The organism is Methylobacterium sp. B4 (genome assembly GCF_003201865.1).
In the GTDB taxonomy this organism is placed as follows: domain Bacteria; phylum Pseudomonadota; class Alphaproteobacteria; order Rhizobiales; family Beijerinckiaceae; genus Methylobacterium.
In genome coordinates this window covers 55,566-168,435 of record NZ_QJJJ01000010.1, presented here as the reverse complement: position 1 = coordinate 168,435, position 112,870 = coordinate 55,566, and the positions used below count along the sequence as shown (strand labels likewise).

The following is a 112,870-nucleotide window of genomic DNA, read 5'->3' as shown; positions in this document are numbered from 1 at the left end:
CCGGCGCCAGGATCGCCGGCATCCGCTCGTGGATCGCGCTCAAGGTGCCGTTGGCCGAGCAGGTGACGATGGCCGCCGTATCGACCTCGGAGCCGTCCGCCCCCATCCAGGGCTGCCACAGGCCGGCGAGCGCCATCGGCGCGCCGTCGGCCCGGCGCACCGCGAACGGCGTCCTCACCGCCGCCTTGCCGCTCCCCTCGCGGCGCCACTCGTAGAAGCCGTCGGCCAGGAAGACGCAGCGGTGATGGCGCATCGGGCCCCGGAAGGCCGGCTTCTCGGCCGCCGTCTCGATCCGGGCGTTGAACAGGACGGGAAAGTCCGACGGGTCCTTGAGCCAGGCGGGCCACAGGCCCCAGCGCATCAGCCGGAGATGCCGTTCCCCGCTCTCGCGCAGGACGACGGGCACCGGCTGGGTCGGCGCCACGTTGAAGCGGCCGGGGAAATTCGGCTGTTCCGGGTAGCCGTAGGAGGTGCGGTAGACCTCCGGCGGCTGGCCGATGAAGAAGCGCCCGCACATGCCGCCGATATGGAATCGGCGCCGGGGCGGGATCAAGCGGCGCGGGCGCCCGAGTCACAGCGATGGCGTCACGGCGACGACCCCACGTTCCCCCCCCCGCATCCCGAGGTGCGGAGCGAAGCGGGGCCTTCGGGCCGTGGGGGAGGGTTGGATCGAAGGCGGACCCGTTTTGTCGCGCCCGGCAGACCCGAAGCGCTATCCACATCCGCGCGCAGGCGCCCTACGTTGGCGGCCATGACCACCCCCGCGACGGCGAACGCTTCCGAGCCCGTCCTGCAGGTGCGCGCCGTGCCGGGCATGGCCCGGTTCGACGCGGCCGAATGGGACACGCTTGCCACCTCACCCGAGACGCTCGGCGCCGACGACGAGACCTTCAACCCGTTCCTGAGCCACGCCTTCCTCTCGGCGCTGGAGGAATCCGGCTGCGTCACCCGCCGCACCGGCTGGCTGCCGCTGCATGTCCGCGTCGAGCGCGAGGGAAAGCTGGTCGGCGCCGCGCCCTGCTATCTGAAGTCCCACAGCCAGGGCGAGTACGTGTTCGACCACGCCTGGGCCGATGCCTACGAGCGGGCCGGAGGCAGCTACTACCCGAAGCTCCAAGTCAGCGTGCCCTTCACCCCCGTGACGGGGCCGCGCTTCCTGATCGCGCCGGGGGAGGACCCCGACACGGCCGCCGCGGCGATCGTCGCGGGCTTGCGCGCCCTGCGGGGCGAGACGGGGGCCTCCTCGATCCACGTCACCTTCATGCGCCCGCGCGAGGCCGAGCAGGCGGAAGCCCTGGGCATGCTGGCGCGCCTCGACCAGCAGTTCCACTGGGAGAACGACGGCTATGCCGGCTTCGAGGATTTTCTCGGGGCGCTGGCCTCGCGCAAGCGCAAGGCGATCCGGCGCGAGCGGCGCGAGGCGTTGAGCCGGGGGATCACGGTCGAGCACAAGACCGGTGCCGGGATCACCGAGGCCGACTGGGACGCGTTCTACGAATTCTACTGCGATACCGGCGCCCGCAAATGGGGCCGGCCCTACCTCAACCGCCGCTTCTTCGCGCTGATCGGCGAGCGCATGGCGGATCGCATCCTGCTCGTGATCGCGCGGAACGGGGACAGGCCGATCGCGGGCGCCATCAACTTCATCGGCGACACCGCCCTCTACGGGCGCAACTGGGGCTGCATCGAGGATCACCCCTTCCTGCATTTCGAGGTCTGCTACTATCAGGCCATCGACTTCGCGATCGCCCGCGGCCTCAAGCGGGTCGAGGCCGGCGCCCAGGGCGAGCACAAGCTCGCGCGCGGCTACCGCCCGGTGCCGATGCACTCGGCCCACGACATCGCCGATCCGGGGCTCGCCCGCGCGATCGAGGATTATCTGAAGCGGGAGCGCGGCTTCGTCCGCGCGGCGATCGCCGAGTACGAGACCCTGTCGCCGTTCCGGCGAGGCTGCGAAGAGGCAAGCGAATGAGCCCGATCGACCGCATCCGCACCTATGCCGACGAGCTGACCGCCCTGCGACGCGATCTCCATGCCCATCCCGAACTCGGCTTCGAGGAGGTCCGCACCTCCGGCATCGTCGCCGAGCACCTGGAAAAGTTCGGCGTCGAGGTGCACCGGGGCCTGGGCAAGACCGGCGTGGTCGGGGTGCTCAAGGGGCGCCCGGGCGCGCGCCGGATCGGCCTGCGCGCCGACATGGACGCCCTGCCGATCACCGAGGAGACCAACCTCCCCTACCGCTCGACCGTGCCGGGCAAGATGCACGCCTGCGGACATGACGGGCACACCACCATGCTGCTGGGCGCCGCCCGCTACCTCGCCGAGACGCGGGATTTTGCCGGCACCGCCGTGTTCGTGTTCCAGCCGGCGGAAGAGGGCTTGGGGGGCGCCCGCGCCATGATCGCCGACGGCCTCTTCGAAAGATTTCCGATCGACGAGATCTACGCGATCCACAACGCGCCCCACGGGCCGCACGGGGTGCTGCAGGTGAAGCCCGGCCCGATCATGGCCGCGGCCGATTTCTTCGACATCCGCATCACCGGCCGCGGTGCGCACGCGGCGATGCCCCACCAGGGCATCGACCCGATCCTCGTCGCCACGGGGCTGGCCCAGGCGATGCAGTCGATCGTCAGCCGCAACAGCAGCCCGCTCAAATCCGCCGTGGTCTCGATCACGCAGATCCACGCGGGCGCGGCCTACAACGTCATTCCCGAGGGCGCGCATCTGGCCGGCACCGTGCGCACCTTCGACGCGGCGCTGAGAAAGTTGATCGCGACCCGCATCCGCGACTTGGCAGCGGGCTTCGCCGCGGCCTACGGCGCGACCATCGAGGTCGATCTGCGCGACGTGTTCTCGGTGCTCGACAACCATCCCGAACAGGCGGCGGCGGCGGCCGAGATCGCCGCCGAGCTGTTCGGCCCCGAGAAGGTCGAGGCCAACACCGTGCCGCGCATGGGCAGCGAGGATTTCGCCGACATGGTCGCGGCGGTGCCCGGCGCCTATGCCTGGCTCGGGGCGACGCCGGGGCCGGGCCTGCACAATGCCAGCTTCGACTTCGACGACAGCCTGATCCCGCTGGGCGCGGCCTATCTGGCGCGGATGGTGGAGCGGCGCGCGGCGGCGTGAGCCCTGCGCTGTTCTCCGACCCGCCCTAGAGCCGCGCCCGACCACGTTGGGTCGGGACGCATCTCTAAGCCTTTGCTGTGCCGCGCTTTCCGACGAACCGGTGTCCACTTCGTCGGAAAGCGCTCTCGCGTCCCGAGGTGCGGGTCCGAGATCGGGGCGCGCGAACGCAAAAAACGATTCGACAGCAAGGGACGGGATGCGCCGGCCGCCTTGTCGCGCCAGGATCGCCGCATCCACCTTCTCCGGGAGGAGCCCCATGCTCGCCGAACCCGACATCGCCCCATCCGACGCGGTGCCGCTCACCGAGGCGCAGATGCGCGCCGCGGTCGCCGCGCGCGATGCCGGCCTCGACGGGCGCTTCGTCTACGCGGTGCGCTCCACGGGGATCTATTGCCGGCCGGGTTGCCCGTCGCGGGCGGCGCGCCCCGACAACCTTTCCTTCCACGCCGGCCCGGCGGAGGCGCAGGCCGCGGGTTTCCGGCCCTGCCGCCGCTGCCGGCCGGACGAGCCCGCCCCGGCCGAGCGGCAGGCCGAACAAATCACCCGCGCCTGCCGGCTGATCGAGGCGGCGGACACGCCGCCCACCCTCGAGGCGCTGGCCCGAGCGGCGGGTCTGAGTCCGTTCCACTTCCACCGGATCTTCAAGGCGGTCACCGGCGTGACGCCGAGGGCCTATGCCCAAGCCCACCGCGCGGCCCGCGCCGCCGACAGCCTCGCGCAGGGCAGAACCGTGACCGAGAGCGTCTACGCGGCGGGCTACAGCGCCCCGAGCCGCTTCTACGCGGGCGCCGCCGAGCGGCTCGGCATGCGCCCGTCGGCCTATCGCCGGGGCGGGGCGGGCGAGCGCCTGTCCTTCGCGGTCGGCCCCTGCGCCCTGGGCCTCGTGCTGGTGGCCGCGACCGAGCGGGGGATCTGCGCGATCCTGCTCGGCGACGAGGAAGAGGCGCTGCGGCGCGATCTCGCGGCGCGCTTTCCGCGGGCGGAGATCGTGGCCGGCGCGGCGGATTTCGCGGCCACCGTGGCGGCGGTCGTGCGCCTCGTGGCGGAACCGGGCGCGGCCTTCGCGCTGCCGCTCGATGTTGGCGGCACCGCCTTCCAGCAGCGGGTCTGGGAGGCCCTGCGCCGCATCCCGGCGGGCGCGACCGCGAGCTACGCCGAGATCGCCCGCGCCATCGGCGAACCGGCGGCGGTGCGGGCGGTGGCCATGGCCTGCGGCGCCAACCGGCTCGCGGTGGCGATTCCCTGCCACCGGGTGGTGCGTTCGGACGGGGCGCTCTCGGGCTACCGCTGGGGCACCGCGCGCAAGAGCGAACTGCTCGCGCGCGAAAGGGCCGGGAAGGCTTGACGCGTTCAGGCCGGCACGGCCGAGCCGGGCGGGGCCGCGTCGTGCCCGGTGGGCGCGGGCGCCGACGAGCCGGGGGTCTCGGCAGCGTGCACACCCCTGGCCTGGATCTCGATGAAGACGCGGGTGACGTTGAGGCTCAGCGCCTTGATGCGCCGCTCCAGCCGGGCGACCGTGCGCTCGACTTCGCCCGCGGGCACCTCGTCGGCAAAGTCGAGGCTGAGGTTGACCAGGATGTCGGAGGGGCCGAGATGCTGGGTCAGCACCTCGTTGACCGCCTGCACCGCCCGCTCCTCGCGCACCGCGTCCTGGATGGCGCGCACCACCTCCGGATCGGCCGCCTCGCCGATCAGCAGGCCGTGGGTCTCGACCATCAGGAAGATCGACATGCCGATCAGCACGAGACCGATGCCGATCGAGGCCCAGCCGTCGAGCACCGGCATGTCGAGCAGGTGCGCGAGCACGACGCCGGTCATGGCGATCACGAGGCCGATCAGCGCCGCCACATCCTCCACGAGGATGGTGTAGAGCGCCGGGTCCTTGCTGCGCTGGATCGCGGTGATGGCGCTGCGCCGGCCCTTCTCGGCCCAGAACGCCTTGAGCGCGACGGCGCAGGAATAGCCCTCCGCCAGGATCGCGAAGCCGAGGATCGAGACGTTCACCCAGAAGCCGGAGAGCTGCACCCCGAAGACGGTCGCGTCGGCGGCGGGCTCGGGATGCTCGATCTTGTGGGCGCCCTCGTAGATCGCGAAGATGCCGCCGCCGAGGAAGATGAACAGGGCGACGATGAAGGCGTAGAAATACACCTCGCGCCCGTAGCCGAAGGGGTGCTTGGCGTCCGCCGGCCGCTTGGCCCGCTTCAGGCCGACCAGCAGCAGGATCTGGTTGGCGGTGTCGACCAGCGAGTGCGCGCCCTCCGCCAGCATCGCCGTCGAGCCGGTGAGAAAGGCGCCGACGAACTTCGCCGCCGCGATGGCGAGGTTGGCGCCCGCCGCCGTGTAGATCGCACCCGTGCTCTCGGCCATGTCCCGCTCTCCGCGGCGTCCACCGCCGTCACGGGCTCAACAACGCCGCCGCCTCGGCCGAGGTTGCCACGTCGGTTGCCCGGGGGAATCGAGAGCCCGGCCGCGGTGGACGGAGCGGGGCCGCCCGTGCAACCTGCCGCCCGATTTGGGAGAAGCCGCGCGATGACGCCCTACGATCCGGACAACATCTTCGGAAAAATCCTGCGCGGGGAGATTCCCGCCCACAAGGTCTACGAGGACGAGCACACGCTGGCCTTCATGGACGTGATGCCCCAGGGCGAGGGCCACACCCTGGTGATCCCCAAGGCGCCGTCCCGCGGGCTGCTCGATGCCGAGCCGCAGGCGCTCGGCGCCCTGATCGGCACTGTGCAGCGGGTCGGCCGCGCGGTGAAGGCGGCCTTCGCGGCGGACGGGCTGACGGTGTTCCAGTACAACGAGCCGGCCGGCGGGCAGACGGTGTTCCACCTGCACGTCCACCTCGTGCCCCGGCACGAGGGCGTGCCGCTCAAGCGCCACGAGGGCGGCATGGCCGACAACGCGGTGCTCGCCGAGCATGCCGCGCGCATCCGCGCGGCGCTGGACGAGGCCTGACCGGACGGCTCGACGTCTCAGGCGAGGGGCGACGCCCCGGACGCGGGCCGGGCGCCCATCGTGGCGAGGACGGAGCGCAGGGCCGCGTTCTCGGCCTCCAGCTCCGTGATCCGGCGCAGCAGCACGGCGAGCGACGGGTCCGCCGCCATCGGGGCCGGCTCGGAGACGGGCTTCGACGCCTCCGCGAAGGCGACGCCGACCGCGTCGCCGCGGCGCCAGCGCAGGTTCGAGCGGAGTGTCATCTCCTTCTGCGGGATGTAGAGGTCGAACACCTCCGGCAGGGTGTTGGTCTCGCTGAGCTCGAGCCGGGCGCCCATCTCCGAGAAGTCGCGGATCAGGCAGTCCATGCTGGACGCCCCCTTGTTGAAGTGGATCCGTCCCTTGAGGAAGGTCCGCTTGCGGACCTCTTGACGCTTGTCGCTGCTCATGACCGGCCTTCGTCCCGGATGGTCCCACCCGTCCTGACGGCCGTTCTCGCATGCCGGCCGTTAAGGAATGCTCGCCGGGATCGCGCTCAGGACCGGCCGGCCGCGCGATCCGCCGCGCGCTCGTCGAGGCACTGGAACAGGTAGAAGCCGTTGAAGCGCACGGCGGTGGCCGCGGCGCGGTCGTCGAAGCCGGGGGGAGGGCTGGCGCTGCCGTCGATCCGGCCGCCGAAGGTCCAGCGGCGGCCGCCGACGAATCGCGGCACGGCGCAGCTCTCCGGCACCGCGCAGCAGAGCGCTTCCCTGCCACGGCGATGGAACAGGTTGTAGCTTCGCATCGGACATCCTCCGCTTCGCCGCCCCGGCGGAGGGGCTAGCCCGACAATCGGTCGGGTTTGTGTCGATGGGGCCGGCCCGGTCCCGATCCTGCTCCCGGAAGGGTCATGCCGGAGCGGGTGCGACGTCCGCCCGGCAATCCGGCTCCTCGGTCGCGGTCTCCCCATCGCGGGCGGCGGCGAGGCGGACGGCGTGGTTGATCACCGCCATGTGGGTGAAGCCCTGGGGCAGGTTTCCGCGCTGCTCCCCGCTCCGCGCATCGATCTCCTCGGCGAACAGGCCGAGATCGTTGCCCCGGGCGATCAGCCGCTCGAACAGGGGCGTGGCCTCCTCCATGCGGCCGGCCAAAGCCAGGCAGCCGACCCGCCAGAAGGCGCAGGCCGTGAAGGTCGCCTCCTCCCCCTCCAGGCCGTCGTCGAGCCGGTAGCGGTAGAGGAGGTCGCCCGCGCCGAGTTCCGCGCTCACCCGGTCGAGGGTCGCGGCCACCCGCGGGTCGCGGGGCTCGAAGGCTTTGAACAGCACCGCGCGCAAGACCGCCGCGTCGAGATCGTCCGAATCGTAGGCCATGGTGTAGGCGCCGCGGGCCGCGTTCCAGCCCCGCGCATGGTACTCGGCACGGATCTCCTGCGCCGCCCGCTCCCAGCCCGCGACCGTGTCCGGGTCGGCGAGCCGGTGCCGGGGATCGGCGCGGGCGATCTGCACGGCGCGGTCGAGCCCCACCCAGAGCATCGCCTTGGTGTGGAGACTCTGGCGCTTGTCCGTGCGCAACTCCCAGAGGCCGTGATCGGGCGCGTGGCGGGAGCGGACGATGTGACCGGTGAGGTGGGACAGGGCTTCGGGCAGGTGGTCGTTGACCTTGACCGGCGGGTCGAATTCGACCCCCTCCAGATAGCCGTGCAGGGCTACCAGGAACTCGCCGTAGATGTCGTACTGCTCCTGCTCCGCGGCGGCGTTGCCGATCAGCACGGGGCCTGTCCCGCGCCAGCCGCGCAGGTGATCGAGGGATTCCTCGGCCGGCACCGCGCCGTCGAGGGCGTACATCAGGTGGAGTTCGCGGCCCCGGCTCGGGTCGGCCTCGCGCAGGAAGCGCAGGAACTCGGCCGCCTCCCGGTCGTAGCCGAGATTGACGAAGGCGGTGACGGTGAAGCTCGCGTCCCGCATCCAGACGTAGCGGTAATCGTAGTTGCGGTTGCCCGGCACCGCCTCCGGCAGCCCCGCGGTCGCGGCGGCGACGATGCCCCCCGAGACCCCGTGGGTGAGCAGCTTGAGGGTCAGCGCGCTGCGCAGAACCGTCTCCCGATACGGTCCCTCGTAGGTGCAGCGGCCCGACCATTCCTCCCAATAGGCCCGCGTCGCGGACAAGGACGCCTCGACCTCGTCGAGCAGCGCCTCCCCGGCCTCGCCCTCGCCGTGGGCGATCACGAGGTCGGCGCGCTCCCCCCGCGCGAGAGCGAAGCGGCCCTCGGCCGCGCCCTCGCCGAGCGCGAGCGGCACGGTGCAGGCGGCGCGGAGCGTGTCGCCCCCGCCGCGGAAGCGGACCCGGCCCGCGCCCTCTTCGCTCACCTCGCTCGGCGCGCGGGCGTAGTCGAAGCTCGGGCGCAGGAGCCAGCGGCCGGAGACCTGCCCCGACACGCAGACGAGCCGGCGCACGACGCGGCCACGGGCATCGCCGTCCGGCCCCTCTTCCGGCACCGTTTCGTGCGGGTGAAGCGGCATGAAATCGGTGAGCACCGCCCGGCCGGTCTCGGTGGTGAAGGTCGTCTCGAGGATGTTGGTGCCGGGCAGGTAGCGCCGCGTGAGCCCGGTCGGGCGATCGAGGGCGAGGCGGCAGGTGCCGCCCCGCTCGTCGTCGAGCAGCGCCAGGAACACCGCCGGGCCGTCGTGCCGGGGCCAGCAGAGCCAGTCGAGGGAACCGTCGCGGGCGATCAGGGCCGTGGTGCAGGTATCGCCGATCACGGCGTAGTCGGCGATGGGTCTGTCCGTCACGGTCGCTCCCGGTCGAGTCGCGCCGCGGCAACGCTCCGATACCGACGGGCGTTCGCCCCTGCGACACCGGGGAACATGCGGCGGGGCGGCCGCCCCGCCGGACGCAACGGGCGTCCGATCAGTAGCGGCGGGCGCTGCCGCGCATGATCCGGCGCGGCTGCCCGGCCATCGGGCGGTAGGCGCGCCGCGTGCCGTAGCCGCCGGGGCGCCGGTAATTGCCGTTGTTGACCCCGGCCGAGCGGTCGTTGCCGGTGGCGCTCGCCGAGGGCGAGAGCCCGCTGCCCGAATTGCCGCCGGTGTCCTGCGCGGCGGCGGGGCCGGCGATCCCCAGGGTGAGCGCGGCGGCGAGCGCGAAGAGGCCGCTGCGAAGCGGGAGCTTCATGGGTTCGATCCTTCCAAGACGTTCAGCCCGATGGGCTTCGTGATGGAGCGAACCGCGCCTTAGGGTGCATGTTCCCCGCCGATCCAGGTGCCGAGCACGCTCAGATCGGGGGAGAGCGCAACGAGGTCGGCGGCGTAGCCCGGGGCAATCCGGCCGAGGCGGGCCTCGAGCCCGAGGAAGCGGGCGGGGGTCAACGAGGCCATGCTCAGGGCCTCTTCGAGCGAGGCGGCGCCGCGGGTGCTCATGTGGCGCACGGCCTGCGCCAGGGTGATCGCGGCGCCGGCCAGCGTCCCGTCCTCCCCGGTGAGGCGGTCACCCGAGAGCGTGATGCGGCGGCCGAACAGGGTGAATGCGCCCTCCCCGCCCGGGCCGCCGGACGGACAGCCCACGGGGGGCATCGCGTCGCTCACCAGCATCAGCCGGTCGCGGCCCTTGAGGCGCAGCGCCAGCCGGAGCTGCGCGTCGCCGACATGGTGGCCGTCGGCGATGATCCCGGCGAAGGCGTCGCCCTCGGCCAGGGCGAGGCCGACCGCACCCGGCGCCCGTGGACCCATCTGCGACATGGCGTTGAACAGGTGGGTGAAGCCGGTCAGCCCCTCATCGAGCGCGGCCTCGATCGCGGGGCCGTCATCCGCCGTGTGCCCGGCGCAGACCCGGACGCCGCGGGCGACGAGATCGGCCACCGCGCCCGGCGGCACCCGCTCGGGCGCCAGCGTCACCAGGGTCAGGCCGCGCGCGCCGAGCCCGCTCAGCAGGTCCGCGTCGCCCGGCCCGAACTCCGCGATCCGCGCGGGATCGTGGATGCCGATGCGCGCGGGACTGAGGAACGGCCCTTCGAGATGGATGCCGAGGATGCCGGGCACGCCGGCGCGAATCGCCGCGGCGACGCCCTCGATCGCGGCGGCGATCGCCGGCCGCGTGTCGGTGATGAGGGTCGGCAGCAGCGCGGTGGTGCCGCCCCGGCGGTGCGCCGCCGCGATCCGGGCGATCCCCGCCACGCTCGCATCGTCGTTGAGGAGCACCCCGCCCCCGCCATTGACCTGACAATCGACGAAGCCCGGCGCCAGGATCGCGCCCGCGGCCAAGCGGGTGACGGGCATTCCCGCGGGCGGCTCGGCGGCGAGGTCGGCAATCCGCCCCTCGCGCAGCACCACGACGCGGTCGGACAGGAAGCGCTCGCCGTCGAAGACGCGCTCGGCGGCAATCGCGCGATCATTGCGGGATTCCAAAGGAATCATCCCTTTGGCGGGGCACCGGGGCGGAAATCCGGCATCCCTCCGGGGCTGCGCCCTGGACCCGCGGACGGGCTCGCCCTTTCGAAACCCCTGACGTCTCCCATCACAGCGTCTCCGTGACCTTGGTGAGGCCGGCGGGCGCGTCCGGGTCGAGGCCGCGGCGGCGGGCCTCCGCCTCGATGGCGCGGTAGGCCGGCACCAGCATGGCGATGGGATCGCAGGCGGGATGCCCGTCGTCGAGCCAGGGCAGGGAACCGAGCGGCCCGCCGCAGGCCTGTATGTGCAGGCCATCGCCGCGCAGGTCGCGCACGAGGTCGTCGACGCCCTCGGCCAGCGGGTCGGCCTGGCGCAGGGCCAGAACCGGGGTGGCGGCGGAAACGGAGGCGCGCGGGCCGTGGCGCAGCTCCGCCGCGGAATAGCCTAGCGCCGGCAGGCGCAGGGTCTCGGCGAGCTTGAGCGCGATCTCCCGGACCGGCCCGAGCCCGTGGCCGCGCCCGGTCACGAAGGCGGCCGGCGCCCCGCGCAGATCCGCGCTCCAGGCCGACCAGTCGAGGGCCAACGCCGCGCGCAGGCGCTCCGGGAGTGCCGCGAGCCCCTCCCGGAGTGCCCGGTCGTCGGCCCATGCCGCCACCAGGGCCGCGCCCGCGACCAGGGAGTTCGTCACCGTCTTGGTGGCGGCCACCGCCCGCTCCGGCCCGGCCCGGATCGGCAGGACGAGGTCGCTCGCCGCAGCCGCCGGCGAATCGGGATCGTTGACGAGCGCGAGGGTCAGCGCCCCGCCGGCCCGCGCCGCCCGCGTCGCCGCCACGAGATCGGGCGAGCGGCCCGATTGCGAGACCACGACGAAGAGTGCGCCCGCGACCTGGGGCGGGCGGTCGTAGCCCGTCACCACCGAGGGCGCCGCCGCCGAGACGGGCAGGCCGAGCCGGGTCTCGACGAGGTAGCGCAGGTGGACGCCGGCATGGCCCGAACTGCCGCGCCCGCACACCACCACGAAGGGGAATTTTTTGTCGCGCAGCGTGGCACCGATCCGCGCCGCCTCCCCGGCCGTCAGCACGGCGTCCGCCGCGGCGGGGATCTCGGCGATCTCGCGCTCCATGAAGGTCGTCATGCCGGCCCCGCCTCGTTCAGCGCCCGGCGCAGGTTGCCGTCGTGGCGCAGGAGCAGGTCCGCGGCCCGCGCCGGGCTGGCGCCACCCGCGATCAGAACCGCGCGCTTGATCTCGCCCTCCGCCCGGCCCAGGGCCTCGGCGGCGGCCTCCGCATGGCAGCCGGCGAGTTCGGCGACCATGGCCACGCCCCGGGCGCGCAGCTTCCGGTTGGTCGCGCGCATCGCCACCATCCGGCCGCGATAGACCCGGCCGAGCCGGATCATCAGCAGGGTCGAGAACAGGTTGAGGATCACCTTCTGGGCGGTGCCCGCCTTCATGCGGGTGGAGCCCGCCAGCACCTCCGCCCCGGTCACGGCGAGGATGCCGTGGGCCGCCTCGCGCAGGATCGGCGCGGCGGGATTGTTGCTGATTCCGACGGTGACGGCGCCCCGCGCACGGGCCGCCTTGAGGGCTTCGACCGTGAACGGCGTGGTGCCGCTGGCCGCCAGCCCCACCACGACGTCGTGGGCGCCGAGCCCGGCCCGCGCGACCCAGGCCGCACCGTCGGCGCCCGAATCCTCGGCATCCTCCACGGCGCGCAGCAGGGCACCCTCCCCGCCGGCGATGGCGAAGCCGAGCTGCGCCTCCGGCCAGTCGAAGGTCGGCGGCAATTCCGCCCCGTCCTGCACGCCGATCCGGGCCGAGGTGCCCGCCCCGACATAGACGAGCCGCCCGCCCTCGCGCAGGCCCGGCTCGGCGGCCCGGGCCGCGGCCTCGATCGCCGGCAGGGCCGGCCCCACGGCGGCGACCGCCGCGAGCTGGCCCTCCCAGAGCGCCTGGAGGATGTCGGGCCCGACCCAGGCATCGAGATCAACGTAGCGGGCGCTGGCGTCCTCGGTCCTCATGCCCTGCCCGCCCCTCTCGTCCGACATCCGCTCATCCGTGTCCGGCCCCTTCCGCTCGAGCCCCCGCCTCTTCGAAAGAGGTCACCCCCGGCCCGGTTCCGTGGGGTGCGGAAAACCGTGGCCGGAACACGGGTGCGCCGGATCAGGGATCGGTTGGCCGGGACCGGCGTTCGGTTGGCGCGTGCGCGGTGCAGCGCAGGGGAGAGGGCGTGGCAAGGGAGAGGGCGTGAGCGAGGGGCAGATCCGACAGCGGCCGGGCGGGCCGTCCATCGAGGAGGAGCCGGCGCGGTCGCAAACCTTGCGCCTGCTCACCTACAACATCCGCCATTGCCGCGGCACCGACGGCCGGGTGGCGCCGGAGCGGGTGGCGCGGGTGATCGCCGCGACGCGGGCCGACATCGTCGCGCTGCAGGAGGTCGATGTCGGGCGCAAGCGCACCGGCGGCCTCGATCAGGCGGAGGAGATCGCCCGGCTCGTCGGCATGGACCCGCATTTCCACCCCGCCCTGCACATCGAGGAGGAGCGCTACGGCGATGCCCTGCTCACCCACCTCCCCTCGCGGCTGCGCCGGGCGGATTCCCTGCCCGGCCTCGTCCGGCGCCCCGGCCTGGAGCCGCGGGGCGCGCTCTGGGCCGAGATCACGGCGGGCGCGGCGCGGCTCCAGGTCATCACCACGCATTTCGGGCTGCTGGGGGCGGAGCGCATCGCCCAGGCCGAGGCCCTGCTCGGGCCGGACTGGCTCGGCGATCCGGCCTGCCGGGAGCCGGTCGTGCTGCTCGGCGACTTCAACGCCACGGGCTGGTCGCGGGCCTACCGCCGCCTGAGCCGGCGCCTCACCGATGCTCGGAGGCTCGTCGGCCCCGAGCGGCGGCGGGGCGGGGCGACCTTCCCGAGCCGCTTTCCCCTGCTGCGCATCGACCATGTCTTCGTGAGCGCCGGCATCGCGGTCGAGCGCATGCGCGTCGTGAGCGATCCGCCGACGCGGCTGGCCTCGGACCACCTTCCGATCCTGGCCGAGATCCGGATCGAACCGGGTTGAGCCCAAGGCCGGAGCCGCGCATGGTGTCGCTCCGGGCCGCCCCGGCGGAGGCCCGCGGCAGGAAGAGGACGCGGCTCCGAGAGATGACGATCATCCGAAAACACCTCACCGCGCTGGGGCTGGGAACCCTCGCCCTCCTCGCGGCCGGCCCCGCCCTGGTCGGCCCCGCACGCGCCGAGCCGCCGCGGATCGCCGTGGTCGCGACCGGCGGCACCATCGCCATGAAGCTCGATCCCACCACCCACGCGCCGGTCCCGGCCCTGTCCGGCGAGGATCTCGTCGCGGCGGTGCCGAAGCTCAAGGACATCGCCACCATCGAGGTGACCGAGTTCAGCAACGTGCCGAGCGACTATATGGGCCCGGACCGCTGGCCCGCCCTGTCCCAGCGGATCGACGCGCTGCTGGCCGATCCCGGCATCCGCGGGGCGATCGTCCTGCACGGCACCGACACCCTGGACCAGACCGCCTACTTCCTCGACCTGACGCTCAAGAGCGACAAGCCGGTGGTGCTGGTGGGCGCCCAGCGCAACGCCTCCGACGTGGATGCGGACGGCCCGCGCAACCTCCTGAATGCGGCGCGCCAGATCCTGGCCGACGGCGCGGTGGGCCAGGGCGTGACGGTGACGCTCAACCACCGCATCAACGCGGCGCGCGAGGTGCGCAAGACCCACACGAGCAACGTCGAGACCTTCAACTCGGGCGATGCCGGCATCCTGGGCTACGTGGACGAGGATCGCGTGGTGTTCGGTCGCCGCTCCCTGCGGCGCCAGACCCTGCCGCTGCCCGAGCGCATGCCGCGGGTCGATCTCGTGGCGATGTATGCCGGTGCGGACGGCTCCCAGGTGCGGCACGCCGCCGGGAGCGGGGCCGAGGCGATCGTGGTCGAGGCCTATGGCTGGGGCAACGTCAACGCCGAGATGCACGACGCCATCGCCGAGGCGGTCGCCAAGGGCGTGCCGGTGATCGTGGCGACCAAGGTCTATGACGGCCGCGCCCTGCCGGTCTACGGCTTCAAGGGCGGCGGCAGCACCCTGCGCAAGGCCGGCGCGGTGTTCGCGGGCGACCTCACCCCGGACAAGGCGCGCATCCTCACCCTGATCGCCCTCTCGGCGGGCAAGGATCAGGCGAGCCTGCAGCGCGTCTTCGACAAGTAGGCGCGCCGCCGGCGGCAGAAGGGGGCATCCGGAGCGAGTGCCGCCTTCCGCCGTCGTCGCGAGCGTCAGCGAAGCGATCCAGCGGCGCGACCTCTCCGGATGTGTCCGCGCGCTGGATCGCTTCGGCTTCGCCTCGCGATGACGGGAGAGGATGCGAGCCGATCAGGCAGATCGCGCGGATCAGGAAGCGCCCAGGGCCTCGCCCTGTGAGGCCGGCTCGAACTCCGAAAGATCCCCGCTCCCGGCGCGGCGCAGGACAGCCCGGCGGCGCCAGGGGCGCCACGCGTCGGCGAGGCTCGCCGGGTCGCCGAGATGGAAGGCCTCGACGAGGCGGGCGACGGGGCCGCGGCGGGAGGGGACGATGGGGCAGAGCCGCGAGCCGGGCATCAGGCCGGAATCGTCGAGGGCCGCGCGCAGGGAGCCGCGCGCCTCCACGGCCTTGGCGAACACCTCGGGCGGGCAGCCGCCGTGATGGGCGAGCAGCCCGTAGAGAAGCCGGCGCAGGGCGGCGCGGCCCTGGATATCGTCGGCGGGCACCTCCAGCGCGAGGTCGCACTCGGTGTCGTAGCCGAAGGAGCGGTTGTTGAGGTTGGTCGAGCCGACCCGGAGCAGGCGTTCGTCGATGATCGCCACCTTGGAATGGACCAGGATGGTCCGGCCCTTCTGCGTGTGCGGCGCCACGATCCGCAGGCGCCCGTGGCGGTCGGCCCGGCGCAAGCCCGCGATCAGGCCGCGGCGGGCGCCGTCCATGGTCAGGCGGTCGAAGCCGCTCGGGCTGCGCTCGGAGAGCACGATCACGATCTCCGGCCCCTCGGGCTCCCTGAGCCGGTCGGCCAGCGCCCGCGCCACGACGGGCGAGGTGAGGTACTGGTTCTCCAGGTAGATGAAGCGCTGCGCCCCGCGGATCGAGGCGAGGTAGAGCGCGGCGCTCTCGGTGACGGCCGGGCGCCCGGCCAGCGGCGGATCGGTGCGCGAGACCGCGACCGTCGCGTCGGTGAGGTGCGGCGCGAGGGTTTCGGGCCAGGGATCGTGTTCCGGATCGGCGGCCGCGGTGCCGTCCGGGGCGATGCTCTCGCCGGTGGCGCGGCGCCAGCGCTCGCGGGCGAGCTCGGCGAGCGCCCCGGCGGCAGGGCCGTCGACCAGCATCATCACGTCGTGGCGGGGCGGGTAGTCCTCGCCCGAGGGCAGGCGGCGACGGGGATCGCGGTCGCGGTGGGCGGGGGTGTCCCAGCGGTTCACCTCGAAGTCGCTGCCGCCGCAGAAGGCGATCGCATCGTCGATCACCAGGAGCTTCTGGTGCTGGCAGGCGCCGAAGGGCAGCGTACCGTCGATGCGGAAGTCGATCTCCGGCCCGAGGCTCTCGCGCACGGTCTGCGGGGTGTGGTCGTTGCCCGCCGAGATCGGCCAGGGCATGTCCCAGATCAGGATGCGGATGGCCAGATCCGGCCGCTCGGCCTTCAGGGCGCGCAGCAGCTCGGCCAGGGTCTGGCCCGCCTCCGGGTCGGAGGCTGCCGGCAGCAGGCGCACCCGCGGGTCGAAGCTCCAGCCGATCAGCGTGATGCTCTCCCGCGCCCGCAGGAGCGCGGCCCGGGCGGCGGCGAAGTAGGCGGCGCCGTCGTGGAGCACGGCGACACGCCCCGCCCGCTCCCGCCGCCAGCAGGTCAGCCCCGGCTGCAGCCAGGTCTGCGCCGACGCCGGCTGCCGGCCCTCGGACACGCCCTGCCCGCCCGCGAAATCCACCCTCATGCGCCCGCGCCAGCCTTTCCCGTCTCGAGCCTGCCCGCCCCCTTATCCATCCCCTCGTCCATCCCCTTGCCCTCGGCCGATCCCTTGCCTGCGCCCTTGCCTGCCCCCTTGCCTGCGCCCTTGCCCGCTTCGAGCTTGGCCCGCACCCGCCGCCGGGTCAGTTCCACCGCCGCCACCGTGGCGACGAGCCCGAGGCCGAGGGTGATCCAGTGGGTCGGCTCGTCGCTGCCCGCGTGGCGGCCGATCACGCCGAGATAGACGCAGACCACCGTGCCCGGCAGCATGCCGATCACCGTCGAGACGAGATAGGCGCCCGCGCTGACCTCCGTCACCCCGAGGGCGTAATTCTGCGCGTTGAACGGCACGAAGGGGCTCAGTCGCATCAAGGTCAGCAGCCGCCAGCCGCCGTCGCCCACCGCCTCGACGGTGGCCTTGAGCTTGGGCCGACGCTCGATGAGCCCGCGCACCCGGTCCCGGAACAGGTGGCGTGCCGCGGCGAAGGCGAGCCAGGAGCCCAGCGTCGCGGCCAGCAGCACCACCGGCATCACCGCCCAGCCGAAGGCCACGGCGCCGGCGATGGTCAGCGGCGTACCCGGGATGACGAGGAGCGTCGCGATGAAGAACAGCACGCCGAACGCCAAGAGCCCGTAGGGTCCGAGGCCGTTGGCCCAGGCGGAGAAGGCGCGCAGCCAATCCTCGACCGGCAGGAGGGACCACGCCGCCACCGCGAGGGCGGCCGCCGCGGCCATGGCCGCCCAGCTCCCGATCGATCGGGCAGCGGCCGACCCGGCTCCGCGGCCCCCCTCGGGTTCGGCTCCGCTGGATTCGGCCCGCTCGGACGCGGCTTGGGCCGACGGGCTGGCCGAGCGGCGGGTGATGTCCATCGAAGGCTCGGACGCGAAGGGGACGGGAGGCGTTTGCCGGACGCGAGCGCAAACCGCCGGCCGGCCCATCCGTTCCCGGGAAGCGTCGCCGTTCTGCGCCGGAGGGGCGGCGCGCCCCGGCGGCTCGGTCCCGGAGCGAGCGCCGGGCGCTCCTTCCCTACCAGTCCCGGTCGAGCCGCGCCGCGATCCGACTCGGGCGCGCGCCGGCCAGGGCGCGTTCGAGGGAGGCCAACGCCTGGCGGGCCTTGCCCAGGCGGGGGCTGCGCCAGCGATGCGCGGTGCCGCGCGCGGCCACCACCGCCTCGCCGAGACGGTCCCCGGCCGTGACGAGGCGGTCGACCGCCCGCCGGATCGGCGGCGTCTCCTCGGTCAGCACGCAGAGGTCGGAGAGATGGTTGCGCAGGGCGTGCAGCTCGTGACGGCCGCCGCCCTCCCCCGCCAGCGCGGCGAGCGTGCCTTCCATGGCGACGAGGAGCCCCACGAGCGGTTCCGGCACCGAACGCGCCGCGCCCAGCCCTGCCGGGCCGGTGGAAACATCTCCTGCAGGGCCCTGCATGGCGGCTCCGCTCGCTTGATGGCGGACGGCGCGGATGCGCCGTGATCCTCGATTCCAACCGACGCGACGGGCGCCGGTCCTTCCGGGCACAAAGACCGACACGGCCGCAGCAGATCCCTGCCGCGCCCGAATCGGCGGAAAACATTCTTGCCTCGATATGAATCCGAAGCAAGCACAAGAGCGAATACGCTGTTCTGGCCGTCGCTTGCGCGGTTCCGCAGATCGGAAATCACTTTTCCATGAGGCTTTCGCCAGCCGTTGCTTGCCCCGTCCCGTGCGCGAAGCCGCAGGGTGTTGCGCTCGCCTACCGCGCGGGGTTCGGGCGGCGCAGGGCGTAGACGAGGGCGCCGGCGCTCATCAGCGCCAGGGCGTACCATGTCAGCGCGTAGACGAGGTGAGTGTTGGGGAAGGCCACGACCGTGAGGCCGCCGACCGGCAGGCCGCCGGGATTGGGCGCGGCATCGGCATCCACGAAGTAGGGTGCGACGGCGCCCTCCTGCGCGCGCTCCCGGTCGAGCCCTCTGGCGGCGGCGATGGCCGCGACGTCGCGGGAGAACCAGCGCTCGGCCCCCGGATCGTTCGCGCGCAGGAAGCCGCCGCCGGGCTCGGACAGGCGCAGCAGGCCGGTCACCGTCACCGTGCCCTCCGGCTCGCCCGCCGCGCGGGCGGCGCGGGTGCGGGCCTCGCCCGGCACGAAGCCGCGGTTGACGAGGACGGTGAAGCCGCGATCCGTGACCAGCGGCACGAGCACCCAGAAGCCGGCGCCGCGCTCGGTGAGCGCCTGGACGAGGGTCGCCCGGTCGTGGAGGAAGCGGCCCGTCAGCCGGAGCCGGCGATACTCGGCGGAGGCCGCGGTGAGGCCGGGCCACTCCTCCGGACCCGGCGCGAGGACGGGCTCGGCGTGGATGCGGGCGTCCACGCGCGCGATCAGGTCGAGCTTCCAGATCCGGCGCTCGACCTGCCAGGTGCCCAGCGCGAGGAACACGCCCGTGACGGCCAGCCCCGCCAGCACCAGCAGGATCCGGGCGAGGAGCGAGCGCCCCCGCCCGGGAGTGGAAGCCTCGGGCGAGGACGAGCGGTCGGGCGACGCGTCAGGGGGCGTGGCGCATGTCCTCGACGGAAGTCGGCATCATGTTGCTGTTCAGGTGGTGCATGACCCAGATCGAGCCGCACAGCGTGATGACCACGATGGTGATCGTGAAGATCAGCGCCAGGAAGGTCCAGCCGCCCTCCGACTTCGTGTTCATGTGCAGGAAGTAGATCATGTGGACCACGATCTGCACCACGGCCAGCCCGAGGACGACGACGCTCGTGACGAGCTTGTCGCCGAGAACGTCGCCCATCACCAGCCAGAACGGGATCGCGGTCAGGATGACGGACAGGACGAAGCCCGTCACGTAGTCCTTGAACGAGCCGTGGCCGTGGGCGTCCTGCCCGTGGCCATGCGCATGGCCATGGCCGTGGCCATGGCCGTGGTCGTTGGCGTGCGCTGCCCCGCTCATTGCAGGACTCCCATGAGGTAGACGAAGGTGAAGACGCCGATCCAGATGACGTCGAGGAAGTGCCAGAACATCGACAGGCACATCAGACGGCGCTGGTTCTCGGCGATCAGCCCGCGCTGGCGCACCTGGATCATCAGGATCACGAGCCAGACGATGCCGAAGGTGACGTGCAGGCCGTGGGTTCCGACCAGGGTGTAGAACGAGGACAGGAAGGCGCTGCGCTGGGGCGTGGCGCCCTCGTGGATCAGGTGCGCGAACTCGTAGAGTTCGAGCCCGACGAAGGCCGCGCCGAACAGGCCGGTCACCGCGAGCCAGAGTTGCGTCCGGGCGATGTTGTCCTTGGCCATCTCCAGCATGGCGAAGCCGTAGGTGATGGAGGAAAACAGCAGCATCGACGTGTTCACCGCCACCAGGGACAGGTCGAACAGGTCCTTGGGGGCGGGCCCGGCCGCGTAGTTGCGGCCGAGCACGGCGTAGGTGGCGAACAGCACCGCGAAGATGAGGCAGTCGCTCATGAGGTAGATCCAGAAGCCGAGCATCGTGCTCCCTTCCGGGTGATGCTCGCCTTCGAGATCGAGGAAGACGCGGTCGTCCGCGCCGTCGCCCAGGCTTTGAGTCGCGTGAGATGCCATGGTGCTCAGGCCCGTACCGCCGCCAGCGCCTCGGTCCGCTGCGCCTCGGTGCGGGCGACCGTATCGGCGGGGATGTAGAAGTCGCGGTTGTAGTTGAAGGTGTGGATGATCGAGACGGCGAGCGTCGCCGCGAAGGCAAGAGCCGCCAGCCACCAGATGTACCAGATCATCGCGAAGGAGAAGGCGATGCTGATGACGCCCAGGATCACGCCGGTGGCGGTGTTCCTGGGCATGTGGATCGGCTTGTAGCCGGCCATCGGCCGCTGGAAGCCGCGGGCCTTCATCTCCCACCACGCGTCGAGGCCGCGCACCACGGGCGTGAAGGCGAAGTTGTAGTCCGGCGGCGGCGAGGAGGTGGACCATTCGAGCGTCCGGCCGCCCCAGGGATCGCCGGTCACGTCGCGCAGCGCCTCGCGGTTTTTGATCGAGACGGCGAACTGCACGATCATCGCCCCGATGCCCAGCGCGATCAGGCCCGCGCCGATGGCGGCGACGACGAACCACGGCTGCAGGGAGGTGTCCTCGAAGTGCTGGACGCGGCGGGTGACGCCCATGAGCCCCAGCACGTAGAGCGGCATGAAGGCGACGTAGAAGCCGATCGTCCAGAACCAGAAGCTGACCTTGCCCCAGAACTCGTCGAGCTTGAAGCCGAAGGCCTTCGGGAACCAGTAGTTCACGCCGGCGAACATGCCGAACAGCACGCCGCCGATGATCACGTTGTGGAAGTGCGCGATCAGGAACAGCGAGTTGTGCAGCACGAAGTCGGCCGGGGGCACGGCGAGCAGCACGCCGGTCATGCCGCCGATGGTGAAGGTGACCATGAAGCTCACGGTCCACAGCATCGGCACGTCGAAGCGGATCCGGCCGCGATACATCGTGAACAGCCAGTTGAAGATCTTGGCGCCCGTCGGGATCGAGATGATCATCGTCGTGAGGCCGAAGAACGAGTTCACGTTGGCGCCCGAGCCCATCGTGAAGAAGTGGTGCAGCCACACGAGGTAGGAGAGGATCGTGATGACGACGGTCGCGTAGACCATCGAGGTGTAGCCGAACAGGCGCTTGCCGGAGAAGGTCGAGGTCACCTCGGAGAAGATGCCGAAGGCGGGCAGGATGAGGATGTAGACCTCCGGATGGCCCCAGATCCAGATGAGGTTGAAGTACATCATCGGATTGCCGCCGAGGTCGTTCGTGAAGAAGTGCGTGCCGACGTAGCGGTCGAGGGTCAGCAGCGCGAGAACGGCGGCGAGGATCGGGAAGGCAGCGACGATGAGCACGTTGGTGCACAGCGAAGTCCAGGTGAAGATCGGCATCTTCATCATGGACAGGCCCGGCGCGCGCATCTTCACGATGGTCGCGATCAGGTTGATGCCCGACAAGGTCGTGCCGATGCCTGCGATCTGCAGGCCCCAGATGTAGTAGTCGACGCCGACCCCCGGGCTCATGTCGGCCCCCGAGAGCGGCGGGTAGGCGAGCCAGCCGGTGCGGGCGAACTCGCCGATGAAGAGCGAGATCATCACGGTGACGGCGCCGGAGACCGTCATCCAGAAGGAAAAGTTGTTGAGGAAGGGGAAGGCGACGTCGCGCGCGCCGATCTGCAGGGGCACGACGTAGTTCATCAGACCCGTGACGAAGGGCATTGCCACGAAGAAGATCATGATCACGCCGTGGGCGGTGAAGATCTGGTCGTAGTGATGCGGCGGCAGGTAGCCCTCGTTGGCACCGAAGGCGATGGCCTGCTGCGAGCGCATCAGCAGCGCGTCGGCAAAGCCGCGCAGCAGCATCACGAGCGCCAGCACGACGTACATGATGCCGATCTTCTTGTGATCGACCGAGGTCAGCCAGTCGCGCCAGAGCGGACCCCAGAAGCGGAAATAGGTGATCGTGGCGAGCACGGCGATGCCGGCCACCACGACGCCTGCGAAGGTGACTTGCAGGATCGGCTCGTGGAACGGGATGTCCTCGAGGGTGAGGCGCCCGAACAGGAGCTTCTGCAGATCCGGGTTTGAGAACATGGGTCGAACTCGTCCGTGAATCCGGGGCGGCGACGGATCAGTTGTTGGTCTGGTCGGGGGCGGTGTGGCCCTGGCCACTGCCCTCGTGGGTCTTGTCGGCGTCGGGCGTTTCGCTCTTCGGCGCGCGGTGCGAGGCGGGCGTGGTCGCGCCCGGTGCCTCGTCGCCCCGCTCCGTGTGGCGGTTGTCGTATTGCAGCCGCGCGGCGTTCTCGCGGCTGTCCTTGCCGGCGCCGCCCTTGGCGTCGATCGTCATCATCTCGCGCATGCACATCTTGCCGGGGACGGCGCACATGTTGACGATCGAGCCGAACAGGCCGTCGGTGAAGGAGCCGTAATAGGTGACGGGCACCCGCTCGCTCGGGCGCTCCAGCTCCAGATAGGCATCGCGGGTCAGCTCCGAACCCTGCTGCTTCACTTTGGCGACCCACTGGTCGAAGCCGTCGCCGTCGAGCCCGTGGAACTTGAACGTCATGCGCGAGAAGCCGGTGCCGCTGTAGTGCGAGGACAGGCCGTCGAACTCGCCCGCCCGGTTGATCACCGCGTGCAGCTTCGTCTCCATGCCGGGCATGGCGTAGATCATGCCGGCCAAGGCCGGGATGTAGAAGGCGTTCATCACCGAGGAGGCGGTGATCTTGAAGCTGATCGGCCGGTTCACCGGCGCGGCCAGCTCGTTGACGGTCGCGATGTTGTATTCGGGGATGAAGAACAGCCACTTCCAGTCGAGGGCGACGACCTGCACCTCCAGCGGCTTCACGTCCGCCGCCACCGGCTTGCCCGGCTCGATGCGCGAGAGCGGCCGGAACGGGTCGAGGGTGTGGGTGCTGATCCAGGTCAGCGCGCCCAGCGCGATGATGATCATCAGCGGCGCGGTCCAGATCACCACCTCGAGCCCGGTCGAGTGGTCCCAGTCGGGGTCGTGGCGGGCCTCCGTGTTCGAGGCGCGGTAGCGCCACGCGAACAGCAGGGTCAGCGCGATCACCGGCACGATGATGAGCAGCATCAACCCCGTCGAGGCCAGGACGAGGTTGCGCTGCTGCATGGCGATGTCGCCGGAGGGCTGCATGACCACGAGGTTGCAGCCGGCCAGAAGCCCGAACAGGGGCAGCAGGACGAGGCCCCGCAGGAGCCGGGAGGCGGAGCGGATCGGGGAGCGTGCCACGGAAGGGGCCGCGGCGCGGGAGAGCGCGCGTGCCTTTGGCGGACGGAGGGCGGTCATGGCCACGAATCTTCGTTCCATCGCAAGGGCCACGCGGGTCTCGTCCCGCGCGGCGACGGTTCGGGTCTCCTCCCGCGGGTGCCCCCGCGGAACGGACACATCACATCTGACGCATCTCGGAACGGTCGAGATACAGCGCGAGCAGCGTCGCCAGGGCGCCCGACAGCAGGTAGACGCCGACCATGGCCAGCCCGTAGGCCGTGGAGAGGTACAGCACCACCAGCGGCGCGAACCCCGCGCCGAACAGCCAGGCGAGGTCCGAGGTCAGAGCCGCACCGGTGTAGCGGTAGCGGGCCCCGAGCCGCGAGGTCACGGCGCCCGCGGTCTGGCCGTAGGACAGGCCGAGCAGCATGAAGCCGATATTGACGTAGATCGTCTGGCCGATGGCGTTCTCGCCGAAGATCAGCGGCGCCAGGATGCTGCCGCAGGCGAACGCGGCGATGAGCCCGGCGCTGATGATGAGCAGGTTGCGCCGCCCGATCTGGTCGGCGATCAGGCCCGAGGCGGCGACCGCGCCGGCGCAGATGATGGCGCCGGAGAACTGCACCATCAGGAAGTCGCCGGCCGAGCGCTCGCTCGACAGGGCGAGCCAGGCGATCGGGAAGATCGTCACGAGGTGGAACAGGGCGAAGCTCGCCAGCGGCACGAAGGCGCCGATCCACACGTCGAGGGCGTGGTGGCGGGCGAGATCGACGATGCCGACCGGCTCCAGGCGCCCCTTGTCGAGGAGGCGGGTGAATTCCGGGGTGGCGACGAGGCGCAGGCGCGCGAACAGGGCCACGACGTTGATGGTGAAGGCGCAGAAGAACGGGAAGCGCCAGCCCCAGTCGATGAAGTCTTCCGGCGTGAGGTTGACGGAGAAGAACGCGAACAGGGCGCTCGCCACCATGAAGCCGATGGGCGCGCCGAGCTGCGGGATCATCGCGTACCAGCCCCGGCGCTCCCGGGGGGCGTTGAGGGCGAGCAGGGAGGCCATGCCGTCCCAGGCGCCGCCGAGCGCGAAGCCCTGCGCGACCCGCAGCACCGCGAGCAGCTCGATGGCGACGACGCCGATCGAGTTGTAGCTCGGCAGGAAGCTGATCGCCGCGGTGGAGCCGCCGAGCAGGAACAGGGCGATGGTGAGCTTGACGCCGCGCCCGTGCCGCTGGTGGATCTTCATGAAGAAGATCGACCCGAGCGGACGGGCGACGAAGGCCAGCGCGAAGATGGCGAAGGAGTAGAGCGTGCCCGTCAGCGCGTCGGCGAAGGGGAAGAACACCTTCGGGAACACCAGCACCGAGGCGATGCCGAACACGAAGAAGTCGAAATATTCCGAGGCCCGGCCGATCACCACGCCGAGCGCGATGTCGTTGGGACTGACGTCGTGGTGGCTCATGGCCACCTGCGCGTCCCGCTCCAGGGATTGGGAATTGGCCGTGGCGTGGTCGGTGGTCATCGCGGGCAGCCGGCTCGACTGGGGGTGCATCGAAGCCGCCACCTTGGCGCGGCGTTCGGCATGTGCCTAGCGGATGGGCTTACATCCGCAAAGAGTATTTGGCGTCGCAACAGGCGGCACAGGCCGGCCATGCAACGAAAGCAGATCTAACGCGTTCGCGCGGGATATAAAGCATCACGTTACGCACGGAATGCATGATGTCGCCGAGCCGCAAGATTGGACAGCGACGCTTCCGTGCAGGGCGCGAACTTCGCTCGCGCCCTGCGGGCAGTGCCAGCGTGACGCGCGGCCAGGTTCAGTGCCCCCCGGCCGCCTCCCGCCGCGGCGCCTTGATCCGGTACCAGCCGACATAGAGCGCGGGCAGGAACAGCAGCGTCAGCAGGGTCGCCGCGAGGATGCCGCCGATCATGGCGTAGGCCATCGGGCCCCAGAACACCTCGCGGGCGATCGGGATCAGGCCGAGGCTGGCGGCCGCGGCCGTGAGCAGGATCGGCCGCATGCGGTGGCGCGTGGCCTCGACCACGGCGTCCCAGGGTTCCATCCCCTCGGCCTCGCATTCCTCGATCTGGCTCACGAGGATCACGGCGTTGCGCACGATGATGCCGATCAGGGCCAGGATGCCGAGGATCGCCACGAAGCCCATCGGCTTGTCGAAGAGCAGCAGGGCCGGGACCACGCCGATCAGGCCGAGCGGCGCCACGGAGAACACCAGAAAGAGCTTCTGGAAGCTCTGGAGCTGGATCATCAGGAAGAAGGCCATGGCCAGCAGCATCACCGGCACCACGGCCGCGATCGGTCCCTGGCCCTTGCCCGCCTCCTCGACCGCGCCGCCGGTGGCCAGGGTGTAGCCCTCCGGCAGCGCCTCGACGTAGGCGTCGATGGCGGGCTGGAGCGCGGCGACCACGGTGGGCGGCTGGGTCGCGTCGTTGATGGTGGCGCGCACCGTCAGCGTCGGCACCCGGTCGCGGCGCCAGACGATCGGCTGCTCCAGATCGTAGTCGATCCGGGCAAAGGCCAGGATCGGCACGACGGAGCCGTTGGAAAGGGCGACCTGAAGGCTCTGGAGCGTGTCGAGGGAGGTGCGCTCCACCGTGCGGGCGCGCCCCACCACGTTCACGAGGTAGATCGAATCGCGCACCTGCGTGATCGCCTGACCGCCCACGACGCCGTTGAGGATGCCGGCGATGTCCTGGCTGGTGACGCCGAGCTGGCGCGCCTTGTCCTGGAGGATCTCGACGCGCAGCACCTTGCCCGGCTCGTTCCAGTCGAAGGTCGGCACGGCCAGCCGCTTGTCGCTCGCCACCACGTCGGCGAGCTTGAGCCCGAGCCGGCGCACCTCCTGCACGTCGGGTCCCGAGAGGCGGTACTGGATCGGGCGGCCCACGGGCGGGCCGAGATTGAGCGGCTGCACCAGCACGTCGGTGCCGACGAAGTCGTGCCGGCCGATCTTCTGCAGCCGTGCGACGACCCCATCGCGGATCTCCAGCGACTTCGTGACGATCACGATCTGGCCGAAGAAGGCGTTGGCGAGCTGCTGGTCGAGCGGCAGGTAGAAGCGCACCGCGCCCTGACCGACGTAGGAGCTCCAGCGCTCGATGTCGGGATCGTCCTTCAGATGCGCCTCGAAGCGGTCCATCTGCGCCCGGGTCTCGGCGATGGTGGCGTTCTGCGGCAGCGTCAGGTCGACGAGCACCTCGGAGCGGTCGGAGGAGGGGAAGAACTGCTGCTGCACGTGCCCCATCCCGACCACGGCGAGCCCCATCAGCGCGACGCAGACGATCACGGTGATCCAGCGCAGCCGCATCGCCACCCGCAGCACCGCCATGAAGGCGCGGGTGAACAGGCCCTGTCGCTCCGCATGATGCTTCATGGTCTTGGGGAGAAGGGTCACGCCGAGCAGCGGCGCGAACAGCACCGCGACCACCCAGGAGACCAGGAGCGAGGCGGCGATGACGACGAAGAGCGAGTAGGTGTACTCGCCCGCCGAGGAGCCGTTGAAGCCGATCGGCAGAAAGCCCGCCACGGTCACCAGCGTGCCGGTGAGCATCGGGAAGGCGGTGGAGGTGTAGGCGAAGGTCGCCGCCTTCTTGAGGTTGTCGCCGAGTTCGAGGCGGGCCACCATCATCTCGACGGTGATCATCGCGTCGTCGACCAAGAGCCCCAGGGCGATGATGAGGGCGCCGAGCGAGATGCGCTGGAGGGTGACGCCCATCACCTGCATGACCACGAAGACGATGGCGAGCACGAGCGGGATCGAGATCGCCACCACGAGGCCCGCGCGCAGGCCCAGGCTCACGAAGCTCACGACCAGCACGATCACGACCGCCTCGACCAGCGCCTTGGTGAAGCCGCCGACCGCCTCCTCGACGATCTTGGGCTGGTCGGAGACGAGGTGGATGCCGACGCCGATCGGCAGCTTGCCCTCGATGACGTGCATGCGCTCCTTGAGGTCCTCGCCGAACTTCAGGAGGTTGGCGTTGGGACGCATGGCGATGGCGAGCCCGATCGCCGGCCGGCCGCCGACGCGGAACATCGCGGCGGGCGGATCCTCGTAGCCGCGGGAGATCTCGGCCACGTCCGCGAGGCGGAAGAAGCGGTCGTTGAAGCGGAGATTCACGTTGCGCAGCGAGTCCTCGGAGGAGAACTGGCCGCTCACCCGCAGGGAGACCCGCTCCGGCCCCGCCTGGACCACGCCCGAGGCGGCCACCGCGTTCTGCGATTGCAGCGCCCGGATCAGCGCCTGGATGTCGATGCCGTAGCCCGCGAGCTTGCGGGTGGAGAAATCGAGATAGATCGTCTCGCCCTGTACGCCCATCAGCAGGGTCTTGCCGATATTGGGCACCTTGAGCACCTCGGTGCGCACGCCCTCGACGTAGTCGCGCAGCTGCCGGTGGGTCAGGCCGTCGGCGGTGAAGGCGTAGACGTTGCCGTAGACGTCGCCGAACTCGTCGTTGAAGGACGGCCCCCGCACGCCCTCGGGGAAGGTGTGCTGGATGTCGCCCAGGCGCTTCCTCACTTGGTAGAAGGCGGGCTGAATCTCCTCCTTGCGCGTCGTGTCGCGGAACTGGACGAACACCGTCGCCTGGCCCGGCGTGGTGTAGCTCCTGACGTAGTCGAGGGCGTTGATCTGCTGGAGCTCCTTCTCGATCCGGTCGGTGACCTGATCGAGCGTGTCCTTGATCGTGGCACCCGGCCAGCTCGCCTGGACCACCATGGTCTTGATGGCGAAGGGCGGATCCTCCTCGCGGCCGAGGCGTGAATAGGCCATCACCCCGGCGACCAGGCAGACGAGCATCAGGAACCAGACCAGCGAACGGTGGCCGAGCGCCCAGTCGGAAAGGTTGAAGTCCTTCACGCGCGAAACCTTTCGCAGAACCTGCCGTTCAGGGCCGGTCGTCGGCCAGCCGCACGGATTGGCCGTCGCGCAGGGAGTGGACGCCCGCCACCACGACCCGCTCGCCGGGCTTCAGCCCCGCGCGCACGGCGATGCGCCCGTCCCCGTCCGGCCCCTCCTCGGCGAGGGTGACGTCGCGGCGCTCGACACGCCGCTCTCCGCCCGCCTCCCCCTGTCCGCCCGCCCCCGGCACGATCCAGACCGAGCGGCGCCCGTCGGCCTCGAGCAGCGCGGTGGCGGGCAGGTTGATGCGGGCCTCGGTGCGGCGCTCCAGGGAGACGGTGATGGTCGCGCCCAGGCGGAAGGCGGGACCGGGCTCCTCCAGCGTCAGGCGCACGCGGCGGGTGCGGGTGCCGGATTCGGCGAAGGGGGCGACCTCGCGCACCCGGCCCCGCGCGGTGATCTCCGGCGCGCTCTGGAGCACGACCGTGAACAGCCCGTCCTTCGGCATGGCGCCGGCCAGCGTCTCGGGGATGTCGACCACGGCCTCGCGGGTCTCGGGCCGGGCCAGCGTCACGATCCCCTGCCCCGGGCTCACCACCTGCCCGATCTCGGCCAGCCGCTGGGTGACGACGCCGTCGAAATCGGCGTGCAGCTCGGTGTAGCCGATCTGGTCGCGGGCCTTCTGCAGGCTGGCGCCGGCCTGGGCGAGGCGGGCCTGGGCGGTGTCGCGCCGGGCCACCGCCCCGTCGAGCTGGGCCTGGGCGACGTTGCCGCCCTCGATCAGGCGCCGGGTGCGCGCCTCGGTGGCCGTCGCGTTCTCGGCCTGGGCCTTCGCATCGGCGAGTTCCGCCTCCGCCCGGCTGAGATCGAAGCGCGAGACGATCGGGTCGAGGGCGGCGAGCCGCTGGCCCTTCTTGACGACGTCGCCGACGGTGACGTCGCGCGCCACCACGCGGCCGCCGATCTGGAAGCCGAGCTGGGACTGGTAGCGCGGCTCGACCGTGCCGGCGAAGGGGCCGAAGACCTCGCTGTCGGTGGGCTTGGCGAGCGTCGTCAGCACCGGCCGCACGGGGGGCGGGGGCGGCTCCTGGGCGGGCTGGCAGGACGCCAGAACGGGGGCGAGCACGAGGGTGAGGACGGGTACGAGGATGTGGGCGGAAGCGCCCGGAACGGTCGGAGGCCTCATCGTCCGCCCTCCCCTTGCGCGGCCAGGGCGACCCGCTGGCCGGGACGCAGGAACTGGATGCCGGCCACCACCACGTTCTCGCCGGGCTCGACGCCGCCCCTGAGCACGATGTCGTTGGAGCCGTAGCGGTCGATCTCGATCGTCCGGATCGAGACGGTGCGCGCGGTGGCGTCGTAGATCCAGACCGCCGGCCGGTCGTCGGAGCGGTAGAGCGCCGACCAGGGCAGCACCACCGCCTCGCGGGAGACGAAACGGCCCCGGCCGATCACCACGGCGCCGAGCGACATGGCGGGCGGCGTCTGCTCGAGCCCGACCTTGACCCGCACCGTGCCGCTCGCCGCATCCACGGTCGGCGAGATCTCGCGCACGGAGCCCGTCGCCCCCACCGCGAGGTCGGATTGGAGCGTGACGTGGATCGTCTTGTCGCCGGGCGGGTTGGCGGTCAGCGCCTCGTAGACGTTGAACACCGCGTCCCGCGGCCCGTCCTGGGCGAGCACCATCACCGCCTGGCCCGCCTGCACCACCTGCCCCACTTCGAAGGTCCGGCTCAGCACGATGCCGGGCACGCCCGCGCGCAGCTCGGTGTAGGAGAGCTGCTCCTCGGCGGTTCCCAGCGCCGCCTTGGCGGAATCGACCGCGGCCTGGGAGGTGCGCAGTTGCTGCTCGGCGTTGTCGTAGGACGGACGCGTCGTGTAGCCGCCGCTGATGAGCTGCTTCTGACGCTCGAAGGTGACCTTGGCCTGGGTGAGCTGCGCCTCCGCCGAGACGAGGGCGGCGCGGGCGTTGTCGAGGTTGGCCCGCTGCACCAACGGCTCCAGCACAGCGAGCACTTGGTCGGCCGTGACGTGGTCGCCGACCTCGACCCGGCGCTCGGCGACCTTGCCGTTGGTGCGGAAGGCGACGTTGGTCTGGGCCTGGGCCTGGATGTCGCCGGTCAGCACCACGTCCGAGGCGACCGGGCCCTTGCGCGCCTCGCGCACCCGCACCAGCACCACGGAGGGGTCGTCCGCCTCCGGCAGGGCGGCCGGGGCGTCGGCGCGCACCGCAGAGAGGGCCTGCGCCCCCGCCGGCCGGCTCGGGAGGACAGGCGCCAGGACGGCGGCGCCCGAGACGGCAGCCAGGGCGGCGGAGAGGAGAACGGCGGGACGGAGCCGTGAGAACATCGGCCGAGGTTCCGAACAGCGGGGCGAGGCACGCGTCTTTCGCGCAGCGGGCGGCTTTCGCGGCGCAGGCCTATCGCGTATCTTACCAACCGTCCAGACGGTATTTTTCTGCACGGGCGCGGCGGCCCGCCGGACCTGTCGGAAAAATCGCTCGTTTGGTCAGGAACTTAGCGCACCACCTCGGACCTTGTATCCAGACACAGGGCCGGAAGCGGCGTTTCGGGAGCGATCATGTCGCAGAGGACGCGCAGCCGGCGCGACGACCGTGCAGAGGTGATTCTCGACGCGGCCGGCGCGGTGCTGCTGCGAGGCGGAGCGCGGGGGCTGACCATCGACGCCGTGGCCGCCGAAGCGGGCCTGAGCAAGGGCGGCGTGCTGCACCATTACGGCTCGAAGGACGCGCTGATCCTCGCCCTCGTCGCGCGCAAGCTCGCGGATCTACGCGCCGGCATCGCCGCCTGCGAGGCAGAGCAGCCGCCGGGGCCATCCGGGCTCGCGATGGGCATGATCGCCCATCTGCGCCGCAGCTACTGCGAGGACGACGACTTCACCCGCGCCCTCCTGCTCGCCTCGGCCGAGAACCCGGAGGCGCTGGCCGGCTACCGCGCCTTCGTGGCCGAGCGGCTGGAGCGGTTCGACGCCGCGCGGGGGGCGCCGGGCGTCGGGGCGGCCCTGTTCTTCGCGATCCTCGGCGTCGTGATGGGACGCACGCTCGGCTTCCACAATCTCGACGCGTCGGAGATCGAGCCGCTTCTGAGCGCCCTGGAGCGCGCGGCCCGGGATCTCGACTGACGCCGCGCGGCACGCGGGGTCGTGTCCAGGCTGGTAGACACAAGATTGTGATGGAGAATTCAGTCCGGCCGCGTCGTCAGAGGAGCCGAATCGGGGCAACAAATGTTCGATCAGCGCGATTGCAAGCGTCGTGGGACGCGATCGAACCGGCTGGATCGTGCATGACGCGCCTCCGCCGCCCTCGACAGGCTCGGATCGGGAAGGACGATGCCAACGAACGACGCCGATGCCATCGCCGAGGCTGCCACGCTCTGCGCGGCCGCCCGGGCGAAGCTTCCGGCCTCGGGCTTCCACCGGCTCCGCGTCCTGCTCGACATGATCCTGCTCGATCTCACCCGCGAACGACCGGCCCCGCAGAGCGCCGCCCCGCCCCCCGGCCCGGCGGAGGAGCCGGACCGCCGCTGACAGGCCGGCCCCCGGGTCGTCTCCGCCCGAATCAGCCGTCGTCGATCTGGCAGACGAGCCGGATCGTCATGACGCTGTCCCCGTTCCCGTTGCGCACCGTCAGGACCAGGGTGCAGTCCTGGCTGTCCTCGGCTTCGGCGGCCATCAGCGCGGTCATGACGCGCAGGGCCTCCCGGCGCAGAGCCAGGGGCTCCCGGATCTCGCGGCCCACCTCATCCTTCAGATCGGTGCCGTCGTTGATGTCGAAGAAGTAACGCGGCATCACGCAAGCGCCGTAAGAGGTGGTGGTCAGCCCCGACCGAAAACGGGCCTCTTCGTGACGTAGTCCCTGCCCGCTCGGCGCGGATCAGAGGCACACCCCACAGGTCAACGCGCGCTCGACAAGACCGGTTTCGGCCGTGGATGCCCCAGCATACAGCCGGGATGCCCCTCTTGGGAGAACCGGGCGGTCATATAATCTGTTCAATGCGCGAGAATCTTCGACAAAAACTGCTGAGCCCGCTCGCTGCGCGGCCGGTCGAAGAAGGTGTCCTTGCGGTCGTCCTCGACGATCTCGCCGCGATCCATGAACACCACCCGGTCGGCCACCTTGCGGGCGAAGCCCATCTCGTGGGTCACGACCATCATCGTCATGCCCTCGCGGGCGAGTTCGACCATCACGTCGAGCACCTCGCCGACCATTTCCGGGTCGAGCGCCGAGGTCGGCTCGTCGAACAGCATCACGATCGGGTCCATGGCGAGCGCCCGGGCGATGGCCACCCGCTGCTGCTGGCCGCCCGAGAGCTGGCCCGGATATTTCCGCGCATGCGCCGAGAGCCCGACCCGGTCGAGCAATTCGAGGCCGCGCCGGGCCGCCTCGGCCTTCGGGCGCCCGAGCACCTTGCGCTGGGCCAGCGTGAGGTTGTCGGTCACGCTCAGGTGCGGGAACAGCTCGAAATGCTGGAACACCATGCCGACCCGGGCGCGCAGCCGCGGCAGGTTGGTGCCCCGGTCCCGGACCCGGGTGCCGTCGACCGTGATCTGCCCCTCCTGGAACGGCTCCAGAGCGTTCACGCATTTGAGCAGCGTGGACTTTCCCGAACCCGAGGGACCGCAGACCACCACCACCTCGCCCCGCGCCACCGCCGTGGTGCAGCCGGTCAGGACCCGGAGGTCGCCGTACCATTTCGAGACCGACTCGATGGCGATCATGGTTCCGCCGGGGGCCGGCGCCGCGGTCGGGATCGAGGACGGATTCATGAACGGGTCCTCATCGGATCAGCGGACGATCGCGGTGCGGGCCTGGAGGCGGCGCACCAGCAGCGAGGCCGTGAAGCAGACCGCGAAGTAGACGAGCGCGGCGAACAGATACATCTCGACCAGCCGCCCGTCGCGCTGCGCCACCTTGGAGGCGGCCCCGAGGAAGTCGGTCAGCGAGAGGACGTAGACGAGCGAGGTGTCCTGGAAGAGCACGATGGTCTGGGTGAGCAGCAGCGGCACCATGTTGCGGAAGGCCTGCGGCAGCACCACGAGCCGCATGGTCTGGGCGTAGCTCATGCCGAGCGCCTGGGCCGCCGCGCTCTGCCCCTTCGGGATCGACTGGATGCCCGCGCGCACGATCTCGGCGAAATAGGCCGCCTCGAACAGGGTGAAGGTGATCAGCGCGCTGGCGAAGGCGCCGACCGGCAGCGGCGTGGGCGAGCCCGTGGCCCAGGCGCCGAGATAGGGCACGAGGAAGTAGAACCAGAAGATCACCAGCACGAGCGGCAGGGAGCGCATCAGCTCGACGTAGAGCTTGGCCGCGTGCGTCAGGCCCGGCACCCCGGACAGCCGCAGCAGCGCGAGACCCGTACCGAGCACGATCCCGCCGCTCGCCGCGAGCGCGGTGAGCGTCAGGGTGAACACCATGCCCTCGGCGAAGAGGTAGGGCAGCGAGGCGGTGACGACGGAGAGGTCGAGATTGCCGAACATCAGCGGCCTCCCGGCACGGCGGCGCGCCGCTCCAGCAGGGTCGCGGCCGCGATCACCACGAGGTTGACGGCCACGTACAGGATCGTGGCCGCCGTGAACGCCTCGAACACCTGGAACGAGAATTCCTGCATCGCGCGGGCGCGTGCGGTCAGCTCCAGCAGGCCGATGGTCAGCGCCACGGAGGTGTTCTTGAGGTTGTTCAGGAATTCCGAGGTGAGCGGGGGCAGGATGATCCGGTAGGCGTTGGGCAGGAGCACGTGGCGGTAGGTCTGGGCCAGCGTGAGCCCGAGCGCCGTGCCCGCCTGCGCCTGTCCCCGCGGCAGCGAGCGGATGCCCGCCCGCACCTGCTCGGCCACCCGCGCGGCGGTGAAGAAGCCTAGGCACAGCACCGCCGTGTAGAAGGGCGCGTCCGGCATCTGCTTGACGGCCGCACCGAGCCCCGCGGGCAGAAGCTCCGGCAGCACGAAGTACCAGAGGAACATCTGCACGAGCAGCGGCACGTTGCGGAACAGTTCGACATAGGCCGCGCCGACCGCGTTGGCGGCGCGCGACGGGACCGTGCGCATCACGCCGACCAGCGAGCCGAGGCAGAAGGCGATGACCCAGGAGCACAGGGCCGTGGCCAAGGTCCAGGCAAGCCCGGAGAGCAGCATGTCGGCATAGGTGCCGGCGCCCTCCGGGGAAGGCTCCAGGAAGATGCCCCAGTTCCAGTGGTAGTTCACCGCCGCTCCCCCGCTCTCGCACCCCACCGAACGCCCGTCGCCCGCCCTTCCTCCGATGCGGCCGCGGACTCGTCGCGGACTCGTCGCGGACTTGCCGCGGGCATCGGCGGCACGCGTTCAGTAGGCGGCCGGGTCGGCGCTGTCGCTGGGGTTGGCGAAGGCCTTGCGCATCGCCTCGCTCATGGGAAGCTTCAGGTTGATGCCCCGCGGCGGGATGGCCTGCGTGAACCACTTCTCGTAGAGCGCCGGCCCCTCGGGACTCTTGTAGAGGGCGGCGGTGGCGGCATCGACCACGGCCTTGAAGGGCGCGTCGTCCTTGCGCAGCATGATGCCGTAGGGCTCCGGCCGCGACTGGGCCTCCGAGGAGATCGCGTAGGCCTCGGGCGTCTTGGAGCCGGCCACCAGGGCGGCGAGCAGCACGTCGTCCATCACGAAGGCGTCGGCGCGGCCCGTCTCCATCATCAGGAAGCCCTCCGCGTGGTCCTTGGCGGGCAGGATCCGCATGCCGAGGCCGCGGGCCGCGTTGATCTCGTTGATCTGGCGGATGTTGGTCGTGCCCGAGGTCGAGACCACGGTGCGGCCCTTGAGGTCGTCGGTCTTGTCGAGCCCCTTCTCCTTCTTCGCGACGAAGCGCGTCGCGGTGAGGAAGTGGGTGTTGGTGAAGGCCGCCTGCCGCTGGCGGTCGGCGTTGTTGGTGGTCGAGCCGCATTCGAGGTCGATCGTCCCGTTGGCGATCAGCGGGATGCGGGTCGCGGAGGTGACGGGGTTGAGCCGCACCTCCAGCTTGTCGAGCTTGAGATGGGCTTTGACCGCATCCGCCACCTTCAGGCAGATCTCGTAGGCGTAGCCCACCGACCGCTGGTTGCCGTCGAGATAGGAGAAAGGCACCGAGGCGTCGCGGGTGCCGATGGTGAGGGCACCGGTCTCCTTCACCTTCTTCAGCGTCCCGGTGAGATCCTGCGCGCGGGCCGGCGTCGCCGCCGCGGCGGCGAGGGCGACGAGCAGGAGCACGTCCGTGAGGCGCATCGGCGAACCTTCCTTGAACCACCCGGCGGGCGGCAGCACGCCATAGTGGGGCGGGCGGCCGCGCTTGTCATCCGCGAAAGCCGGCGACCGAGGTCGCACGGAACGGTTGCACGGCGGCCGCACGCGCCGCGCGCGCCGCGCGCGCCGAACATCTTCCGATTTAATCCCGGAATCCGCAGACAATACTGGACTTTTCATCGCCGCGTTGCCTCAGGGGGACAAAGCGCCAGCAGCAGGAGGCGACGTCCGATCCGAGGCTATACGATTGATATCATTGAATTTATGACGATGCGCCCGATGTGGAAAACCGGCATCGCGCCGGAGCGGCGGGCATCGTCCCGTCCGGAAAATGCCCTGACAACCGCGACGCTTCTTGCACTTGTATAAAATATTAGGTGATCTCTAGCCCTCTCGAAGCAAATTTTCCTTGAAAACAGAGGCAACGCCGTGAAGCAATCGGTTTTGTACGCGTCGTTGCTTGTCGGCGCCTTGGCCCCTCCCCTTGCCGGCCCCGCCCTGGCCCAGGGCGCGCCGGCCGGCGGACCGTCTCCCTCCGCGACTGGGGTCTCGACCGCCCGGACGCAGGTGGGGACCGCGGCGGCGCGGCGGAAGCAGGACGGGCCCTACTTCGCGGCGGCGCCGGCCCAGCCGCCGAACTTCCTCTACAAGGCCCTCGGCGAGCCCGAGAATTGGCGCATCAGCGGCTCGTTCCGGTCGCGGGTGGAGGGCATCGCCAACCAGTTCCGCCCGGTGCCGACCTTCGCCGCCAACGACGTCCTGAACTCGTACCTCACCACCCTGCACGTGGAATACGGGGTCAAGGGTCCGGTGCGGCTGGGCGTCGAGCTGTTCGACAGCCGCGGCTACTTCCAGCAGCGCAACTCCTCGGCCTTCACCACGGAGATCAACGCCCTCGAACCGGGCCAGGCCTATCTCAACTTCGACACGGGCGATTTCGGCGGCGAGGGCTCGAAGAGCAGCCTGACGGTCGGTCGCTTCACCAAGAACATCGGCTCGCGCCGCCTCGTCTCGCGCCAGCAGTTCCGAAATACCATCAACGCCTATACCGGCGTGACCTTCGACTGGCAGGGCCTGGACAAGGACAAGTTCACGGCGCTGTGGGTGATGCCGCACACGCGTCTGCCCGACGACGTGAACGGCATCCTCGACAACGGCATCGCGTTCGACCGTGAGAGCCTGGACCTGCAGCTCTTCGGCGCCTCCTACACCTTCGCCAACATCTTCGGCGGCACGTTCGAGCTCTACGGCTACGGCCTCTACGAGCAGGATTCGGGCACCGGCCTGCGCTCGGTCCAGACCCGTGACCGGCGCCTGTTCACCCCCGGGATGCGGCTGGCGCGCCAGCCGCAGGTCGGCGCCTTCGACTACGATCTCGAGGCGATCTACCAGACCGGGCTCGCCCGCGAGACGGCGGCGGCCACGGACCTTCGCGACCTCACCGTCTCGGCCTACTTCGTCCATGCCGAGGTCGGCTACACCTTCGAGCACGAATGGAAGCCGCGGCTCTCGCTGCATTACGACCATGCCAGCGGCGACCGGAACAACGACGGCAAGTTCAGCCGCTTCGACACCCTGTTCGGCGCCCGGCGCTTCGAGTACGGCCCGACCGGGCTCTACGGCCCGGTGCAGCGCGCCAACCTGATCTCGCCCTCGATCCGCGCCGAGATCACCCCGAGCAAGGTCTGGGACGCCTTCATCGCCTACCGGCCGCTCTGGTTGGAGAGTGCCACCGACACCTTCGCCGCGACCCTGATCCGCGACCGCACCGGCCGCTCCGGAACCTTCGCCGGCCACCAGATCGAGGGGCGCCTGCGCTACTGGATCATCCCCAACGAGATGATCCTCGACACGGGCCTGGCCTACCTCGCCAAGGGCGACTTCCTGCGCAACGCGCCCAACGCCCCCGATACCGGCGACACCTTCTACGGCTACCTCAACACGACGGTGTTCTTCTGACGCTCCATCGGCCCCGCCGCGTCCGCGCGAATGCTGACGACGCGGGGCTCCTGACACGCCAACCAGGCCGCGAACCGTTGACAGTGCGGCACGCGGAGATCTGAACACCGACCCGACGGTGACCGGCCGCCCGGATCGACGATTCGGCCGAGTCATCCGACGCATCGGGGAGATTTCCGTGGCGAAGACGGCATCCGACACCAAGGCCAAGCGCTCCGCGAAGGAGGCGGCCGGAGGCAAGGGCGTGATCGGGAAGGCCAAAGGCGCGGCCGGCACGGGAAAGAAGGCGGCCAAAGCCGAGGCGAAGGCCGCGGCTATTGCGGCGGCCGAGAAGGCCGCCCGCCCGAACGCCCGCGGGCCCGCGGCGCGAGCCACCGCGGAGAAGCCGCCCCAGGAGGAGGATCTCGCCGTCGCCACCGTGCGCAAGGTGGCGATGGAAGGGGCGAAGACCCGCTCGGAACACGACCTGCTCGGGGACGGCGAGGTGCCGGCCGAGGCCCTGTGGGGCGTCCACACCAAGCGGGCGGTGGCGAACTTCCCGATCACCGGCGTGCCGGTGGGCCATTACCCGGAACTCGTGCGGGCGCTGGCCCTGGTGAAGCAGGCCGCGGCGCGGGCCAACCACCGCCTCGGCTACCTGCCCGAGGGGAAGGCCAGGATCATCGACGAGGCCTGCACCCTCGTGGCGACCGACCCGGCCTACGCCGAAGCCTTCGTGGTCGACGCGATCCAGGGCGGGGCCGGCACCTCGACCAACATGAACGCCAACGAGGTGATCGCCAATGTCGGCTTGAGGCTGATGGGCCGGGCGCCGGGCGACTACGCCGCTTTGCATCCCAACGACGACGTCAACATGGCGCAATCGACCAACGACGCCTACCCGACGGCTCTGCGGCTCGCGGTGATCTTCGCCACGCAGCCGCTGGTGAAGGCGCTCGACGACCTCGCCTACGCCTTCAAGAGCAAGGCGGTGGAGTTCGCCGACGTGCTCAAGATGGGCCGCACCCAGCTCCAGGACGCGGTGCCGATGACGCTGGGCCAGGAGTTCGACGGCTTCCACGCCACGATCAAGGAGGACGTGGCGCGATTGACCGAGATCGTCGGCCTGTTCCGCGAAGTGAATCTCGGCGCCACCGCGATCGGCACCGGCATCAACGCCGACCCGCGCTACGCCGCGCTGGCGGTCGAGGAGCTGTCGCGGCTCGCCGGCCAGCCGATGGTGCTGGCCTCCAACCTGATCGAGGCGACCTCGGATCTCGGCGCCTTCGTGCTGTTCTCCGGCACGCTCAAGCGCGTCGCGGTGAAACTCTCCAAGATCTGCAACGACCTGCGCCTGCTCTCGTCGGGCCCCCGTACGGGCTTCGGCGAGATCCGGCTGCCCGCCGTGCAGGCGGGTTCCTCGATCATGCCGGGCAAGGTCAACCCGGTGATCCCGGAGGTGGTCAACCAAGTCGCCTACATGGTGATCGGCCACGACCTGACCGTGACCCTCTGCGCCGAGGGCGGCCAGCTTCAGCTCAACGCTTTCGAGCCGACCATCGGCTACTGCGTGCTGAGTTCGCTGCGCATGCTGAGCGCGGCCATCGACACCCTGACCAAGCGCTGCGTCGAGGGCATCGAGGCCGACCGGGAGCGCTGCCGCGCCCTCGTCCAGGGCTCGATCGGCCTCGTCACCGCGCTGGCGCCGACGCTCGGCTACGAGGCCAGCTCCCGCATCGCCCGCCGCGCGCTCAAGGAGAACCGCTCGGTCGCCGAACTGGTGCTGGAGGAGGGCCTGCTGACCGAGGCCCAGCTCAACGGGTTGCTCGAATTGGAGGCCATGACTCACCCGACCCGCCGGCAGAAGGCCGGCACGGCCGGGTGAGGACGGCCTCGGCTCAAGGGATGACCCTGTCCGCCCGCAGCCGCGCGAACAGGTCGAAGAAGGCGTCGTCCGAGGGCTGGTAGTCGAGGAAGCCCAGGCGCCGGCTCTTGCTCATGTCGGTCACGACCTCGATCGGACGGCCGAGATCGGCATCGGTGTGCCAGGCCGAGGCCAGGCGGTTCAGGTCGGGCTCGATCAGGCCGTGGCGCGCCGCGATCTCCGTCCAGAGCGGTGCGGCGCCCGCCAGTTGCTGTTCGAGCGGGTTCACCGTGCCGTCGAAGGGGGCGGGTTCGACGCCGAACCATTCGGCCAGGCGCCCCCACATCCATTTCCAGCGGAAGACGTCACCGTTGACGACGTTGAAGGCCTCGTCGTGCGCAGCCGGCGTCAGCGCCGCCCATTCGAGGTGGCGGGCGAGCAACCGCGCGTCGGTCACGTCGGTGAGCCCCTCCCACTGCGCCGCCGAGCCGGGGAAGCGGAAGGGCCGCCCGGTCTCCCGGCAGAGCGTGGCGTAGAGGCCGAGCGTCACGCCCATGTTCATGGCGTTGCCGAGCGCATAGCCGACGATCGTGTGCGGGCGGTGCACGCTCCAGCTGAAGCCATCGCGCGCGGCGGCCTCGAACACCGCATCCTCCTGCGCGTAGTAGAAGTTCTCGACCGGCAGCCGCGGCAGGTCTTCGCGGAAGGGCGTGGGCGGCAGGCTTCCCTTCCCGTAGGCCTCGAACGGTCCGAGATAGTGCTTGAGCCCCGTCACCAGGGCCACGTGGCGCACGCTTGCCCCCGGGCGCAGGGCGTCGAGGAGGTTTGCGACCATCGCCGCGTTGACGCGGATGTTCTCGGCTTCCGTCGGCTGGCGCAGCCAAGTGGCGAGGAAGACGTGGCTCGGCGCGTGCCCCTCCAGCGCCCGGGCGAGCGCGTCCGGATCGAGCAGGTCGGCGGCGACCGGCGTGACGCCGGCGATCTCGGGCGGGCGCCGGGCGAGCCCCTCCACCGTCCAGCCCCGCCCGACCAGATGCCGGGCGAGGTTGTTGCCGACGATGCCGCCGACTCCCGCGATCAGTGCCGTTCCCGCCATGTCTCGTCTCCGCTGTCGTCCCTGGCCCCGTCCCGACAGGAGCTAGGCGTCCCGTCCGGACGGCGCTAGACGGCACCGTTTGGGGTCATAGGCACCGAAAGGTCACCACCATGGAGCCTGGAAGTCCGGACGAGGCGGGGCGGGAGGATTGTGCGCCGCGCCGGATCCTGGCGCTGTTCTCGACCAAGTGGACGAGCATGGTGCTGCACACGCTGCACACCCGCCACGATGGCCGCGCCCGCACCGGCGTGCTCCATCGCAGCCTGCCCGGCATCTCCAAGAAGATGCTGACCCAGACCCTGCGCGAGATGGAGGGCAGCGGCCTCGTCACCCGCCACGTCGAGGGCACGGTGCCGCCGGCCGTGGAGTACCGGATCACCCCGCTCGGGCAGCGCTTCGTGGAGCCGGTGGAACTCCTCTACGCCTGGAGCCGAGCCAATCCGGATGCCCTCGACAGCCTCGGCGCCCGCTCGAACGCCCGGCGCTGAGCGCAGGCTCGAACCGCGTCGATCAGACCAGCCCGGTCCCGTAGTAGACCCCGATCACGAAGAAGACGGCCACGGTCTTGATGATCGTGATGGCGAAGATGTCGCCGTAGGACTGGCGGTGGGTGAGCCCGGTGACGGCGAGCAGCGTGATCACCGCGCCGTTATGCGGCAGCGTGTCCATGCCGCCGCTGGCCATGGAGGCGACCCGATGCATCACCTCGAGCGGGATGCCCGCCGCCTGCGCCGCCTCGACGAAGCGGCCCGACAGGGCGCCGAGCGCGATCGAGAGCCCGCCCGAGGCCGAGCCGGTGACGCCGGCCAGCACGTTGACCGTCACCGCCTCGTTGATCAACGGGTTGGGGATTGCCGAGAGCGCGTCCGAGATGACCTTGAAGCCGGGGAGCGCGGCGATGACCGCGCCGAAGCCGTACTCGGTGGCGGTGTTCATACCCGCCAGAAGCGAGCCCGCCACCGCTGCCTTCGAGCCCTCGGAGAAGCGCTCCGCGAGGTTGCGGTATCCGAGGATCACGGTGGCGAGGATGCCGAGAAGCAGCGCGCCCTGCACCGCCCAGATCGCCGCCACGGTCTTGACCTGTACGGTCACGGGGTGGGCCGCCATCTCCGGGGTGAGGGCGGCGCTCGCCTGCTCGCCGTAAGAGGCGGTGATCCAGGCGAGCAAGAGCTTGTTGCCGATCCCGACGACGAGGAGCGGCAGGATCGCCACCGCGGGATGGATGACGACCCGGTCCTCGACCGCCTGCGGCTCGTTGGTATGACCCTCGCCGTAGCCCTCGTCCCCGGCCCGGCGGCGGCGCCATTCGAGATAGGCGACGCCGACGCAGAACACGAAGAGCGCACCGATGATCCCGAGCCACGGGGCGGCGTAGGCGTCGGTCTTGAAGAAGGAGGCCGGGATGATGTTCTGGATCTGCGGGGTGCCCGGCAGGGTGTCCATGGTGAAGGTGAAGGCACCGAGCGCGATGGTGCCGGGGATCAGGCGCTTGGGGATGTTCGAGCGGCGAAACAGCTCCGCGGCGAAGGGGTAGACCGCGAACACCGCCACGAACAGCGAGACGCCGCCATAGGTGAGGATCGCCCCCACCAGCACGATGGCAACGATCGCCCGCCCCTCCCCCAAGAGCCCGGTGACGGCGCCGACGATGGAGCGGGCAAAGCCCGAGATCTCGATGAGCTTGCCGAATACGGCGCCGAGCAGGAAGACCGGGAAGTAGAGCTTCAGGAAGCCGACGAGCTTCTCCATGAACAGCCCGGAGAAGAGGGTCGGCACCGCCGTGGGGTCGGTCAGCAGCACCGCGCCCATGGCGGCGACGGGGGCGAACAGAATGACCGAGAAGCCGCGATAGGCGATCCCCATCAGGAAGAAGAGCGCCGCGAGGCAGATCAGGAAGCTCAAGGCAGGCGCCCTCCCCGCATCGCCTCACCCGCGATGCGCGGTGATCAATCTGTCCCAAGCGCGGCCGTGTTCAATGGAGGCGGGGTTACAGCTCCCGGTGCATCACCAGCGCGTCGACCGGCCCGAGGGTGGGATGGCGGAACACGCCGGGCAGGCGGCCGACCTCTCGGAGGCCGAGGCTCGTCCACAGGGAGACGGCGCGGGTGTTGGTGGCGACGACCAGATTGAACTGCATCGCGGAAAAGCCCAGCGCCCGGGCCGTCTCGAAGGAGTGCAGGCCCATGGCCCGGGCGATGCCCCGCCCCCGCGCGGCCGGATGCGTGGCGTAGGTGCCGTTGGCGACGTGGTCGCCGGGCCCGAGCTGGTTGGCACGGATATAGTAGCTGCCCAGCACCGCGCCCGCGCTCTTCGCGACGAAGACATGGTGAGCCGGCGCGAACCAGTAGGCCAGCGCCCGCGCCCGGTCCCAGTCCCGCGGCAGGGCATAGGTCTCGCCCTCGCGCAGGATCGGCTCGAGGATCGCCCAGATCGCGTCGTGGTCGGCGGCTTGCGCCGGGCGGAGGGTGAGGTCGGTCATCGCGTCCGCGGAAGGGGATGGAGATGGGGATAAGGATTCATGCCGGGCTTCGGCCGGCCCGGCCCTATCACGGATCGGCCGCGCACCGGATCTCGCCGGAACGGCCCTGCCGTCGATCGGACCGGGTTCGGGAAAAAGGCTTAGAGCCCCCGCGCAGGCCACCGTCGAAGGAGGGATCGCGCCGCAGGGAGAGCGGGTCCCGCTCGCGAAGACGAGCCGGCCGACCGCCAGATCCCGCCATTGACAGGCAAATACTTTCAAATTCATCCTCGGATCGAGCCGCCTATCCACGGCCAGGCTCGCAGTAAGACACAGAGGGAGCAAACGCGATGAATCGACATTCGATGATCTTTGCCGCCTCGCTCTTCTTGACGATCGGCTTGTCGTCTGCAGCCTTGGGCATGCCGATGGGCGGAAGCTATACGGGCCGGGTCGAGAGCCAGACGCCGCAGGTGCTCGGACCGAACGAAGTCAGGCTTCAGCAGACCGCCTCCGGGATCAACACCGGCCCCGGCACGCCGCTCGACGGCGCTCGGGTACAGTGGGTGGAGACCGTCACGCTCAAGAACGGCCAGGGGCCGGTGGAGGGAACCATCACCTTCACGACGCCGACCGGCACGACGTCGAGCGTCTACAAGGGCATGGTCGCCACCGATGCGCAGGGGCGCGTCACGGCGACGGGCACCTACCGGGACAGCGCGGCCACGGGCGCGTTCGCGGGCGTGAAGGGCAAAGGGACCTACTCGGTCGCCTACGGCTCGAAGACGGACTTTTCCGGCCAGTGGCAGGGCGAGATCACGCTTCCCGGCCAGACCTCCTCGAAGCGCTGAGGCCGGCCGGGCGAAGGATCAGCCGGAGACGGGCTGCGTCGCCGGGCGCTCCGGCGGCGTCTCCTTGCCCGCATCGCCGCCGGGGATCAGGGCGATGCGGCCCCAGCCCGGCAACTTGAGGGCCGGGCGGCGCCAGTCGAGCCCCGCCACGGCGCCGAGCAGGTTGAGTTCCAGCCCGTCCACCCAGCCGATCGTGAGCCCGACATAGCCCCGCCAGGACAGGCGCAGGCCGGTGCCGCTCGGCGTGACTTCGGCGATGCGGCCCGGCGGCGTCCAGTCCTTGCCCAGCGCGGTAGGGGGCAGCGGCACGTCGTTGTCGGGGATGCGCGCGACGACGTGGGCGGCGAAGGTGTTCGAGTTCGGGCCCGGCCAAGCCCGGTAGGAGCCGAGGCTTCTATGGGGATAGTCCGCCACCGCCGCGCGAATCTCGGGGATCGCCCGCGCCGCGGCCGCGCCGTCGAGCCTCAGCACGATCTCCGGCTCGTTGCCGAACCAGCGCCCGTCCGGCGCGTAGGCGTCGGTGCGCACGGGCGGCCCCCAGCCGACCACGTCGTAGCGGGTGTAGCGGGCGGCGCCCGCCGCCTTGATCACCACCCAGCTGTGATGGGCGAAGATGCCCCGCCAGCGCCCGACCCGGGCGGCGTAGACCCGCACCAGCGCCTCCGGCACGGCTCCGGCCGGCGGTAGGAGGCCGGCGCTCGACCAATCCGCGCTCGACCAGTTCTCCGCACGATTCCCCTTCGCGTTCCACCACAGGGCGTGGGTCGCGAGCGGAACGAGGAAGAGCAGAACGAGGGCGAGGAGGATGAGGAGGGCGACGCGAAGGGTCGGGAGGAGCAGGTCGGCGAGCATGAAGCCTGTCATGTCAGGCCGCGCCCCGGCCGGCACAAGGACCGTGCGGTCGGGGGGCAGCGGGGGAGGACCGGCACCGTGCGGGAGCGCACCAAGGATCGGTCCCCTGATGCAGACCGGTCACAGTCCGCTCCCGTCGCGCGCCCCGCCGCGTCCGGGCGCCCGCACAGGACTTGCAACATTGTAACATTCCGGTGATGAAACATTGTAACGTGTCAGGGCGGCGCGACGGTTCGGGGCGGTGGAATGCGGGGCGGACGTTCGGGACGGATGCTGCTGGTGACCGGGGCGGTGCTGACCGTCGCGCCGGTTCCGGCGGCGCGGGCGCAGGAGAGCACCACGCTGGAGGAGATCAGCGTCACCTCCGTCAGCCCGGTCCAGGCGCGGGCCGCCGCCCCGGCGGCCGGCCCCTCCCCCGCCGCCCCCTTCGCGCGGGCGGCCGAGGTGTTGCCGGTGGCCACGAACACCTTCTCGCCGGTCACCGTGGTGCCGCAGGAGCGGATCGCCCGCGACCAGCCGCGCACGCTCGGCGACGCGCTGTTCGACCGGCCCGGCATCTCGGCCTCGACCTACGCGCCGGGGGCGGCCTCGCGGCCGATCATCCGCGGCCTCGACCAGGCCCGGGTGCGCATCCAGGAGAACGGCATCGTCAACGGCGGCGTGTCGGATCTCGGCGAGGACCACGCGGTACCGGTCAACCCGCTCAACGCCAGCCGGATCGAGGTGATCCGCGGCCCCGCGACCCTCCGCTACGGCTCGGGCGCGATCGGCGGCGTGGTCTCGGCCGAGAACAACCAAGTGCCGACCTTCATCCCGGCCCGCGGGATCACGGGGCAGGTCACGACCGGCTACACCACCGTCGACAACGGCCGGCTCGGGGCGGCCAGCGTCGATGCGGGCGCGAACGGCATCGCCGTCCACGCCGACGGCTTCGCGACCGCGACCGATTCCTACGCGATCCCCGGCGGCATCCAGCGCAACTCGGCCACCGAGACCCAAGGGGGCTCTGTCGGCATCTCGGCGATCGGCGACCGCGGCTTCCTCGGCATCGCCTACAGCCACTTCACCGCGCTCTATCAGATCCCCGGCGGCGCGGCGGAGGAGGCCCGCACCCGCCTGACCCCGAACCAGGACCGGGTGCTCGCCCGCGGCGAGTACCGGCCGCTCGACGGCCCCTTCGAGGTCCTGCGCTTCTGGGCCGGCGGCTCGGTCTACCGGCACGAGGAGATCGGCATCGGGGAGGACGGGATCGAGGGCGTGCAGGCGATCTTCAAGAACCGCGAGGTCGAGGCCCGCTTCGAAGCGCAGCACGTGCCGGTCGAGACCCGCTTCGGTACGCTCACCGGCGCGCTCGGCGTACAGGCGAGCCGGCGGGTGCTCAACACGCAGCTCGAGGCCTTCCTGCCGCCGACCGAGTCGCGGGTGCTGGCCGGCTACCTGTTCGAGGAACTGGCCGTCGGCGGGGGGCTGCGCTTCCAGGCGGCGGGTCGGATCGAGGGCGACCGGCTCAACAGCATCGCGACGCAGTTCCCCGGGGATTACCTGCCCGACGGCACCGATCCGGCGAGCTACGCCCTGACCAGGCGCTTCGCCCCCAAGAGCGCCAGCATCGGCGCCCTACAGGATCTGCCCTACGGCTTCGTGGCGAGCCTGAACGGCTCCTATGTCGAGCGCGCGCCCACGGGCTACGAGCTGTTCTCGCAGGGGCCGCACGACGCCACCGCGACCTTCGAGATCGGCGACCCGACCCTGCGCCTGGAGCGCGCCCGCACGATGGAGCTGAGCCTGCGCCGGGGCGTCGGGCCGCTGCGCATCGACGCCACCGGCTACCTCACGCGCTATACCGGCTTCATCTACAAGCGCGACACCGGCAATCGCTGCGACGACGACTTCGCCTCCTGCGGCAGCGGCGACGAGCTGCGTCAGGTCGTCTACTCGCAGGCCAACACTACCTTCTACGGCGCCGAGATCGCGGCGCAGCTCGACCTCCTGCCCGTGGGCGACGGCTGGGCGGGCCTGGAGGCGCAGTACGATTTCGTGCGCGCCCAGTTCGACGACGGCCGCTACGTGCCGCGCATCCCGCCCCACCGGCTCGGCGGCGGGGCCTTCGTGCGGGCCAATGGCTGGTTCGCGCGGATCAACCTGCTCCATGCCTTCGACCACACCGAGATCGCCACCTTCGAGACCCCGACCAAGGGCTGGAACGACCTGCGCGCGGAACTGGCCTACACCCAGGCGCTCGATCCGGCGCTCTACGGCGCCGCCGAGGTGACGCTGGGGCTGCAGGGCCGCAACCTGCTCGACGACGACATCCGCAACTCGGCCTCGTTCAAGAAGGACGAGATCCTGCTGCCGGGCCGCAACGTCCGCCTGTTCCTCACGGCGCGGTTCTGAGGCGGGGCGCCCCCTACCTGCCGGGCGCTCCTTTGCCCGGCGCCTCCTTGCCCCGCGCCGGCCTGGCCGCCGGGCGGGCGGCGGGGGTCACGGCGCCCGCCACCGTCCAGTGGCACACCGCCGTTCCCTTGAGGGCGAGGCAATCGTAGGCCCGGCCGTTGAGGGCGAGGTGGTCGGCCACCTCCGTCACCGCCGCGCGGTCGACGGGGCTGCAGCCGAGGTCGGATTTGGGGTCGCTGACGATGGCGAGCGCGGCGGCGCGGTCCTCGCCGGTGCTGCGCAGGAGGCTGCGCAGGTTGGCCAGCGAGGTGCAGCCGATCACCGGCCCGCCGGCCGCCCGGTCGCCCGCGGCTTTGTCGCTCGACGTCTTGGCCGGGGCCTTCTGATCGCCCGGGCGCGGGGCCGTCCCCTGCGCCGCGGCGGCGGGAGCGCAGAGGACCAGGGCGGCGAAAGCCCGGAGAAGGGTGAGCGGCAGAAGGGGCATCGGCGGGTCTCGGTCGAGGCCCGCCCCCATACCACGCTCCCCGCCGCACACCGAAGGCCGGACCGGGCGGCCCCGAGGATCGCGGTCCTACGCGCCCGTCCGCGCCTGCTGCGCCCTCAGCTTGGCGAAGCGCTTGAGGGCGCGCTCGCGGCGCAGCCGGGTCAGCCGCTCGATCCAGAAGATGCCGTCGAGCTGGTCGATCTCGTGCTGCAGGCAGGCGGCGCGCAGGCCCTCGGCCTCCTCCTCCTGCGTCGCTCCGTCGAGGTCGCGGTAGCGCACCCGCACCCGCGCCGGCCGCTCCACGGGCTCGATCACCCCCGGCATCGAGACGCTGCCCTCCGGATGGGCGGCCCGCTCCGGCGAGGCCCAGGCGATCACGGGATCGACATAGGTGGCGGGCGCCTCGTCCGGCTGGAGGCGGATCACCACCAGCCGCTCCGGCCGGCCGATATGGGGGGCGGTCAGTCCCATCGCCGAGACGGCCCCGAGGGTGTCGAGCACGTCGGCCGCGAGCGCCTGCAGCGCCGCGCCGTCGGCGGTGACGGGTTCGGCCGCGCGGTGCAGGCGTGGATCGGGATAGAGGACCAGCGGGCGGACGGGCATGGGCGGGCTTTCGGAGCAGGGCGACCCGCCGCTTCGATCGACGGCGCGGCAGGCCTCCCGCCCCCATACCAGACCGCGCCGCGGACCGGAGCCCGCGCATCATCGCGTCACGAAGGAGGGCCGGATTTCGTTTTGCGCAGGAGGCTCCGGAGACGATGCTCAGATGAGGCCCGGCCCCGACCCGGGGGTTGCTCGGCCACCGTACAGATTCGATCAATATCGGAACATGCCCGGCGGCGATGCATTGGTCACCGAACCTGAGAGGAGCGAGAATTCATGAAGACCATGACGACCCTGCTCGCCGGAACCGTCGTCGCGGCGACCATGGCGGTCGCCGCCCCGGCCTTCGCGCAGTCCATTACCATCGGGCCGGACGGGCCGGGCATCGACCTGCGCTCCCGGGCACAGCGCGAGCGTGATCGCGATTACCGCCGCGACAGCCGCATGCGCGACCGGGACGATTACTACCGCGAGCAGCGTTTCCGTGATCGCGACCGCTATGACGGGCGTGGCTCCGGCCGGCGCGGTTACGATTACTGACGACGCGACCGCGCCGCCGGCAAGGAGAGCCGAGGCGGGAACGGGCGAAGTTCAATCAGCCGAAAACTGAGCGAGGGGCCGGGAAACCGGCCCCTTTTCCAATGGGCGCGCCTCACAGGGTCGTGACCGGCGCTTGAACCCCGGCCGACAGAGAGACCAACAAAAGTTCAGATTGCCCGCGCACGCGATGGGATCTCGTTCCCACCCTCAAGCATCGGCGTTGCCGTGCCGCGGAACGGCCAAGGTTCCATCGAGCTTCGATACCCTTCCCGACGTGTCGGACCACTGACGAATGACGAGGAAACCTTCGCGCGGCTTGCACGGTTAGATCAACGAAATTAACGATGCGTTGTCGATCGGTGGCCGACCCTGACCAGGCCTTCGATGTCCCTGAAAGGGATGCGGCACCGGCTCATTCCCTCGCTCGCTTCGACGAACGGGACGGCTTTTTCGGCCGATGCCGGCACGCGTTCCGTACGGGGTGCCGCGGCGCGGCGAAGGAGGAATCCGGATGAACACTGGTACCGTGAAGTGGTTCGACGAGATCAAGGGCTACGGCTTCATCCAGCCCGATGCCGGCGGCAAGGACGTGTTCGTGCACATCTCCGCCGTGCAGCAGGCAGGCCTGCGCGGCCTCGCCGAGGGCCAGAAGGTTACGTTCGACATCGAGAACGATCGCCGCAGCGGCAAGCCGGCGGCCATCAATCTTCAGGCAGGCTAGACGCCCGCGCCGGACATCGCCTCCGGGGCGAGCACCCCACTGATCATGCGGCATCGGCCCGTAAGCTGGCATCCACCTTCCGGGCCGATGCTTCACAGCGCCCACCCCGTCCCGAACGTCTCTGCATTGCCGTCCGGGACGGCTCCACCACCCACTTGAACTCGGGAGCGGCCCTCCACCGCGTGCTTTGTCGCAACAGGCCGAAAAATGTGACCGGAACCGGCTCGGATAAGCACGGTCTCTGTTGCGTGTTGCGCCGCACTCGTGCATCGACTGCGCCGGTTTAAAAGGGTTCGCGCCGATTCCAGGCCGCTCGGACTTTGATCGCTCCGACGGCTGGCTCTGTCACCGCTGAGAAAGGTCATATGAGCGCATTCGACTTTCGTAATTTCGAAGACCGCCGTCAGAACTCCCAATCCGCCAAGGCGGCACTGCTCGAAAAATTCAAGGCCCGGCCGCCGGCCGACGATCCGGAGATGATCGCCAAGGCCCAGGCCCGCGCCGAGGTTGCCCGCGCCCGCGAGGATCGCGCGCGCGAGCGCGAGCGTGCCCGCGTCGAGGCCGCGCGCAAGGCGGCCGAAGAGAAGCGCGTGCGCGAGGAGGCGGAACTCGCCGCCCAGCTCGCCCGCGAGGCCGCCGAGGCGTCCGCGCTCGCCGAGCGCAAGGCGGCCGAGGCCGCGGATAAGAAGGCACAGCGCGACGCGCGCTACGCCGCCCGCAAGGCCAAGGTGAAGATCCGCCGCTGAGGCCTCTCCGCGCGGCGCCTATCGGGCGCCGCGCGGACGGAGATGTTCCGCCGACGATCCTTTCGCTCCGATCATCTCCCGACGAGATCGCGCGCCGGACGCTTCGAGCCCGGCGCGTTTTCTTTGATTTCAACTTGTCCGGCCGGACGCCGGCTCGGGGCTGGAAAAGGCCTCGGGCCTGCTTGGCACTCCCCGGCTTTGCCGCCAATTTCCGGCAGACGCGTCGCAGCCTCCCTCGTCGAGGCAAGGCGCCGACGAGGGAGGCGGGCCTTGCACATCATCCGATCCATGGCCGGGATCGGTCTTCTCGGCCTGTGCCTCGCGGCCCATCCCGGCGGCGCCCGGGCCGAGCCGCCGATCCTCAACCCGCAGGACGCGTTCTGCCGCAGCGAGGCGCGGGCGCAGGTCTTCTCCGCGCCCGATCCGCTCAATCTCGGCCTGCACGAAATCGGCCGCCGCATCTGGGCGAGCTGCATGGAGCGTGGCCGCGGCAAGGCGAAGACACGGAAAGCCGGCCGTCGCCGCCCCCGCTGAGGCGCGGCGACGGCTCGCCCCCTCGCCGTGGGGCCGAGGCATGCCCACATCCCTCGGCTCAGGCTGGAGGCAGGGACATCATGGGGCTTCTCGACGGACTGCTCGGACATGGCAGCGACCTCTCCGCGGACGAGGTGGACCGGCAGATCGCCGGCGTCCTGGCCCCGGGCGAGAGCGTGCGCGTCGCCTTCAAGGTGATCCGCGACCTGATGATCTTCACCGACCGGCGGCTGATCCTGGTCGACCGCCAGGGCATGACCGGCCGCAAGGTCGAGTACCTGACCGTGCCCTACCGAGCGATCACCTCCTTCTCGGTGGAGACCGCAGGCAGCTTCGACATGGATTCGGAGCTGAAGATCTGGGTCTCGGGCCGCCCCGATCCGATCCAGCGCACGCTCAAGCGCGGCGCCGACATCCTGGGAATCCAGCAGGCCATCGCCGGCTCGCTGAAATAGGCGGCCCATCGGCGATCGCATCGGAGACGGAGAGCATGACCGAGCCGGCCGTCACGATCCGGCGCCTCGGCCCCGGCGACGTTCCGGCGATGCGCGCGCTCAACGCCCTGTTCGGGTGCGCCTTCGCCGAGCCCGACACCTATGACGGCGCCCCGCCCGACGATGCCTGGCTCGCCGAGGGCCTCGCGAAACCGCACGTCGCCGTGCTCGTCGCGCAGGAGAACGCGAAAGAGGGCGAAGGGGCCGTCCTGGGCGGCCTCGTCGCCTACGAGTTCGACAAGTTCGAGCGCGCCCGCCGGGAGATCTACCTCTACGACCTCGCCGTCGCGGCCGAGCACCGCCGCCGCGGCATCGCTACGGCGCTGATCAAGCATCTGCGCGCCCACGCCGCCCGCCGGGGCGCCTGGGTGATCTTCGTCCAGGGCGACCCCGGCGACGACCCCGCGCTCGCCCTCTACGAGCGGCTCGGCACCCGGGAAGAGGTGCTGCATTTCGACATCGCGGTCGATCCGGCCCTGCCCTCGCCCCCTTCCCCGCCCTTGCCATAACGGGAAAATGCCTTTAAGGGCCCGGCCTTCGCGTTCGCTCCGGCCGGGGGCTGAACGGACGGTGCCGCCCCGCGCGGCACAGGGTTCCTCCAAAAAACCCGTCGTCCCGTGTCTCCGCCTTCGATCAACCGCTCGGGCCATCACAACGGCTCGAAGGGCTTGGCGCCGATAGAATGCGAGAGAACCGGCCCGATCAGCCCGCCATCCGCGCGGGCCGGGCCTCCTTTGGCAAGGAAAGGCCCAAAAATGCCTCTCTACGAGCACGTCTTCCTGGCGCGCCAGGACGTGACGTCGCAGCAGGTCGAGACCATGGTCGAGACCTACAAGGGCGTCATCGAGGCGGGCGGCGGCACGATCGAGAAGATCGAGTCCTGGGGCGTCAAGTCCCTCGCCTACCGCATCAAGAAGAACCGCAAGGCGCATTTCACGCTCCTCAACATCTCCGCCCCCCCGGCCGCCCTGGCCGAGATGGAGCGCCAGATGCAGATCTCCGAGGACGTGCTGCGCTTCATGACCGTCCGCGTCGAGCAGCTGGAGGCCGAGCCTTCCGCGATGATGCAGAAGCGCGACCGGGACGACCGCAAGGACCGCGACCGCGGTGACCGTCCGCGCCGCCGCGACGACGATTTCGGTGGCGGCGGCTTCGGCGGCGACCGTGACCGTGGCGACCGCGGGGATCGCGGCGACCGTCCTGAGCGCACCTTCGGCGGGGAGAACTGATCATGGCATTCGGTGCTGGTGGTGGCGGCGGTGGCCGTCGTCCGTTCTTCCGTCGTCGCAAGAGCTGCCCCTTCTCGGGCGCGAACGCCCCGAAGATCGACTACAAGGACGTGAAGCTGCTCTCGCGCTACGTCTCCGAGCGCGGCAAGATCGTGCCGTCCCGCATCACTGCGGTCTCGGCCAAGAAGCAGCGTGAGCTCGCCCAGGCGATCAAGCGCTCCCGCTTCCTCGGCCTGCTGCCCTACGTCATCAAGTAGGGCTTTCGAGCCGGCCCCCGGGCGGGGCCGGTCATCACCGCGAGGGCGGCCTCCCCTGAAGGGGCCGCCCGATCGTTGGGGCGTCGCACTCGGCCTCTAACCCTGCCCTTCCACGGCAGCGGGACAGCGGACTTCATGACCAAGGACATTCCTGTCGGCGCTGGCGCCGGCCTCGTCGCGGCGCTCCTGTTCGGAGTGCTGCTCAAGGCCACCACGCTCGCCATCCTGCTCTACCTGCTCGCCCCGCTGCCGATCCTGATCGTCGGCCTGGGCTGGAGTCACCGCGGAGCACTTGCCGCCGTGGTCTCGGGCGCGCTCGCGCTCGCCCTCTTCGTCTCGCCCTATCTCGGCCTGGCCTTTGCGGCCTATCTCGCCCTGCCCGCCTGGTGGCTCGCCTATCTCGCCGTGCTCGGCCGGACGGGCCCGGACGGGGGGATCGAGTGGTATCCCACCGGGCGCCTGCTCGCCTGGGTCGCCGGCACCGCGGCTCTGGCCTTCGTCGCCATCGCCGTGATCGCCTCGCCCGACTACGACACCTTCCGCTCGCAGCTCTCGGCGATGAGCCGCCGGGTCGTGCAGGTCCAGGTGCAGCGCGGCCGGATTCCGGCGCCGCCCCAGAGCGGCACCGCGGGCGAGGGCACCGCCAACACGACCGACAAGCCGGCCGAGACCGCTCCGCAGGCTGGCGGCGCGGAAAAGTCCGACGATCTCGCGAGCGAGGTCGCCGACGCGCTTGCCACCGTCGCCCCGGCGCTCGCCGCCCAGGGCCTGACGATCCTGTTCACCTTCTACCTCTGGGCCGCCGCCCGCATCGTGCAGATCTCGGGGCGCCTGCTCCGTCCCTGGCCGGACCTGCCCTCGACCATGATGCCGCGCACCGCCCTGCTGGTGCTGGCCGCCGCCTTCGCGCTGTCGCTGCTGTCGGGCTATGCCGGCGTGCTCGGCATCGCCCTGATGGGCGCCTTCAGCGCGGCCTTCGCCCTCCAGGGGCTCGCCGCCTTCCACGACCGCAGCCGCGGCCGGCCCGGGCGCTTCGCCCTGCTCGCCGGCCTCTACGTGCTGCTCTTTCTCACGCAGGGCGTGGCCATGCTCGCCCTGATCCTGTTCGGCATCGCCGACACCGTCCTCGACCGGCGCCGCCCGCGAGCCAGCGGCAGCGCCTGATCGAATCTTCGCTTCCAAGCAACTCAAGGAGAAGTCAGATGGAAGTCATCCTGCTCGAACGCGTCGCCAAGCTCGGCCAGATGGGCGAGACCGTGAACGTGCGTCCCGGCTACGCCCGCAACTTCCTGCTCGCCCGCGGCAAGGCCCTGCGCGCCACCGAGAACAACAAGCGGCACTTCGAGGCCCAGCGCGCCCAGCTCGAGGCGCGCAACCTCGAGCGCCGCAACGAGGCCCAGACGGTGGCCGAGAAGCTCGACGGCCAGAGCTTCGTGCTGATCCGCCAGTCCGGCGAGACCGGCGTGCTCTACGGCTCGGTCTCGACCCGCGATCTGGCCGAAGTCGTCACCAAGGAGGGCTTCACGGTCGAGCGCGGCCAGTTCGTGCTCAACCAGCCGATCAAGACGCTCGGCCTGCACACCGTGCCGGTGACCCTGCACCCCGAGGTCGAGGTCAAGGTGACCGTCAACATCGCCCGTTCGCCGGAAGAGGCCGAGCGTCAGGCCCGCGGCGAGTCGGTGACCGAGCGCGAGCAGTTCAACCTCGACGACCTCGGCCTCGAAGTCGGCCAGGCCCTGGCCGATGCCGGCGAGGGCGCCGACGACCGCGGCTGATCCTGGGATTCCAGGGGGATCATCCCTTTGGCGGGGTCTCGGGGCAGCGCCCCGAGTTCCCTTCACCAGGGCTCTGCCCTGGACCCTCTGAAAAGGTCTTGCCCTTTCGAAACCCATGACTTCGCGGTGGAGAACGGGGATGCGCCGGGCTTCGGCGTTGACTTGTTCTCAATCCGTTCCAGCATGACGCCCGCGATTCCCGTGACCCGGGAGCCGCGGGCGTCTCGCGTTTTCGGGCTCATTTCGGAGTCGTGGCGCCGGCGTCGCAGCCGTTCCGAGCCGGGTCGGCTAAGGAAGGCTTCACCATCCCGAGGCAAGGTCCGGCGGGCATGAAACGGGGCGGCCGAGCGGGGCCGCCCGGAACGGAGCGACGGACAAGCGCCATGGCCCTGCCCAACGCCCTCACGGCCAATCTCGAGACGGTGCAGCCCGAATACCGGGTACCGCCGCACAACATCGACGCGGAGCAGGCCCTGCTCGGCGCGATCATGGTCAACAACGACGCCTATTACCGCGTCTCGGACTTCCTGCTGCCCGAGCACTTCATGGAGGCGGTCCACCGCCAGATCTTCGAGGTGTCGGTCTCGCTGATCAAGGCGGGCAAGCTCGCCACGCCGATCACGCTGAAGACCTATCTCGGCGACATCGATCTGGGCGGCGTCACGCCGATGCAGTACCTCGCCCGGCTCGCGGCCGAGGCGACCACCGTCATCAACGCGGGCGAGTACGGCCGCACCATCTACGATCTGGCCATCCGCCGCCGCCTCATCACCATCGGCGAGGACATGGTCAACGGCGCCTACGAGGCGCCGGTCGAGTCCCGGCCGCGCGACCAGATCGAGGCGACCGAGCGTCGGCTCTACGAACTGGCCGAGTCCGGCAAGTACGACGGCGGCTTCCAGAAGTTCTCCGACGCGCTGACCGCCGCCATCGACATGGCGGCGAAAGCTTACCAGCGCGACGGCAAGCTCTCGGGCATCTCCACGGGCCTCACCGACCTCGACGCCAAGATGGGCGGCCTGCAGCCCTCCGACCTCATCATCCTCGCGGGGCGCCCGGCCATGGGCAAGACCTCGCTCGTGACCAACATCGCCTTCAACATCGCCAAGGCCTATCGCGGCGAGAAGCAGGCCGACGGCACCATGCAGACCGTCAACGGCGGCATCGTCGGCTTCTTCTCGCTCGAAATGTCGGCCGAGCAATTGGCGACCCGTATCATCGCCGAGCAGTCGGGCGTGCCCTCCTACAAGATCCGCCGCGGCGACATCCGCCCGGAGGATTTCTACAAGATCACCGACGCCGCCCGGGACATGCAGACGATCCCGTTCTACATCGACCAGACCGGCGGCATCTCGATCGCCCAGCTCGCCGCCCGCGCCCGGCGCCTCAAGCGCCAGAAGGGCCTCGACCTCCTCATCATCGACTATCTCCAGCTCCTCTCCGGCTCCGGCAAGAAGAGCGACAACCGCGTGCAGGAGATGACCGAGATCACCACCGGCATGAAGGCTCTGGCCAAGGAGCTGGCGGTGCCGATCATCGGCCTGTCGCAGCTCTCGCGTCAGGTCGAGAACCGCGACGACAAGCGGCCCCAGCTCTCGGACCTGCGCGAATCCGGCTCGATCGAGCAGGACGCCGACGTGGTGATGTTCGTGTTCCGCGAGGAGTACTACGTCGGCAACAAGAAGCCGCGCGAGGGCACGGAGGAGTTCTTCGCCTGGGAGGCCGAGATGCAGCGCGTCCACGGCAAGGCCGAGGTCATCCTGGGCAAGCAGCGCCACGGCCCGACCGGTACGGTGGAGCTGCAGTTCGACGCCAACATCACCCGGTTCTCGAACCTGGCTCAGAGCGATCGGATGCCCGAGCAGATGTGATAGGATCGGTCAGTGCTGACTGATCGGAGAGACGACGTGGCTCTCGCACCGAAGGCGCGGCCGCCCGCGCCGCCGACGCTGAACGAGGTCTTCGAGGCCGAGCAACAGCTCGTCGGCCTCATCCTGGCCGAGCCCGCCGTCTACCGACGGATCGCCGCGATCCTGCGCGACGAGGATTGGACCGAGAATCTGCACCGCGGTGTTTTCGAGGTGGCAGGACGCCTCGCCGAAGAAGGCCGACCGATCCTTCTCGATACCGTTCTGCCGCGGGTCAGCGACGTGGCGCCGGACGGCGGCCCCGCCGACCTCTACCTTGCCACGCTTGCCGAAAAGCCCCCCCCACCGGCCCGGGCCGAGCCGCTCGCGCACCTCCTCGCAGAGGCCACCCACGCCCGGACGGGGCCCGATCACCTCGATCGGGATCTCTACGCTTGGGCCTACGAGCAGGCCCAGGCGCTCCGCCGCGGGCAGTTCGCCGCCCTCGACGCGCTCAATCTGGCTGAGGAGATCGAGGACTTGGGCGGCGAGATCTACAACCGGATGGAGAGTGCACTGCGGATCACGCTGTTGCATCTCCTGAAGTGGGATCATCAGCCGGAGAAGCGGACGCGGAGCTGGCATCTCTCGATCCGCAACGGTCGCCTCGACGCTGAGGAGGTGCTGGAACGTCATCCGAGCCTCAAGCGCAGGCTTCCTGGCGCCCTTGCCAAAGCCTACCGCCGGGCCCGCATCGACGCCGCTGGCGAGACTGGACTCGATGAGGATGTCTTCCCCGCCGAATGCCCCTACACCTTCGAGGCGATTATGAACCGGCCGGTGCCCTGGCCGCCGGAGGGCGGGACGTTCTGACCATCTTAGAAGACAGTCCCGCGCCGAGCCGTGCCAATCCTCGCGCCCCGGGCCACGGCGCCCGCCTGACCGTCGATCTCGCAGCGCTGGCCGCGAATTGGCGGTCGCTCGCGGCTCGCGCCCCGTGGGCCGAGTGCGGTGCCGTGGTGAAGGCGGACGCCTATGGCTGCGGGCTGTCCGCGGTCGCGCCGGCCCTGTGGGGCGCGGGCTGCCGGACGTTCTTCGTGGCGCACCTCTCCGAGGGCATCGCCGCGCGGAAAATCCTGCCGGACGCGGCGCTCTACGTGCTCAACGGATTGCCGCCCGGCAGCGCGGAGGCGTTTCGTGCCCACCGCCTGCGCCCCGTCCTGGGGGACGCGCAAGAACTCGCCGAGTGGGCGGAGGCCACACAGGGCGCGTGGCCGGCCGCGCTCCACGTCGATACCGGCATGAACCGGCTCGGCCTTTCCGTCGCGGAGGCCCTGGCGCTGGCGGGTGATCCGGTGATCGCGCGCGCCGGCATCGACCTCGTGATGAGCCATCTCGTCAGCGCGGAACGGCCCGGCGACCCGCTCAACGCGCGCCAAGCCGCCGACTTCAGCCAAGTGAGGGCGGCTTTTCCGCAGATGCGCGCCTCGCTCGCCAATTCCTCGGGCACCTGCCTCGCGAACGACGCACGCCACGACCTGCTGCGGCCGGGCTATGCGCTGTTCGGCGGCAACCCGGAGCCGGGCCGACCCAATCCGATGCGGCCGGTCGTTCGGCTGGAGGCGACGATCCTGCAGGTCCGTGACGTCGAAGCCGGCGCGACCTGCGGCTACAACGCCCGCTGGCAGGCCCCTGCCCCGCGCCGGCTGGCCACGCTCTCGCTCGGCTACGCCGACGGCTATCCCCGCTCGGCCAGCAACAGCGGCCACGCTCTGGTCGGCGGCGTGCCCTGCCCGATCGTCGGCTTGATCTCGATGGATCTCATCATCCTCGATGTCACCGACGCAACCCAGGCCCGGCGCGGCGGCACCGCCACGCTGATCGGCGATGCCCTCGACATCGACAGGGTGGGGCAAGCCGCCGGCACCATCGGCTACGAGATCCTGACGGGGCTGGGTTCCCGTTATGTTCGCGACTATGTAGAGTGACCGACCTATCCCACCCATTCCCCTCATCCTGAGGCGGCGGCACGAAGCGGCGCCCTCGAGGAGGGCTCCAGGATCGCGCGGCCGGCTGGAGTCCTCCTTCGAGGCCTCTTCGCAGCACCTCAGGATGCGGGGGCTGGGTGGGAGGTTCGACAGATCCCCGCCCTGAGCCGTCTCCCATGGCAAAAATCCAACAGACCTTCGTCTGCCAGTCCTGCGGGGCGGTCTACAACCGCTGGCGCGGGCGCTGCGAGGCCTGCAACGGCTGGAACACGATCCAGGAGGAGGTCGCCTCCGCCGGCCCCCAATCCGGCCCGGCCGCGACCCGGCCCTCGCGGGCGCGGGGCCGCGTCTTCCCCCTCGAAGGCCTGACCGGCGAGGCCAAGGAGGCGCCGCGCACGCCATCTGGCATCAACGAACTCGACCGGGTGACCGGCGGCGGCTTCGTGCGCGGCTCGGTGATCCTGCTCGGCGGCGATCCCGGCATCGGCAAGTCGACCCTGCTGATGCAGGCCTCCGCTGCGATGGCCAAGAGCGGGGAGCGCGTCGCCTACATCTCCGGCGAGGAGGCGGTGGGGCAGGTGCGCCTGCGCGCCGAGCGGCTCGGGCTGACCCGGCACCCGGTCGAACTCGCGGCGCAGACCAACGTCGAGGACATCGTCGAGACGCTGTCGCAGGGCCACCCGCCCGCGCTCGTCATCATCGACTCGATCCAGACCATGTGGACCGAGACCGTGGAGTCGGCGCCGGGCACCGTCACGCAGGTGCGCAGCTCCGCCCAGGCCCTGATCCGCTTCGCCAAGACCACCGGCACGGCCGTCATCCTCGTCGGCCACGTCACGAAAGACGGGCAGATCGCCGGCCCCCGCGTGGTCGAGCACATGGTCGATGCGGTCGCCTCCTTCGAGGGCGACCAGGGCCACCACTTCCGGATCCTGCGCGCCGTGAAGAACCGCTTCGGGCCGACCGACGAGATCGGCGTGTTCGAGATGACCGATGCCGGGCTCGCGGAAGTCCCCAACCCCTCCGCCCTGTTCCTGGCGGGCCGCGACCACGCCGCCCCGGGCACCGCGGTCTTTGCCGGGATGGAGGGCACGCGGCCGCTGCTCGTGGAGATCCAGGCGCTGGTCGCCCCCTCCTCGCTCGGGATGCCGCGCCGGGCCGTGGTGGGCTGGGACCCGAACCGCCTCTCGATGGTGCTCGCCGTGCTGGAGGCCCATGGCGGCATCCGGCTCGGGGGGCACGACGTCTACCTCAACGTCGCGGGGGGCCTGCGCATCTCCGAGCCCGCCGCGGATCTCGCGGTCGCCGCCGCACTCGTCTCCTCGCTCTCGGGGGCGGCTCTTCCCTCCGATTCGGTCTATTTCGGCGAACTCGGCCTGTCGGGGGCGGTGCGGCCGGTCTCGCAGGCGCCCGCCCGGCTGAAGGAGGCGCTGAAGCTCGGCTTCGGCAAGGCGATCACCCCGCAGGGGCGCGGCGAGGCCGGGGACCGGGCGCTGCCGACCGAGGCCCTGCGCCACATCGCCGACCTCGTGGCCGGCATCGCCTCGGGCGCGCCGCGGCGGGGTGGGCGGCAGAAGGCCATGAGTTACGAGGAGGAGATGTAACCGGGGCGCGAAGGGACGCGCCTCAGAAATCCTGCAGCGCCGACCGCTTCCACCGGTTGGGGGCGATGCAGCGATACTCCCAGTCCGCGTCCCAGGCGCGCTCGCCGACGCGGCAGGGCGCCGCGCTGCTCGCCGGGGGCGAGGAAGCGCTTTCCACCACGCCCGCCCGGGTGATGATGCGCCCGGCCGGATCGACCGACCAGCCGTTGCCCTGGATCTGGGCCACGCCGTAGGCCCCCTGGAGGACGATGCCGGCCGGGCTCTTCGACCCCTCCCGGATACCGGCGACCGACTTGGCGCCGCCGATGCTGAGCGAGACCGGGGCGGAGGAATCGTCGAGGATGCTCGCCGTCGTATGGGCGCCCGTGACGAGGTAGGAGACAGGGCCGGACGAGGCGTCGCTGATGGTGGCGATCGCGTGCGACTGCCCGCCCAGCCCGGACAGGCCGAAGCCAATGCCGACGGGCGAGGCCGCGTCGATCTCGATGGCGGATTGCGAGGCGAGCCCGTCGCCGTTCAGGCGCATGCCCCAGATGGTCGAGTACCCGTTCGCCGCCGTCTCGTTTCCGACGATCGCGAGGTTGGTGGTGATCGCCTTGCCGCTCGCGGCCAGCCGCAGGTTGGTGCAATCGATGCCGAGCGGGCAGTCCCGGCCCGAATCGTTGCCGTAATCGAGCTCCACGTTGGGGAAGAATCCCGGCGCGACCGGCGGCGTCCGCAGGTGATAGTTGAACGCCGCGTTCCAGGCCGCGCCGGCCCCCTCGACGACCTCCGTCTCGAAGTAGCTGCCGACCTTCGCAGCGATGCTGGCATCGTTGATCCAGCGCCATTTGACCGACCCGTCGGAGACCGTGAACGGAACCGAGGCGGGCCGCGAGCCCGGCAGCGGATTGTTCGCACCCGAGGTTCCGGCCTGCACGACCCGATAGGTGGCGTTGCCGCTCGACACGTTGTCGCCGAGCGCGAAGCCGGTCCGGGCCGCCCACACCTTCTGCCGGCCGGTCCCGATGGTCGTCGTGACGGCGAGCGTCTGCTCCTCCGCCGCGTTGTCGATCTGCGTGCTGGCCGAGATCAGCAGGGAGGTGCGCTGATGGTCGAAAAAAGCCGGGTCGATCCGGCCGTCCGATGGCCCGTGGATGCACGACAGGGCGGGACAGAACGAGATCCGGTTTCCGACCCCGAGCATGATGGCATCGGGGTTCTTGCGGCCGGCGAGCGAGGTGTCGAGGGGCGACAAGCCCTGCGCCATCGTGATGGCTCCGGGCATCAGGACCGGGACGCCGTCCCTGATCCGGCCGGGGATGGGTGCGTCGAGGACTTCGAGGCCGCCCTCGCGCGGGACCGGCCTCGCCGGTTCCGCGCGGAGCGGGGCGGACAGGATCAGCAGGGCTAGCGCCACGCGCGCGGCATTCCAAGGGAGTTCGCCGCGCCGGCACACCGGGATTCTGATTGCAAGGAGCATGGCTGGTCCAGGATTCGAGGCCCGAAGGTGACGGCCGAGGTTCGCCGGGGTATATCGTTAACGACCACAGCGGACGCGCGGCCCGAGGGGAGCCGTCGCCGTCCGGGCGAAGCCGCCCTGTCCCGCCCCCGATTAGCGTAACCTGCGATGCCGTTCTCCGTCCTCGATCTTGCGGTGCTGGGCATCGTGCTCGTCTCGGCGCTGCTCGCTGCCGTGCGCGGCGTGACCCGCGAGGTGCTCGCGATCATCGCCTGGGTGGCCGCCGCCGCGGTGGCGTGGTCGCTCCACCCGCTGCTCCTGCCCACCGTGAAGCAGCACGTCTCCAGCGACACGGTGGCGCTCGTCGCCTCCATCGCCGCGATCTTCCTCGGCACCCTGATCGTGGTCTCGCTGATCACGGTGAAGGTGTCCGACCTCGTGCTCGACTCGCGGATCGGCGCCGTCGACCGCTCGCTCGGCTTCCTCTTCGGCGCGGGCCGCGGCTTCCTGATCTGCGTGATCGGCTGGGTGTTCCTGGCCTGGCTCGTCCAGGGCAAGGTGCCGGACTGGGCCGCGCAGGCCAAGAGCCGGCCGATTCTGGAGAGTTCGGGCGAGGCGCTGGTGGCGCAGCTGCCCGACAACCCGGAAGGCTTCCTCAAGCAGTTCCGCAAGCCCAAGGGCGACGCGCCGGCCGAGGAGCCGCCGCCGGAGACCGAACTCCCCGCCCAGCGCCGCAGCGATGCCGGGCCTGCACCGAAACGCTGATATGCTGGAATCGGTCTTGGTTGCGACGCGATCCGCACCTAGGTAACGGTTTCACGACGGTCCCGGCGTAACCCCTCGCGGCAGAGGCTGCGGGCGGCAGCGCCCGGCCGTTTCCTGCCGTGCCGGACGTGAGGCCCGCGGTTTCGCGCCTCCAGGATTCGAGATCGACATGTCAGCTGTCTGCGCGAGCGCCGATGCCCAGGACTGGGACATCGACGGGGACACGCTTCGCGAGGAATGCGGCGTCTTCGGCATCTACGGGCACGACGACGCCTCGGCCATCACGGCGCTCGGGCTGCACGCCCTGCAGCATCGCGGCCAGGAGGCGGCGGGCATCGTCTCCTACGACGAGGGGGTGTTCCACTCCGAGCGCCGCCAGGGCCTCGTGGGCGATTCCTTCTCCGACCGCGCCACGATCGAGCGGCTGGCCGGGCGCTCGGCCATCGGGCACGTGCGCTACTCGACCACCGGCGGCACCATCCTGCGCAACGTCCAGCCGCTGTTTGCCGAACTCGCCAGCGGTGGGCTGGCGGTGGCCCATAACGGCAACCTGACCAACGCGCTCTCGATCCGCCGCGACCTCGTCAAGGACGGCGCCATCACGCAGTCGACCTCGGACACCGAGGTGATCCTCCACTTGGCCGCCCGCTCGCGCAAACCGCGCATCGTCGAGCGCTTCATCGACGCGCTCCAGCAGATCCAGGGCGCCTACGCCATCGTCGCGCTCACCAACAAGAAGCTGATCGGCGCCCGCGACCCGCTGGGCATCCGCCCCCTGGTGCTCGGCGAACTCGACGGGCGCTACATCCTCGCCTCCGAATCCTGCGCGCTGGACATCATCGGCGCCCGCTTCATCCGCGACGTGGAGAACGGCGAGGTGGTGGTGATCTCGGAAGAGGGCGTCGAGTCGATCCGCTTCGCCGAACAGCGGCCGATGCGCCCCTGCATCTTCGAGTACATCTACTTCGCCCGCCCGGACTCGGTGGTGAACGGCAAGAGCGTCTACGGCGTGCGCAAGGCCATCGGCCAGGAACTCGCCCGCGAGGCGGCGCCGGAGGCCGACGTGGTGATCCCGGTGCCCGATTCGGGCGTGCCGGCGGCTTTGGGCTTCGCGCAGGAAGCGGGCCTGCCCTTCGAGATGGGCATCATCCGCAACCATTATGTCGGACGAACCTTCATTCAGCCGACCCAGACCGTGCGTGAACTCGGCGTGCGCATGAAGCACTCGGCCAACCGCGCCGCGGTCGAGGGCAAGCGCATCGTGCTCGTGGACGACAGCCTCGTGCGCGGCACCACCTCGGTGAAGATCGTGCGGATGATGCGCGATGCCGGCGCCCGCGAGGTGCATTTCCGCATCGCCTCGCCGCCGATCACCTATCCCGACTTCTACGGCATCGACACGCCCGAGCGCGAGAAGCTGCTCGCCGCCACCCACGACCTCGAGGCCATGCGCCAATATATCGGCGCCGATTCGCTCGCCTTCCTCTCGATCCCCGGCCTGTACCGGGCGATGGGCGAGACCGAGCGCAACGCCGCCTGCCCGCAATACACCGACCATTGCTTCACCGGCGACTACCCGACCGGCCTGACGGATCTGGCGATCGCCGGGCCGAAGCGCTTCGCGATGCTGGCCGAGGCGGACTGAAGCTGATGGCCGACACGATCCTCGACGGCCGCGTCGCCGTCGTCACCGGCGCCTCCCGCGGCATCGGCCGCGCCGCGGCGCTCGCGCTGGCGGGGGCCGGCGCCCACGTCGTCGCGGTGGCCCGCACGCAGGGCGGCCTGGAGGAACTCGACGACGCGATCCGCTCGGGCGGCGGCCACGCGACGCTGGTGCCCCTCGACCTCACCGATTACGACGCCATCGACCGCCTCGGCGCGGCGCTCAACGAGCGCTGGGGCCGGCTCGACGCCGTGATCGGCAATGCCGGCATCCTCGGCAACCTGATGCCCGTCTCCCACGTCACCCCGAAGACCTGGGATCAGGTGATGGCGATCAACGTCACCGCCAACTGGCGCCTGATCCGCTCCTTCGACCCGCTGCTGCAGCGCTCGGATGCCGGGCGGGCCGTGTTCGTCTCCTCGGGTGCTGCCGCGAAGTGCCGGGCCTATTGGGGACCCTACTCGGTCTCGAAGGCGGCGCTCGAGGCGATGGTGCGCACCTACGCCGCAGAGAATGCGAGCACGGGGGTGCGCGCGATGCTGCTCAATCCCGGCCCGCTGCGCACCCGCATGCGCGCGGCGGCGATGCCGGGCGAGGACCCTTCGACGCTGAAGACGCCGGAGGATCTGGCACCGCATTTCGTGCGGCTCGTGGCACCCGCCTGGAACGAGACGGGCAAACTCTACGATTTCCCCAGCGACCGGGTTCTGGAGTTCCAGAGTCCTCAGTAAGGGGGTCCGGGGCCTCAGGCCCCGGCGGGTCGCGGGCGGAGCCCGCATTCTTCGTTTTTCCGGGTTCAGCCATGATCGACGTCCGCTGCATCTGTGCCATCGGCCAGCGGGGCCAGCTCGGCCTCAACGGGCACCTACCCTGGGAGGGCAACACCGATCCGCTCTTCGTGGAGGACGTGACGCGCTTCTTCGCGCTCACCATGGGCCACGTGCTGATCGCCGGCCCCAAGACCGTGGCCTCGGTGCCGGAATTCGCGTTCAAGGACCGCACCATCGACGTGATCCGCTCGCACGAGGACCCGGAAGCGGTGCTGGCCCGCTATCCCGGCCGGCGCATCTTCGTCGGCGGCGGCATCGCGGTCTGGAACGTCTACGCGAAATACATCCAGCACTGGGACGTGACCCGCCTGCCCTACGACGGCGAGGCCGACCGCTGGTTCGACCCGGCTTGGCTCGTCGGCGGCCCGCTGCGGAGCTGATCCTTTTCCGATCCGGCGCCGACCGCTCCCGCATCCCCCCTGCCGCATGGCGGTTCCGGCCGGCATTCGCTAAGGAGGCTCGGCCGGAACCGTGAGCGGGGCCGGGCGAGCGCAGGGTAGGATCGGATGAGCGGAACGGGCAGAGGAGCCGGCGACAGCGAAGCCACCGCCGATTTCGGCTACGAGCGCGTGCGCCTCTCCGAGAAGCAGGCGCGGGTGGACGACGTGTTCCGCTCGGTCGCGCGCCGCTACGACCTGATGAACGACCTGATGTCGGGCGGGCTGCACCGGGCCTGGAAGTCGCACCTGATCTCGATGCTGCGCCCGTCGCGCACGCGGCCCTACCAGCATCTCGACGTGGCCGGCGGCACCGGCGACATCGCCTTCCGCACGCTCGCGGCGGGCGGCCCCGAGACCCACGTCACCGTGCTCGACATCAACGAGGCGATGCTGCGGGTCGGCGCCGAGCGGGCGGGCCACGCCTACGACGGCCGCATCGATTTCGTGACCGGCAACGCCGAGACGCTGCCCCTGCCGGCGAACCGGTTCGACAGCTACACTATCGCCTTCGGCATCCGGAACGTGCCGCGCATCGACGTGGCGCTCCGCGAAGCGCACCGGGTGCTCAAGCCCGGCGGGCGCTTCCTGTGCCTGGAATTCTCGCGGGTCGACCTGCCGGTTCTCGAAAAGATCTACGACGCCTACTCCTTCCACGTGATCCCGCGCATCGGCGAGCGGGTGGCGGGCGACCGGGAATCCTACCAGTACCTCGTCGAGTCGATCCGCAAGTTCCCCTCCCCCGACAGCTTCGCCCGGATGATCGAGGCGGCAGGCTTTGCGCATGTCAGCCACCGCCGGCTCTCCGGCGGCATCGTCGCGATCCATTCCGGCTGGAAGATTTCTTGATTCTCTTCCGATCTCAAGCGCTGACGACCGCCGCCGCGGGCGTGTCGGCAGGGTCGAGCTCCGCGGCGCAGGGCACGCCTTGCGCCGGCGATCCGGTGCGATCCCTCTCCGAGCAAACGCCTTTCAGGGTTCGATGATGCTCGGGGCCGTCTTCCACCTCGCCCGCGGCGCCCATGTCGGCTTCGTGCTCGCCCGCGAGGGCGGGCTGGCGCTGATCGACGCGGCGCAATTGCCGCCGCACCTGCGGCTCGCCCTCAAGGTCGGCCGCCTGCTGGAGCGGCGCGGCATCGCGCAGGCGCCCGGCGCGAGCCCGCTGGAGCGGGCGCTGACCCGGCTCGGGCCCTCCTACGTCAAGTTCGGCCAGTTCCTGGCCACCCGCCCCGACATCGTCGGCATGGCCGCCGCGCGCGATCTCGAACGGCTTCAGGATCGGGTGCCGCCCTTCCCCCAGGGAATCGCCCTGCGCGTGGTCGAGCGGGAACTCGGCAAGCCGGTCTCGGCCCTGTTCACCGCCTTCAGCGAGCCGATCGCCGCGGCCTCCATCGCCCAGGTCCACAAGGCGACGGTGCTCGACGCCGACGGAACGCAGCGCAACCTAGCGGTCAAGGTGATGCGGCCCGGCGTGCGCGAGCGCTTCGCCAAGGACCTGCAGGCGATGCGGTTCATGGCCCGCATCGTCAACGCGCTGCTGCCCGACGCCGAGCGCCTGCGCCCGCGCGAAGTCGTGGAGATCCTGGCCCGCTCCGTCACCATGGAGATGGATTTCCGGCTCGAAGCGGCGGCGATGTCGGAGCTGGCCCAGAACACCAAGGGCGACACGGATTTCCGCACGCCGCGGCCGGAATGGGCGCTGACCGCGCGGGACGTGCTGACCTCCGAGTGGATCGACGGCGTGCGCCTCAACGACCGCGCCGGCATCGTCGCGGCGGGCCACGACCCGAAGGCGCTCGGCCGGGTGGTGATCCAGTCCTTCCTGCGCCAAGCCATCCGCGACGGATTCTTCCACGCGGACATGCATCCGGGCAATCTGTTCGTCGATTCCCAGAGCCGGCTGGTGGCGGTCGATTTCGGGATCATGGGCCGGCTCGGCCATGCCGAGCGGCGCTTCCTGGCCGAGATCCTGCTCGGCTTCATCACCCGCGACTACCGCCGGGTGGCGCAGGTGCATTTCGAGGCGGGCTACGTGCCGCGCCACCACTCGGTGGACGATTTCGCGCAGGCGATCCGGGCGATCGGCGAGCCGATCCACCAGCGCCGGGCCGACGAGATCTCGATGGCCAAGGTGCTGACCCTCCTGTTCGACGTGACCGCCCTGTTCGACATGAGCACCCGCACCGAACTGGTGATGCTCCAGAAGACCATGGTGGTGGTGGAGGGCGTCGCCCGCTCGCTGGATCCGCAGCTCGACATGTGGACCGGCGCCGAACCGGTGGTGCGCAGCTGGATCACCCGCCATCTCGGCCCCGTCGGCCGGATCGAGGGCGGGGCCCGCGCCGCGCTGACGCTCGCCGAGGTCGTCTCCGACATCCCCGACATCGCCCAGCGCATCCGCCGCATCATGATCCGCCTCGACGAGGAGGGCTCTCACGAGATCCAGGTGATGGAGCGGATCGCCCGGCTGGAGCGGCGGCGGGCGATCTGGTCGACGGTCGCGCTGTGGGGCATCGCGGTGGGCGCGCTGGTTCTGGCCTTCCGGTGAGGGCGCCCCCGCCTCACTCTTGACGCGCGCGCCGCAAACCCCCGTTCTGCGTCCATGCCGAACTCACCCTCAGGCCCGCTCGCCGGCCGCCGCGTCCTCCTGATCGTCGGCGGCGGGATCGCCGCCTACAAGGCGCTCGACCTGATCCGGCGCCTGCGCGAGCGCGGGGCGCGGGTGCGCCCGCTGCTGACGGAGTCGGCCCAGGAATTCGTCACGCCGCTGGCCGCCGCCGCGCTCGCCGGGGAGCGGGCGCATACCGACCTGTTCGACCGGGAGACGGAAGCCGATATCGGCCATATCAAGCTCGCCCGGGACGCGGACGCGATCGTGGTGGCGCCGGCCACCGCCAACCTGATGGCGCGGATGGCGACCGGCCACGCGCCGGACCTCGCCTCGACGGTACTGCTCGCCACCACCCTGCCGATCCTGATCGCCCCGGCCATGAACGTGCGGATGTGGCAGCACGCGGCCACGCAGCGCAACCTCGCGACCCTGAAGGCCGACGGCGTCGCGGTGGTCGGCCCCAACGAGGGCGCCATGGCCGAGGCCGAGTTCGGCCCCGGACGGCTGGCCGAGCCGAACGAGATCGCCGACGCCCTCGAAACGCTGCTGAGGCAACGTGCCGCGAGCCCCGGCATCGGGTTTCTGGCGGGCCACGAGGTCCCCGAAAAACCGCTGGCCGGGCGGCACGTGCTCGTGACCTCGGGGCCGACCCACGAGCCGATCGACCCCGTGCGCTACCTCGCCAACCGCTCCTCGGGCCGCCAGGGCCACGCGGTCGCCGCCGCCGCCGCGCAGGCCGGGGCGCGGGTCACCCTGGTCTCCGGGCCGGTGGCGGTCCCCGATCCGGAGGGCGTCGCCGTGGTGCGGGTGGAGAGCGCCCGCGCGATGCTGGCCGCGGTCGAGGCAGCCCTGCCGGCCGATCTGGCGATCTTCGCCGCCGCGGTCGGCGACTGGCGCCCCGCCGAGACGCGGGCGGGCAAGATCAAGAAGGATGGCAGCCTCCCTGCCCCCCTGGCCCTGGTCGAGAACCCGGACATCCTCGCCACCATCGCCGGGCGGAGTGCGGGGCGCCCGCCCCTCGTCGTGGGCTTTGCTGCCGAGACCGACGACGTGATCGACAACGCGCGGAAAAAGATCGCGCGGAAGGGCTGCGACCTGATCGTGGCCAACGATGTCTCGGCGGAGGGCGGCGTGATGGGCGGGCTGGAGAACACCGTCCACCTCGTGGCGCGCGAGGGCGGGGTCGAAACCTGGCCGAAGCTCGGCAAGGAGGAGGTCGGGCGGCGGCTGGTGGCACGGTTCGCGGAGTTGCTCGCGGGACGCCCACGCTGAGGCGCGCGCGGGCGGGGCAACATGGGTCTGACGGGAAGAGTCAAGTTGCTCGGCCCGCCTTCGCTGCAGCCGTGAGGCATTCGCCAAAGGATCGCGACCCGCGCACCGCTCTTCAGCGCAACAGCGCCGCTGAGATCGACGTGGCGGGAAATGTTCCCGGCGCGGAGATCTTTAAGTTTTCTCCCGCTCAGCTTGCTCTCGTCGCCCCTTTTCCCAGATCCATCCTCCACGCCATCACAGCGACAGGAGCGACATCATGGCAAAGGCCGACCGGCACAGCATGGGCCCCGGCGCGCAGGGCAAGGGCGACGGGACCGGCGCCATGACCGAATTGCCCGAGGGCATCCTCGGGGAGAACGAGGTGCTGAGCAACCGCGACAAGTCCCGGCACTCCGACGAGCGCGGCCTCGACAGCCGCCACGTCCAGACAGAGCAGTACCACGACCATGTCGGCGCCCGCCAAACCGATGATCAGGGCGAAAGCGGGGACGCGGCCCATTCCAGCGGGCTGGCCGGGCCGATGACGAACACCTCGGGCGATGCCAGCGCGCTACGCTCGAAGCAGCGCGGCTGAAGCCAACGCCCTGCGCGCGGGCCGATCAGGCCCCGCGCAGGGCGATCCGCCGGGATTGGTCCCTCGACCGGCCTACCGACGGCGGGCTTGCGGACGGACGGCCCCGGCGGCTTGATGCGGGCAGGACAGGCCGTGCAGGATCGGCGCCGGGGAGGATCATCGTGCCGGACGAGGCAACGGGGGTTGACGGGGGAGGCGCCGGCGCGCGGGCGGAGCGGCTGGCCCGGTTCCGCCCGGCCTCCGGGATGGAGACACCGCGCTTCTCGGGCCTCGCGAGCTTCATGCGGCTGCCCGTCCTCGATCCCGGCGCGGCGCCGGGCGCGGTCGAGATCGGCCTGATCGGCATTCCCTTCGACGGCACCACCACGGGTCGGCCCGGGGCAAGGCTCGGGCCGCGGGCCGTGCGCGAGGCCTCCACCGGCACGCGGGCGCTCAACCACGCCACCGGCATCGCTCCCTACGCCCTGGCGGTCTGCGCCGATCTCGGCGACGTGCCGGTCAACCCCGTGGACGCCGCCGAGACCGACCGGCGCATCGCGGCCTTCTACCGGCCGCTCGCCGAGGCCGGGATCGTGCCGCTGACCGTGGGCGGCGACCATTTCGTCACCTATCCGGTGCTGCGGGCGCTCGGCGCCGCCCGTCCGCGGGGGGAACGCCTCGGCCTGATCCATATCGACGCGCACAGCGACACCGACGACGCGCAGTACGGCGGGACGCGGCTCACCCACGGCACGCCGTTCCGGCGGGCGATCGAGGCGGGCGCGCTCGATCCGCGCCGCTGCGTGCAGATCGGCATCCGCGGCAGCATGGACGCTGCCGACGAGCGCGACTGGGCCCTGGCCCAGGGCATGCGGATCATCGCCATGGAGGAGGTCTGCGCCCGCGGCCTGCCCGAGGTGGCGGCGGAGGCCCGCGCGGTGGTCGGCGAGGGCCCGACCTATCTCAGCTTCGACATCGACAGCCTCGATCCCGCCTTCGCGCCCGGCACCGGCACGCCGGAGATCGGCGGTTTCACGACCCGCGAGGCGCTGCACCTGCTGCGGGCCTTCCGCGGGCTCGATCTCGTCGGGGCGGACGTGGTGGAGGTCGCGCCCTCCCTCGACCCCACCGGGATCACGGCGCTCGCCGGCGCGGGGATCGCCTTCGAGATCCTGTGCCTGCTGGCCGAGCGGGAGGCGGCGCGGCAGCGGGCGGGCGAAGGAATGGACGAAGGGACGGATTGAGGCCGCCGCGCGGACCGGCTCAGCCCGTCGGGCCCGGGCGGTCCGCGGCGGAACCGGCGCGCGCGATGACCGGGCGATAGACCCGGAGCAGGTCGGCATCGAGCTGGCCGGCCTGGCTCTCTATGATCGCCAGCGCCTCCCCGGCGGACAGGGCCGGGCGGTAGACCCGGCGCTCGGTGAGCGCCGAATGCACGTCGCAGATCGCCACGAGGCGGACGAGGTCGCCGATCCGCGGCCCGGTCAGGCCCTCGGGATAGCCCGAGCCGTCGAGACGCTCGTGGTGGTAGCGCACCACGTCGAGGATCTCGGGGGCGAAGGCACCGTCCCGGGCCAGCAGGTCGGCCCCGAGTGCGGCATGCGTCTGCATCACCCGCATCTCGTCGGGCGTCAGGGGGCCGGGCTTGTTGAGGATGGCGAGCGGGATCAGGGCCTTGCCGACATCGTGCAGCAGGGCGGCCCGGGCGAGCCGCTCCCGGTCGGCCCGGCAGAAGCCGAGTTCGGCGGCGAAGGCGGCGGCGAAGCCCGCCACGCTCAGGGAGTGCTGGTAGACCTGGATGTCGTGGCGCCAGACGAGGTCGAGCCAGCCGCGGATGCCGACCTCGGACACCGTGTCGAGCACGATCTGCGTGCCCGCCTCGGCTTCCTCCGGGCTCGGGGGCCGCCCGGCGGCGGCGGCGTCGAACAGGCGGGTGACGAGGGTCGTCGCGGTCTCGACCCGGGCCAGCGGCGTTCCCGCCCCGGGCTCGACCGTTCCGGCCGCTTCCGGCGCCCGCCCCCTGGCCGGGAGCGACCGCTCGCCGGCGGAGAAGGCCCCCTTGCCTCCCTCGGCGACGAGGCGCAGCAGCGTCGGGACGATGCCGGAGGATTGGCGCGGATCGATCACCGTCGGCGCGCCGAGCATGCGGATGGCGGCCGCGTCCTGGGCGGCCCGGCCCCGGGCGAGATAAAGGCAGGGTAGGCCGCTGTCGCGGATGCGGCCGGCGAGCCACGCGATCCAGGCCGTCGCGTTTCCGTGCTCGGCGGCGAGATCGACGATGAAGGCGACGAGCCGCCCGGCGGGCAGGGCCGCCCCGGGCTCGATCACGCGGCAGGGCAGGACGAGGGCGATGCCGCGGGCCAAGCGCTCCGCCCGCTCGCGCCGGTCCGAGACGAGGACGACAACGTCCTCGCCGGACGTCGCAGCGCGCGCGCCTTCACGGCTCTCTGAGCCGTTCCGACGCCCGGATCGGTCCCGCGGTTCCTGCATCGATCATCCGTCGGCCGCACGTCACATGTCGGACGCGAAGCGCATTCCTCCCGCTATATCAAAAGTGTTGCGAAATGCTTCGCATTGTCTCGATCCTACAACTCTCGCGTATTCGCAGCGGGCAGAGAATTGCCGTCGGGCCGGCGGCGGCGGCCAAGCTGCAGGAACGGCGGATTGATCGGCTTAGCCTCGGGACGCACGATCACCCCCGTGCGCGGGGCCGCGAGAACTTGATGTGTCCCGGCCTCACTGCGGTCGCGGCGGCGGGGCCTCACTCGGCCGCGGCCCGTCCTCCATAGCCGCCGGCGGCGTTGGCGGGTGCGCCCGGGCGATAGGGTCCGTCCCCTTCCACATCCCCCTGCCCGTCCTCCGGGTCGTCCGTGCCGCCGACGAAGCGGCCGAACAGGCGCACGAACAGCCGCGACAGATCGTCGACGAGGAGGAAGATCGCCGGCACGAAGATCAGTGACAGCCCCGTCGAGACGATCAGCCCGCCGATCACCGCGACCGCCATGGGCGCGCGGAACTCGCCGCCGATGCCGAGCGCCATGGCGGAGGGGACCATGCCGGCCGCCATGGCGATGGTGGTCATGACGATGGGCCGCGCCCGCTTGCGGCCGGCATCGACGATGGCGGTGACCCGGTCCACGCCGCGGGCCATCTCCTCGATGGCGAAATCGACCAGCATGATCGCGTTCTTGGTCACCACGCCCATCAGCATCAGGATGCCGATGACGACCGGCATCGAGATCGGCATCTGGAAGACGAGGAGCCCCAGGATCGCCCCGCCGATGGAGAGCGGCAGCGAGAACAGGATGGTGAGCGGCTGGAGGAAATTGCCGAACAGCAGCACGAGGACGCCGAACACCATCATCAGCCCGGCGCCCATGGCGAGGGCGAAGCCCTCGAACACCTCGCCCATGATCTCGGCGTCGCCCGTCTGCCGGATGGTGACGCCCTCGGGGAGGTTGGTCGCGGCGGGCAGGGCCATCACCTGCTCGATGATCGAGCCCAGCGCGTCCGAGCCCTGGAGGTCGCCCTCGACGGCGACGCGCACGGTGCGGTCGTAGCGGTCGATGGCGGTCGGGCCGCGCCCCAGCGTCAGATCGGCCACCGTGGAGAGCGGCACCGCCGCGCCCGCCTTCACCGGCACCTTCAGGGTCTCGATCTCGGGCAGTTGCCCGCGCAGGCGCTCGGGCAGCATCACCCGGATCGGGATCTGGCGATCCCGGGCGTTGAACTTGGCGAGGTTGGCGGCGATGTCGCCGATCGTGCCGACTCGCACGGTCTCGGCGATGACATCGGTCGAGACGCCGAGATCGGCGGCGACGCCCGGTTTGGGGGTGATGCGGATCTCGGTGCGGTCCAGCGGCGCGGTCGAGATCACATTGACGAGGTGGGGGACGCCCATGGCCTCGCGCTGCAGGCGTGCGGCGACATCCGCCACGATCGCCTTGTCGGGCCCCGACACGATCAGGGCGAATTCCCGCTGCCCGCCCTCCTGCAGCGACCAGAAGCGGATATCGGGCACCTGCCGCAGGACGCTCGATATCTTGAGATCGACCTGCTTCTGGGTCAGGGCGCGGTCGCTCTTCGGGGTGAGGTTCACGGTGAGGCTCGCCAGCCGCACCTCCTTCTTGCCGGGCAACTGGCGCCCGCCATCGACGAAGACGGAGCGGACCTCGGGCATCTGGCGCAGGGTCTCGACGAGGCCGTCGGAGAGGCGCTGCGTGTCGTCGAGCCGGGCGCCGGGCGGCAGTTCGACCACGAACATCGTGCGCGCCGCATCCTCCGCCGGGATGAAGCCCGCGGGCAGCAGCCGGGTCGAGGCGATCGAGCCGGCAAAGCAGGCGAGGCCGAGGATCAGCGTCAGGTATTTGTGCCGCACCGACCACGCCACGAGGCGGGTATAGGCCCGCATCACCGGCCCCTCGCGCTCGTGGTCCGGGCCGTGGTCGCGCAGGAAGTAGGCGGCGAGCAGCGGCGTGATCAGCCGCGCGACCAGCAGCGAGACGAAGACCGCCGCGGCGATGGTGAGCCCGAACTGCTTGAAGTACTGGCCGGCGATGCCGGGCATGAAGGAGACGGGGGCGAAGATCGCGATGATGGTCGCGGTGATGGCGATGACCGCGAGCCCGATCTCGTCGGCGGCCTCGAGCGACGCGCGGTAGGCCGACTTGCCCATCCGCATGTGGCGGACGATGTTCTCGATCTCGACGATGGCGTCGTCGACGAGGATGCCGGTCACCAGCGTGATCGCGAGCAGGCTGACCGCGTTGAGCGAGAAGCCGAGCGCGCTCATCACCCAGAAGGTCGGCAGCACCGAGAGCGGCAGCGCCACCGCGGCGATCAGGGTGGCGCGCCAGTCGCGCAAGAAAAGGAACACCACGATCACGGCGAGCGCGGCCCCCTCGAGCAAGCCCAGCATCGCCGAGTGGTAGTTGCCGATGGTGTTGACGACGCTGGTGTCGATCAGGTCGAAGCGCACGCCCGGATTCTCGGCGTGCAGGGTCTCGACGCGCTTAGCCACCGCGGCGGCGACCTCGGCGTCGCTCGCCCCCATCGCCCGGGAGATCGCGAAGCCCACCACCGGCTCGCCGTTGAAGCGGGCGAAGGTGCGCGGCTCCTCGGCCGCGTCCATGAGGGTGGCGAGTTCGTCGAGGCGCACCTTGCGCCCGCCCGGCACGACGATGGAGGTGGCCCCCAGCGTCTCCAGGCTCGACGAGGCGCCCAATGTCCGGATCGACTGCTCGCTCCCCGCGAGTTCCCCGCGCCCGCCCGCCATGTCGGCGGAGGTGAGCCGCAGCTGCCGGTTCACGTCCGCGGCGGTGATGCCGAGCGCGAGCAGCCGGTCGGGCTTGAGGGTCACGCGGATCTCGCGGGCGACCCCGCCCAGCCGCTCGACGCCGCCCACCCCCTTCACGCCCTGAATCGAGCGGGCGACCACGTCGTCCACGAACCACGACAGGTCTTCGGGCGCCATGGCCGGGGCGGAGGCGCCGTAGATCATGATCGGCAGGCCGGCGATCTCGACGCGGCTGATGATCGGCTCGTCGATGGTGCGCGGCAGGTTGATGCGGATCTTGGAGATCGCGTCCTTCACGTCGTTGACGGCGCGATCCTGGTTCACCTCCAGGCGGAACTCGATCGTGGTGATCGAGGAGCCCTCCGCGATGGTCGAGAGGATGTGCTTGACGCCCTTCACCCCGGCTACCGAATCCTCGACCCATTTCGTGACCTGGGTCTGGAGCTCGGACGGGGCGGCGCCCGATTGCGTGACCGTCACCGAGACGATCGGGATGTCGATGTTGGGAAACCGGGTGATCGGCAGGGAGCGGAAGCTGACGAGGCCGAGCACCATCAGCACGAGGAACAGGACGAGCGAGGGGATGGGCTTGCGGATCGCCCAGGCCGAGACGTTGAGGCGCATGATCCGGGCTCCTCAGCGCGAACCGGCGGCGGCCTGCGCCGCGGCGGGCGGCACGGGACGCACCCGGTCGCCGTCGCGCAGGAACGAGCCGGCCCGGGCCACCACGCTCTCCCCCGCCGCAATCCCGGAGCGGATCTCCGTGAACCCCTCCGCCGAGAGCCCGGTCTCGACCCGGCGGGCGGCGACGCGGCCCTCCGCCACGGCCAGCACGCTCGCCGAGCCGTCGGCGGCGTAGAGCACGGCGGCGAGCGGGACCGCGACGCCCGTGCGCCGGGCGACCTCGACCCGGCCCCGGGCGAAGGCGCCGATATGCAGGGCCGGGTCGGGCTCCAGTCGGATGCGGACCTTTCCGAGCCGGGTGGCGCGCTCGACCTCCGGATAGACCCGGCGCACCGCGCCGGGAATGACGCGCCCGTCCTCCGTTTCCAGGCGCGCCGGGGCGCCGGCCCGGAGACGCGGCAGGGCGGTTTCGGGCACCTCGCCCTCCAGCTCGATCTCGCCCCGGGCGATCAGGCGGAACAGCGGCTCGCCCACCGCGCTGGCGGTGGCGCCGACCCGGGCGGTGCGGCGGCTGACGATACCGGCCTCCGGGGCGCGGATCGCGGTGCGAGCCCGGCGCAGGGCGATCTCGCGGCCTTGCGCCCGCGCCGTGGCGCGATCGGCCTCGGCCAGCGCCAACCCGGCCCGCGCCGCGTCGAGCCGTCCCTCCGCCCCTTGGGCGGCCGAGACCCGCTGCTCCAGGGTGACGGCGGTGGCGTTGCCGGTTTTCACCAGCGCCTGCGCCCGCTCCAGGGCCTGGCGCGCCTCGACCTGGGCCGCCTCCGCCTGGACGATCTGGCTCTTCGCCTGGACGATGGCGGCCTCGGCCCGTGCGGTGGCGGCGAGGTTGGCCGCTTCCTGCGTCTCGATCATCTCCAGGGAGAGCCGGGCCAGCACCGCGCCGCGCTCGACCCGGTCGCCCTCCTCGGCGGCGAGTTCGACGATGCGCAGGCCCTCGACCTCGGGGGCGACCAGGATCTCGTCGCGGGGTACGAGCGTGCCGGTGACGATCGCCCGCTCGACGATCTCGCGCCGCTCCGCCGGGACCACGCTCACCGCGGGCAGGAGCGTGGCCGGATCGGGTACCGAGGATGCGGGCGGCGCCTCGGCGGCCCGGAGGGAGTCGGCCCCGAGGAGACAAGTCCCGAGCAGGCAAGTCCCGGAGAGGCAAGCCGCCGCGATCGAGGCCGCGAGCGGACGCAGGGGAGAATGGGCCGGCATCGGGAAGAGCCTCTCGGGGGGCGCCGATGCGCCGCATCCCGCTTTCCGCGCTGCGATCGGCGATTTCGTGGCGCGTTCCGCCGGAGATGCCGATCCGCAAAGAGCCTGCCCGAAGTGTCGCGCGGCGGCAACAGCCCGTTCGACCGGTCGGAATCAGACTTCCCCGCCCGCTCCGGCCGGGCGCGGCACGCGCCTCAAGTCATCGCTCGCGCCACCACATGCGCGGAGCCGTGCAACCGGCCCGGCTTGGCCGGGTTGTCCTGTCAGAACACTCTTCCTCGATGGACAGGACGGCATGAGCATCTTCCAGATTCGACAGAAGACGAGCGGCGCGGTTCTCTGGACGGGCAGCGCCGACGACGAGCGCAACGCCCTCGACGCCATGGCCCGCGAGGCCGGCTATCCCGACTACACCGCGCTTCCCGACGGCCTGCGGGCGGCGGGCTTCGAGACGGCCAAGCTCGACCTGATCTCCTGATCCGAGCGGAATCGGCACCGGCCCCAGGGCCGGTGTCTCAGGCGCGGCAGCCGTCGCCCGGCGGCACGCGCACGGCATTGACCGCGTCCGGCTGCCGCCGCCGCGCCGCCGGTTCGGCCGGCGTCTCCAGGCGGCGGACATGGAGCCGGTCGCGGCCCTCGCCCTTGGCTGCGTAGAGCGCGATGTCGGCGCCGGCCAGCAGGGCTGAGAGGCCCCCGGCCGGCTCGCTCTCGAACAGGATCGCGCCCAGGCTCACCGTAGCGGCCACCGGCAGATCGCGGGCTCCCTCGAGGGTCAGGCCGGTGCGGATCGCGGCCCCGCACGCGCGGATCGCCGCCTCCTCCGCCTCCGGAATCAGGATCACGAACTCGTCCCCGCCGAGCCGCGCCAGGATCGCCCCGCGCGGCAGCAGCGCGTCGAGCACGCGGATGAGCGCCACTAGGATGCGGTCGCCGGCAGCGTGGCCCAGGCGGTCGTTGATCGTCTTGAAGCGGTCGACATCGAGTAGCAGCAGGGCGCCGGGCCGCCCGGCGTTCGCGCGCAGGGTCTCGGCGGCCCGGCTCTCGAAGGCGCGGCGGTTGAAGGCGCCGGTGAGGGGATCGCGCTCGGCCAGCCGCGTCATCGCCTCCTCCCGGCTGCGGCGCACGGCGGTGGCCATCAGCAGGGCGAGAAGCATCTCGACCAGGATGCCCTCGAACAGGGAGATCTGGATCATGATCCCCTTGAAGCCGACGAGACTGACGAAGGCGCCGGGCAGGGGCACGAGCAGCGCCTTGAGGCCGTAGAAGGCGCCGTGGACGAGGAACACGGCGCCCAGGCCGTCCGAGGCGGCCGTGCGCTCTGGAAACGGCGCACCGCTCCGGGACAGGAGGAGATGGCCGGCCTTCAGCGCCGCGACGGCGACCAGGGCGCTGTTCGTCACGGCGAAGGCCGGCGTGGGGTCGAGCCCGGCCGGCAGCAGAAGCAGACCGGCCCAGGGCAGGAGCAGCCCCCACCAGAGCGGCCCGATCCGGCGCCCGGTGAAGCGCGCGGTGCCGTAGAGGAAGGCGAGATGGGCGACGACGAGCAGGCCGTTGGCGAACCAGACGCCGAGGAGGAAGGAGGCGGAGCGCAGCGGCGAGAGCCCGCAGCCGACTACGATGGTGGCAAAGCCCGCACACCAGAGCAGCAGCGCGCCGTTGCGCAGGGTCCGCCACTCGAAGGCGAGAAAGCCCGCGGCGGCGGCCGCCGCCGCGAGGCTCATGAGCAGCATGGTGACCACATCCATCGCCAACGGGCCCCGCGCAACGGTAAGGTTACGGCTTCGCTAGCAAAGACGCTTGAACAAAGGGTTCCGTCCCCGCACGAGCCGCCCCGACCAGCCCGGCGGATCAGTTCGCGTGGCTGGTCCGCATGCGGTAGACCCCGTCGGCGCTGCGCTCGAACACCTCGTTGATGCCGGCGTGGCGCAGGGCCTCGCCGGAGGTGTCGGGCAGGAGGTTCTGCTCGGAGACGTAGGCGACGTACTCGCTGTCCGCGTTCTCGGCGAGCAGGTGGTAGAAGGGCTGGTCCTTGCGCGGCCGAACCTCTTCCGGAATGGCGAGCCACCATTCCTCGGTGTTGGCGAATTCCGGATCGACGTCGAACACCACGCCGCGGAACGGGTAGATCCGGTGCCGGACCACCGCCCCGAGGCCGAATTTGGCGGTTCTCATGCTGGTCTGGGTCATGACCGTTAGATAGGCTTCCCGCCCCTTCCGTTCCAACGCGGGGCCCGCATGCGAAATCCGGGCGGCTGCGATGCGGGTTCCCGGGCCGAACCCGGGCCCCCGCATTCCTTCGCGCCGATCAGGGCAGATTGTAGACCTTGGCCAGATCCGGGTCCTTCTCGGCCACCAGCCGGGCGAGATCGACGATGACCTTGGCCTGCTTCCAGGTGGCGTCGTCCTGCATCTTGCCGTCGATCATCACCGCGCCGGTGCCGTCGGGCATCGCCTCGACGATGCGGGAGGCGAAGTTCACCTCCGCCGGATCGGGGGCGAACACGGTCTTGGCCAGTGCCACCTGGCTCGGATGCAGTGTCCAGGCGCCGGCGCAGCCCATCAGGAAGGCGTTGCGGAACTGCACCTCGCAGGCGGCCGAATCCGAGAAGTCGCCGAAGGGGCCGTAGAAGGCCTTGATGCCGTTGGCCATGCAGGCATCGACCATCTTGGCGATGGTGTAGTGCCAGAGGTCCTGCTGGGCGGAGGCGCGGGCTTCCTCGCCCTTGGGGTCGGAGAGGACGCGGTAATCCGGGTGGCCGCCGCCGACCCGGGTGGTCTTCATGCCGCGCGACGCCGCCAGATCCGCCGGGCCGAGGCTCATGCCGTGCATGCGGGGGGAGGCCGAGGCGATGGCATCGACGTTGGCCACGCCCTCGGCCGTTTCCAGGATGGCGTGGACGAGGATCGGCTTGGCGACGTTGTGGCGCGCCTCCAGCTGGGCCAGCAGCTGGTCGATGTAGTGGATGTCCCAGGGCCCCTCGACCTTGGGCACCATCACCACGTCGAGCCGGTCGCCGACCTCGGCGACGATGGTGAACAGGTCGTCGAGAATCCAGGGCGAGTTCAGGGCGTTGATGCGGGTCCACAGGCCGGTGCCGGAGGCCGCGAAATCGGTGGCCCGGGCCATCTCGACGAAGCCCTTGCGCGCCGCCTCCTTCTGGTCGGCGGGGACGGCGTCCTCAAGGTTGCCGAGCACCACGTCTACGGTCTTGGCCAGCTCCGGCACCCGGGCGCGGACCTTGTCGTTGTGGGGCGGCACGAAGTGGATCATCCGCTCGAGCTTGATCGGCAGCTCGCGGAACGGCTCGGGCGCGCCCGCGGCGAGCGGCTGAAAGAAGCGGCGCGGAAGTTTCATCGGCTCTCGGTCTCCGGTCTGGCGTCTTGACCCATCGGGTTAGAGCACCGCGCCCCCCGGCGTAAAGCCGACCTTGGTCGAGCCGGGCCGGGGCCGCGCGTCGAGCTCCGTGCGCTCAAGCACTTCGCCTGCGCGACGACCCGAGCGGGATCCGACGAGGATTCATGCGGGATCCCCGGGATACGCATGTTGACGTATTGCGCCGGAACCGGGTTCGGAGGATGATCGACGGACGCCGCGAAGTCTTCGCCAAGAATTCGTGCGGACCGCCGGGCTCCACTAGTATAAGTCCGGTCACCGAACGCGTCGGCGGGCAGGACAAAGCTTGCCCGGCGAAGGAACGGCGGCACACGAACCGGGGGCAGGGGAACGGAACGGACTGCCGCGGCCCGTGTTTTTTGGGCGAGGCGGGCTGTCGAACACCGTCGGGAGACGTGCGTCGATGCCAAGACTGTTCAATCAACCGATCCTGCAACCGATCCGATCCGACCCGGGACGCACGCAGCGCGCCGTGCCGAAGCACGGGCCGGGTCGCCATCCGGGCTGGGGCCGCACCCTGGCCCGCGCCACCCTCGCCCTCGGCCTGGCCGCCGGCCCCTCGCAGGGGGCGCTGGCCGCCGAGAAGGCGAGGAAGCCGGCCGACGAGCGGCCGAGCTACACCGCCGCCCAGGCCCTGACGGCGCGGCCCGAGGGCCTGCCGGCCTCGGTGCGCATCCCGGGCGACGACGCGACCGCCTTCCAGGCCCTGATCGACGGGGCGGCGCGGGCCTCCGATCCCTGGCTGGTGCTCTCCGGCGGCGGCGAGAACGGGGCCTTCGCCGCCGGCCTGCTGGCGGGCTGGAGCCAGCGCGGCGATCGGCCGGATTTCGGGGTGATCACCGGCGTCTCGACGGGCGCCCTGATCGCGCCCTTCGCCTTCGTCGCGCCCGCGCTCGGGGCCAGGGCCGACGCGGCGCTCAAGGAGAACTACACCGAGATCTCGGCCGCCGACGTGTTCGAGTTCGGCGCCACGCGGGATTCGCTCACCGACACGTGGCCGCTCAAGGAGCGGATCGCGCGCATGGTGACGCCCGACCTGCTCAAGGCGGTGGCGGCCGAGCACGCCAAGGGCCGCCGCCTGCTGATCGCCACGACCCAGGTCGACAGCGAGCGGCCGGTGCTGTGGGACATGGGCGCCATCGCCGCGCGCAGCGCCGCGACCGGCGACCCGCGGGCGCTCGCCCTGTTCCGCGCCATCGTCCTCGCCTCCACGGCGGTGCCCGGCGTCTTCCCGCCGGTGGCGATCACGGCCGAGCCCCAGGACGGCGCCAAGGACGGCGCCAAGAACGGCGTCAAGAACGGCGTCAAGGACGCTGCGAAAGGCGAGGGGAAGGGTGAAGCGAGGGCGAAGCCGTTCGAGGAGCTGCACGACGACGGCGGGGCCATGGCCCCGTTCTACCTCGCGCCGGCCGCCGCGCTGGAGGGCGAGACCCGGCTGCATCTGCCGACGAACCGGGTCTACCTCGTGGTCAACAACCGGCTGGAGCCGGAATTCCAGATGGCCTCGCGCACGACGCTCTCCGTGCTCGGCCGCACCATGTCGGCGGCGATCAAGGCGCAGACCCGCGCGGCGCTGGCCCTGACCAAGGCCTATGCCGGGCGCACCGGCCTCGATCTGCGGGTGGCGCTCATCGACGAGCGCTTCACCAAGACCTCGGACCGGCCGTTCGACCAGGGCTACATGCGGGCGCTGTTCGCCCACGGCGAAGCCCTGGCGCGCGAGGGCAGCGCCTTCACCCAGGCCCATCCCCCGGCCGCCGCCGCGGGCCGCGAGAACCGCCGCGCCTCCGAGCCGGCCGGCGCCGTCACCGCCTCGCGCTGAGGGACCCGGACGGGCGCTCGGCCGACCTGTCCGGCCGCGATGACGGCATTCCCCGTCATCGCTTCACCGGCATCCGCAACGACGACGGGGCCGCCTATCCCTCCTCCGCATCGGCCGGGGCGTAAACGGCCTCGCCCAGGCGCTTGAGCGGGCCGCCGGGCCCCGAGCGCTTCCAGAGCCGGGTGTTGAGCGCCGCCACCGGGTCCTGACCCGGCAGGGCGAAGCCCTGCTCTGCCAGCCGCGCCAGGATCTCGCTGGCGTGGAGCGGGCGGCCCGCCTCCTCCAGCACCGCCAGCGACGCCTCGATCACCGCCCGGCCGTAGCGGCGGGCCAGCACCGTCTCGGACAGGCCGGGCTCGGCCGCAGAGGGCTGCGCGACCGGCGGGCGGGACGGCGCCGGGGCGGGGGGCTCCGGCGGAGCGGGAGGAGCCTCCCGCCGGGGCGGAGGCGGGGCGGGCGGCTCCGCGCTCTCCGGCGCCCGCGGCGCCGAGGGCCCGCCCAGGCGCCGCCCGAGATCGAGATAGAGGAGGAGCTCGGCGATCTGCCGGTCGATCGTCTCGCGCTCCCGGCGCAACGCCTCCAGCCGCGCCAGGGCCTCGGCTTCCGACAGAACCATGCTGGGCTTTCCGGCTGGTCATTCCCTTCAAGGGAACGTTATTCGGAATAGACGATGCCGCATCCCGGAATGGCGGGCAAGGAATTTCCATTCCCAACCCTTCCAAACGATTCTTCCGTTCCAGAGCATCGGCGGGGGCCGAGCCCGCGACCGGCGGTGCCCCGATCATCCGGAGACGGTTCGAATGCGATCGTTCCGTCGACCGCCTCATCCCGAGGTGGGAAGCGAAGCGGACCCTTGAAGGATCCTCCAGCCAGCTGCGGAGATCCCTGGAACATCCTTCGGAGCCGCTGACGCGGCGCGGCACCTTAGGATGCGGAGGTGGATGGGATGAGGCCGTGAGGGGGAAAGGAGGGCTCGCTTCATTCCCTCGCGGATCGCTTCATTCGCACGCACCGGCCGGCCCCGAAACCGGCAGGCTGGTCCGTATCGAAGGAATGCAGCACCTATTCCGAGTACTCAAGAATATTCCTTATGATCCGTATCAGACTTCAGAACGGAACGTTGGACTCATATGGAATATGCACGCTGCCGATCTTACAGAATGGAATATTCCCGACCTCCCGTCGGAAGCGACGCTCGTCAGCCGCGCGCCGCGGCACGGGCGGTGCGGGCGGCTTTGGGCGGCACCAGCAGGCTGCCGGGATCGGCCGGGTGCAGCAGCATGCCGCCCTCGTCGAGATCGATCCGCAGCCGCGGAAACACCTCCAGCAGGCCGGCCAGATCCGCCTTGAAGGCCTGGCGGAAGCTGCGCAGGCTGGCGTTCTCCGCCCCGAACTGGCGGTGCAGGTTGTCCCAGGTCAGGCGCAGGGGGCGCTGCAGGGCGCGCAGGCGGTAGCCGGTCCAGAACAGCAGGTCGAGCTTGCGCGCCGAGCCGGAGAAGGCGCGCGCCGCGCGGATATCGACGGGCAGGGCGTGGCGGATCAGGCTGTCGTAGAAATCCTGATGGAACGAGACGGTGCGCTGCCAGACGAGGCCGTCATCGCCGCGCCGCCAGAGTTCGAGCTGGCGGAAGGGGGGCACGTTGAGGGTCGAGGCCTGCCCCTCCCCGTCCCACAGGCCGATCTGCATCGAGCAGGCGGCGAGCCGGTTGAGCTGTTCCTTGAAGGCGCCGATGGTGCCGCGCTCGCCGCCGGTGACGGCGAAGCCCATGGCCTTCATGAAGCCGGAGAGGCTGTCGGCGACCTCGATGGTCGGGCTTCGCTGGCGCACCGCCTCGGTGCAGAGATGCAGCAGCACCAGCCGGGCCTTGGGGCCGTAGGGCAGGCCCTGCAGCTCCATCTCGCCGGTGACCGGGTTCTTCAGGCGCCCCGCCGAGAGGCTGAGCGAGTTGCGGCCGTATTCGCGCACGAAGTCGCGGGCGTCGCCCGGATCGCGGTAGGGCAGGCCGCACAGCGCCAGCACGGAATGCAGGTGCTGGAGGTTTTCCGGGGCCGTCGGCTCGTTCTCGATCACCTCGCGCACGGCGTCGCGGCGGCGGCGGTCGCGGCCCATGGCCTCGCGGGCCTCGGCCTGCGCGCCCTCCTGCGCCCGGGCGGCATCGCGCTCGCGCTGGCGGAACAGCAGGTGCTCGACGATCGGCGCGAACAGGAATCCGCCCCGCGCCGCCTCCAGCTCCGCCCGCAGATCCGCGTCGCGGATCGCGGCGATCTTTGCTTCGAGCCCCGACATCGCCTCCCCTATCGCCTCCCGCTTCCGGAGCCCGGGGGCCGGTCGTGCTGCGTGCTGCCGTCCCGTGTCACGTCGCCGGTCTTTCCTCGATCCCGGAATGTTCGGGAGGACGGGCCGCCGCGGGGCGGCCTGCCCGGTCCCCGCGGAATCCCCTGGGGCGCCAACCGATCTGTCGCGATTCGGCTCCGCGGAGTCCTGAGGGCTTCCGGAGTTTTCCCGGGAATCCACGCTTCGCCGGGGCAGTCCTGCACAGGCACGTGGTGCGGCCCGCCGGTTCGGGCGCGGCGGGCGGGCCGGGCCGGGCCGGCACGCAGAATCCGATGCACGCGCGTCCCGCCCGGATCGGCCCGCGCAGAGTTCGATACGCCCCTCCCCCGCCGGATTGTCCCCACGATCCACCGCGGGACGCGGTTTTGCACGCTGAATCCGGTACGGGCCCGCGCAGAATCCGATGCGCGAGGCTCCCTCCCTTGCGCAGAATCCGATGCACCCGCACGCAGAGTCGAATGCGCGCCCACGCAGAGTCGAATGCGCGAACAGGTCTCAAGCTACGGAGCAAAAAGAGGATTTTCGGCCACCCTATAACTTGCCGAACTGACTCTCTGAGAATCCTTAACAGATAGCTTTCCTAAGGGATGTCGCGGTGCGTCCGCTAAAACGAACAGGCCTTGTTGGCTGCTTTTCAAAAGGAATGAAGGGAATTTTGCACAGGCTCACCCGCTTTTCCCCGCATCCACCGGGCTCTGCGCAAGGCGCGGTGGAGCGTCTATGAGCGGGAGGGTTCCGGAATGGGCGAGCGGGTGTGAGGCGGGGAGCGATGGACGAGGCACCGATCGACAGGCTGCTGACGCTGATGGCGCGGTTGCGCGATCCGGAGCGGGGCTGCGCCTGGGACGTGCGGCAGACGCACGACAGCATCGTCCCCTACACGATCGAGGAGGCCTACGAGGTCGCCGACGCGGTCGAGCGCGGGGACCCGGAGGATCTGCGCGACGAACTCGGCGACCTGCTGCTCCAGGTCGTGTTCCAGGCCCGGATCGCGGAAGAGGCCGGCGCCTTCCGCTTCGATGACGTGGCGGAGGCGATCCGCGCCAAGCTGATCCGGCGCCACCCGCACGTGTTCGACGCTTCCGGCGCGTTCCTGCCCCCCGAGCGGCGCCCGACCGATCCCGAGGCGATTCAGGCGGCCTGGGACATCATCAAGGGGCAGGAACGGGCGCGGAAGGCCGCGGAGGGCCGGGAGTCCGGCAAGGCGGAGGCGGCGGGCCCGCTGGCGGGGGTGTCCCGCGCCCTCCCCGCTCTGGCCCGGGCCGACCGCATCTCGAAGCGCGCCGCCGCCGTCGGCTTCGACTGGCCGGATGCCGCCCAGGTGCTGGCCAAGGTGCGCGAGGAGACCGACGAGGTCGAGGAGAGCCTCGGGGCGGGCGCGCCGGAGGCGGTGTTCGAGGAGATCGGCGACCTGCTGTTCTCGGTGGCCAACCTCGCCCGGCACGCGGGCGTCGATCCGGAAGAGGCCCTGCGCCGGGGCACCGCCAAGTTCGAGCGCCGCTTCACCGCCATGGCCGCCCGCCTCGCGGACGGGGGGCAGGCGCTGGACGCCGCCGCCCTCCCCGCCATGGAGGCGGCGTGGCAGGCGGTGAAGCGCGACGAGAAGGGCTGAGAGCTACGGGGCCCGGCCGACGCGCAGGGCGAGCGGCCAGCGCACCGGCTTGGCCGCCTCGGGATCGCCCCAGACCCCGGTCAGGGCCGCGCGGAACGCCTCGACCGGAGCGCGGCCGACGGCCCGCTCGGCGGCCCGGACTGCCGACCAGGTCTCGACGTAGCCGATCAGCTCCGCCAGCCTCCAGGCCACCGCGATGGCGAGCCGGGGCGCCTCCAGCGCCGCGAAGGGAAACGGCAGGGCGCGGTAGCCGTCCTCGACGTGCCGGCGCTCGGCCGGCCAGTAGGGAGCGAGCGTGCCGTGGTGGAACTGCCCGAGCACCGCGTCGGCGGCCGCATCCTCGATCCGCGGCACGCCGTAGCTGATCAGGGCGACCACGGCCCGCGGGCGGGCGACGCGGCGGGTCTCGGCGTAGAAGGCGTCGAGGTCGAACCAATGGGCGGCCTGCGCCGCGGTGATCAGATCGACGCTTGCCCCCGGCAGGCCGCTGCGCTCGGCCGGGGCGACGCGGTAGGCGATGCCGGGATGCGGGGTCGCGCCGCCGATCTGCGCGGCGCTGGCATCGGTGGCGACCACCCCCGCGAAGCGCTCGGCCAGGGTGAGGGAGAACTGGCCGCTGCCGCAGCCCACATCGAGGGCAAGGTCGCGGGCCGGGGCGGCGTCGGCGAGGAAGTCGGCCAGGGCTTGCGGGTAGCGCGGCCGGTGGGCGGCGTAGCCCGCGGCAGCGGTCGAGAAGTGGTCCTTGAAGGCCGGCATCGGGGCCAGCCTAGAGCGCATCCCTGCGAAGGGGAAACAGGTTCGTCGAAGGATGCGCGTCACGACGAGGATCGGGAGGCACCGACCCGATGCGTCCAAGTCGACGGCGCTCGCAGGATCGGGGGCGCCGCTCACCCCTCCGCGCGGGGCTTCCCCTTCCCTGCCTTGGCACCGGGCGGCCTGGCACCGGGCGGCTTCGGCGTCAGGCGCTCGACGACCCGCTCCAGGGCGCGCTCGACCGCCGCCTGCTCGGGACGCGTCTCCGCCTCGTCCGCCGCGCGGGGGGGTCGGGTCGGGCTCGGATCACGACGCTTCGGCATGGACCGAGCCTAGACAGGTTCGTCGGCCCAGGACTACCGGATGCGACAAATCCAGCTCGATCGAGGGTCGTTGTCCTCAGCGAAAACACATTCTTATTCTTACGAGATGCTTAACACGCGACTGGTGCACGGCCCCGCTTCGACTGAATTAAGTCCCTCAGACTTGCCCGCCGCCGCTCCTTCGTGCGGCTTTGAAGGGCCAGTCGACGACGTGCACGGCGTAGAGCGCCCACCACACCATGACCGGCTGCAGGGCGAGGCGGGGCCCGTGATACCACCACGTGTCGGGGATCGGCGGGACCGGGATGCCCTCGACCGCCTGCTTGATGTTGGCCGGGACCACGCAGACCGCGTAGAGCGCCAGCATGATCCCGGCGAGGCGCCGTAGCCGCGGCACGAACAGCGCCAGCGCCCCCGCGATCTCGCAGAGACCCGTGGCGATCACCACGAGGCGCGGCTGCGGCACCCAATCCGGCATGATCGGCAGGAAGCGGTCGGTGGCGGCGAGATGGACGACGCCGATGACGCCGTAGAGGCCGATCAGGCCGAAGCGCAGCCAGCGCCGGTCGTCGCTCATCTTGAGAAAGCTCAGGCGGAGCGGTCGTCCTCGGCCTGCCGCTTGTCCTCGCCCGAAGCCGTGTTGCCCCGCGCGGCCTCCTCGGCCTCGGTGCCGGCGCGCTCCATCGGCCCCGGTTGCGACTTCAACTGGCCCGTCACCGGGTCCTTGGGCGAGACCGCCGCCTCGTTGCTCTGGTCGCGCTGCTCGTTCGCCATCCATCCCTCGCCCGCTCGGTGATCGTGACGGGGCAACGTGCCGTGCGCCGGAGGGTTCGCTTTCGGCGCCCTCCCCTACACGGCGATGCCGTGCAGGTCGTAGGCGTCGGCCCGCTCGATCTTCACGGTGACGATGTCGCCGGGCCGCAGCGGGCGACGCGAGGCGACGTGGACGCTGCCGTCGATCTCCGGCGCGTCGGCCTTGGAGCGGCCGCGGGCGCCGCTCGGGCCCGCCTCGTCGATGATCACAGACAAGCGCTTGCCCACCTTCGCGCGCTGCAAGCGCAGCGAAACGTGGCTCTGTGCCTCCATGAAGCGGCGCTTGCGCTCGGCCTTCACCTCCGGCGGCACCAGCAGGCCGAGATCGTTGGCGGGGGCGCCCTTCACCGGCTCGTACTCGAAGCAGCCGACGCGCTCCAGCCGCGCCTCGCGGATCCAGTCGAGCAGTTCCTCGAACTCGGCGTCGGTCTCGCCGGGGAAGCCGACGATGAAGGTCGAGCGGATGGCGAGATCCGGGCAGATCTCGCGCCAGCGCCGGATGCGGTCGAGTTGGCGTTCCTGGTTGCCGGGCCGGCGCATGCGCTTGAGCACCGAGGGGCTGGCGTGCTGGAGCGGCATGTCGAGATAGGGAAGGATCTTGCCCTCGGCCATCAGCGGGATGACCTCGTCGACATGCGGGTAGGGGTAGACGTAGTGCAGCCGCACCCAGGCCCCGAGCTCGCCGAGTTCGTTCGCCAGATCGTAGAAGCGCGCGCGCACCTCCCGGTCCCGCCACGGGCTCGTGGCGTAGCGGGTGTCGACGCCGTAGGCCGAGGTGTCCTGCGAGACGACGAGCAGTTCCTTCACGCCGGCCTTCACCAGCTTTTCCGCCTCGCGCAGCACGTCGCCCGCCGGGCGGCTGACGAGATCGCCGCGCAGGGACGGGATGATGCAGAAGGTGCAGCGGTTGTTGCAGCCCTCGGAAATCTTCAGATAGGCGTAGTGGCGCGGGGTGAGCTTGACGCCCTGAGGCGGGATCAGGTCGAGGAAGGGGTCGTGGGCGGGCGGCACCGCCTCGTGCACGGCGGCGACCACCGATTCGTAGGCCTGGGGGCCGGTGACGGCGAGCAGGTTCGGATACTTCTCGCGGATTTCCTCCGGCTGCGCGCCCATGCAGCCGGTCACGATCACCCGGCCGTTCTCGGCCATGGCCTCGCCGATCGCGGCGAGCGACTCGGCCTTGGCCGAATCGAGGAAGCCGCAGGTGTTGACGATGACCACGTCCGCCCCGTCGTGGCGGCGGCTCAGCTCGTAGCCCTCCGCGCGCAGATGGGTGAGGATGCGCTCGGAATCGACGAGCGCCTTGGGGCAGCCCAGCGACACGAAGGAGATCCGCGGCGCGGCGGCGCCCTTGGTGTCCGAGGGGGAGGCGGTTGCGGTCATGACGGCCCGTTGGGGGCGGCGCTTCCGGATCGGAGGCCCGCGCGTCCTGCATCGATGGCGGTGGATGGGCCGATATAACCGCATCGTGGCGCGGTTGCGAGCGTGGCCGCAAAACGGGAACGATCGGAAACGGATGGAGCGCGACCGCACCCGGATCGGCCTGCGCAACCGGCACCCGAGCCGGACGGCGCCGGAGCCGTGCCGTGCCGCGCCCTGCCCTTCGCGCTGGGCTGGGGTGGGCTTAGCCTGGCCGGACTTGGGACGCCGGCGCTCCGCGCACGAGTCCCGAGGCCGCGCCGCGGCCCGGGCGCTCTGCGGAGAGCGACGCGATCTTCCCGCCGAGCAAGGGCGCCGGTCCGCCCGCCGACGCGGTCGCCGCCGCCGGGCGGCGCGGTCGCGTTCTTCGTGGGCTGGTTCATGGAGGGCGGCAATTCCGGCGGCGTGTTCGGGCCCGACTTCCTGGCCCGGCTCGACGCGCTCGGCGTCGCCCCGTCGCTCGACATCGATGCCGTGTCAGAGGCGTGAGGATCGTCAGGAAAATTGTTTCGATGCAATGATCTGCTCGCGTATCCTGAACCGGTCTCTCAAGGCTCGGCCGGTTGCCGCGCATACCTCTCCCGCAGGTCCGGAAGGCGGGGGCGATTGACGGGAGCGCGCCGGGCGCCCTTGGGTAGACCCGAACGAGCGCCGCACGAGGCATGACGGCCGAGCCCATGGTCTGGACCCGCGAGATTCCCTACACCGACCCGGTCGCGGCCGCCGCGCGGCTCGCCCGGCTGCCCGGACTCGCCTTCCTCGACAGCGCCATGCAGCACGACACGCTGGGCCGCGTCTCGGTGCTGGCCGCCGACCCGTTCGGGCGGTTCCGGTATCGCGACGGCCGCGCCACGCTGGACGGACGCGAGATCCCCGGCCCCCCGCTCGCCGCCCTGCGGGCCTGCCTCGCGCCCTACCGCCTCGCGCCGCGGGCCGACCTGCCGGCCTTTCCCGGGGCGGCGATCGGCTACTTCGCCTACGATCTCGGCGCGAGCCTGGAGCGGGTCGCCGCCCCGGCCCGCCGGGCGGGGCTCACCGACGACTGTGCCTTCAACCTCTACGACACGTTGCTCGCCGTGGATCACGGGCGTCGGACCTGCCTCCTGATCGCCACGGGCTTTCCGGAGACCGACCCGGCCGCGCGGGAGCGGCGGGCCGGGGAGCGGCTCGAGCGCTTCGCGGCGCTGCTGGCCGAAGAACCCGAACCGGCGCCCGCCTGGGTCGGAGTGCCGCTCGCATGGCGCTCGAACTTTTCGCGCGAAGCCTATGAGATCGCTGTCGAAAGGGTTCGTGATTACATCCGTGCCGGCGACATCTATCAGGCCAACATCGCCCAGCGTTTCGCCGCCGACCTGCCGCCCGGCTTCGACCCCTTCGCGTTCTATCGCCGGCTGCGCGCCACCAACCCGGCAACCTTCGGCGCCTATCTCGACTTCGACGGTCTTGCCGTCGCCTCCTCCTCGCCCGAGCGTTTCCTGAAGCTGGAGGGCCGGGCGGTCGAGACGCGGCCGATCAAGGGCACGGTGCGCCGCGATCCCGATCCGGCCCGCGACGCCGCGGTCGCCGCCGCGCTCCAGGCCAACCCCAAGGAGCGGGCCGAGAACATCATGATCGTGGACCTGCTGCGCAACGACCTCTCGCGGGTCTGCGAGCCGGGCAGCGTGCGGGTGCCCGTCCTGTGCGGGGTGGAATCCTATGCCGGCATCCACCATCTCGTCTCGGTGGTGACCGGCACGCTCCGGGAGGGCGCGGACGCCCTCGACCTCATCCAAAGGACCTTTCCCGGCGGGTCGATCACCGGGGCGCCGAAGCTCAGGGCCATGGACATCATCACCGAGATCGAGGGCGACGCGCGCGAGCTCTATTGCGGGGCGATCGGCGCGCTCGGCTTCGACGGATCGCTCGACACCTCGATCGCGATCCGCACCGTGTTCATGGACGGAGCCCGGGCCGTGCTCCAGGCCGGCGGGGGCGTGACGCTGCTCTCCGAGCCCGGCCCCGAATACGAGGAGACGCTAACCAAGGCGGCGCGCGTCTTCGCGGCCTTCGGGGAGGAGGCGCCATGATCCTCGTCGTCGACAACTACGATTCCTTCGTCTTCAACGTGGTGCGCTACTTCGAGGAGCTCGGCGAACGGGTCGAGGTCGTGCGCAACGACGCGCTGGACGTCGCCGGCATCCGCGCGCTGAAGCCCGAGGCGGTGGTGATCTCCCCCGGCCCCTGCACGCCGCAGGAGGCGGGCGTCAGCCTGCCCGCGATCCGCGAACTCTCGGGCGAGGTGCCGATCCTCGGGGTCTGCCTCGGGCATCAGGCGATCGGCGCGGCCTTCGGCGGCCGGGTCGAGCGGGCAGGCCGCCCGCTCCACGGCCACGCCACGCCGATCCGCCACGAGGGCGCCGGGCTGTTCTCGGGGTTGCCGCAGCCGATGCAGGTCGGGCGCTACCACTCGCTGATCGTGGCGCCGACGCCGGAGATGGAGCGGCAGCTCGCGGTCGATGCCGTCTCGGCGGAAGGCGAGGTGATGGCGCTCTCCCACCGTGCGCATCCGACCTGGGGCATCCAGTTCCACCCGGAATCGGTGCTGACCGAGAACGGCCACGCCCTGTTCGCCAACTTCCTCAAGGGCGCCCGCGCGTGGCGGGCGGATCGCGACCCGGCGCGCACGAGAAGGCCCGCCGATGCTGTGGTCTGACGGGCGGCTGGTCGAAGGCGGCACCCTGCCCTTCGCCATGGGCGACCGCGGCCTGCTGCTCGGCGACGGGGTGTTCGACACGGCGCTCGCGCTCCAGGGCCGGGTCGCCTTCGAGGCGGCCCATGTCGACCGCCTCGCCGCCGCCGCGGCGGCGCTCGGCTTCCCCGTGGACCGGGCGCGCATCGTCGAGGCGATGCAGGCGCTCGCGGGCGCGGTCCCGCTCGCGGCGATCCGCACCACGCTCACCCGCGGCCCCGGCCCCCGCGGGCTGGCCCCGCCGACGGAGCCGACGCCCTTCCTGTTCGGCAGCGTCGCGCCCGCGCGGGCCGGGCTGTTCTTCGCGCCCCTGCGGCTCACCCTCACGCCGATCGCCCGCAACGAGACCTCGCCGGCCGCGCGCCTCAAGACGCTGGGCTATCTCGACGCGGTGCTCGCCGCCCGGGCGGCGCAGGCGCAGGGCTTCGACGAGGCGCTGTTCCTCAACACCAAGGGCGGCGTGGCCTGCGCCGGCACCGGCAATGTCTTCGCCGTCTTCCCGGACGCGATCGTGACCCCACCCTCCGAGGAGGGCGTGCTGCCGGGCATCGTTCGTGCCGAGATTCTGACGAAGATCGCGCCCGCGCTCGGCTTGGCGGTCACGGAGCGCCCTCTCCCGCCCTCCGAGCTGGAGGCCGCGGAGGCCTTGTTCGTGACGAACTCCCTGCGCCTGCTCGCGCCCGTGACGGCGCTCGGCGCCCGGGCCTACGACAGCGCCGGGCACGCAACCGTTCGCAGGCTCTGCGCGGCCCTGCGGGCGGCGGTGGTGGAGTCGTGCGGGGTCGAGCCGGAGGCGCTCGACCCGTGATCCCTCATTCCTGAAGCCACCTCAGGATGAGGACGTCGGTGGGATGAAGGCCGTCAGGCAAGCGCCGCGCTGTCGATGCGACCGACGCCCGCGCGCTCCATCGCGTCCCAGGCCCGCGCCAGCGAGCCGTCGAGATCGATCCCCCGCACGGCATCCTCGACCACGACGACCTCGAGCCCGGCCTCACGGGCGTCGAGGGCGCTCCAGAGCACACAGAAATCGGTGGCGAGGCCGGCCAGAAACAGGCGGGTCAGGCCGCGCTCGGCGAGGTAGCCGGCGAGCCCCGTGCGGGTCCGCCCGTCGGCCTCGAGGAAGGCCGAGTAGCTGTCGATGCCGGGATGGTAGCCCTTGCGGATCACCAGTTCGGCCCGGTCCGTCTCCAAGCCCTCGGCCAGCGCGGCGCCGTGCGTGCCCTGCACGCAATGCTCCGGCCAGAGCACCTGCTCGCCGTAGTGCAGCAGCGTCGTCTCGTAGGGAGACTTGTCCGCGTGGCTCGCGTGGAAGGAGGCGTGGCCGGACGGGTGCCAATCCTGGGTGAGGATGACGTGGGGCAGGCGCGCCGCCAGCCGGTTGATCGGCGCGATCACCGCATCGCCTTCCGGCACGGCCAGCGCCCCGCCGGGCAGAAAATCGTTCTGCACGTCGATGACGAGCAGAACGTCGTGTTCGGTCAGCTTCATCGCGAGGTCCGAGGGTTCCGAGGGATCCAGTCCCCCGGCGGGTCCGGGCGGAGCCCGGGATCCTTTGGTCCTAGGATACGAGGATCACGGCGTCATCACCGTCGCGCCCGTCGTCTGCCGTCCGGCGAGGTCGCGATGGACCTGGGCCGCGTCGGCGAGTTTGGCCCGGGCGTGGACCGGGATCTTCACCGCGCCGCTCGCCACGACCTCGAACAGCTCGGCGGCGTTGGCGTCGAGGCTTTCGCGGGTGGCGATGTGGGTGAAGAGGGTCGGGCGTGTGGCGTAGAGCGAGCCCTTGGCGGCGAGGATGCCGATGTCGAAGGCCTCGATCGCCCCCGAGGACGAGCCGAAGCTCGCGAAGATGCCGAAGGGCGAGAGGCAGTCGAGGGAGGCGGGGAAAGTCGCCTTGCCGACGCCGTCATAGACCACCGGCACGCCCTTCCCGCCCGTGATCTCGCGCACGCGGGCGGCAAAGTCCTCGTCGCGGTAGAGGATGACGTGGTCGCAGCCGTGTTCGCGCGCCAGTTCCGCCTTCTCCTCCGAACCCACGGTGCCGATCACGGTGGCGCCGAGATGCTTGGCCCATTGCGTGGCGATGAGCCCGACGCCGCCGGCGGCGGCGTGGAACAGGATCGTGTCGCCGGGCTGGACCCGGTAGGTCCGGCGCAGCAGGTACTGCGCGGTCAGCCCTTTCAGCATCATCGCCGCGGCGGTCTCGTCGGAGATCGCATCGGGCACGTGGACGACGCCCTTGGTGTCCACCACCACTTCCTCGGCATAGGTGCCGGTGGCGCCGGCATAGGCCACGCGCTCGCCGAGGCGGAAATCGGTCACGCCCTCGCCCAGGGCATCGACCACGCCCGCACCCTCCTTGCCGAGGGTGAAGGGGAGCGAGGGAGCCTTGTAGGCGCCCGAGCGGAAGTAGATGTCGATGAAGTTGACGCCGATGGCGGTCTGCCGGACGCGGATCTGCCCCGGACCGGGCTGGGGCGAGGGCACGTCCTCGTAGACCATCGCCTCCGGCCCGCCATAGGCGTGCACCCGGATTGCCTTCGGCATCGCATCCTCCTCGTCATTCCCGAACAGGACGCGAGATATCGGCCCGGCGAGCACAGGCAAGGGGTCGGACGCCGCTCTCCGACGAATGCGTGACTGCGCGCGCTATCCTTCGCGCACGGCGAGCTGCATGCCGGTGCCGGACAGGCAGCGGCGGATGCGGGCGTCGAGCTCCGGCGTCAGCGCCCGAACGTGGACATGCAGGGTGCCGGTATCCTCGGGATGCATGACGAGCCGGTAGTCCAGGCCCTCATCCTCCATCTGGCGCAGCAGGTTGCTGCTGGCCGTCGTCATCGCCGTGATGTGCTGCTCGATCAGCTCCGGCCGCATCACCCGCGCTCGCCCTCCCCGCCGGCCTCGTCGTCCAGGCCCTGCGCCGGGTGCGGGTGCTCGCTGCCGTCCTGCGGATTGCGCGTGTGCTCGACGGGCGGAAACAGCCGGGCGAGGCCCTGGGCGACGCCCGAAAGAACGGGATCGAAGGACGAGTCGAAGCGCGCCGGTTCGGCTTCGGGCCGCGTGGTGATGAAGGTTTTCATGAGATGAGACGCCCCCCCGGACGCCAATGGACGATGTGAATCTTGGAACCCCGCGACGAGACCGCGCAGCCCCCAACATAGGTTGCCAATGCCGGAGGATCGATTTGGTTTCACGTCAGATTGCCCGGGATCTCACCTTTCAGAGCGAACGCTCGGCGCCATCACCCTGATTTCCCCGCCGGCTTCGAGGCGATGTCGCACGCCTGCGCGGGCTCGGGCTCCGAGCGAACCGCCCGCCCGCCCTCTCGGTCGCACTTGACCCCGCCGCGCTCCCGCCTCTGTAGGAACGGCGGAGCCCCGCATCCTCTCGGCGGCGGCCCGAAGGAGCTTCCCGCCGTGACGGTCCCGGTGCCGACATCCCCCCCGCGCGCGCATCCCGCCGGCCCGCCGCCCCGCTTCGAGGTGGCGGTGGTGGGAGCGGGCGCGGCCGGGCTCGCCGCGGCCCTGGCGCTCGCCCGCGACGGCGTGGAGACCGCCCTCGTCGGGCGCCACGCGCCGGTCGCGGACGGGCGCACCGTGGCCCTGCTCGACGGCTCGGTGCGTTTCCTGCGGGTGCTCGGCGCCTGGGACGAGATCGCGCCGCACGCCGCCCCGCTGGCCGAACTCCAGATCGTCGACGACACCGGCAGCCTGTTTCGTCCGCCGCCCGCTCGCTTCTCGGCCTCCGAGATCGGGCTCGACGCCTTCGGCTGGAACGTCGAGAGCGCCCGCCTCGTCGAGACCCTGCGCCGGCAGGCCCGCACCACGCCGGGCCTGACGCTGTTCGAGGCGGATTCGGCCGGGATGCACCGGGCGGACGGGGCCGCCGCGCTGGCGCTGGAGGACGGGCGCAGCCTGGAGGCGCGGCTTGTCGTCGGCGCCGATGGCGGGCGCTCGCCCCTGCGGACGGCCGCATCCCTGCGAACCCGCGAATGGTCCTACCCGCAGGCGGCGCTCACCACCCTGCTCGCCCATGATCGGCCGCACCGGGACATCTCCACCGAGTTCCACACCCGCAACGGACCCTTCACCCTGGTCCCCCTGCCCGGCGGCCACCGCTCCAGCCTCGTCTGGGTGACCGCCGAGCGGGCGGCCAAGCGCCTCTCGGACCTCGACGACGCGGCCCTGGCCGCGGCGGTGGAGCATCAGGCCCGCTCGATGCTGGGGGCCATGCGGATCGACGGTCCCCGCGGGCTCGTGCCGATGCGCGGCCTCTCGGTGGCGAATCCGGTGGCCGAGCGCCTCGCCCTGATCGGCGAGGCCGCCCACGTCTTCCCGCCGATCGGGGCGCAGGGGCTGAATCTCGGCCTGCGCGACGCCGCCGCCCTGCGGGACGCGGTCTTCTCCGCCCGCGAGGCGAACCGGGATCCGGGAGCCCCGGCCTCGCTGGCAGGGTTCGCCCGGACGCGAAGCATGGATGCGCGCCTGCGGGGCACGGCGGTCGACTGGCTCAACCGCTCGCTGCTCACGGGTCTGCTGCCGGTCGATGCCCTGCGGGGCCTCGGCCTCGTGGCGCTCGGCGCCATCCCGCCCCTGCGGCGCTTCGTCATGCGCGAGGGCGTGCAGCCGCGGCTGGGCGCGCCGCAGCTCATGCGCTGATTCCTTGGACTTTTCGCTGGGCCCGCCCGGTGAGCGGACGGCCAAGATCCGGAGATTCCTACAAAAAATCGCCGTAGAGATCGACGGTCGTGAAGCCGCGCGGGCTCAGGCGCTCCGCCAGAACCCGGCGGTGGCAGCGGGCGGGATCGCGCTCGAAGCAGAGCAGGCAGATCGGCTGGCGCGCGGCCAGCTCGGCCAGGGCGAGCCCGCCATCGGCGGTGTCGAGCACCTCCTCGCAATAGATCCGCCGCATCAGCCCGGCATCGTGGGCGCGGGCCGCCTCGCGGCCGGATTTCGGCGTGCCGAGGCTTCGAAAGTGCTCGTAGCCGAGGCCGGCTTCGGCCAGCCCCGCCTTGAGCGCGCCCTTGGAGAAGCCGCGCTTGCGCGAATTGGCCACCGCCCGCACATCGGCGAGGACGGTGACGCCGGCCTCCTTAAGCGCGCCGTGCAGACGGTCCGGGGACAGGCCTTCGTAGCCGATGGTGAACAGAGTCTTGCTCATGGCCGTCCCGGACGAAACATCAGGTTTTCCAGTCTCTTGAAGCCGGGCCGCACGGCCGCCGGACGCCGCGGCGGTCGCTCATGTGCCTGTGGCGCAACGCCTTCCGGAATTCTGCCGCAATGCCAGCAAAGCTCTGTTAACCCCGCAACAGGCATCGAATACCCATTGAAGTCGCACGCGAGAAGTGGCGGGCCATCGATGTCGCAGGACACCGGGATTTCCTCGAACCCCGCACAAACCCCCTCGGCGCGCCGCGCCTGGCTGAAGCGCGGGCTCGCCGCGCTGCTCGTATCCGGGCTCGCGGCCTGCGCCTCGCAGAACGACTTCTATCCCACCAAGGGCGACGTGAAGCCCCATCCCGGCGTGGCACGGGCCAAGAGCCACCCGATCCAGGGCATCGACATCTCGAAGTGGCAGGGGCCGATCAACTGGGCCTCGGTCAAGTCTGCGGGCACGCAGTTCGCCTTCATCAAGGCGACGGAGGGCGGCGACCACGTGGACGAGCGCTTCCGCGAGAACTGGGACGGGGCGGGCCGGGCCGGGGTGCCGCGGGGCGCCTACCACTTCGTGTTCTGGTGCCGCTCGGCCGAGGACCAGATGGCCTGGTTCAAGCGCAACGTGCCGAACGATCCGACCGCCCTCCCCCCGGTGCTCGACGTGGAGTGGAACGGCCATTCGGCCAAGTGCCCGAAGAAGCTGCCCAAGGCTCAGGCGCTGTCGATGATCCGCTACATGCTGGATGAGATGGAGGCCTATACCGGCAAGCGGCCGATCATCTATACGGACATCACCTTCCATAAGGACGTGCTGGAAGACGAGCTGCCCGACTACCCTCACTGGGTCCGCTCCACCGCGGCCGAGCCCGAGCAGCGCTACGCCAACCGCAAGTGGATGCTCTGGCAGTTCACCTCGACCGGGCGCGTGCCCGGCGTGCGCGGCGACGTCGACCGCAACGCCTTCTACGGCAGCCCGACCGAGTGGGCCTCGTTCCTGGCCACCGATTGCGATCCGCGCGAGCACCGGCGCCTGTCCGGCCAGGGTCTCTGCACCGGCAAGTAGGACCGGCAAACCGGCGCCGGCAGGACGGCCTTGCGAAGCGTCCGGTCGCGGACGGTTCGCGCTGCGATGGTGCCGATGAAGCGGACGTTTCGCGAGCGGCACCAAGGCTCAACCGGATTCTGCCAAGTCAAGCGTAACTTATGTTGCCTTGCTTTTTCGGCCTAGCTTCGTAAAGGCGGGAGCGAGACGCGCAGCTGATCCGAATTTTTTCGTATCCCGCCTTGCTAGTGTCTACTTGTGGACAGACGGGCGCGGGAGCTTTGCGATAGGGACCGCACCTCCGACACGACGGATCTTGAGCCTTACATGCCTTCGGCCCTTGAGCGCTGCTTCGAAGGCAATCTGCTCCTGAACTGCCTGAATCCCGAGGACCGCCGCCGCCTTCTGCCCGATCTGGAGCGGATCGAGTACAAGCGCGGCGAGACGCTGTTCGCCGCCGGTCGCGAGGTGGACTTCATCAGCTTCCCCCTCGATCAGACCGTGGTCACCCTGGTGATCTCGATGATCGATGGGCGCAGCGCCGAGACCGCCACGATCGGCCGCGAGGGCGCGGTGGGGGGCGTGGTCAGCAACGGCGGCCTGCCCGCCTCGACCCACGCCCTGATCCAGATCGGCGGCCCAGTCCTGCGGATGGATTCGGCGCGCCTTCAGGAGGCCAAGCGCCAGTCCGAGTCCCTGCGCAACCTGTTCACGCGCTACTCCGACTGCCTGCTCGCGCAGGTGCTGCAATCGGTCGCCTGCAACGCCCTGCACCCGATCGAGGAGCGCTGCCTGCGCTGGCTGCTGACCCTGCAGGACCGGCTCGACAGCAACGTGCTGCCGATCACCCAGGAATCCCTGGCCGCGATGCTCGGCGTGCAGCGCACCTATCTCACCCGCATCCTGCGGATGCTCCAGCAGCAGGGCCTGATCGAGGTCGGGCGCGGACGCATCACCATCCTCAACCGTCCGGTGATCGAGGAGGTCGCCTGCGAGTGCCATGCCAGCGTCCGGCGCCATTTCGAGACCGTGCTCGGCGCGATCTACGGTCCGAACGGGCGCCTCGTCGCGATCGAGCCGCCCGGTTAAGCCCGTGTCCGCGCTCCCCGAGACCGGCCGACGCTCCCGTTTCGACGTGCCCCGGCGCGCGACGGCGTCTTTCCCTTCCGCCACGCGCGCTTTAGGCATTCTCTCGTCACGGCCGTTCCAGCAGGCGTTTCGCGTGCCCCACGAAACTCCCCCCGCTCCGGGAGTCCTCACGCCGGCACCGATGGCGGGATCGGCCGCTCCTGCGCGCCGTCCCGTTCGGACGAGGTCCGCGCCGCGCGCCCGTTCGGGCAACGCGCCCGGCTGCATCCGCCGATGAGCCGGCAGCCCGACGATCCCTTCGCGGACGGGGCGGCCCGGCGTCTGGTCGCCCTGGCCGGCTACGGCATCCTCGACACGCCTTCCGAGGAGGCCTTCGACGATGCCGTGGCGCTGGCCTGTCAGCTCTGCGAGGCGCCGACCGCCCTCGTCAGCCTCGTGACCGGCGACCGGCAATGGTTCAAGGCACGGATCGGCTTCGCGCCCGGCGAGACCGGGCTCGACCGATCGATCTGCATGCACACGCTGATCAAGGGCGGCATCCTCGTCATCCCCGATCTGACCGCCGATCCCCGCACCCGCGCCAACCCGCTGGTGACGGGCGAGCCGGGATTGCGGTTCTATGCCGGCGCGCCGCTCACGACCCCGGAGGGCGTGGCGATCGGCGCCCTGTGCGTGATCGACGCCAAGCCCCGGCCGGAGGGTCTGAGCCCCGCCCAGGCCAGGGGGCTCGCGGCCCTGGCCCGCATGGTGATGACGCAGCTCGAGCTGCGCCGGGGCAGCCTGAGCCGGCGGGCGGAGACCGCGGCCCTGGCCGAGAGCGAATTGCGCCTGCGGCTCGCCGTCGAGGCGGGCGGCATCGGCATCTTCGATTACGATCTCGTGGCCGGTACCCTCAGCTGGGACGCACGCACCCGCGCCCTGTTCGGGATCGGTGCGGACGAGGCCGTGAGCTACGAGGGCACCTTCCTGGCCCGCCTCCACCCGGAGGACCGCGCGGACGCGCACGCCGCGGTACAGGCGGCGCTCGACCCCGCCGGCCCCGGCCTGTTCGACTGCGTCTACCGCACCTGCGCGCCCGACGGCGGGGCGATCGCCTGGGTGGCCGCCCGCGGCGCCCTCGTCACCGAGGGCGGGCGGGCGCTGCGCTTCGTCGGCACGGTGCGCGACGTCAGCGCCGAGCGGACGGCCCAGGCCGCGGTCGCCGCCACGCAGGAGCGCTACCGCCTCGTCACCCGCGCCACCAACGACGCGATCTGGGACTGGGACCTCCTGGCCGACCACGTGCTGTGGAACGAGGCCCTGCACGTCGCCTATGGCTGGGCGCCGGAGGCGGTCGAGCCGACCGGCGGCTGGTGGCTCGATCACATCCACCCGGAGGATCGGGAGAGGGTGGAGGCCGATATCCGCCGCGTCATCAGCGGGGGCGGGCAGGATTGGAGCCACGAGTACCGCTTCCGGCGCGCCGACGGCTCCTACGCCGAGGTGCTCGACCGCGGCTCCATGGTGCGCGGGGCCGACGGCGCGCCGCTGCGCATGATCGGCGCCATGCTGGACCTGACCGAGCGCAACCGCGTCGCCGCCCAGCTCCGGGCGGTGGTCGAGGGCGCCAATGTCGGCATCGTCCAGATCGATCCGCGCAGCATGGTCGCGGTGGAGGTCAACGCCAAGCTCTGCGCGATCTGGGGCGCGCCGGAGAGCGCGATCGTCGGGCATTCCATCGCCAAGTGGACGCCGGAGGAGGACGCGGCGGAGCGCGACCGGCTGCACCGCCGGATCGCTGCCGGCGAGATCGTGCGCGAGACGCTTGAGAAGCGCTACCGCCGGGGGGATGGCAGCCTGATCTGGTGCCGGGTCAACCTCGTGTCGCAGATCCGCGGCGACACGATCCTGGCCACGGCGATGATCGAGGACATCAGCGAGGAGAAGCGGGTCGAGGCGCGCCAGAGGGCGCTGATCGAACTCGGCGACCGGCTGCGCGAGGCCGCCGCCCCCGCCGAGATCTCGCAGATCGCCGCCGGAATCCTGGGGCGCACCCTCGGCTGCGCCCGCGCGGGCTACGCGGCGGTCGACGCGGGCGCGGAGCGCCTCGTGATCGAGCGCGACTGGTCGCACGGAACCTCGAGCCTCGCGGGCAGCCATCCCCTGGCGCTGTTCGCGGCCACGGTCGCGCGGCTGCGGCGCGGCACGGTCCTCGCCGTCGCGGATCTTTCCGCCGACCCCGACCTTGCGGCCGACGCGCCGACCTACACGGCCATCGCCGCCCGGTCCGGGATCACGGTGCCGCTGCTGCGCCGGGGCGAGCTGGTCGGCCTCGTCTACGTTCATGCCGCGGGAGTCCGGGCCTGGAGCCGGGGCGAGATCGACTTCGTCCGCGAGGTGGCCGGGCGGGCCTCGGCGGCACTCGCCCGGCTTCAGGCGGAGGAGCAGCAGCGCTTCCTCAACCGCGAGCTGAGCCACCGCCTCAAGAACACCCTGACCATGGCCCAGGCCATCGCCTCGCAGACCCTGCGCAACGTCACCGACGTCGCCACGGTCAAGGAGGCGCTGGTGGCCCGGCTCGTGGCCCTGGGCAAGGCGCACGACATCCTGCTCTCCGGGGAGGGCGAGGGCGCCGGACTCGAGGCGGTGGTGGCGGGCGCGCTCGCGATCCACGACGACGGCGAGCCTGGCCGCATCGCGCTGTCGGGGCCGCCGATCGAGGTGGGACCGAAGGCGGCGCTGTCGCTGGCGCTGATGATCCACGAACTCGCGACCAACGCCGCCAAGTACGGCGCTTTCTCGGTGCCCGGCGGCCGGGTCCGGGTGGTGTGGTCGGTCGTGCCGGGCGGGGAGCCGCTTCTGGCGATGACCTGGACGGAGAGCGGCGGGCCGCCGGTCGCGATCCCCACGCGCCGGGGCTTCGGCTCGCGCCTGATCGAGCGCGGGCTCTCGGGGGCGGTCGGCGGCGAGACGCACACGACCTACGCGCCGGAGGGCGTGATCTGCCGCATCCTGGCGCCGCTGCCGGGGCTCCTCGAAAAAGAGTGAGGTTTCGAGGGCAACGAACCCGCGTTTCGCCGCTTGAAGGGGGGAACCCGGCCGAGGAACCCCATGGATCAACCCGCTCCCCCCGCCCCGCGCAGCGATGTGCGGCCCGATGGGACGAACGACCCGCGCGTTCTGGCCCTGGTCGTCGAGAGCGAGGCGGTCCTGCGCATCGCGACGGCGGACCTTCTGGCGGAGGCGGGCTTCGAGGTGCTCGAGGCCTGGAGCGCGCCGACGGCGACCCGACAGATCGAGCTTCACACCGGTCTGCGCCTCGCGATCGTCGACGCCGACCTCGCGGGTCCGCAGGGACGGTTCGTCCTGGCCCAGGAGATCGCGGCGCGCCGGCCGGACCTGTCCCTGATCGTGCTCTCGGCCGGCCTCTCGCCCGAGCCCGGTGACCTGCCCGAGCAGGCCCGCTTCGCGCAAAAGCCCCTCTCGGCCGCCCTCGCCCGGGAGGCCTGGGAGCGGATCGCGCGCTGAAGGCAGCCTCCGCCGTCATCGCGAGCGATCAGCGAGGCGATGCGGCCGCGTAACCTTTCCGAAGCGGCCGGGCTCTCGATCGCTTCGGCTTCGCTCCGCGAGGCCCGAGCAGGTGCTTCGACGGCCTCGTTTACCGCCGGCAACCCTCACGCGGCCGGCTGCGCCCGTCCCTCCCCGCTCGCGGCCGCATCCTCGCGCCCCGCCTCGCCCCGCAGCCGCTCGGCGGCGACGTAGAAGACGGGGGTGACGAACAGCGTCAGGATGGTGGCCACCAGCAATCCGCCGATCACCACCGTGCCCATGGAGAGGCGCGCATTCGCCCCTGCCCCGCTGGCGATGGCGAGCGGCACCGAGCCCAGGATGAAGGCGAAGGAGGTCATCAGGATCGGGCGCATGCGCAGCCGCGTGGCGTGCTGGGCCGCCTCCAGCGCGCCCTCGCCCCGCGCGCGCAGCTCCTCGGCGAAGGAGACGAGCAGGATCGAGTTCTTGGCCGCCAGCCCCACCAGCAGCAGCAGGCCGATCTGCCCGAACACGTCGAGCGGCATGCCCCGCAGGGCCAGGAAGCCGACCGCGCCGAAGATCGCCAGCGGCGTGGCGAGCAGGATCACCAGCGGCAGGCGCACGGACTCGTACTGCCCGGCCAGGAAGCAGAAGATCATGAACACGCCGAGCCCGAAGATGATCGGCGCGAAGTTGCCGGCGATCTTCTCCTGGTAGGCGACCTCGGTCCACTCGATGGAGTTGTTGGTCGGCAACGCGCCCGCCAACTCCTCGACCGCCGCGATCACCGTGCCGGAGCTGGAGCCCGGCTCGACCGTCACCGCCACCTCGATGGCCGGGTAGGTGTTGTAGGACAGGACCGCCGTCGGCCCCGTGGTGAACTTGGCCTGAACCAGGGAGCCGAGGCGCACCGGCTCCCCTTGCGCGTTGATGACGGTCAGCGCCTCCAGATCCTGAAACAGCCGCCGCCCGGAGGGGTCGCTCTGGACGTAGACCTGGTAGACGAAGCCGAAGCGGTTGAAGAGGTTGACGAAGCTCGACCCGACATAGGTGCCGAGCGCCTCGAACAGCCGGGCGAGCGGCACGCCGAGCTGCTCGGCCTTGGCCCGGTCGATGTCGAGGCGGATCTGCGGCACGCCCCAGTCGGTGGTCGGCGTCGCCGTGGCCACGCCGGGCAGCGCCTTGATCCGCTCGATGAAGTCGCTGGCCGTCTTCGCCAGCCCGATCCCGCCGTTGCCGGAGCGGTCCTGGATCTCCAGGGTCAGGCCGCCGCGCGAGCCCAGGCCCGGCAGGGGCGAGGGGTTCGCGATGCGCACCTGCCCGTCGGGATCGTGCCGGAAGCGCTCTTCCATGTCCCGGATCAGGTCGTCGACCGTGGTCTTGCGCTCGTCCCAGGGCTTCATGACGGGGATGTTGAAGCCGTAGAACGGGGCCACCGTGTCGGCGAGGAAGGAGCGCCCGCTGACCCCGATGGTGTGATCCACGTCGTCGCGGGCACGCAGAACCTCGCCGAAGCGGGCGTTCATGGCCTCCGTGCGCTGCACCGAGGCGCCCAGCGGCATCGCCACCTCGGCGTAGAGGTAGCCCTGGTCCTCCTCCGGCACGAAGCCGGTGGGGCGCTGCATCAGCAGCAGGAATGTGGCTCCGGCAAACAGCACGAAGACGGCGAGGGTCAGCACGACGTGGCGGGCGAGCCACCCGATCGAGCCGGCGACGAAGTTGGCCGAGCGCTCCAGCGCGGTGTTGAACCAGTCGAGGGGCTTGCGCCACCAGCGCTTCTTCCGCTGCCCGTGCGGCCTCAGGAGCAGGCCGCACAGGGCCGGCGTCAGGGTCAGCGAGACGATGGCCGAGATCATCACCGAGATGGCGATGGTGAGCGCGAACTGGTTGTAGAGCTGGCCCGTGAGACCGGGGATGAAGGCCACCGGCACGAACAGGGCGGCGAGCACCAGCGTCGTGGCGATGACGGGACCGCCGATCTCGTTGACCGCCTCGCGGGAGGCGGGCTTGGGCTCCATCCCCTCTTCCATCAGCCGCTCGGTGTTCTCCACGACGATGATCGCGTCGTCCACCACGAGGCCGACCGCGAGCACGAGGCCGAGCAGGCTCAGGGTGTTGAAGGAGAAGCCCAGGAGCGCCATCGGCCCGAAGGTGCCGATCAGGGCGATCGGCACCGCGATGGTCGGAATCAGGGTGGCGCGCCAGTTCTGCAGGAAGAGGTAGGTGACGACCGTGACGATGAGGATCGCCTCGACCAGGGTGCGCACCACCTCGTAGATCGCCTCCTTCACGAACTCGGTGGAATCGAGGGCGATGGAGTAGTGCAGGCCGGGGGGGAAGCGCTTGGCGAGGTCCGCCATGGTCTCGCGCGTCCCGTTCATCACCTCGACGGCGTTGGCGTCCGGGTTCTGGAAGATGCCGAGCGTAGCCGAGGGCTTGCCGTCGAAGTTCGAGGTGACGCCGTACTGCTCCGAGCCCAGCTCCACCCGGCCCACGTCGGAGACGCGCACCACCGAGCCGTCGGCATTGGCCCGCAGGACGATGTTGCCGAACTCCTCCGGCTTCGTCAGCCGGCCCTTGGTGACGAGCTGCAGCTCGAAGGGCGTCGCCCGGTCCATCGGCAGCTTGCCGAGCGAGCCCGTCGTCACCTGCGCGTTCTGCGCCTGGATCGCCTGGAGCACCGCCTCGGTCGGCAGCGACAGGGCCTCCATCTTGGCCGGATCGAGCCAGACGCGCATGGCGTAGCGCATGTTGGAGAAGTTCAGGATGCGGCCCATGCCGGTGACCCGGCGCAGCGGCTTGATGACCTGGGTCTCGGCGTAGTTGGCCAGGAACAGCTCGTCGAAGCCGGTGCTCTCGTCGGCGTAGAGCACGACGTTCCCGAGCCGCTGGCGCGAGGATTTCTGGATCTCCAGCCCTTGCGCGCGCACCGCCTCGGGCAGCTTCGCCTCGGCCCGGCTCGCGCGGGTGAGCACCTCGGCGGCGGCGGCGTCGAGGTTCGAGCCGACATCGAAGGTGGCGTCGATCGAGACGCTGCCGTCGGTCGAGCTCGTCGATTGAATGTAGATGAGGCTGGGCGCCCCGTTGATCTCCTGCTCCAGCGGGATCGCGATCGACTCGTAGGCCTGCTGGGCGGAGGCGCCGGGATAGGTCGCCTGGATGTTGATGATGGGCGGCGCGATCTCGGGATATTGCGCCACCGGCAGGGTCACCCCGGCGACGATGCCGATCGTCGTGATGACGATCGAGATCACGGCGGCCAGGATCGGCCGGTCGACGAATGCGGCGAACATTCGGTGGGCCGACTCCACGATGCGAGGGTGCCGCGCGAGGATGCCGCGAAGACCCGCATGCAACGTCTCGCGCCCGAGCGTGTTCCCTGTCGGGCTGACGTGCCCGAACGAGACCGGGCCTCGGGCGCCCGGCCAGCCCCCGGAGAGCGGATATCGTGCGGCCAGGCGTCGGCTTCGTCATCACCGGCCTCGTCGTCGGGGCTCTCGGGATCGCCGGAGGCGCGTGGTGGGGGATGGGCCACCCGATCCCCGGCTTCCTTGCCCATCACCTCAAGGTGTCGAGCCGCGCCGCCTCCAAGGACCGCGCGGCGCCCCGCCTCACGGTGCGGGCGGTGCGCGCGAGCCGCCAGGACGTGCCGGTCGCCTTCGAATATACCGGCACGATCATCTCGCCCCGCGACGCCGAGCTGCAGACGCGGGTGACCGGCTTCGTGGTGGAGCGCCCGTTCGAGCCCGGCGGCCACGTGAAGAAGGGGCAGGTGCTGTTCCGCATCGACCCCCGCCCCTTCGAGGTCGCCCTGAAATCGGCCGAGGCCCTGCGCGACCAGGCCAAGGCCACCCTCGACTTCGCCCAGGCGGAGGTGAACCGCACCGAGCAGCTCGCCGACAAGGGCTTCGCCACCGAGCAGCGCGCCCAGCAGAACCAGTCGAACCTCGCCACGGCCAATGCCAAGCTCAACGAGGCGGAGGCCGCCATCGCCCGGGAGCGGCTGAACCTCGATTACGCGGTGATCCGCGCGCCCTTCGACGGGCGCTCCTCCCTGTCGCTGGCCAATATCGGCGACATGGTGATCGAGAACCAGACCAAGCTCGTCTCGGTGGTGCAGGTGAACCCGATCGACGTGCAGATGGCGCTCTCCTCCGAGGACGCGGAAGCCGTGCGGGTGGCGCAGGCCGAGGGGCGTGTGAAGGTCCAGCTCCTTGATGTCCAGCGCGAGCCCGTGCGCGAGGCCACGATCTACCGGCTCGACAACCGTTTCGACCCCCGCACCGGCCGCCGCCTGATCCAGGCCTTCCTCGACAACGCGGACGAGCGCTACCTGCCCGGGCGCTTCGTGCGCGCCCGGATCGAGGTGGGCCGGCAGGAGCGCCTGCTGGTTCCGACGGTCGCGCTCTCGGCCCAGCTCGACCAGCAGGTGGTTTGGACGGTGGACGAGGCCGGCACCGTCCACATGACGGCGATCGAGGTCGGCGACGTCTACGGCGACAACACCGCCGTGCTCAAAGGCCTCAAGCCCGACACGCTGGTGGTGACCGACCATCTCCAGAGCATGCGCCAGAACCTCAAGGTCGAGCCGCGCATCGCCGAGGAGGTCAACGTCGTGCAGAACACCCCCGCCCAGGGCGAAGCGCGGCACTGATCCCGGGATGCCAAAGGGATCATCCCTTTGGCGGGGCGCCGGGGTTGAAACCCCGGCATCCCTTCAGCCCGGGCTCCGCCCTGGATCCTATGAGAAGGGCTTGGCCCTTTCGAAACCCTCGACTCAGGCCGCCCGCACCTGGGCGAGGAAGCCGCCGACCTCCGTGCGCAGGGCTGCCGCCTGGCGGGCGAGGTCGCTTGCCGCCCCGAGCACCTGGCTCGAGCCGCTGCTCGCGTCGTCGGCGGTGCGGGCCACCCCCGCCACGTCGTCCGAGGCGCGCCGGGTTCCCGCCGAGGTCTCGGCGGTGGTGCGGGCGATCTCGGCGGTGGCCGCGCCCTGTTCCTCGACCGCGGCGGCGATGTCGTTCGAGATGCGCGACAGGTCGCGGATCGTGCGGGCGATGCCGGTGATGCCCGAGACCGAAGCGCCGGTGGCGGCCTCGATCTCCGCCATGCGCCCCGCGATCTCCTCGGTGGCCCGGGCGGTCTGGGCGGCGAGGCCCTTCACCTCCGCCGCGACCACCGCGAAGCCCCGTCCCGCTTCGCCCGCGCGCGCCGCCTCGATCGTGGCGTTGAGCGCCAGGAGATTGGTCTGCCCGGCGATCTCCGAGATCAGCCCGACGATCCGGCCGATGCTGTCCGCGGCTTCCGCGAGGCGCGCGACCTCCCCTGCCGTGCGCCCGGCCTCTTCCTCGGCGGCGCCGGCCGCCTGGGCCGAGGCGCCGACCTGTGCGGAGATCTCGCGGATCGAGGCCGACAGCTCCTCGGTGGCGGCGGCGATGCCGTCGGAGGAGCGCGCCGCCTGGGCCGAAGCCTCGGCCGCCGAGGCGCTCAAGGCGGAGGTTTCGCCGGCCGCCGCGCTCATCCCCCGGGCGGCGGCCTCCAGCTGCAGCGCGGCCGCCGAGACCGCCGCGACGATGCCGCCGACCCGCGCCTCGAAGCCGTCGGCCACCGCCATCATCGCCGCGTGGCGGCGGGTGCTCTCCTCCTCGGCGCCGCGCTCCTGCGCCGCGCGGATGCGGGCGCGCTCGGCCACGCTGTCGCGGAAGGCGACCGCCGCCGCGGCGATGGCGCGCAGCTCGCTCGGCCCCTTCACCGGGATCTCGACCTCGGTTTCGCCGCGCCCGATCGCGGTCAGCGCCCGCGCCATCCGGCTCAAGGGGCGGGCGATGGCCGAGCCGAGGCCGAAGGCGAGGGCGACCGAGAGCAGCAGGGTGGCGAGCGCCGCCCCGGCCCAGAGCGCGACGGCGCGCTCGGCTTGCGCCCGGGCCGCGGCCGCGTCCCGCGCCAGGGCGGCCGTCAGCCGGTCCTCGATGCCCTTCAGCCCGTCGATGCGCTGCGTGGCGAGCCGGAACCAGCCCTTGGCGTCGGAGAAGGCGGGCACTTGGCCCGGCGCGGTCTCGAGGGCGAGCGCACGGATGCGCGCGACCTCACGGGCGGCCTCCGCGGCGTTGGCGCTCTCCAGCGCCGCGACGTCCCCGGCCGGGCTCGCGGCCCGGAACAGCCCCTCGAAGGTCGCCTGATCCGCCGCGAGCCCGGCGAGGCGCCGCAGGCCGGCCAGATCGATCGGGCCCGCGGCGAACAGGGCCGAGGCCGCCGCCCGCTCCTGGCCGGCGAATTCTTTGAGTGAGAGGAAGGCGGACAGGGCGGAGACCCGGGCGCCGAGGGCAGGGTCGGCGGAGACCTGCGCCACCGCGCGCACGGCGCCGAGCGCCTCGGCGATGACGCCGGAATAGAGGGCGAGGTTGGCGGGCACCGAGGCCTCCAGCCGATCGACCGCGCCGCGGTGCCGGTCGATCTCCGCGAGCCGCGCGCGCAGGGCCGTCGCCTTGGCGGAGCTCTCCCCGGCGGCATCGAGCCCGGCGAGGAGGGCCGTCCGCGCGGCGTCGGTCAGCCCGCGCTGCGCGGCGAGTTCCGTGGCGAACTGGCTTCCCTTCGAACCGAGATAGAGGCTCGAGGCCCCGCGCTCCTTCTGCGCCTCGTGCACGAAGGCGCCGATCCGCACCGACAGGCCGACTCCTTCCTCGGTCCGGGCCATGGCACGGCCCTGCCCCGCCCGCTCCGCGACCGCCACGCCCGCCGCGGCACCGAAGGCGAGGCAGGGGATCAGCGCCACCGTGACGATGCGGGCGCGCAGGGATGAGGGCAGTTTCATGACGGAACGATCCGGGAAAGTTGCGGCCGGACCATGGAAGTCGAATGTAAAGTAAAGATTTCGCCGGAGAGACGTTGCTCAAATTTGGTGCAGATGAGCTACGATTTCATCATGTCGGCGGTGATCCGAGCCAATTGCGCGGATCGAATAGATTCTGTGTCGTCACAACAGGCTATTCGTGCTCCCTTCGATCCGCTGCTCGATCACGCCGCGCCAGCCCAGGCCCCCATAGGTTTCGTCGCCGGGGGTGTCGTGGAAGGCCACGAGGCGGTCCCTATCCCGGTAGTGACCCTGGGACCGGCCGTCGGTGCGGAGCTGGTAGGTCTCGCTCAGCACCCCCTCGTCCCGGGAGCAGGCGATCACGCGGTTGCGGGCATCGAGCAGCATCACGCGGGTGCGCTCCCGCTCGCCCGCGCCCAGCCGGACGCCCTGGACGATGGCGCGGGCCTGCGGCTGCCAGTCGAAATGGATGGCGAGGATGCCCAGCGGCTTTCCCTCGGCGCGACCGCCCTCCCGCACGCTTGCGCAATAGGTGGCGACCTGTGCGCCGCGCAGGCGCGCCTCGGTCCGCATGTCAACCGCCGTCTAGGCGTCGCCGCTCGGCAGGGCGAGTGCGTGCCGGAACCAGGTCTCGGCCTCGACCTGCGCGCCGACCGCGCGACGGCCGCCGTGAGGTTGTCGACGCCGGTGCCGAGGCCCGATCCCACGGCTGCGGCCAGCGTCTCGACTTCGGTCGAGACGGTCCGGACTTCCTGCGCGACGACCGAGAATCCCGCTCCCTTCTCGCCGGCATGGGCCGCCTCGATGAGCGCGTTCAGGGCCAGCAGCGTCATGCGGTTGGCGACCGACGGGATGGCGCCGAGGTCGGACGAGGCCTTGGACTTCAGGGCCTGCGCCGACGTACCGACGACGCCGGTAAGGAGCAAGTCATTCATGCAAGCGCCGAGCGCACTATATGGCAGGCGCACTTTAATCTAATCGGAATGTGACGAAACCTCGCGATCTTCATCTTAATCTGAGTCTAAGGTATCGATCGCGTTGCTTGATTTTTGTTTCGGTGGATGGCGTGTTTTTGCGGCCGATCGGATCGGAATGTGTGCAGCCGAACCCGCCCTTCGGCGGCTCTCGGACGGGAGGCGATCCAGCCCATTCGAGCAAGGCGTCGCGGTCGCGACGGGCCGGCATTGCCGTCGTACCCGTTCCGTTCTAGTGGTTTCGCGCCGCCCGGAACCCATCTCCGTCCCCGGATACTGTTCCCGCGCGGCACACCCGTTGCCCGCCCGAGCAGAAAGCGAGGGCGCCGCAACCGGGCCGCCCGGATCGTCGCAGAGAATTTGTCGTCCATGGCCAAAGCCAAAGCCCGCAAGCCTGAGACCGCGGCCAAGTCCAAGGGAAAGGCCGAGGAACGGACCGACGCACAGCTCTCGGCCCTGTTCGACGCGGCCGGCGGCGCGGGCGCGCGCGACACCCGCGTCATCTCCGTGCGTGGGGCCCGCGAGCACAATCTCAAGAATGTCGACCTGACCATTCCCCGCGATCGGCTCGTGGTGTTCACGGGCCTGTCGGGGTCGGGCAAGTCGTCGCTGGCCTTCGACACGATCTACGCGGAAGGGCAGCGCCGCTACGTCGAGTCGCTTTCCGCCTATGCCCGCCAGTTCCTGGAGATGATGAGCAAGCCCGACGTCGATCAGATCGACGGGCTCTCGCCGGCCATCTCCATCGAGCAGAAGACCACCTCGAAGAACCCGCGCTCCACCGTCGGCACGGTCACCGAGATCTACGATTACATGCGCCTGCTCTGGGCGCGGGTCGGCATACCCTACTCGCCCGCCACCGGCGAGCCGATCGAGAGCCAGACGGTCAGCCAGATGGTCGATCGGGTGCTGGCGCTGCCGGAGAAGACGCGCCTCTATCTGCTCGCGCCCGTGGTGCGCGGCCGCAAGGGCGAGTACCGCAAGGAAATCGCCGAGTTCCAGAAGAAAGGCTTCCAGCGGCTTCGCATCGACGGCGAGTACTACCCGATCGACGACGTGCCGAAGCTCGACAAGAAGCTCAAGCACGACATCGACGTGGTGGTGGACCGCATCGTCGTGCGCGCCGACATCGCCAGCCGGCTGGCCGATTCCTTCGAGACCGCGCTCGAACTGGCCGACGGCATCGCCGACATCGAGTTCGCCGACACGCCGGAAGGGGAAACGCCGAAGAAGATCACCTTCTCCTCGCGCTTCGCCTGCCCTGTTTCCGGCTTCACGATTCCCGAGATCGAGCCGCGGCTGTTCTCGTTCAACAACCCGTTCGGCGCCTGCCCGACCTGCGGCGGCATCGGCCACGAGATGCGGATCGATCCCGAACTGGTGATCTCCGATTCCGCGCTGACCCTGAAGCGCGGGGCGGTGGGCCCCTGGGCGAAATCGACCTCGCCCTATTACGACCAGACGCTCGACGCGCTGGCCAAGCATTTCGGCTTCAAGACAACGGTCGCGTGGTCGGCCCTGCCCGCACAGGCCCGCGAGGTGATCCTCTACGGCACGGGCAAGGAGGCGGTGCGCTTCGACTACAATGACGGCCTGCGCGCCTACGCGGTCAACAAGCCGTTCGAGGGCGTGATCCCGAACCTGGAGCGGCGCTACAAGGAGACCGAGAGCGACGCGAGCCGGGAAGAAATCGGCCGCTTCATGAGCGCCACGCCCTGCGCCGCCTGCGACGGCAAGCGGCTCAAGCCGGAGGCGCTCGCGGTCAAGATCGACCGGCAGGACATCGGCCAGGTCACCGCCCTCTCCGTCCGCGAGGCCCATCGCTGGTTCTCGGAGATCTCGGAGAAGCTCACCGACAAGCAGAACGAGATCGCGGTCCGCATCCTCAAGGAGATCCGCGACCGCCTGACCTTCCTCGTCGATGTCGGCCTCGAATACCTGACGCTCGCCCGCGGCTCGGGCTCGCTCTCGGGCGGCGAGAGCCAGCGCATCCGGCTCGCCTCGCAGATCGGCTCGGGGCTCACCGGCGTGCTCTACGTGCTCGACGAGCCCTCGATCGGCCTGCACCAGCGCGACAACGAGCGCCTGCTCGGCACGCTCAAGCGCCTGCGGGATCTGGGCAACTCGGTCATCGTGGTCGAGCACGACGAGGACGCGATCCTCCAGGCCGACTACGTGGTCGATGTCGGGCCGGGTGCGGGCATCCACGGTGGCGAGATCGTCGCGCAGGGCACGCCGGAGGAACTCCTCAGGGATCCGGCCTCGCTCACCGCGAAATATCTGACCGGCGAACTTTCGGTGCACACACCCAAGGCCCGGCGCGATCCCGGCCGAGGTATGCTCACCGTGGTCGGCGCGCGGGGCAACAATCTGAAAGATGTGACCGCGCAGATTCCGCTCGGCACCTTCACCTGCATTGCCGGCGTCTCCGGCGGCGGCAAGTCGACGCTCGTGATCGACACGCTCTACAAGGCGGCGGCCAAGCGGCTGAACGGCGCCCTGGAGCACCCGGCCCCGTTCGAGCGGATCGAGGGGCTGGAGCATCTCGACAAGGTCATCGACATCGACCAGTCGCCGATCGGCCGCACCCCGCGCTCGAATCCGGCGACCTATACCGGCGCCTTCACTCCGATCCGCGACTGGTTCGCCGGCCTGCCCGAGGCCAAGGCCCGCGGCTACCAAGCCGGGCGCTTCTCGTTCAACGTGAAGGGCGGGCGCTGCGAGGCCTGCTCGGGCGACGGCGTCATCAAGATCGAGATGCACTTCCTGCCCGACGTCTACGTCACCTGCGACGTGTGCAAGGGCAAGCGCTACGACCGCGAGACGCTGGAGGTGCGCTACCGCAACAAG

102 protein-coding genes and 1 pseudogene (2 of these 103 only partly in view) are annotated in these 112,870 nt (G+C 70.9%); 49 read left to right on the top strand and 54 right to left on the bottom strand.

Annotated features, from left to right (window positions below; all coding sequences use genetic code 11):
• Positions 1–517 carry the 5' portion of an SOS response-associated peptidase gene (locus BY998_RS14660; protein ID WP_110352347.1) on the bottom strand. The gene continues 230 nt to the left of window position 1, outside the view, so the window shows 517 of its 747 coding nt (coding positions 1–517); it begins with the start codon at positions 515–517; its stop codon lies beyond the left edge, outside the window.
• Between the two features lie 234 nt (positions 518–751).
• Here BY998_RS14660 and BY998_RS14655 point away from each other — a divergent pair, with 234 nt between their 5' ends.
• From BY998_RS14655 to ada, 3 genes are all read left to right on the top strand, one after another.
• On the top strand, positions 752–1,972 hold the full coding sequence (locus tag BY998_RS14655) for a GNAT family N-acetyltransferase (protein ID WP_110352363.1): 1,221 nt from the start codon (positions 752–754) through the stop codon (positions 1,970–1,972).
• Positions 1,969–3,126, top strand: coding sequence for a M20 aminoacylase family protein (locus BY998_RS14650; RefSeq protein ID WP_110352346.1), 1,158 nt, complete (start codon positions 1,969–1,971; stop codon positions 3,124–3,126). Before BY998_RS14655 ends, BY998_RS14650 begins: the two co-directional genes overlap by 4 nt.
• 256 nt (positions 3,127–3,382) lie before the next feature.
• Positions 3,383–4,471 carry a bifunctional DNA-binding transcriptional regulator/O6-methylguanine-DNA methyltransferase Ada gene (ada, locus tag BY998_RS14645; RefSeq protein ID WP_110352345.1) on the top strand — a complete coding sequence of 363 codons (1,089 nt, stop codon included), beginning with the start codon at positions 3,383–3,385 and terminating at the stop codon, positions 4,469–4,471.
• A gap of 5 nt (positions 4,472–4,476) precedes the next feature.
• Here ada and BY998_RS14640 read toward each other — a convergent pair whose 3' ends face one another.
• Positions 4,477–5,493 (bottom strand): cation diffusion facilitator family transporter, encoded by a 1,017-nt coding sequence (locus tag BY998_RS14640; RefSeq protein ID WP_110352344.1) that lies wholly within the window; start codon positions 5,491–5,493, stop codon positions 4,477–4,479.
• A gap of 162 nt (positions 5,494–5,655) precedes the next feature.
• Here BY998_RS14640 and BY998_RS14635 point away from each other — a divergent pair, with 162 nt between their 5' ends.
• Entirely contained in the window at positions 5,656–6,084 is a 429-nt protein-coding gene (locus tag BY998_RS14635; RefSeq protein WP_110352343.1) for an HIT family protein, read from the top strand.
• Between the two features lie 17 nt (positions 6,085–6,101).
• Here BY998_RS14635 and BY998_RS14630 read toward each other — a convergent pair whose 3' ends face one another.
• The 7 genes from BY998_RS14630 to BY998_RS14600 all read right to left on the bottom strand — a co-directional run bounded on the left by BY998_RS14630 (position 6,102) and on the right by BY998_RS14600 (position 12,443).
• Positions 6,102–6,512: a PilZ domain-containing protein gene (locus BY998_RS14630; RefSeq protein ID WP_110352342.1), complete on the bottom strand. Its 411-nt coding sequence runs from the start codon at positions 6,510–6,512 to the stop codon at positions 6,102–6,104.
• An 86-nt stretch (positions 6,513–6,598) separates the two neighbouring features.
• Positions 6,599–6,847, bottom strand: a complete 249-nt coding sequence (locus tag BY998_RS14625) for a hypothetical protein (protein WP_110352341.1) — start codon at positions 6,845–6,847, stop codon at positions 6,599–6,601.
• Positions 6,848–6,950: 103 nt separating this feature from the next.
• Entirely contained in the window at positions 6,951–8,831 is a 1,881-nt protein-coding gene (locus BY998_RS14620) for a glycoside hydrolase family 15 protein (RefSeq protein WP_110352340.1), read from the bottom strand.
• 118 nt (positions 8,832–8,949) lie between these two features.
• Positions 8,950–9,213: a hypothetical protein gene (locus BY998_RS14615; RefSeq protein WP_110352339.1), complete on the bottom strand. Its 264-nt coding sequence runs from the start codon at positions 9,211–9,213 to the stop codon at positions 8,950–8,952.
• A gap of 59 nt (positions 9,214–9,272) precedes the next feature.
• Positions 9,273–10,451, bottom strand: coding sequence for an N-acetylglucosamine-6-phosphate deacetylase (gene nagA, locus BY998_RS14610; protein ID WP_110352338.1), 1,179 nt, complete (start codon positions 10,449–10,451; stop codon positions 9,273–9,275).
• 100 nt (positions 10,452–10,551) lie between these two features.
• Positions 10,552–11,559, bottom strand: coding sequence for an SIS domain-containing protein (locus tag BY998_RS14605; RefSeq protein WP_110352337.1), 1,008 nt, complete (start codon positions 11,557–11,559; stop codon positions 10,552–10,554).
• The gene (locus BY998_RS14600; protein WP_110352362.1) at positions 11,556–12,443 is read right to left on the bottom strand and encodes an N-acetylmuramic acid 6-phosphate etherase; all 888 of its coding nucleotides are present in this window, start codon (positions 12,441–12,443) and stop codon (positions 11,556–11,558) included. Before BY998_RS14600 ends, BY998_RS14605 begins: the two co-directional genes overlap by 4 nt.
• Positions 12,444–12,684: 241 nt before the next feature.
• On the opposite strand from BY998_RS14600, the gene BY998_RS14595 reads away from it, so the two are divergent.
• Positions 12,685–13,482 (top strand): endonuclease/exonuclease/phosphatase family protein, encoded by a 798-nt coding sequence (locus BY998_RS14595; protein ID WP_245421600.1) that lies wholly within the window; start codon positions 12,685–12,687, stop codon positions 13,480–13,482.
• An 83-nt stretch (positions 13,483–13,565) separates the two neighbouring features.
• Positions 13,566–14,636 carry an asparaginase gene (locus BY998_RS14590; protein ID WP_110352335.1) on the top strand — a complete coding sequence of 357 codons (1,071 nt, stop codon included), beginning with the start codon at positions 13,566–13,568 and terminating at the stop codon, positions 14,634–14,636.
• 180 nt (positions 14,637–14,816) lie between these two features.
• Here the strand turns inward: BY998_RS14590 and BY998_RS14585 are convergent, their stop codons facing one another.
• From BY998_RS14585 to BY998_RS14530, 12 genes are all read right to left on the bottom strand, one after another.
• A complete protein-coding gene (locus BY998_RS14585; RefSeq protein WP_110352334.1) occupies positions 14,817–16,382 on the bottom strand; it encodes a phospholipase D-like domain-containing protein in 1,566 nt (521 codons plus the stop codon).
• Entirely contained in the window at positions 16,379–17,131 is a 753-nt protein-coding gene (locus tag BY998_RS14580; protein WP_110352361.1) for a TVP38/TMEM64 family protein, read from the bottom strand. Before BY998_RS14580 ends, BY998_RS14585 begins: the two co-directional genes overlap by 4 nt.
• 292 nt (positions 17,132–17,423) lie before the next feature.
• Positions 17,424–17,762 carry a hypothetical protein gene (locus BY998_RS14575; RefSeq protein WP_245421595.1) on the bottom strand — a complete coding sequence of 113 codons (339 nt, stop codon included), beginning with the start codon at positions 17,760–17,762 and terminating at the stop codon, positions 17,424–17,426.
• Between the two features lie 364 nt (positions 17,763–18,126).
• Positions 18,127–18,831 carry an SURF1 family protein gene (locus BY998_RS14570; RefSeq protein ID WP_280952911.1) on the bottom strand — a complete coding sequence of 235 codons (705 nt, stop codon included), beginning with the start codon at positions 18,829–18,831 and terminating at the stop codon, positions 18,127–18,129.
• An 82-nt stretch (positions 18,832–18,913) separates the two neighbouring features.
• Positions 18,914–19,324 carry a cytochrome o ubiquinol oxidase subunit IV gene (gene cyoD, locus BY998_RS14565; RefSeq protein ID WP_110352331.1) on the bottom strand — a complete coding sequence of 137 codons (411 nt, stop codon included), beginning with the start codon at positions 19,322–19,324 and terminating at the stop codon, positions 18,914–18,916.
• Positions 19,321–19,956, bottom strand: a complete 636-nt coding sequence (gene cyoC / locus BY998_RS14560) for a cytochrome o ubiquinol oxidase subunit III (protein WP_110352330.1) — start codon at positions 19,954–19,956, stop codon at positions 19,321–19,323. Before cyoC ends, cyoD begins: the two co-directional genes overlap by 4 nt.
• A gap of 5 nt (positions 19,957–19,961) precedes the next feature.
• Positions 19,962–21,968: a cytochrome o ubiquinol oxidase subunit I gene (gene cyoB / locus BY998_RS14555; protein WP_110352329.1), complete on the bottom strand. Its 2,007-nt coding sequence runs from the start codon at positions 21,966–21,968 to the stop codon at positions 19,962–19,964.
• 37 nt (positions 21,969–22,005) lie between these two features.
• Entirely contained in the window at positions 22,006–23,205 is a 1,200-nt protein-coding gene (gene cyoA / locus BY998_RS14550) for a ubiquinol oxidase subunit II (RefSeq protein ID WP_110352328.1), read from the bottom strand.
• Between the two features lie 79 nt (positions 23,206–23,284).
• Positions 23,285–24,619, bottom strand: coding sequence for an MFS transporter (locus tag BY998_RS14545; protein WP_110352327.1), 1,335 nt, complete (start codon positions 24,617–24,619; stop codon positions 23,285–23,287).
• Positions 24,620–24,914: 295 nt separating this feature from the next.
• Positions 24,915–27,974, bottom strand: coding sequence for an efflux RND transporter permease subunit (locus BY998_RS14540; protein WP_110352326.1), 3,060 nt, complete (start codon positions 27,972–27,974; stop codon positions 24,915–24,917).
• A gap of 28 nt (positions 27,975–28,002) precedes the next feature.
• Complete coding sequence (locus BY998_RS14535) at positions 28,003–29,142, bottom strand: efflux RND transporter periplasmic adaptor subunit (protein WP_245421594.1); 1,140 nt, start codon at positions 29,140–29,142, stop codon at positions 28,003–28,005.
• Positions 29,139–30,305 carry an efflux RND transporter periplasmic adaptor subunit gene (locus tag BY998_RS14530; protein ID WP_110352325.1) on the bottom strand — a complete coding sequence of 389 codons (1,167 nt, stop codon included), beginning with the start codon at positions 30,303–30,305 and terminating at the stop codon, positions 29,139–29,141. Before BY998_RS14530 ends, BY998_RS14535 begins: the two co-directional genes overlap by 4 nt.
• 231 nt (positions 30,306–30,536) lie before the next feature.
• On the opposite strand from BY998_RS14530, the gene BY998_RS14525 reads away from it, so the two are divergent.
• A complete protein-coding gene (locus BY998_RS14525) occupies positions 30,537–31,097 on the top strand; it encodes a TetR/AcrR family transcriptional regulator (protein ID WP_110352324.1) in 561 nt (186 codons plus the stop codon).
• A gap of 207 nt (positions 31,098–31,304) precedes the next feature.
• Complete coding sequence (locus tag BY998_RS14520; protein ID WP_110352323.1) at positions 31,305–31,502, top strand: hypothetical protein; 198 nt, start codon at positions 31,305–31,307, stop codon at positions 31,500–31,502.
• Between the two features lie 31 nt (positions 31,503–31,533).
• On the opposite strand, the gene BY998_RS14515 is transcribed toward BY998_RS14520, so the two are convergent.
• The 5 genes from BY998_RS14515 to BY998_RS14495 form a co-directional block, all read right to left on the bottom strand.
• Positions 31,534–31,764 (bottom strand): hypothetical protein, encoded by a 231-nt coding sequence (locus BY998_RS14515; protein ID WP_110352322.1) that lies wholly within the window; start codon positions 31,762–31,764, stop codon positions 31,534–31,536.
• A 200-nt stretch (positions 31,765–31,964) separates the two neighbouring features.
• Positions 31,965–32,693, bottom strand: coding sequence for an amino acid ABC transporter ATP-binding protein (locus tag BY998_RS14510; RefSeq protein WP_146221784.1), 729 nt, complete (start codon positions 32,691–32,693; stop codon positions 31,965–31,967).
• Positions 32,694–32,759: 66 nt separating this feature from the next.
• Positions 32,760–33,452: an ABC transporter permease subunit gene (locus BY998_RS14505; RefSeq protein ID WP_110352320.1), complete on the bottom strand. Its 693-nt coding sequence runs from the start codon at positions 33,450–33,452 to the stop codon at positions 32,760–32,762.
• Positions 33,452–34,174, bottom strand: a complete 723-nt coding sequence (locus tag BY998_RS14500) for an amino acid ABC transporter permease (protein ID WP_110352319.1) — start codon at positions 34,172–34,174, stop codon at positions 33,452–33,454. The genes BY998_RS14505 and BY998_RS14500 overlap by 1 nt, the downstream gene beginning before the upstream one ends.
• Positions 34,175–34,291: 117 nt before the next feature.
• Positions 34,292–35,200: an amino acid ABC transporter substrate-binding protein gene (locus BY998_RS14495; protein ID WP_110352359.1), complete on the bottom strand. Its 909-nt coding sequence runs from the start codon at positions 35,198–35,200 to the stop codon at positions 34,292–34,294.
• Positions 35,201–35,647: 447 nt separating this feature from the next.
• On the opposite strand from BY998_RS14495, the gene BY998_RS14490 reads away from it, so the two are divergent.
• Both BY998_RS14490 and BY998_RS14485 read left to right on the top strand, forming a co-directional pair.
• Positions 35,648–37,177: an alginate export family protein gene (locus BY998_RS14490; protein WP_110352318.1), complete on the top strand. Its 1,530-nt coding sequence runs from the start codon at positions 35,648–35,650 to the stop codon at positions 37,175–37,177.
• A gap of 178 nt (positions 37,178–37,355) precedes the next feature.
• A complete protein-coding gene (locus tag BY998_RS14485; RefSeq protein WP_110352317.1) occupies positions 37,356–39,041 on the top strand; it encodes an aspartate ammonia-lyase in 1,686 nt (561 codons plus the stop codon).
• A gap of 13 nt (positions 39,042–39,054) precedes the next feature.
• Here BY998_RS14485 and BY998_RS14480 read toward each other — a convergent pair whose 3' ends face one another.
• Positions 39,055–40,116: an SDR family oxidoreductase gene (locus BY998_RS14480; protein WP_110352316.1), complete on the bottom strand. Its 1,062-nt coding sequence runs from the start codon at positions 40,114–40,116 to the stop codon at positions 39,055–39,057.
• 110 nt (positions 40,117–40,226) lie between these two features.
• On the opposite strand from BY998_RS14480, the gene BY998_RS14475 reads away from it, so the two are divergent.
• Positions 40,227–40,604: a helix-turn-helix domain-containing protein gene (locus tag BY998_RS14475; RefSeq protein ID WP_110352315.1), complete on the top strand. Its 378-nt coding sequence runs from the start codon at positions 40,227–40,229 to the stop codon at positions 40,602–40,604.
• A gap of 22 nt (positions 40,605–40,626) precedes the next feature.
• On the opposite strand, the gene BY998_RS14470 is transcribed toward BY998_RS14475, so the two are convergent.
• Both BY998_RS14470 and BY998_RS14465 read right to left on the bottom strand, forming a co-directional pair.
• The gene (locus tag BY998_RS14470) at positions 40,627–42,018 is read right to left on the bottom strand and encodes a GntP family permease (protein ID WP_110352314.1); all 1,392 of its coding nucleotides are present in this window, start codon (positions 42,016–42,018) and stop codon (positions 40,627–40,629) included.
• An 85-nt stretch (positions 42,019–42,103) separates the two neighbouring features.
• Positions 42,104–42,595 carry an N-acetyltransferase gene (locus tag BY998_RS14465; protein ID WP_110352313.1) on the bottom strand — a complete coding sequence of 164 codons (492 nt, stop codon included), beginning with the start codon at positions 42,593–42,595 and terminating at the stop codon, positions 42,104–42,106.
• 329 nt (positions 42,596–42,924) lie between these two features.
• Between BY998_RS14465 and BY998_RS14460 the strand changes: the two genes are divergently transcribed.
• Complete coding sequence (locus tag BY998_RS14460) at positions 42,925–43,425, top strand: hypothetical protein (RefSeq protein ID WP_110352312.1); 501 nt, start codon at positions 42,925–42,927, stop codon at positions 43,423–43,425.
• Positions 43,426–43,443: 18 nt separating this feature from the next.
• On the opposite strand, the gene BY998_RS14455 is transcribed toward BY998_RS14460, so the two are convergent.
• A complete protein-coding gene (locus BY998_RS14455) occupies positions 43,444–44,277 on the bottom strand; it encodes a DUF3750 domain-containing protein (protein WP_110352358.1) in 834 nt (277 codons plus the stop codon).
• Between the two features lie 270 nt (positions 44,278–44,547).
• Here BY998_RS14455 and BY998_RS14450 point away from each other — a divergent pair, with 270 nt between their 5' ends.
• Complete coding sequence (locus BY998_RS14450; RefSeq protein ID WP_110352311.1) at positions 44,548–46,671, top strand: TonB-dependent receptor; 2,124 nt, start codon at positions 44,548–44,550, stop codon at positions 46,669–46,671.
• Between the two features lie 13 nt (positions 46,672–46,684).
• Here BY998_RS14450 and BY998_RS14445 read toward each other — a convergent pair whose 3' ends face one another.
• Positions 46,685–47,155 (bottom strand): hypothetical protein, encoded by a 471-nt coding sequence (locus BY998_RS14445; protein WP_110352310.1) that lies wholly within the window; start codon positions 47,153–47,155, stop codon positions 46,685–46,687.
• 87 nt (positions 47,156–47,242) lie between these two features.
• The gene (locus BY998_RS14440) at positions 47,243–47,758 is read right to left on the bottom strand and encodes a peptide deformylase (RefSeq protein WP_110352309.1); all 516 of its coding nucleotides are present in this window, start codon (positions 47,756–47,758) and stop codon (positions 47,243–47,245) included.
• Positions 47,759–48,034: 276 nt separating this feature from the next.
• On the opposite strand from BY998_RS14440, the gene BY998_RS14435 reads away from it, so the two are divergent.
• The 14 genes from BY998_RS14435 (at position 48,035) to radA (ending at position 59,493) form a co-directional block, all read left to right on the top strand.
• Positions 48,035–48,298 (top strand): hypothetical protein, encoded by a 264-nt coding sequence (locus BY998_RS14435; RefSeq protein WP_110352308.1) that lies wholly within the window; start codon positions 48,035–48,037, stop codon positions 48,296–48,298.
• Between the two features lie 511 nt (positions 48,299–48,809).
• Entirely contained in the window at positions 48,810–49,019 is a 210-nt protein-coding gene (locus BY998_RS14430) for a cold-shock protein (protein ID WP_110352307.1), read from the top strand.
• Between the two features lie 365 nt (positions 49,020–49,384).
• Positions 49,385–49,765, top strand: coding sequence for a DUF6481 family protein (locus BY998_RS14425; RefSeq protein WP_110352306.1), 381 nt, complete (start codon positions 49,385–49,387; stop codon positions 49,763–49,765).
• A 288-nt stretch (positions 49,766–50,053) separates the two neighbouring features.
• The gene (locus tag BY998_RS14420; protein ID WP_110352305.1) at positions 50,054–50,299 is read left to right on the top strand and encodes a hypothetical protein; all 246 of its coding nucleotides are present in this window, start codon (positions 50,054–50,056) and stop codon (positions 50,297–50,299) included.
• A gap of 80 nt (positions 50,300–50,379) precedes the next feature.
• The gene (locus BY998_RS14415; RefSeq protein ID WP_110352304.1) at positions 50,380–50,754 is read left to right on the top strand and encodes a PH domain-containing protein; all 375 of its coding nucleotides are present in this window, start codon (positions 50,380–50,382) and stop codon (positions 50,752–50,754) included.
• Positions 50,755–50,789: 35 nt separating this feature from the next.
• On the top strand, positions 50,790–51,302 hold the full coding sequence (locus BY998_RS14410) for an AAC(3)-I family aminoglycoside N-acetyltransferase (protein WP_110352303.1): 513 nt from the start codon (positions 50,790–50,792) through the stop codon (positions 51,300–51,302).
• A gap of 246 nt (positions 51,303–51,548) precedes the next feature.
• On the top strand, positions 51,549–52,022 hold the full coding sequence (gene rpsF / locus BY998_RS14405; RefSeq protein ID WP_110352302.1) for a 30S ribosomal protein S6: 474 nt from the start codon (positions 51,549–51,551) through the stop codon (positions 52,020–52,022).
• Positions 52,023–52,024: 2 nt separating this feature from the next.
• Positions 52,025–52,279, top strand: a complete 255-nt coding sequence (gene rpsR, locus BY998_RS14400; protein ID WP_110352301.1) for a 30S ribosomal protein S18 — start codon at positions 52,025–52,027, stop codon at positions 52,277–52,279.
• A 135-nt stretch (positions 52,280–52,414) separates the two neighbouring features.
• Positions 52,415–53,443, top strand: a complete 1,029-nt coding sequence (locus BY998_RS14395; protein WP_110352300.1) for a DUF2232 domain-containing protein — start codon at positions 52,415–52,417, stop codon at positions 53,441–53,443.
• A 38-nt stretch (positions 53,444–53,481) separates the two neighbouring features.
• Positions 53,482–54,054, top strand: coding sequence for a 50S ribosomal protein L9 (gene rplI, locus BY998_RS14390; protein ID WP_110352299.1), 573 nt, complete (start codon positions 53,482–53,484; stop codon positions 54,052–54,054).
• 383 nt (positions 54,055–54,437) lie between these two features.
• Complete coding sequence (locus BY998_RS14385) at positions 54,438–55,925, top strand: replicative DNA helicase (protein WP_110352298.1); 1,488 nt, start codon at positions 54,438–54,440, stop codon at positions 55,923–55,925.
• Positions 55,926–55,961: 36 nt separating this feature from the next.
• Entirely contained in the window at positions 55,962–56,774 is an 813-nt protein-coding gene (locus tag BY998_RS14380) for a DUF29 family protein (RefSeq protein WP_181425527.1), read from the top strand.
• A gap of 2 nt (positions 56,775–56,776) precedes the next feature.
• Positions 56,777–57,889, top strand: coding sequence for an alanine racemase (alr, locus tag BY998_RS14375; RefSeq protein WP_245421598.1), 1,113 nt, complete (start codon positions 56,777–56,779; stop codon positions 57,887–57,889).
• 176 nt (positions 57,890–58,065) lie between these two features.
• Positions 58,066–59,493, top strand: coding sequence for a DNA repair protein RadA (gene radA / locus BY998_RS14370; protein ID WP_110352296.1), 1,428 nt, complete (start codon positions 58,066–58,068; stop codon positions 59,491–59,493).
• A 22-nt stretch (positions 59,494–59,515) separates the two neighbouring features.
• Here radA and BY998_RS14365 read toward each other — a convergent pair whose 3' ends face one another.
• Positions 59,516–60,892 (bottom strand): hypothetical protein, encoded by a 1,377-nt coding sequence (locus tag BY998_RS14365; RefSeq protein WP_245421593.1) that lies wholly within the window; start codon positions 60,890–60,892, stop codon positions 59,516–59,518.
• Between the two features lie 210 nt (positions 60,893–61,102).
• On the opposite strand from BY998_RS14365, the gene BY998_RS14360 reads away from it, so the two are divergent.
• The 9 genes from BY998_RS14360 to speB all read left to right on the top strand — a co-directional run bounded on the left by BY998_RS14360 (position 61,103) and on the right by speB (position 70,309).
• A complete protein-coding gene (locus BY998_RS14360; protein ID WP_110352295.1) occupies positions 61,103–61,699 on the top strand; it encodes a CvpA family protein in 597 nt (198 codons plus the stop codon).
• 169 nt (positions 61,700–61,868) lie between these two features.
• Positions 61,869–63,344: an amidophosphoribosyltransferase gene (purF, locus tag BY998_RS14355; protein ID WP_110352294.1), complete on the top strand. Its 1,476-nt coding sequence runs from the start codon at positions 61,869–61,871 to the stop codon at positions 63,342–63,344.
• Positions 63,345–63,349: 5 nt separating this feature from the next.
• A complete protein-coding gene (locus tag BY998_RS14350; RefSeq protein ID WP_110352293.1) occupies positions 63,350–64,093 on the top strand; it encodes an SDR family NAD(P)-dependent oxidoreductase in 744 nt (247 codons plus the stop codon).
• 71 nt (positions 64,094–64,164) lie between these two features.
• Positions 64,165–64,572, top strand: coding sequence for a dihydrofolate reductase (locus BY998_RS14345; protein ID WP_110352292.1), 408 nt, complete (start codon positions 64,165–64,167; stop codon positions 64,570–64,572).
• A gap of 126 nt (positions 64,573–64,698) precedes the next feature.
• Entirely contained in the window at positions 64,699–65,478 is a 780-nt protein-coding gene (ubiE, locus tag BY998_RS14340) for a bifunctional demethylmenaquinone methyltransferase/2-methoxy-6-polyprenyl-1,4-benzoquinol methylase UbiE (protein ID WP_110352291.1), read from the top strand.
• A gap of 136 nt (positions 65,479–65,614) precedes the next feature.
• Positions 65,615–67,177 (top strand): 2-polyprenylphenol 6-hydroxylase, encoded by a 1,563-nt coding sequence (ubiB, locus tag BY998_RS14335; protein ID WP_110352355.1) that lies wholly within the window; start codon positions 65,615–65,617, stop codon positions 67,175–67,177.
• A gap of 54 nt (positions 67,178–67,231) precedes the next feature.
• Positions 67,232–68,512, top strand: a complete 1,281-nt coding sequence (gene coaBC / locus BY998_RS14330; protein ID WP_110352290.1) for a bifunctional phosphopantothenoylcysteine decarboxylase/phosphopantothenate--cysteine ligase CoaBC — start codon at positions 67,232–67,234, stop codon at positions 68,510–68,512.
• Positions 68,513–68,768: 256 nt separating this feature from the next.
• Positions 68,769–69,086, top strand: a complete 318-nt coding sequence (locus tag BY998_RS14325; RefSeq protein ID WP_110352289.1) for a hypothetical protein — start codon at positions 68,769–68,771, stop codon at positions 69,084–69,086.
• A gap of 245 nt (positions 69,087–69,331) precedes the next feature.
• On the top strand, positions 69,332–70,309 hold the full coding sequence (speB, locus tag BY998_RS14320) for an agmatinase (RefSeq protein ID WP_245421597.1): 978 nt from the start codon (positions 69,332–69,334) through the stop codon (positions 70,307–70,309).
• A 19-nt stretch (positions 70,310–70,328) separates the two neighbouring features.
• Here speB and BY998_RS14315 read toward each other — a convergent pair whose 3' ends face one another.
• From BY998_RS14315 to BY998_RS14305, 3 genes are all read right to left on the bottom strand, one after another.
• Positions 70,329–71,555, bottom strand: a complete 1,227-nt coding sequence (locus BY998_RS14315) for an HD domain-containing phosphohydrolase (protein WP_110352287.1) — start codon at positions 71,553–71,555, stop codon at positions 70,329–70,331.
• A 271-nt stretch (positions 71,556–71,826) separates the two neighbouring features.
• Positions 71,827–74,985 carry an efflux RND transporter permease subunit gene (locus tag BY998_RS14310; protein WP_110352286.1) on the bottom strand — a complete coding sequence of 1,053 codons (3,159 nt, stop codon included), beginning with the start codon at positions 74,983–74,985 and terminating at the stop codon, positions 71,827–71,829.
• 12 nt (positions 74,986–74,997) lie between these two features.
• Positions 74,998–76,245, bottom strand: coding sequence for an efflux RND transporter periplasmic adaptor subunit (locus BY998_RS14305; RefSeq protein WP_110352285.1), 1,248 nt, complete (start codon positions 76,243–76,245; stop codon positions 74,998–75,000).
• A gap of 295 nt (positions 76,246–76,540) precedes the next feature.
• On the opposite strand from BY998_RS14305, the gene BY998_RS14300 reads away from it, so the two are divergent.
• Positions 76,541–76,723, top strand: coding sequence for a hypothetical protein (locus BY998_RS14300; protein WP_110352284.1), 183 nt, complete (start codon positions 76,541–76,543; stop codon positions 76,721–76,723).
• A gap of 37 nt (positions 76,724–76,760) precedes the next feature.
• Here the strand turns inward: BY998_RS14300 and BY998_RS14295 are convergent, their stop codons facing one another.
• The 3 genes from BY998_RS14295 to BY998_RS14285 all read right to left on the bottom strand — a co-directional run bounded on the left by BY998_RS14295 (position 76,761) and on the right by BY998_RS14285 (position 79,600).
• Entirely contained in the window at positions 76,761–77,975 is a 1,215-nt protein-coding gene (locus tag BY998_RS14295; RefSeq protein WP_245421592.1) for a GGDEF domain-containing protein, read from the bottom strand.
• Positions 77,976–78,093: 118 nt separating this feature from the next.
• A complete protein-coding gene (gene hspQ / locus BY998_RS14290; protein WP_110352282.1) occupies positions 78,094–78,432 on the bottom strand; it encodes a heat shock protein HspQ in 339 nt (112 codons plus the stop codon).
• Between the two features lie 118 nt (positions 78,433–78,550).
• Positions 78,551–79,600, bottom strand: coding sequence for a CoA ester lyase (locus BY998_RS14285; protein WP_110352281.1), 1,050 nt, complete (start codon positions 79,598–79,600; stop codon positions 78,551–78,553).
• 442 nt (positions 79,601–80,042) lie between these two features.
• Between BY998_RS14285 and BY998_RS14280 the strand changes: the two genes are divergently transcribed.
• Positions 80,043–81,461 carry a patatin-like phospholipase family protein gene (locus BY998_RS14280; RefSeq protein ID WP_110352280.1) on the top strand — a complete coding sequence of 473 codons (1,419 nt, stop codon included), beginning with the start codon at positions 80,043–80,045 and terminating at the stop codon, positions 81,459–81,461.
• Positions 81,462–81,555: 94 nt separating this feature from the next.
• Here the strand turns inward: BY998_RS14280 and BY998_RS14275 are convergent, their stop codons facing one another.
• Both BY998_RS14275 and BY998_RS14270 read right to left on the bottom strand, forming a co-directional pair.
• Positions 81,556–82,077 (bottom strand): HTH domain-containing protein, encoded by a 522-nt coding sequence (locus BY998_RS14275; RefSeq protein WP_110352279.1) that lies wholly within the window; start codon positions 82,075–82,077, stop codon positions 81,556–81,558.
• A gap of 582 nt (positions 82,078–82,659) precedes the next feature.
• Positions 82,660–83,748 carry a replication protein RepA gene (locus BY998_RS14270; protein WP_110352278.1) on the bottom strand — a complete coding sequence of 363 codons (1,089 nt, stop codon included), beginning with the start codon at positions 83,746–83,748 and terminating at the stop codon, positions 82,660–82,662.
• A gap of 817 nt (positions 83,749–84,565) precedes the next feature.
• Between BY998_RS14270 and mazG the strand changes: the two genes are divergently transcribed.
• Positions 84,566–85,408 (top strand): nucleoside triphosphate pyrophosphohydrolase, encoded by an 843-nt coding sequence (gene mazG, locus BY998_RS14265; RefSeq protein ID WP_110352277.1) that lies wholly within the window; start codon positions 84,566–84,568, stop codon positions 85,406–85,408.
• A 3-nt stretch (positions 85,409–85,411) separates the two neighbouring features.
• On the opposite strand, the gene BY998_RS14260 is transcribed toward mazG, so the two are convergent.
• From BY998_RS14260 to rimO, 5 genes are all read right to left on the bottom strand, one after another.
• The gene (locus BY998_RS14260; RefSeq protein ID WP_110352276.1) at positions 85,412–86,164 is read right to left on the bottom strand and encodes a class I SAM-dependent methyltransferase; all 753 of its coding nucleotides are present in this window, start codon (positions 86,162–86,164) and stop codon (positions 85,412–85,414) included.
• Between the two features lie 131 nt (positions 86,165–86,295).
• Positions 86,296–86,484, bottom strand: coding sequence for a hypothetical protein (locus tag BY998_RS14255; protein WP_110352275.1), 189 nt, complete (start codon positions 86,482–86,484; stop codon positions 86,296–86,298).
• A 157-nt stretch (positions 86,485–86,641) separates the two neighbouring features.
• Positions 86,642–87,061 (bottom strand): DoxX family protein, encoded by a 420-nt coding sequence (locus BY998_RS14250; RefSeq protein WP_110352274.1) that lies wholly within the window; start codon positions 87,059–87,061, stop codon positions 86,642–86,644.
• Between the two features lie 11 nt (positions 87,062–87,072).
• The gene (locus BY998_RS14245) at positions 87,073–87,258 is read right to left on the bottom strand and encodes a hypothetical protein (RefSeq protein WP_110352273.1); all 186 of its coding nucleotides are present in this window, start codon (positions 87,256–87,258) and stop codon (positions 87,073–87,075) included.
• Positions 87,259–87,333: 75 nt separating this feature from the next.
• The gene (gene rimO, locus BY998_RS14240; protein ID WP_110352272.1) at positions 87,334–88,680 is read right to left on the bottom strand and encodes a 30S ribosomal protein S12 methylthiotransferase RimO; all 1,347 of its coding nucleotides are present in this window, start codon (positions 88,678–88,680) and stop codon (positions 87,334–87,336) included.
• A gap of 698 nt (positions 88,681–89,378) precedes the next feature.
• Here rimO and pabB point away from each other — a divergent pair.
• From pabB to BY998_RS14225, 3 genes are read left to right on the top strand one after another with little or no spacing between them, the layout of a single operon-like run.
• Positions 89,379–90,782, top strand: a complete 1,404-nt coding sequence (pabB, locus tag BY998_RS14235) for an aminodeoxychorismate synthase component I (RefSeq protein WP_110352271.1) — start codon at positions 89,379–89,381, stop codon at positions 90,780–90,782.
• Positions 90,779–91,408 carry an aminodeoxychorismate/anthranilate synthase component II gene (locus BY998_RS14230; RefSeq protein WP_110352270.1) on the top strand — a complete coding sequence of 210 codons (630 nt, stop codon included), beginning with the start codon at positions 90,779–90,781 and terminating at the stop codon, positions 91,406–91,408. Before pabB ends, BY998_RS14230 begins: the two co-directional genes overlap by 4 nt.
• Positions 91,395–92,252 (top strand): aminotransferase class IV, encoded by an 858-nt coding sequence (locus BY998_RS14225; protein WP_110352269.1) that lies wholly within the window; start codon positions 91,395–91,397, stop codon positions 92,250–92,252. The genes BY998_RS14230 and BY998_RS14225 overlap by 14 nt, the downstream gene beginning before the upstream one ends.
• A 53-nt stretch (positions 92,253–92,305) precedes the next feature.
• Here BY998_RS14225 and pncA read toward each other — a convergent pair whose 3' ends face one another.
• The 4 genes from pncA to BY998_RS14205 form a co-directional block, all read right to left on the bottom strand.
• A complete protein-coding gene (gene pncA / locus BY998_RS14220; RefSeq protein ID WP_110352268.1) occupies positions 92,306–92,932 on the bottom strand; it encodes a bifunctional nicotinamidase/pyrazinamidase in 627 nt (208 codons plus the stop codon).
• Between the two features lie 84 nt (positions 92,933–93,016).
• Positions 93,017–93,991: a quinone oxidoreductase gene (locus BY998_RS14215; RefSeq protein ID WP_110352267.1), complete on the bottom strand. Its 975-nt coding sequence runs from the start codon at positions 93,989–93,991 to the stop codon at positions 93,017–93,019.
• A 102-nt stretch (positions 93,992–94,093) separates the two neighbouring features.
• Positions 94,094–94,318 carry a hypothetical protein gene (locus tag BY998_RS14210; RefSeq protein WP_245421591.1) on the bottom strand — a complete coding sequence of 75 codons (225 nt, stop codon included), beginning with the start codon at positions 94,316–94,318 and terminating at the stop codon, positions 94,094–94,096.
• Positions 94,318–94,524 (bottom strand): hypothetical protein, encoded by a 207-nt coding sequence (locus BY998_RS14205; protein WP_110352265.1) that lies wholly within the window; start codon positions 94,522–94,524, stop codon positions 94,318–94,320. The genes BY998_RS14210 and BY998_RS14205 overlap by 1 nt, the downstream gene beginning before the upstream one ends.
• 336 nt (positions 94,525–94,860) lie before the next feature.
• On the opposite strand from BY998_RS14205, the gene BY998_RS14200 reads away from it, so the two are divergent.
• Positions 94,861–96,102 carry a UbiH/UbiF family hydroxylase gene (locus BY998_RS14200; protein WP_110352264.1) on the top strand — a complete coding sequence of 414 codons (1,242 nt, stop codon included), beginning with the start codon at positions 94,861–94,863 and terminating at the stop codon, positions 96,100–96,102.
• Between the two features lie 58 nt (positions 96,103–96,160).
• Here the strand turns inward: BY998_RS14200 and BY998_RS14195 are convergent, their stop codons facing one another.
• Positions 96,161–96,604, bottom strand: a complete 444-nt coding sequence (locus BY998_RS14195; RefSeq protein ID WP_110352263.1) for a DUF488 domain-containing protein — start codon at positions 96,602–96,604, stop codon at positions 96,161–96,163.
• Positions 96,605–96,802: 198 nt separating this feature from the next.
• On the opposite strand from BY998_RS14195, the gene BY998_RS14190 reads away from it, so the two are divergent.
• From BY998_RS14190 to BY998_RS14175, 4 genes are all read left to right on the top strand, one after another.
• A complete protein-coding gene (locus BY998_RS14190) occupies positions 96,803–97,663 on the top strand; it encodes a GH25 family lysozyme (RefSeq protein ID WP_110352262.1) in 861 nt (286 codons plus the stop codon).
• A gap of 306 nt (positions 97,664–97,969) precedes the next feature.
• Positions 97,970–98,731 (top strand): Crp/Fnr family transcriptional regulator, encoded by a 762-nt coding sequence (locus BY998_RS14185; RefSeq protein WP_110352261.1) that lies wholly within the window; start codon positions 97,970–97,972, stop codon positions 98,729–98,731.
• 273 nt (positions 98,732–99,004) lie between these two features.
• On the top strand, positions 99,005–101,758 hold the full coding sequence (locus tag BY998_RS14180) for a PAS domain S-box protein (protein ID WP_110352260.1): 2,754 nt from the start codon (positions 99,005–99,007) through the stop codon (positions 101,756–101,758).
• 63 nt (positions 101,759–101,821) lie between these two features.
• The gene (locus BY998_RS14175; RefSeq protein ID WP_110352259.1) at positions 101,822–102,238 is read left to right on the top strand and encodes a response regulator; all 417 of its coding nucleotides are present in this window, start codon (positions 101,822–101,824) and stop codon (positions 102,236–102,238) included.
• Positions 102,239–102,384: 146 nt separating this feature from the next.
• On the opposite strand, the gene BY998_RS14170 is transcribed toward BY998_RS14175, so the two are convergent.
• Complete coding sequence (locus BY998_RS14170) at positions 102,385–105,531, bottom strand: efflux RND transporter permease subunit (RefSeq protein WP_110352258.1); 3,147 nt, start codon at positions 105,529–105,531, stop codon at positions 102,385–102,387.
• Positions 105,532–105,686: 155 nt separating this feature from the next.
• On the opposite strand from BY998_RS14170, the gene BY998_RS14165 reads away from it, so the two are divergent.
• A complete protein-coding gene (locus tag BY998_RS14165) occupies positions 105,687–106,892 on the top strand; it encodes an efflux RND transporter periplasmic adaptor subunit (RefSeq protein WP_110352257.1) in 1,206 nt (401 codons plus the stop codon).
• Positions 106,893–107,015: 123 nt separating this feature from the next.
• On the opposite strand, the gene BY998_RS14160 is transcribed toward BY998_RS14165, so the two are convergent.
• Both BY998_RS14160 and BY998_RS25175 read right to left on the bottom strand, forming a co-directional pair.
• On the bottom strand, positions 107,016–109,046 hold the full coding sequence (locus BY998_RS14160) for a nitrate- and nitrite sensing domain-containing protein (protein WP_110352256.1): 2,031 nt from the start codon (positions 109,044–109,046) through the stop codon (positions 107,016–107,018).
• A gap of 162 nt (positions 109,047–109,208) precedes the next feature.
• Positions 109,209–109,981, bottom strand: a pseudogene (locus BY998_RS25175) (methyl-accepting chemotaxis protein).
• Between the two features lie 408 nt (positions 109,982–110,389).
• Between BY998_RS25175 and uvrA the strand changes: the two are divergent.
• A protein-coding gene (gene uvrA / locus BY998_RS14150; RefSeq protein ID WP_110352255.1) for an excinuclease ABC subunit UvrA crosses the window boundary here: on the top strand, positions 110,390–112,870 show its 5' portion. The gene runs 642 nt beyond the window's last position; the window shows 2,481 of its 3,123 coding nt (coding positions 1–2,481); the start codon lies at positions 110,390–110,392; its stop codon lies off the right edge, out of view.

What these genes read in the sequence shown, in the direction of transcription:
- BY998_RS14655 (WP_110352363.1), top strand. Translation starts at nt 752, where the DNA reads ATGACCACCCCCGCGACGGCGAACGCTTCCGAGCCCGTCCTGCAGGTG.
- BY998_RS14650 (WP_110352346.1), top strand. Translation starts at nt 1,969, where the DNA reads ATGAGCCCGATCGACCGCATCCGCACCTATGCCGACGAGCTGACCGCC.
- ada (WP_110352345.1), top strand. Translation starts at nt 3,383, where the DNA reads ATGCTCGCCGAACCCGACATCGCCCCATCCGACGCGGTGCCGCTCACC.
- BY998_RS14640 (WP_110352344.1), bottom strand. Translation starts at nt 5,493, where the DNA reads ATGGCCGAGAGCACGGGTGCGATCTACACGGCGGCGGGCGCCAACCTC.
- BY998_RS14635 (WP_110352343.1), top strand. Translation starts at nt 5,656, where the DNA reads ATGACGCCCTACGATCCGGACAACATCTTCGGAAAAATCCTGCGCGGG.
- BY998_RS14630 (WP_110352342.1), bottom strand. Translation starts at nt 6,512, where the DNA reads ATGAGCAGCGACAAGCGTCAAGAGGTCCGCAAGCGGACCTTCCTCAAG.
- BY998_RS14625 (WP_110352341.1), bottom strand. Translation starts at nt 6,847, where the DNA reads ATGCGAAGCTACAACCTGTTCCATCGCCGTGGCAGGGAAGCGCTCTGC.
- BY998_RS14615 (WP_110352339.1), bottom strand. Translation starts at nt 9,213, where the DNA reads ATGAAGCTCCCGCTTCGCAGCGGCCTCTTCGCGCTCGCCGCCGCGCTC.
- nagA (WP_110352338.1), bottom strand. Translation starts at nt 10,451, where the DNA reads ATGATTCCTTTGGAATCCCGCAATGATCGCGCGATTGCCGCCGAGCGC.
- BY998_RS14605 (WP_110352337.1), bottom strand. Translation starts at nt 11,559, where the DNA reads ATGACGACCTTCATGGAGCGCGAGATCGCCGAGATCCCCGCCGCGGCG.
- BY998_RS14600 (WP_110352362.1), bottom strand. Translation starts at nt 12,443, where the DNA reads ATGAGGACCGAGGACGCCAGCGCCCGCTACGTTGATCTCGATGCCTGG.
- BY998_RS14590 (WP_110352335.1), top strand. Translation starts at nt 13,566, where the DNA reads ATGACGATCATCCGAAAACACCTCACCGCGCTGGGGCTGGGAACCCTC.
- BY998_RS14585 (WP_110352334.1), bottom strand. Translation starts at nt 16,382, where the DNA reads ATGAGGGTGGATTTCGCGGGCGGGCAGGGCGTGTCCGAGGGCCGGCAG.
- BY998_RS14580 (WP_110352361.1), bottom strand. Translation starts at nt 17,131, where the DNA reads ATGGCCGCGGCGGCCGCCCTCGCGGTGGCGGCGTGGTCCCTCCTGCCG.
- cyoD (WP_110352331.1), bottom strand. Translation starts at nt 19,324, where the DNA reads ATGAGCGGGGCAGCGCACGCCAACGACCACGGCCATGGCCACGGCCAT.
- cyoC (WP_110352330.1), bottom strand. Translation starts at nt 19,956, where the DNA reads ATGGCATCTCACGCGACTCAAAGCCTGGGCGACGGCGCGGACGACCGC.
- cyoB (WP_110352329.1), bottom strand. Translation starts at nt 21,968, where the DNA reads ATGTTCTCAAACCCGGATCTGCAGAAGCTCCTGTTCGGGCGCCTCACC.
- cyoA (WP_110352328.1), bottom strand. Translation starts at nt 23,205, where the DNA reads ATGGAACGAAGATTCGTGGCCATGACCGCCCTCCGTCCGCCAAAGGCA.
- BY998_RS14545 (WP_110352327.1), bottom strand. Translation starts at nt 24,619, where the DNA reads ATGACCACCGACCACGCCACGGCCAATTCCCAATCCCTGGAGCGGGAC.
- BY998_RS14535 (WP_245421594.1), bottom strand. Translation starts at nt 29,142, where the DNA reads ATGAGGCCTCCGACCGTTCCGGGCGCTTCCGCCCACATCCTCGTACCC.
- BY998_RS14530 (WP_110352325.1), bottom strand. Translation starts at nt 30,305, where the DNA reads ATGTTCTCACGGCTCCGTCCCGCCGTTCTCCTCTCCGCCGCCCTGGCT.
- BY998_RS14525 (WP_110352324.1), top strand. Translation starts at nt 30,537, where the DNA reads ATGTCGCAGAGGACGCGCAGCCGGCGCGACGACCGTGCAGAGGTGATT.
- BY998_RS14520 (WP_110352323.1), top strand. Translation starts at nt 31,305, where the DNA reads ATGCCAACGAACGACGCCGATGCCATCGCCGAGGCTGCCACGCTCTGC.
- BY998_RS14515 (WP_110352322.1), bottom strand. Translation starts at nt 31,764, where the DNA reads ATGCCGCGTTACTTCTTCGACATCAACGACGGCACCGATCTGAAGGAT.
- BY998_RS14510 (WP_146221784.1), bottom strand. Translation starts at nt 32,693, where the DNA reads ATGATCGCCATCGAGTCGGTCTCGAAATGGTACGGCGACCTCCGGGTC.
- BY998_RS14505 (WP_110352320.1), bottom strand. Translation starts at nt 33,452, where the DNA reads ATGTTCGGCAATCTCGACCTCTCCGTCGTCACCGCCTCGCTGCCCTAC.
- BY998_RS14495 (WP_110352359.1), bottom strand. Translation starts at nt 35,200, where the DNA reads ATGCGCCTCACGGACGTGCTCCTGCTCGTCGCCCTCGCCGCCGCGGCG.
- BY998_RS14480 (WP_110352316.1), bottom strand. Translation starts at nt 40,116, where the DNA reads ATGGCGGGAACGGCACTGATCGCGGGAGTCGGCGGCATCGTCGGCAAC.
- BY998_RS14475 (WP_110352315.1), top strand. Translation starts at nt 40,227, where the DNA reads ATGGAGCCTGGAAGTCCGGACGAGGCGGGGCGGGAGGATTGTGCGCCG.
- BY998_RS14465 (WP_110352313.1), bottom strand. Translation starts at nt 42,595, where the DNA reads ATGACCGACCTCACCCTCCGCCCGGCGCAAGCCGCCGACCACGACGCG.
- BY998_RS14460 (WP_110352312.1), top strand. Translation starts at nt 42,925, where the DNA reads ATGAATCGACATTCGATGATCTTTGCCGCCTCGCTCTTCTTGACGATC.
- BY998_RS14455 (WP_110352358.1), bottom strand. Translation starts at nt 44,277, where the DNA reads ATGCTCGCCGACCTGCTCCTCCCGACCCTTCGCGTCGCCCTCCTCATC.
- BY998_RS14450 (WP_110352311.1), top strand. Translation starts at nt 44,548, where the DNA reads ATGCTGCTGGTGACCGGGGCGGTGCTGACCGTCGCGCCGGTTCCGGCG.
- BY998_RS14445 (WP_110352310.1), bottom strand. Translation starts at nt 47,155, where the DNA reads ATGCCCCTTCTGCCGCTCACCCTTCTCCGGGCTTTCGCCGCCCTGGTC.
- BY998_RS14440 (WP_110352309.1), bottom strand. Translation starts at nt 47,758, where the DNA reads ATGCCCGTCCGCCCGCTGGTCCTCTATCCCGATCCACGCCTGCACCGC.
- BY998_RS14435 (WP_110352308.1), top strand. Translation starts at nt 48,035, where the DNA reads ATGAAGACCATGACGACCCTGCTCGCCGGAACCGTCGTCGCGGCGACC.
- BY998_RS14430 (WP_110352307.1), top strand. Translation starts at nt 48,810, where the DNA reads ATGAACACTGGTACCGTGAAGTGGTTCGACGAGATCAAGGGCTACGGC.
- BY998_RS14425 (WP_110352306.1), top strand. Translation starts at nt 49,385, where the DNA reads ATGAGCGCATTCGACTTTCGTAATTTCGAAGACCGCCGTCAGAACTCC.
- BY998_RS14420 (WP_110352305.1), top strand. Translation starts at nt 50,054, where the DNA reads ATGGCCGGGATCGGTCTTCTCGGCCTGTGCCTCGCGGCCCATCCCGGC.
- BY998_RS14415 (WP_110352304.1), top strand. Translation starts at nt 50,380, where the DNA reads ATGGGGCTTCTCGACGGACTGCTCGGACATGGCAGCGACCTCTCCGCG.
- BY998_RS14410 (WP_110352303.1), top strand. Translation starts at nt 50,790, where the DNA reads ATGACCGAGCCGGCCGTCACGATCCGGCGCCTCGGCCCCGGCGACGTT.
- rpsF (WP_110352302.1), top strand. Translation starts at nt 51,549, where the DNA reads ATGCCTCTCTACGAGCACGTCTTCCTGGCGCGCCAGGACGTGACGTCG.
- rpsR (WP_110352301.1), top strand. Translation starts at nt 52,025, where the DNA reads ATGGCATTCGGTGCTGGTGGTGGCGGCGGTGGCCGTCGTCCGTTCTTC.
- BY998_RS14395 (WP_110352300.1), top strand. Translation starts at nt 52,415, where the DNA reads ATGACCAAGGACATTCCTGTCGGCGCTGGCGCCGGCCTCGTCGCGGCG.
- rplI (WP_110352299.1), top strand. Translation starts at nt 53,482, where the DNA reads ATGGAAGTCATCCTGCTCGAACGCGTCGCCAAGCTCGGCCAGATGGGC.
- BY998_RS14385 (WP_110352298.1), top strand. Translation starts at nt 54,438, where the DNA reads ATGGCCCTGCCCAACGCCCTCACGGCCAATCTCGAGACGGTGCAGCCC.
- radA (WP_110352296.1), top strand. Translation starts at nt 58,066, where the DNA reads ATGGCAAAAATCCAACAGACCTTCGTCTGCCAGTCCTGCGGGGCGGTC.
- BY998_RS14360 (WP_110352295.1), top strand. Translation starts at nt 61,103, where the DNA reads ATGCCGTTCTCCGTCCTCGATCTTGCGGTGCTGGGCATCGTGCTCGTC.
- purF (WP_110352294.1), top strand. Translation starts at nt 61,869, where the DNA reads ATGTCAGCTGTCTGCGCGAGCGCCGATGCCCAGGACTGGGACATCGAC.
- BY998_RS14350 (WP_110352293.1), top strand. Translation starts at nt 63,350, where the DNA reads ATGGCCGACACGATCCTCGACGGCCGCGTCGCCGTCGTCACCGGCGCC.
- BY998_RS14345 (WP_110352292.1), top strand. Translation starts at nt 64,165, where the DNA reads ATGATCGACGTCCGCTGCATCTGTGCCATCGGCCAGCGGGGCCAGCTC.
- ubiE (WP_110352291.1), top strand. Translation starts at nt 64,699, where the DNA reads ATGAGCGGAACGGGCAGAGGAGCCGGCGACAGCGAAGCCACCGCCGAT.
- ubiB (WP_110352355.1), top strand. Translation starts at nt 65,615, where the DNA reads ATGCTCGGGGCCGTCTTCCACCTCGCCCGCGGCGCCCATGTCGGCTTC.
- coaBC (WP_110352290.1), top strand. Translation starts at nt 67,232, where the DNA reads ATGCCGAACTCACCCTCAGGCCCGCTCGCCGGCCGCCGCGTCCTCCTG.
- BY998_RS14325 (WP_110352289.1), top strand. Translation starts at nt 68,769, where the DNA reads ATGGCAAAGGCCGACCGGCACAGCATGGGCCCCGGCGCGCAGGGCAAG.
- speB (WP_245421597.1), top strand. Translation starts at nt 69,332, where the DNA reads ATGGAGACACCGCGCTTCTCGGGCCTCGCGAGCTTCATGCGGCTGCCC.
- BY998_RS14315 (WP_110352287.1), bottom strand. Translation starts at nt 71,555, where the DNA reads ATGCAGGAACCGCGGGACCGATCCGGGCGTCGGAACGGCTCAGAGAGC.
- BY998_RS14310 (WP_110352286.1), bottom strand. Translation starts at nt 74,985, where the DNA reads ATGCGCCTCAACGTCTCGGCCTGGGCGATCCGCAAGCCCATCCCCTCG.
- BY998_RS14305 (WP_110352285.1), bottom strand. Translation starts at nt 76,245, where the DNA reads ATGCCGGCCCATTCTCCCCTGCGTCCGCTCGCGGCCTCGATCGCGGCG.
- BY998_RS14300 (WP_110352284.1), top strand. Translation starts at nt 76,541, where the DNA reads ATGAGCATCTTCCAGATTCGACAGAAGACGAGCGGCGCGGTTCTCTGG.
- BY998_RS14295 (WP_245421592.1), bottom strand. Translation starts at nt 77,975, where the DNA reads ATGCTGCTCATGAGCCTCGCGGCGGCGGCCGCCGCCGCGGGCTTTCTC.
- hspQ (WP_110352282.1), bottom strand. Translation starts at nt 78,432, where the DNA reads ATGACCCAGACCAGCATGAGAACCGCCAAATTCGGCCTCGGGGCGGTG.
- BY998_RS14285 (WP_110352281.1), bottom strand. Translation starts at nt 79,600, where the DNA reads ATGAAACTTCCGCGCCGCTTCTTTCAGCCGCTCGCCGCGGGCGCGCCC.
- BY998_RS14280 (WP_110352280.1), top strand. Translation starts at nt 80,043, where the DNA reads ATGCCAAGACTGTTCAATCAACCGATCCTGCAACCGATCCGATCCGAC.
- BY998_RS14275 (WP_110352279.1), bottom strand. Translation starts at nt 82,077, where the DNA reads ATGGTTCTGTCGGAAGCCGAGGCCCTGGCGCGGCTGGAGGCGTTGCGC.
- BY998_RS14270 (WP_110352278.1), bottom strand. Translation starts at nt 83,748, where the DNA reads ATGTCGGGGCTCGAAGCAAAGATCGCCGCGATCCGCGACGCGGATCTG.
- mazG (WP_110352277.1), top strand. Translation starts at nt 84,566, where the DNA reads ATGGACGAGGCACCGATCGACAGGCTGCTGACGCTGATGGCGCGGTTG.
- BY998_RS14260 (WP_110352276.1), bottom strand. Translation starts at nt 86,164, where the DNA reads ATGCCGGCCTTCAAGGACCACTTCTCGACCGCTGCCGCGGGCTACGCC.
- BY998_RS14255 (WP_110352275.1), bottom strand. Translation starts at nt 86,484, where the DNA reads ATGCCGAAGCGTCGTGATCCGAGCCCGACCCGACCCCCCCGCGCGGCG.
- BY998_RS14250 (WP_110352274.1), bottom strand. Translation starts at nt 87,061, where the DNA reads ATGAGCGACGACCGGCGCTGGCTGCGCTTCGGCCTGATCGGCCTCTAC.
- BY998_RS14245 (WP_110352273.1), bottom strand. Translation starts at nt 87,258, where the DNA reads ATGGCGAACGAGCAGCGCGACCAGAGCAACGAGGCGGCGGTCTCGCCC.
- rimO (WP_110352272.1), bottom strand. Translation starts at nt 88,680, where the DNA reads ATGACCGCAACCGCCTCCCCCTCGGACACCAAGGGCGCCGCCGCGCCG.
- pabB (WP_110352271.1), top strand. Translation starts at nt 89,379, where the DNA reads ATGACGGCCGAGCCCATGGTCTGGACCCGCGAGATTCCCTACACCGAC.
- BY998_RS14230 (WP_110352270.1), top strand. Translation starts at nt 90,779, where the DNA reads ATGATCCTCGTCGTCGACAACTACGATTCCTTCGTCTTCAACGTGGTG.
- BY998_RS14225 (WP_110352269.1), top strand. Translation starts at nt 91,395, where the DNA reads ATGCTGTGGTCTGACGGGCGGCTGGTCGAAGGCGGCACCCTGCCCTTC.
- pncA (WP_110352268.1), bottom strand. Translation starts at nt 92,932, where the DNA reads ATGAAGCTGACCGAACACGACGTTCTGCTCGTCATCGACGTGCAGAAC.
- BY998_RS14215 (WP_110352267.1), bottom strand. Translation starts at nt 93,991, where the DNA reads ATGCCGAAGGCAATCCGGGTGCACGCCTATGGCGGGCCGGAGGCGATG.
- BY998_RS14210 (WP_245421591.1), bottom strand. Translation starts at nt 94,318, where the DNA reads ATGCGGCCGGAGCTGATCGAGCAGCACATCACGGCGATGACGACGGCC.
- BY998_RS14205 (WP_110352265.1), bottom strand. Translation starts at nt 94,524, where the DNA reads ATGAAAACCTTCATCACCACGCGGCCCGAAGCCGAACCGGCGCGCTTC.
- BY998_RS14195 (WP_110352263.1), bottom strand. Translation starts at nt 96,604, where the DNA reads ATGAGCAAGACTCTGTTCACCATCGGCTACGAAGGCCTGTCCCCGGAC.
- BY998_RS14190 (WP_110352262.1), top strand. Translation starts at nt 96,803, where the DNA reads ATGTCGCAGGACACCGGGATTTCCTCGAACCCCGCACAAACCCCCTCG.
- BY998_RS14185 (WP_110352261.1), top strand. Translation starts at nt 97,970, where the DNA reads ATGCCTTCGGCCCTTGAGCGCTGCTTCGAAGGCAATCTGCTCCTGAAC.
- BY998_RS14180 (WP_110352260.1), top strand. Translation starts at nt 99,005, where the DNA reads ATGAGCCGGCAGCCCGACGATCCCTTCGCGGACGGGGCGGCCCGGCGT.
- BY998_RS14175 (WP_110352259.1), top strand. Translation starts at nt 101,822, where the DNA reads ATGGATCAACCCGCTCCCCCCGCCCCGCGCAGCGATGTGCGGCCCGAT.
- BY998_RS14170 (WP_110352258.1), bottom strand. Translation starts at nt 105,531, where the DNA reads ATGTTCGCCGCATTCGTCGACCGGCCGATCCTGGCCGCCGTGATCTCG.
- BY998_RS14160 (WP_110352256.1), bottom strand. Translation starts at nt 109,046, where the DNA reads ATGAAACTGCCCTCATCCCTGCGCGCCCGCATCGTCACGGTGGCGCTG.